The organism is Leucothrix mucor DSM 2157 (assembly GCF_000419525.1).
GTDB classification, from domain to species: domain Bacteria; phylum Pseudomonadota; class Gammaproteobacteria; order Thiotrichales; family Thiotrichaceae; genus Leucothrix; species Leucothrix mucor.
Window position 1 is genome coordinate 2,646,071 of record NZ_ATTE01000001.1, and the last position, 115,343, is coordinate 2,761,413.

Sequence of the window (115,343 nt, forward strand, 5' to 3'; positions counted from 1 at the left end):
TGAGGCAAGTGACAAGGCTTTGTCCATGCCACTTTCCTCATACTCTGCCGTGGATTTTCCATGCGTATTAATAACCACGACCTGCTTTCCCACCAATAAGCCTTGTTGCACACCTTGATCATAGCGGTAGGCAAAACCATAACTAAACACCCTGTCGATATAACCTTTCATAATTGCCGGTAAACCCGTCCACCAGATCGGATAGATAAACGTAATACACTCTGCCCATGTAATAAACTCCTGCTCTCGTTTTACCTTACTTGCCACCTGCCCCGCTCGCTGGCCTTGCATATCCTGTAGCGAAAGCACGGGGTTAAAATTCAGCTGATACAAATCCCTCACTACCACATCATGCTGCTGCGCTTGCAAGTGATCTGCCAGCGTTTGTTTCAGCGTGGCATTTAAGCTATCTGTATTTGGATGGGCAAAAATAATTAGGTGCTTCATGCGTCGGACTCCTATTTCTATTTCAAAGATGAAACCAGAATAAGAGATCGCGGTGCGCGGGGATTGTATGAAAACGAAACTCAGCCAGTCGGCCCGCAGATATCCTGCTGAAATTTGAGATATTGAGAAGGACTCAACTCAAAGTAATACTGAAAATCCCGAATCAAATGGCTTTGATCGTAGTAACCACAGGCCTCAATAACGTCATGCCAATCAATATTGGAGCCAGCAGCGAGCCTACTTTGTACTTGGCTGATCGCCTGAGAAAAACGTTGATAGCGCTTAAACTCCTTTGCTGAATAACCCAAGTATTTTTTGTGATGTGCTTGGATGGTACGAGTCGTTTTTTGCTGTAACTCTGCGAGAGATTGAACTGTATCAGCTTTGGCATTTTTCACGTTTGAGAGCTGTTCAGAGAATGGCGTGCGCTGTCGGATATAGGGTTGGCTAAAATCGAGAATGTAGTTTACTCGACTGTTCGTGTCAGCCTCCTGCTTAAGCGCCTGCCATAGTGTCGTAAAACAACTTTCATCCACTAGGTTATCTGGGTGTATTGCCGTATTTTTCTCTAAAGGTGGAGACTCGAAGAAGCGATAAAATGCATCATCTTTAAAACTGACCACCAATATCTCAGCGCCGGGTGGCAAGGCGTATTCGAAAGCCTGCTTAATTGGCCCAAGCACTAAGCATTTATCCAGAGTGATTTGTGAATTTTGCCTGCTGCGAAGCGTGACAGCTTCACCAAAACTGAAAATCATCATCGACTGAAAAGATGGTAATAGCGTTTTGGTGAGACTGCAGCTTGAGTGATTTTCGGCAACATAAAAATGCGAGAAAAGCGCTTCAAAGGCAGCCGGAACATCAATTCGTTGGCTTACATAATTTAGGTTAATGTCTGCCATCTACGTCACTATTTCTGCTTAAGTAACTTCTTGTAAAGAGGAGACTTAGCATCGGTAATTTTCTGCTTATAAAGCGCAATGTCGCCGTTATAAACCTCCGCAACTATCTCTATCAACTCGGCATTGAACATATCCTTTGGTCGTGGAAGATAACCTGCATTTTTCATCTCAAACAACTTCACCGGACTCAGGCTAAATGGAGAGCCCTCCTTCAGGGGCTTATAACCGCTAGTTTGGTGAGCCGTTAGAGGGCGCGCATCAACAACTTTCAGATCAATTTTTTCCTTAAGGGTTTTGCTCGCGCTACTTAGATTTTCAATCGAGAAATAGTCGTCATAATTCTCAAAAACCAAAAAATCCTGCTGAGGCCTCCAGTGGATATTGCCATCACGGATATCAGTATCTAGCAGGCTTCTTACAAAGAACTCAAAGGTAACCGCCTCGGGCTTGATGCTCCTGTCATGAAGGTCTACGTAGCTCCAAAGGTCTAAATCTCTCCCAACAATTTTATCTAAATAAGCACTAACAAGGCGAGAAAAAGGGTCGCGCAATATTACAAATGCATACTGGCACCGAACAAGGTCCCTTAGCTCTGCACTGAATGTTCCGTTATTTTGATGTATCCAGTTGTAGTCACGTTTGTTCTTAATAAAGCCATTGGCCATGGCAACACTAAGCCGCATGGTCGAACAGGCATTTTTTGGAATAAAGCTATACAAAGCATCTTTTCGATATAAGTTAAGCGCGTGTTGCTGTGCAAAGCGATGCTTTGTATTTGCATGGATTGACTTGAGTGACGCAGTCGCATATTTCATATAATGCATGCTGGATTCCTTTTGGATATAAGTAATCAACTACTTTTCAGAATGAACATAATCCCAGACCTTCGAAATGACCACCGAACCTTCGCCTACCGCCGAAGCAACACGCTTAACTGACCCTGCGCGCACATCACCCACAGCAAAAATCCCATCATGAGATGTCTCATAAGACGAATTGCGTTTTACCGCCTCTCCTGTGAGTACAAACCCTTTGTCATCTAACTCCGCACAGCCGTTGAGCCAGTCAGTATTAGGCGCAGCCCCAACCATAATGAACACTCCCCTCGTCGCCATTCGTTCAACGTCCCCGGTTTTGCGATCTCGAATATCGATGGCCTCAAGATGATCTTCCCCATACAGCGCAGACATTTCAGCCCCATAATGAATCGTAATCGCAGAGTTATTTTGAAGGCGATGCGATAAGTAATCAGACATTGATGCAGCAAGCGAATCGCCTCGAACTAATAAATGAATATGGCTAGACGTGCGCGATAAATACATCGCCGCTTGTCCAGCCGAATTACCTCCACCGATAATGACTGCCGCTGTTTCACGACACCAACGAGACTCCACTTCGGTCGCCGCATAATAAACGCCGACGCCTTCGAAGCGCTCCAGGTCACAGATGGGTAACCGTCGATACTGAACGCCCGTCGCGATGACAACAGCCTTGGTCCGCACTGACTCACAATCTTCGAGCTGGACGGTGAATATGCCATCATCGCCTTGCACCAGTGACCGAGCGCGCTGTGGCACACAAAAACGTGTACCAAACTTCATGGCTTGTACTTCGCCGCGCCACACTAAGTCACCACCTGAAATTCCTGTTGGAAATCCCATATAGTTTTCGATACGGCTGGAGGTTCCGGCCTGTCCACCGATCGCCATATCTTCAACAACCAATGCCGATAAGCCTTCGGCACCCGCATAGACTCCTGCGGCAACACCTGCAGGCCCTCCTCCCACAATCACCACATCCACAACTTCGCAGTCTCCAATGCCTTGATGCATACCAATCAGTCGGGCAATTTTACGCGGGGTTGGGTCAGGCACCAGATGGTTCTTACCAATAATGACTGCTGGTTGGTCCTCCGGAATTCCACAGTCTGCAGCCAGCGCTAATGCTTCACTACTGCCTAGTTTCAGAGAATTAACAGGAATCTTATTCTGGTTAGCGAAACTGGCTATGCGGCGAATTTTACGGTCATCCTCTTCGCCCAGCAGAATCAAACCAATATCATTCGATTCCAATAAACTCCGACGTCGCGCTGCAAATACCGTAACAATTAGATCACTCAACTCTGGTACACGGCTCATCAGCTGGAGCATTTCGGTGCGAGGCACAGCAATCAAGCGACTCGGCGAGACTGCCCGCGCACCCATGATATTTTTGCCGCCATTAAGAAACGAGATCTCACCAATGTATTGGCCGGGCCCCAAGGTGTATTTGCCGTAGCGTTTCTCGGTGATGGGGTCGACTAATTCAATTTCACCTTCCTCGACATACCAGAAGGTATTGATGGGATCACCCAATCGCATTGGACACTCACCCGCTTTAAACTCGACAATCTCGCCGGCCTCTCGCATCGCGGCCAAATGTGCCTCGCTTAACGAGGTACGAGTCATCTGCTCAAGATCTCCGGCAAGTGATTCCATATAGGGCTCCAGTTGGTCCAATAAATAAATTAAACCATACAGGATGAGCCTGCCACTGCACAGTTCACATCTAATTTTGAAGGACTAGTAAAGCGCTCTCCATTGCCCTAAAAGCGAAAGAGACTCACCTTAGTAAACGCTAACTCTCTGCTTAGCTGCTAGTCGCTCACGCCAGGCAATCGTCAGCCCAGCCATGATGATAATCGCAGTACCCACTAAGGCCATTGCATTAGGCACTTCATCAAAAAACAAATAACCGCCAACGATAGCCGCCGGGAGGTATAAATATTCCAATGGCGAAACCAAGCTGGCTGGCGCATTTTGATAAGCAGCAGCCAAAGCAAAGTGCATCGCCACACTAGCAATCGACACAGCGACTAACACCAAAAGTGGCGTCAGTGGCAAGTTAATCAAAGGCCGTGTCAGAAAATCAGGCTCAGGAGATACGGGCAACAAAGCCAAACCGATGATGCCCAAAATGCCGGACACCAAGAATACTGCCGCTAACCAAAATGACATCGCGACAGGGGTTTCTTCTTTGCAATATTTACGCGTAAATACTTGAGTCAGCGCATAGAAAAAAGCACAAATAACGGGCAATGCCAGCATCAGATCAAAGGTCGCAGGATCGGGCTGAACAATCAGTAGCACGCCAATAAACCCGGCCAATACACTGCTCAGTCGCCAAATTCCGATACTCTCCTTCAACATCACAGCTGACAGCAACACCATAAATAATGGTGCACTAAAATAGCCACCGGCGACCACTGCGATCGGCAATACAGCCAGCGCGGTAAAAAAAGCCAGATAGGAAGCGGTCATCAATACGGAGCGGAATATTACGGCTTTGGTATTGATCATCCGAATAGTCGGCAATTTACGCATCAGAATTAGTAGTACTAACAAAAAGATGATGCCAAATGCAGAGCGCATAGACTGTAATTGCCACAGGGATAAATCCGAGGTCAGCCACTTGGTGGTTAGGTCAGTGCTAGCGATGGTGAGGGTTCCGGCAATGGCCATGGTGATGGCAAAACCGATGCGGTCTGGTTGCGGGGCGATGGTGGCGGCAGAATTAGCCATAAAGCGATACTCGATAAGCGACTGTTTCATATCGATAATTCCCACTCATTCCAGCTTTGGAATTATCACGCGTAGCTATCAGTCAATCCCAACAGAAACAGCTGATACTCGCCGAGTATAGTAGCTATACGAGCTTGCGCACCATCTTAAAATTCCGCAGTACCTGTCCGCGGATTTCGACAAACTGCTCCTCATCCACCACAAAGCCCTTGGCTTCAAAAAATGGGCGGGCGGTAATGCTAACATCCGAGCTCATTTCAGTAGCTCCTTTAGCGCGAGCAAGCTGCTCCAAGTGTGCCATTAGAAAACTCCCAACGCCCTGCCGCTGGTAATCTGCATGGCAGAAAAAGTGATCCACATAACCACTCTCCTGCACATCTGAGTACGCCACAATCGTGTCATCAATTAACACGACAACGGGATTAATAGATTCAATTTTCTGCTGCCAAATGGCTTCATCCAACTCGGCATAGCCCCAGGCATCAAGCTGCGCTTGCGAGTAATCTCTGGCATTTACCGTGTGGACCGTATTATAAAAAAGCGACCACAGAATGCGCTCTTCCCCAGCCTGATACTGTCGAATTTTCATAATACGGCTCCCTCAATAACTGATTTTCTACGGTGTATTGCTCTCAGATCGCTTGTCTGGATTTAGGCATATAGCGGGTAATGGCGATACCTGAAATAATCAATCCCAACGCTGCCAGACTCTGCCATTCAATCATCTCATGCAGCATGAGCGCACCAGTGAAATACGCCACCACGGGCACCACATAATTGATATTCGATAAGAATGTGGGGCCTGCATTACCAATCACTGCAAAGTACAATAAGGTAGCAATCCCCGTTGGCCCGATACCTAACCAAATCAACGATAAGATCGCTTGCTGGCTATAAGTCTGCTGCCATGGCATATCGCGAAACAACCAGATCGGCACAATAATCAGGCTGCCAGTAATCAGCATCCCTGCTCCCGCCACCACTGGATTAAAGCGTGGCAAGCGACGCACCAATACGCTATTGAGCGCATAGCTCAGGCTGGCTAACAGGATGAGAATAATGCCAAATAAGGTGTTATGGCCACCCAATAAGCTGGGATACATCACAATTAGAACGCCCAAAATACCGAAGCTAAAGCCGAGTATTTTGTATCGATTTAAAGACTCATCCGGTACCAGATAATGCGCTAATACCATGGTCGCCAGCGGCATACTCGCCATCAGCAAGCCGGCAATACCTGAAGTCACACTTTGCTGGCCAAAGGAGATAAAGGAAAATGGCAGCAAGTTACCTAATAATCCAAACAATAAGAAGATCGACCACGACTTCAGGTCACGCGGAAAGCTTAAGCCTTTAGCCCATAAAAAGCCGGTGAGCACCAAAGCCCCGAGCGATACCCGCATGGCCACCACACCGACCGGCGAGAAACTCTCCAGCGATAGCGAGACAAACATAAACGAGGTGCCCCAGAGCATAATCAAGCCCAGCAGCATTAACCAGTTAAGCATTGGTGACCCATTTGACTGGTTCATATCGCGCCCTCAAACCCCTGCAATACATTGACCATATTCACGCCTAATTCCTCAACGTTATAGCCACCTTCCATCACAAATAAGGTAGGGATGCCCAGCGAGGCAATGTCTGCGCCCATCACTAAATAATCTGGTGTGGTGAGTTTAAAAGCACTAATTGGGTCACCCTCAAAGGTATCCACGCCCAAAGACACAATCAGCACTTCCGCGCCAAAGAAATCAATGGCCGCTAAGCTCTTTTTTAACGCCTCACGCCAAACAGCAAAGCCCGTTCCGGAAGGCAGTAGGATGTTTATATTGAAGCCTTCGCCAAGGCCTGCGCCGCACTCGTCGGCATGTCCCCAGTAGTAAGGAAAGCTATCCATCGGGTCGCCATGAATCGAGGCAAAAAACACATCATCGCGATCATAGAAAATCTCCTGTGTGCCGTTTCCATGATGGAAGTCCACATCCAGAACCGCTACCTTTTCAATACCCTGATCACGGCAATATTGAGCAGCCAGTGCGGCGTTATTTAAGAAGCAATAGCCGCCATATAAGGCTTTCGCCGCGTGATGTCCCGGTGGTCTGCCTAAGGCGAATGCACCCATTTTTTCAGAGGCATGAAAGGCTTCACTGATCATTGCTGCACCGGTTAATGCCGTTTGCGCCGCGCCCAAGGCAGCCGTCCAAGTCCCTGCGGTGATATTGGTATCAGTGCCTAAGGCATAGCGCCCGACTTTACCTTTAATATGGCGCGGTACGATGTCAGAGGCTTGTCCGGCAGGCCAGCAAATCGGGATAATATCCCCCTCATAGCCCGCGGCTTTCCACTCCTGCCAAGCCAGCTGCAAAAAGCTAATATAGTTAGCATCGTGCACCGCTAAAATCGGTCGAATTCCAAACTCTTGAGGGGCAATTATTTCCCCCAAGCCCACCGCTTTCACTCGCGCCAATACATGCTCCGCGCGGGATGGATTTTCAAAAGATGGCACCAGCTCGCCACCGGCCAACTCCAGCTTGGGGCTTTGCTGGAAATGTTGATCTGAATATATGGTCTTCATCGTTACTAACCTGAAAAGTATAAGGCCACTAGGGTTTGCTAGCGGCATCCGAATCTTGGGGAATTGCTGGCTCAGTTCTCTCCAGCATCTGCATAATATTGGCGCGCATGGCTTTACTAAGTAACAGGCGAATGCGCTGATCTGCGCGCTCAAACACTTCACTAAACGCAAGATCTTCCGTGCCATACACTTTCACGTAATCGATGTGAATGAGCGTATCAATAAAGTTGGCAATCAGGTTTTTATCTGAATAATCTGGCGAATTCAACTCATGAATCATCGCCACTCGCTGCGCCATCAACTGACACTTCTTTTCAAGCTCGGCTTTGGGGATGGTTTTAGTGCCACTTTGCGCTAATAACGCGAGAGTCAGGTAGTAGACTTCAAGCGTCGGTGAAATCACCCGCGCCAGTAAATTAAGCTGTGCAAACTCCAGTGTTCCAAAGCTGCGACGCTCATAGCTATCACTGTCAGCATCCTTTTCCAATAAACCCTGCTCACACATAAGCTGCAGCATATTTTTGATCGCAGTGGGCAGCTCATCAACTTCCCACACTAAAAATAGCTCACTCTTTAAGAATGGATAAATCAGCACAATCAGCTTGATAATATCCCGCTCCGGCAGCTTGCGCATATTGATAAAGCAGCAGGCGATCACGGATGGCAGCGCCATTAAATGCAGAATATTATTGCGATAATAAGTGAGCGATACCGAGTGTTTTTCATCCAAATACAGAATATCACCCAGCTCATGCTGGCGACGCTTGAGCATTTTTAAGGCTTCTACTCGTGCCACTTGTGCAGCACCGGTTTCCTGCGTCACGACTACGCGATTGGAATAGCCCTGCTGTGAAATTAAAGCTTGGTAGACCGACAGCATTTTTAATAACTCAGCTTCATCCATGCTTTGCTTGGAGGTGGCAAGCAATACAGTGGAAATCAAGTTCACCGCATTCACCGTCGCCGCCTGATTGATTCGACTGGCAATGGTGTCAGAGACCGTTTCTACCGAATCACGCACCCATTCCGGTCGCTTAGCATCATCATACTCAGCCGTTTTCCAATCGTCCTGCTGCTCATCCAACACCTTATTCAGGAAAATAGGCTCACCAAAGTTAGCCGATACTTTTCCGAAATTCCCCCGAATCTGCAGCATCGAACGCACAGAGTTCATAAAGGTTTCGGACTTTTTATCCTCCCCTGATAGCTCTGCCTGATAGGCTTTGGTTTCCAGCAGCTTTTCATAGCCGATATACACCGGAATAAAGGCAACTGGCTTTTTGCGATATTTCAAAAAGCCACGCACGGTCATTGAAACCATGCCGGGCTTGGGCTTGAGCAAGCGTCCGGTACGGCTGCGGCCACCTTCCACGAAATATTCAATGGCGACACCTTTAGACACCAACTCAGCCACATACTCAAACATCACTGCGGAATACAGCTGATTGCCTTTAAAGCTGCGGCGAATAAAGAACGCGCCACCACCACGCAAAATCGAACCAATCACTGGCATATTCAGATTGCGCCCCGCTGCAATATACGGAATCGCCAACCCTTCGTAATAAATCACATACGACAGCAGTAGATAGTCGATATGGCTACGATGGCACGGCACATAAACCAGTTCATGGGTGCGGGCTAGCTCTTTAAGCTCGGCGTTATTCGTCACCTCAATGCCAGAATAAAACTTATTCCAGAAGTATGACAAACCACGATTCATCAGCTGAATGGTGATCTGCGTGCAGTTAGCCACAATCTCATGCACATAGCGCCGCGCTTGCACGGTAGCTTGATATTCGGTGAGATTATCTTCGGCACTGCGCGCTTTAATGGCTGCCTGCACATCCGACTTTAAAATCAAATCCCGCACCAAGGTCCGGCGGTGGGAAATATCCGGTCCCAAGGTTGCGACACGCTCATCGGTTAAACGCTTGGATAATACACCCTGCAAACGATCAATCATTTGATCGCTGAGTTCGTCATGATCCGGCTCGGCTTTAAAGCGAATCACCTCGGAGTATTTGACAAAGGTATCGCGGCCATGCACCAATATCGTAAAAAATTTGCGCACACGGCTGGCCAGATTCCACGAGTCTGCAAACACCACTGGCAACCAACGCTCTTGCTTGGAAACAGGTCGCCCCCAAAACACCGAGACCGGTACAAACTGAATTTCTTTACCCGGATGATCCCGTAAACACTCCACAATCCCACGCAACATACGCGAGCGCTTCGGTTGTTTTTGTAGCCAAGCTTTAAACGGTTGGCGCGGTGAAATCGAGTACACAGAATACCAGGCTGACAGCTCAGCAATGCCAACGGGATTCAGCGGCGATGGCAATCCTAAGCGTTCACACTCGGTTTCCAGTACTAATAAACTCGACCATGAACGGGTTTCTAATACATAGATAATTGGCTGATCCGGCCTGATATCCAACTCGCTCAATTCAGTGGGCACCACATCGGTTCTCACCCATAAATAGAGGAATTTTCTGGCTAAGTAATTAATGGATTTACGGATAGTCATAGAGCCCTGTTATGCCGCTTTAAAGTTTAGGAAGTATACAACGTTGCTGAGCGCTATGGCCGGCAGATTGCAGATTGTTATTAATTTCATAACCTTACCGATTAGTTAATATCGCAATCAGACAGAAATCATCAAAAGATTATGAAATTATTTTTTTTACCAACGGTAAAGTTTTCGCTTGCATGAACGCTCGTTATTGTTATTATCGGGGCCATGAACACATTAAACACACAACGATTTATTCAGCCAGCCACGCAATCTGCCTCTCACGAGACGGGTTATTCTTGGCTGGGCTATTTTTATGGATTCACTGAATAGGTCGCTGTAGAAACATCTGTAGGCGGTCTAAAAACTGCCTACCTGAGAACCCCAATAGGCAGGCGTCTATCGGGGTTTTTTTTGGCCTAGAGGAAATTATTAAAATGAACAGCAAGACAACTTTGGAAGATTTAAACGTGTTAAGTGCAGAACGATTAATCACACCGGTGCAGCTAAAACAAGAAATTCCTGTTACCGAGCGTGCGATGGAAACCGTCGCCGCAGGCCGCCAAACCATTAAAAACATACTGGACCGGACTGATCCACGCATGTTTCTGGTCGTTGGCCCCTGCTCCATTCACGATACTGAAGCCGCTATGGACTACGCGCAGCGCCTTAAAGCACTGGCAGAAGAAGTCTCCGATACGCTCTACTTAGTGATGCGTGTTTACTTCGAAAAGCCTCGCACCACGGTTGGCTGGAAAGGTCTGATCAACGATCCACACCTCAATAATTCATTCGAAATCGAAGAAGGTCTGAAAATTGGTCGCAAGCTGCTGACGGATCTGGCGGACATGGGTATGCCAACGTCTACAGAAGCGCTTGACCCGATTTCACCACAGTTCCTGCAAGATCTGATTAGCTGGAGCGCCATTGGAGCACGTACCACTGAGTCACAAACTCATCGTGAAATGGCTTCTGGTTTGTCCTCAGCAATTGGCTTCAAAAACGGTACCGATGGCGGCTTAGATGTTGCCATGAATGCACTCAGTTCAGTGGCTGCACCCCACCGCTTCTTAGGTATTAACCACGAAGGCGAAGTGTCGGTCATTCATACTCGCGGCAATCAACATGCACACGTCGTATTACGTGGCGGCAGCAAAGGCGCTAACTACGATGCGGCGAGCGTTGCAGAGTGTGAGCAGTCTTTACTGGCAGGTAACCACAAGCCCAATATTATGATCGACTGCAGCCATGCAAACTCTGAAAAAGACCACAACCGCCAGCGCAATGTACTGGAAAATGTGGGCGAGCAAGTGGTGAATGGCAACCAATCAATCATCGGCCTGATGGTTGAAAGTAATATTGGTGCAGGCAATCAGAAGATTCCGGCGAATTTAGCTGATCTGGAATACGGTGTTTCGGTGACCGATGCCTGTGTTGACTGGGAAACCACTGAAACCATGATTCGTGCATTACGTGATCAATTAAAAGATGTGCTGCCACAACGACAAGCACAGCAGGCTCAGAAAGTTGCCTAATGAAAAGCGATAGCATTGTGTGCCCGCTACACGACTAGCGGGTACGGCTATCAATATCCAATAACGGCGTTTAAAAGTTCTGTTTTTTGTTTTTGCGGCGCAAGTGCTACAATTCGCCCCTCTTTTAAGAAGTGCGGCATTTTGTAGGAGTTTACAATGCGCAAAGTAGGTTTTGTTGGTTGGCGTGGCATGGTTGGTTCAGTGCTGATGGAGCGTATGCGCTCTGAAAATGATTTTGAAGGCTTTGAACCGGTCTTCTTTACCACGTCTCAAGCGGGTCAGGCGGGTCCTGATGTCGGTACTGGTGCGACGATTCTTGAAGATGCGATGAACATCGACAAGCTGGCTGAGATGGATATTATTTTATCTTGCCAAGGTGGCGACTACACGACCGCGGTTTACAACAAACTTCGCGCGCGTTGGGATGGCTACTGGATTGATGCGGCCTCTACCCTGCGCATGGATAACCACAGCATTATCGTGTTAGACCCGGTTAACCGTGATGTAATTGATGCTGGCCTGAAAAGCGGCGTTAAGAACTATATCGGCGGTAACTGTACCGTCTCTTTAATGATGCTGGCATTAGGCGGCCTGTTTGAAAAAGATTTGGTTGAGTGGATTTCATCCATGACCTATCAGGCAGCCAGTGGTGCCGGTGCTAAGAATATGCGCGAACTGCTGACTCAAATGGGTGAGCTGGAAGCCGAAGTTAGCGATTTATTAGCCGACCCACATTCTGCGATTTTAGATATCGACAGCAAAGTGACCGCTAAAATGAATGCGGATGATTTGACTAAGGCTAACTGGGGCGTTCCACTTGCGGGTAGCTTGATTCCTTGGATCGATAAGGCCGTTGAAAAAGGTCAGACTAAAGAAGAGTGGAAAGGTCTGGTTGAAACCAACAAGATTTTAGGCAATACCGAAGCCAATAGCATTCCGGTCGATGGCCAGTGTGTGCGTATCGGTTCTATGCGCTGCCATTCTCAAGCCTTCACGATTAAGCTGAAGAAAGATCTGCCATTGGAAGAGATCGAAGCCATTATCGCTGGTCACAATGAGTGGGTAAAAGTGGTTCCGAATGATAAGGAATCGACTCTGCAAGATCTGACTCCAATGAAGACCTCTGGAACGCTGACTATTCCCGTTGGCCGTATTCGTAAGTTGAATATGGGCCCTGAGTATTTGACGGCATTTACCGTGGGTGATCAGTTATTATGGGGTGCTGCTGAGCCAGTACGTCGTATGCTGAAAATCACTTTGGAGCATATTGCTTAAGTTAATGGCTTAGGTCGATTTAATCCGTTTCTTGAAGCGTGATTAAATAAGATGCTTGAAAATAACCTCCGCTGGTCGGAGGTTATTTTTTACCTGCTTGATATTCTCAACTGCTAAAAAGTGATTAGTATTTGCCACTCCACGGACCACTTTTCAGCGTTGCCGTTTTTTTATCCGCATCCACTTCCGGGCGGTTCAGGCTAAACATATTGTCTTTATTAATTACCGCATAATCCATATAACCCAAGCGCGCTAAGGGCTCCATTGCGGCGGTATCTACGCGACCATCAACAATATAATCGTCATTAATATAAACACCTTCAACGCTTAAAATCACCGTGGTATAACCTGCACTACCATCCGCTCGTGGCGGTAATTCAATCGATTTCCACAGCTTGCATTCCATAGCCGCCGGGCTATCAGCCACTCGCATGGGCTTGATCAACTTCGACTCAGCACCGACAACACCCGCTAATTCAAACTCATTCACTGAGCCATCTACGCCGGCACTACTCATATTCATCTGATCCATCATCGCTTTATTGGCAAATGAGCAGCTCGCTTCGCCGTTAGCTTGAAGATTACGTAGTGTGTCGTTATGACCACCGAACGACAGCATAATCATTGGTGGATTATCTGCAATGGCATTAAAGAAGCTAAAGGGTGCTAGATTTGGCACGTCATCTTCGCTAATCGTAGAAATCCAACCAATCGGGCGTGGTACAACCAAGGCCTTAAATGGATCAAACGCTAAGCCGTGCTGACGGGTATCAGTAGTATAAAACATTGGGCAATCAACCATTCGTGAAAGAGTGCCGCAGTATAATCCTACTGGCTGTCAGATGGAAAATAGATAGCCTTTAATACCCAGCCAAATTCGTGGCTTATAGCCATCTACTATGCTGATAGGATACTCTGTAAAGTAATAATATCCCCTACTACTGCAAAGGATGGTGCCATGTCTCAGAAACATATCCTGCTAACCGGCGGCTCTGGTTTTATTGGCCAGCAACTGGTTCCGACACTGCTCAACGCCGGGCATACCATCACCATATTCACACGAAATCCGAAAAAGACCTCGGCGATCTTCCAGCAGCAAGTAGCGACCATTGACAACCTTGATGATCTAACTGAAGACGATCATTTTGATGCTGTTATTAACCTTGCGGGACAAGGCATCGGCGATCAGCGCTGGACTGATACCGTTAAACAGCAATTACGCGACAGCCGTCTGATCACTACTGCCGACCTTGTCGAGTATCTAAAACGCGCTAAACAAAAACCTGAAGTCTTTATTAGTGGCTCAGCGATTGGCGTGTATGGCCTTCATGGCGATGAGAAACTGGATGAGCAAGCCAGCGGCGATGACAGCTTTTCCAGCAAACTCTGTCGAGATTGGGAAGCGCAAGCTGCTGAGGCAGAAGCCCTAGGCATTCGCTGCTGTTATCTGCGAACCGGCGTGGTGTTGGGTAAAAACGGCGGCGCACTCTCCAAAATGCTTCCGCCGTTTAAGATGGCGTTAGGTGGCCCAATGGGCAGCGGCCAGCAATGGATGTCCTGGGTGCATATGGATGATCTTGTTTGCGCAATACTCTACACACTGGAAACGCCGTCCATCAAAGGCCCAGTTAACGGAACAGCTCCTAACCCTGTCACCAATAAAGAGTTTTCAAAAATACTCGGTGCAGCATTAAACCGTCCCGCTATTATTCCGATGCCAGAGTTTGTGCTGAAATTAATGATGGGTGAAATGGCAGAAGAGTTGCTGCTATCGGGTCAGCGTGTGGTACCAGCCAAACTCACTCAGAGTGGCTTTGAGTTTAAATATCCGCATTTGGATGGCGCTTTACGCGATATTATTCAGCATTGAGTACCACTTTCTGTGAATTAGCGGCTTTGCGGGTGAAAGACAACTCAGGCTATAATCCGCGAACTATCCCATAGCCACAGGAACACGCCCATGCTGGAAAAAATATTTGAGAGTAATAAGCAGTGGGCTAAAGGTATTCTCAAGAAAGACCCGGCATTTTTTGAAAAGCTTCAACAGCAACAGAGCCCGGAGTATTTCTGGATTGGTTGCTCTGATAGCCGTGTACCTGCCAGTGAGATTATGAATCTGTTGCCTGGCGATGTCTTCGTACAACGCAATGTGGCAAATCAGGTGGTGCATTCTGATATGAACTGCCTGTCTTCATTGCAGTTTGCGGTAGACGTGTTGAAGGTCAAACACATCATTGTTTGCGGCCATTACACTTGCGGTGGTATCAAAGCAGCCTTAGGTAAAGAGCGACATGGCTTGGTTGATAACTGGCTGCTGCATGTACGGGATACCATTAAAAAGCACAGCAAACAGCTAGATCAGATTGAAGATCAAACCGAGAAACTCAACCGCTTATGTGAATTGAATGTTATCGAGCAAGTGGTGAATGTGTGTAATACCACAACGCTGGAAGATGCCTGGTCTCGCGGACAAGAAACCACAGTGCATGGTTTGATTTACGGTATTCACGATGGAATGCTGAGAAATTTGGATGCCTCTATCGGCAAACCAGAAGAAATTACAACACAGTACCAATATGCTAAACAGCGCATTTTAGGCTAGTCCAAACGAATAGATACAATTAAAAACGCCCGAATACCGACTGGTATCGGGCGTTTTTAGCTTAACCCATCAGATCTTTTTCTCGCATGGCACTGGCTTCAGATTTATACAAACTGGGGAAGTGCATACGAACGACTTCACCCGATTGAGACCACGAGTGGCAAGTATTCAATGCCAGCGCTGCGCTGTATTGGCGCATACTCTCATCCATCATTGGCCAAATCGCTTGCACCGCAGTGGTTGCAATCGGCTTAAGTAATTCCAGCAGATGCGTACAGCCTTTAACGCCACCCAATAATTCACGGGTTTTGCTGTGCCAGCCAGGGCCAATTCGTGTCCCTTCCAGTGCTTTAAACGCTGAGGTGATTTTTGGGCAGGAGCCAAACGGCGTCGAGTCCATCACCGCAACCACTTCATGAATCAGAAACTGTTGGTCGAGGGTGATCCGTAAATACATATCATGATAAGGCTCGCCCGCTTCCACGGTACGCCCCTCTTCATTAGCCTCGACATAGTATTCCTTGATGTCGGACATATGGCCATCAATGTCCCACAGACCATCTTCACGCCTGAAAGCGTCGCAGCTTACACGGCGACGATGTAGATGTTCCCGCTTAACGGACTGTGGTAAAGGCATTACAGATCACTCCTCTGATTAAGTTATAAACCCAACATTTGGGCACGCAAGTTTGCCTGAACTGGTTTGTTTGATAACCAAATTCCAAACAGGGCTTGCTTGAATGGTAAAGAGCTAATTTTTTCAACGAGCTTACCGTTACGGACAACGTGTACACCACTGCCCGGCATATTGATCAACTCATAGATATCGCCAGGGCCAACGCCCTTGTCGAAAGAATTCATTAATTTGGTAATCTGTGGCTGGATAGGAGCCAGATTTCCTTGCGTCGCGATTTTGAAGCCGTCAAGTGTCGCCGCTTTCATACGCTCAGGAGAAATCATGCTGGAATTAATGACTAAACGAATACTCATTGGCTCATCCGCTGCAATGATGGCAGCAGCATCTTTGTTTTTCTGAGTGAGGTACAAGCCACCAAAGTACAGCTTCATAAACAATTTTGTACGCACGCCGACGCCATTCAGTACTAAAGTTTTTCCGCCGTACTGGATCTGATCAGGCATGGTTGCGCTTGCTGATAATGCTGGGGTACTGGCACACAATGCCAATAGTAGACCTGCCACAAATGTGTAGATATGTTTCATTTCCTCTCCTTGTTTTTGGATAGTAACAGCCACCAGAAAGTACCGGAAGGAGTTTCACCCCGCTTCCGGTACTTTACCGATTTACTAATACTAAGTAGTAGCTTGGTTAAAGCTAGTTCAGACGTTCAAACACCGTGGTCACACCCATTCCCATACCGATACACATAGTCGCCAAGCCCATGGTAGCGTCCTGCTGCTCTAGTACATTCAGCAAGGTTGTGGAAATACGAGTACCGGAACATCCTAGTGGGTGACCCAATGCAATCGCGCCCCCTTTGATGTTCACGTTATCTTCCATGCGGTCTAACAACTTCAGATTTTTCAACACTGCAAGACCCTGAGCCGCGAACGCCTCATTCAGCTCGAAGTAGTCAATATCGTCTGTTGTCATGCCCGCACGCTTCAGTGCTTTTTGGGTCGCTGGGACCGGACCGAAGCCCATGATAGCCGGATCACAACCTGCAACCGCCATGCTCACAATCTTAGCGCGAGGCTTCAGGCCAAGCTCCTGGGCTTTAGCCGCAGACATCACTAACATGCCAGATGCGCCATCAGAGAAGCTAGACGAGGTGCCTGCCGTAACTGTACCGACTTTTGGTACAAATGACGGTGGCAGCATAGATAATGTCTCTATGGTGGTCTCAGGACGAATGACTTCGTCAGCCGTTACCATGACCTTAGAGCCATCAGCGGCATGACCTTCAATTGGAATAATCTCATCATCCCATGTGCCATCAAGTGCTGCTTGAGCCGCACGCTGGTGAGAACGTGCACCGAAAGCATCCTGCTGCTCACGACTAATGCCGTTGATCTTACCCAGCATTTCCGCTGTGACACCCATCATCATACTGGCTTTCGCCGCGTACTTTGACATCTCAGCATTCACATCCACGCCGTGCATAATGGAAATGTGACCCATATGTTCAACACCACCGGCAATAAATACATCGCCTTGGCCAGCCATAATCGCAGTTGCTGCCGAGTGCAGTGCTGACATTGAAGAACCACACAAGCGGTTAATCGATTGGCCAGACACTGAATGCGGCATACCCGCTAACAGCAGTGCATTACGTGCAATATTGAAGCCCTGCTCTTTGGTCTGGTTGACACAGCCCCAAAGCACATCTTCAACTTCTTTACTTTGCAGTGCTTCATTACGTGCCAATAGCGCACGAATGACTTCTGCAGATAATTTTTCAGCGCGCACATTGCGAAACGCACCACCTTTTGATTTACCCATCGGCGTGCGAACAGCATCGACGATGACTACATCATTTGCTTTTAAACTCATCGCTATATCCTCTTAGCCTGCTGCCGGAAAGTAAGTGCTGCCATTGGCTGCCATTTCACGCATTGCATCCGTTGGTGTGTACATAGGACCTAAGTCAGCATACTTATCTGCCATTTCGCAGAATGCTTTCAGACCCATCTGATCCATGTAGTTCATCGCGCCGCCCAAGAATGGAGGGAAACCAATACCGTAGATCAAACCAATATCCGCTTCTGCTGGCGAGGCAACAATGCCCTCTTCCACACAGCGAGCGGTTTCAATGCACAATGGAATCATCATGCGCTCAATGATCTCCTGATCATCAAACTCACGCGCTTCACCTAATACACCGGACAACAACTCAGGAACTGCTTCATCAGCAATTTTCTTAGGTTTGCCGCGACGATCCGTTTCATAACGGTAGAAACCTTTCTGGTTCTTCTGACCAAAACGCTCCAACTTGAACATGCGGTCGATTGCATTTTCATTGCTGTGCGCCATGCGATCAGGGAAGCCTTCAGCCATTACTGCATCTGCATGGAACGCGGTATCAATACCGACCACATCCAACAGATACGCAGGGCCCATTGGCCAGCCGAAGCGCTCCATCACTTTATCCACGCGAGTAAAGTCAGCACCAGACTCTAGCAAGCCAGAGAAGCCACCAAAGTAAGGGAACAATACACGGTTAACCAAGAAGCCCGGGCAGTCATTCACAACAACCGGCGTCTTACCCATGGCTTGTGCATAGGCTACCGTGCGAGCAATGGTTGCCTCAGAGGTCTTCTCACCGCGGATAACTTCAACCAGTGGCATTCTGTGTACTGGGTTAAAGAAGTGCATTCCACAGAATTGCTCAGGACGCTCCAAACCTTTAGCCAACTCAGTAATAGAGATGGTTGATGTGTTAGAAGCTAAAACCGCATCCGCTTTCAGATGCTTTTCAGCTTCTGCCAATACCGCTTTCTTGACGTTTACATTCTCAACAACCGCTTCAACCACTAAGTCCACACGATTAAAATCGCCATAGCTCAGTGTTGGAGTAATCTTGGTGATGACCTGCGCCATCTTAACCGCGTCAATACGACCACGCTTAAGCTGTCCACCAAGCAATTTGGTGGCTTCATCCAGACCCAACTGCAACGCTGGCTCATTGATGTCTTTCATCAGAATCGGAGTGCCACGTGAAGCAGATTGATACGCTACACCGCCACCCATGATTCCAGCACCCAATACCGCCGCCTGCTTAACAGGCTCTGCAGTCGCTGTGTATTGCTTAGCGACTTTCTTAACGCGCTGATCTTTCAGGAACAAGCCCACTAATGAGGCTGTTACGCTGTTCGTTGCCAATTTCGCAAAGCCTTTCGCTTCAACCAAAAGGGCCTTATCGCGTGTCATGGTGCATGACTTTTCAATCGTCTTTAACACCAGCATTGGCGCTGGGTAATGAGGACCTGCTTTAGCACCGATAAAACCGCGTGCACTTTCAAAGGCCATCATTTGTTCCATATTATTCAATAGAACAGGGCTTTGTTTTTCAGTACGACGTGCTTTGTAGTCAAATACGCCTTCAGCGCAATCACTTAATAACTGAAGCGCAGAAGCGCGTAAGTTTGCAGGCTCAACCACGGCATCTACCGCACCAACAGCCAAAGCAGCATCCGCTTTATTCTCGCCACCGCCACAAATCCACTCATTGGCATTATCAATACCAATTAAGCGTGGCAGTCTTACCGTACCACCCCAACCTGGGTAGATACCTAACTTCACTTCTGGCAATGCAACTTTGGCGCCTTGCGCCATGACACGGTAATCCGCTGATAAACACAGCTCAAAACCACCACCAAAAGCAATGCCGTTAATTGCCACAACCGTCGAGCAAGGCAGATCTTCAATGTCGTTGAAGAGTTTATTGATCTCTGCGAGGTAGTCAGTAATCGTTGACTCCTCAGCATTGAACATTTCAGAAAATTCTGTGATGTCCGCACCGACGATAAATGCGTCTTTAGCACTGCTTAGCAGCACACCGCGCATATCATCTTGCTTCATCAGCAGATCAACCGCTTCGCGCAACTCACCCAGTGTTTTGCGGTTTAACGTATTGATCGCGCTATCTTTAAGGTCAAAGTTGACCTCGTAGAAGCCGGATTCCAGGGCTTCTACGCGAATGGAGTTACCTTCCATTAACATGTTTTTTCTCCGTGAACCAATGAGGATTTAAGCAACTGGGAAGATCGTCGCCAGTTGGGTTGCCAACATCATGTTGCCAGTCGCTTTGATACGACCCGCCATGAATGCCTGCATGCCATCAGTCTCGCCATTCATCACTTCAGCCAAGGTCTCAGCATCCATGGTCAGCGTTACACTCGGGTCATCGTGCTCAGCTTCAACGATGACGCAAGTGCCATCATCAATCACTGCATGCCACATCTCATCATCGATATCGAATTGAAAGACCTCTTCAACGCCAGATGCTGCATCCGCATCAAAGCTCTCGCCCATTTTCTTGAAAATTTCGCTTACATTACTCATGATCAATTCCTCGTAAAATTTATTGCTGCATTATTTTGTTAACGATTTACTCAACGCTGAACAGTGCTTCGTCCATTGCCATCAAGTTGTCTGCGCCGGATAACATGGTTTCAACTAAACCACGTGTACGAGGCAGTATGCGCTCAAAGTAGAAACGCGTCGTTATCATTTTAGCTTTGTAGAAGTCAGCGTCATCTGCACCGCTGTCCAGCTTCTCTTGTGCCACTTTCGCCATACGAAGCCACAAATAAGCCATTGTTACATAACCGGAATACATCAGGTAATCAACCGATGCTGCACCGACTTCGTCGCGATTCTTCATCGCTTTCATACCGATTTTCAGCGTCAGGTCGCCCCATTCCTTATTCATCTCAGACAACTGCTTGACGAAAGGCTTGAGTGCTTTATTACCAGACTCTTCTTTACAGAATTTGTGGATAATCTTAGTGAACTTGCGCAGTGACGCGCCTTGAGTCATCAGGACTTTACGACCTAATAAATCCAGTGCCTGAATCTGTGTAGTCCCTTCGTACAACATAGAAATACGGCTATCACGCACGTTTTGCTCCATGCCCCATTCAGCGATATAACCATGACCACCAAAGATCTGCATACCGTGGTTAGCACATTCAAAGCCAAGCTCAGTCAGGAATGCTTTAGCAATCGGCGTCAACAAGGCCAGTAACTGGTCTGCATCTTCACGCTCAGACGCATCCTGAGATTTGCTCGTCGTATCAATCAACATCGCCGTGTAGTAACACATTGCGCGGCCACCTTCAGCAATCGCCTTCTGCGTTAACAACATCTTGCGAACTTCAGGGTGAACGATGATTGGATCAGCTGGGCCGTCCGGATTCTTAGGGCCAGTCAGAGCACGCATCTGCAAACGGTCTTTAGCATAAGCTAATGAACCTTGGAAACCCGCTTCAGCATGGACCAGACCTTGAATCGCCGTACCAATACGCGCCGCATTCATAAAGGTGAACATGCAGTTCAGACCACGGTTTGGTGGGCCAATCAGGAAGCCTTTTGCGCCGTCAAAGTTGATTACGCACGTCGCATTACCGTGAATACCCATCTTGTGCTCAATCGATCCACAACTCACACCATTGCGATCGGCAACATTGCCATCAGCATCGGGTACAAACTTCGGTACGATAAACAGAGAGATACCTTTAGTACCCGCTGGGGCATCTGGCAGACGTGCTAATACGATGTGCACGATGTTCTCAGCCATATCGTGCTCACCCGCCGAGATAAAGATCTTGGTACCGGTCAGGTTGTAGCTACCATCGTCCTGAGGCTCTGCACGAGTCCGCATCATACCCAAGTCAGTACCGCAGTGAGATTCGGTCAGGCACATCGTGCCTGTCCACTCGCCGCTGATCAGCTTGGTCAGGTAAGTACCTTTTTGTTCTTCAGTACCATGCTCTTCAATCGTCGCCATTGCACCATGGCTTAGGCCCGGATACATACTCCAAGACCAGTTGGCAGTACCAATCATTTCATTGATCACAATGCCTAATGACTCTGGCAGACCTTGTCCACCAAACTCAGGCTTATGTGGCAGCGATGGCCAGCCTGCTTCAACAAACTGCTGGTACGCTTCTTTAAATCCATCTGGCGTTGTTACAACACCATCTTCAAACTTACAGCCTTGACTATCACCAATCTGATTCAGTGGCGATAAAACACGCTCTGAAAACTTTGCGCCTTCTTCCAGGATCGCATCAACCACATCTGCAGTTGCCTCTTCACAACCCGGCAGACGCTGATAGTGCTCCTCAATGTTGAGAACTTCATTAAGCACAAACTTCATTTCACGCTGGGGGGCTTTATATTCTGGCATTTTTGTTCACCTGTGTTTTTATCATGTAGTAATAATCAGCTATTTAAGTGCATTGGCCAATAACAAAACCTGTCAATATTAATAACAAAGTCAATCACTCAGATATTATGCGAAAACCGTTAAACTATTAACACTCTGCCGCTAAACGGCAGGCTTGATTGATCGCTCTTTTAGCATCTAGTTCCGATGCGACATCAGCGCCACCAATCACATGAACGGTTAAATCAGGCGCTAAATCAATTAATTCATCCGCCAAACTGCGCTGCGACAATTGACCGGCACAAACAATGACATTATCGACCACCAAGCTGGTTGCCTCACCTGCGATGGTTAATGACAAGCCTTCTTTATTGATCATTTGATAATCACACGCCGAGAACATCTTCACGCCTTTTTTCTGTAAGCCTGCGCGATGAATCCAACCCGTGGTTTTACCCAGATTTTTGCCGACTTTGGATTTCTTACGTTGTAGCAAATACACTTCGCGAGTCGATGGTGCTTCTTTGGCTTGGATATTTTTAACCCCGCCGCGAGCTTCACCACTCATATCCACGCCCCACTTGGCCATGAACTCTGGAATGCTCAAGCTGCTGTGATCACCTTCATGGGTCAGGAATTCCGCCACATCAAAGCCAATTCCACCCGCGCCAATAATGGCAACACGCTTACCGACTGGCGCACCTTTTAGTACATCGATATACGACAACACTTTCGGATCATCAATCCCAGGAATATCTAACTCGCGAGGCGTGATGCCGGTTGCCACAACGACTTGATCATACTCAGCTTCGTGCAGCATTTGAGCCGTCACTCGCTGATTCAGAATGACTTCAATATTATGAAGCTCTAGCTGCTTACCAAAGTAACGCAGGGTTTCATTAAACTCTTCTTTACCCGGAATGCGCTTGGCCAGATTAAACTGCCCACCGATTTCTGAACCGGCATCATACAAAGTTACTTGATGGCCACGCTCGGCTGCCACACTAGCAAAGGCTAAGCCGGCAGGACCTGCACCGATAACCGCAATACGCAGCGGCGCTTCAGTTGGCAAGTAATTAATCTCTGTTTCGTGACAAGCCCGTGGGTTCACCAAGCAGCTAGTGAGTTTTCCCGCGAACACATGATCCAGACAGGCTTGGTTACAGGCGATGCAGGTATTAATTTCATCCGCACGGCCCTGTTCTGCTTTAACCACAAACTCAGCATCGGCCAAAAATGGACGCGCCATGGAAACCATATCGGCATCGCCACGGGCTAATACAGTTTCAGCAACCTCAGGGCTATTAATCCGGTTAGAGGTAATGACAGGAATCGACAAAGCCTGACGGACCCGAGCTGATGCCCAAGTAAAGGCAGCGCGCGGTACTTTGGTTGCAATCGTCGGAATGCGTGCTTCATGCCAGCCAATACCGGTATTAATTAAGGTAGCACCGGCCTTTTCTACGGCTTGGCCTAAGGCGACGATTTCTTCGGTACTACTTCCATCCTCAATCAAATCCAGCATCGACAGGCGGAAAATGATAATGAAGTCAGTGCCGGTTTGTTCACGCACCCTGCGCACAATTTCAATCGGCAAACGAATGCGGTTTTCATACGCACCACCCCACTCATCATCACGGTGATTGGTGTGCTTAACGATAAACTGATTCAGCAAATAACCTTCAGATGCCATGATCTCCACACCGTCGTAACCTGCTTTTTGAGCTAAGACCGCGCAATTCACGAAAGCCTGAATTTGCCCTTCGATTTCATCATCAGTCAGCGCATGCGGTTTGAACATATTAATTGGTGCTTGAATCGCAGAAGGCGCAACCAATTTCACGTTATAAGCATAGCGACCGGTGTGCAGAATCTGCATACAGATTTTTCCGCCGGCTTCATGTACTGCCTCAGTAATGATTTGGTGGCTTGGCACTTTCTCTTCAGAGTCCAAAGTTGCCGCATGCGCATGCACTGCACCTTCAGGGTTTGGGCCGATACCGCCGGTAACAATCAGTGATACGCCACCACGCGCACGCTCTGCATAGAACGCGGCCATGCGCTCAAAACCACTCGGCATTTCTTCTAGCCCTAAGTGCATAGAGCCCATCAGAACGCGGTTTTTAAGGGTCGTAAAGCCTAAATCGAGAGGCTCTAGTAAGTGAGGATAGGAAGTTGACATAAAATTCTCCGGCAATATCGCTGATTGCTTGCAGAAATCGCCACGCCTTAAGCGCTGGCTGATTCCCGTTTATAAAATTAGGGTTGGTCACTGATCGACCGCACTACACAGGCCTCGCAGCCTTATTCAAACGGCTCAGTAATTGGGTGCAGCGGTTCAAATTCGCCCGGCTTTTTCTGCATTTGTGCCGCCATGCTGATCATTAAATCGTTGGGCTGGAACATGCCTGCCTGCCAAGTCGCCATATATTCAAGGCTATCGGCAGTGCTGTGATCGCGGGCATAGTTCATCATGGTTTTGGTGCCTGAAACGGCTAATGGGGAATGTTCGGCGATTTGCTTGGCAACAGCCATCACGCCTTGTTGTAGCGCTTCCGCATCAGAAAAGACTTGATTGACAAAGCCACTGCTTAGCGCTTCTGCAGATGGCATCTTACGAGCGGTAAATGCCAGCTCACGGGCTAAGCCCGGCGCAATGAGTTTTGGAAGGCGCTGCAGAGTCCCTAGATCTGCAGTCATACCGAGTGCCGTTTCTTTAATGGTAAAGAAAGCATCCTCAGTACAATAGCGGCTGTCGCTGGCACACACCAAATCTACCGCGCCACCAATACAACCACCTTGAATTGCGGTCAGCACTGGAATGCGCATCTTTTCCATTTGAGTAAAGCAGTCTTGAAGCTGTTGCACTAAGCGGCGCACATGCTCACCGCGTCTGCCCGGCTCACCGCCAAACATTTTAGGGTCAGGGTTTTGGAAAACCGATAAATCCATGCCAGCACAAAAGTGCTTACCGGTGGAGGAAATAATCAACACTCTCGCCTCAGCCGACTGATCAATCTCCGCAAGTGCCTGCGGGAACTCCCGCCAGAAGTGTTTGTTCATGCTATTGAGCTGTTGCGGGCGGTTAAATGTTAACTGTGCAATGTGATCGTTGATTGCAATATCAAAACATTGATAAGCCATCGTGCTTCCTCCAAGTGCGCCCCGTGACAGAGCTATTTCTCTAGTGGGCATCAAAATATCGCCTTATCTTGACGGTGTCAAGTTAGATTGATACGCTGGCACAATGAGCAAACAAAAATCAAACTATCATCACGGTGACCTTTGCCAGAGCTTAATTGCGACTGCTAGCGAGTTAATTCGGGAGCATGGCGTGGAAGCATTGTCGATGCGCAAGCTGGCCGATCATGTTGGCGTTTCTCGTACCGCGCCCTACCACCACTATAAAGATAAGAATGAATTGCTTTGTGCGATCGCCGAAGAAGGTTTTCGATTGCAGCGTGAACGAGTAGGCCAATTTAATCCCGACAGCTCATCAGACAACGCGGCAGAACAGTTTGAGTTATTGATGCAGCACTATATTGAGTTTGCGATTGAGCACCCTGCGCATTATGAGCTGATGTATGGCGGTAATATCTGGAAGCATAAGCAAGCCACGCCAAGCTTAGAAAAAGCAGCGAAGGAGACGTTTAAACAGTGGCTGATCCGTATTGAAGCTTTGCAAGCCGCAGACTTGTTGACCCGCCAAGAAAGCGCTTTACGTGTTGCGCAAGTCACTTGGGCGACCATGCACGGCTTATGCCGATTGGCGAATGATGGGATCTATATCGATCAACAAGATGTTGTGAAAATGGGCCGCAGCGCTGTGCATATGATGCTGCTTAGTGGCGCTCAAGACTCTTGCGATAGTCATCACCCTGACGGTACTCACCCGGCGTCATCCCCGTCCAACGTTTGAAGGACCGGAAAAAAGCCGATGGCTCATCAAAGCCCATTAAGCCTGCTACATCGTTAATCGAAAGCTGTGGTGAGTTCATATAATCAATGGCTGACTGCTTGCGGCACTCATCTTTGATTTTTTGGTAAGTGGTGTCTTCTTCCAGCAAGCGCCGACGTAAGGTTGAAACTGACATATTCAGTGTTTTAGCCACCGATTCAGCACTTGGCGGTGCTAAGCTAAAGTCACGCCCAATCAATGAAATAACCTGCTCGGTCAATGAGCTATCATCACTACCCACCATAACAATTAACTGATATGGCGCAGTTTGCAAAAAGGCATGCAGCGTTTTCTCATTCTGCACCACTGGATAATCCAGATAGCGAGATGGGAACACAAAGGCGGTGTCATGCTGGTTAAACTTCACATCGGCACGGAATCTGGCTCGACTGTTAGGCAAACCGTCTGACTCCGGAAAGTTAAAATAAGCCGCTTTTAGCTCAATCCGCTGACCAATTAACCAACTGATAAAGTGATGCCACATCGACAGCGAAGTGATGATTTGCGCGGGTGATTGGCTATTCACAAAAGCCGCCGCTTCTTCCGCATCCATATTGGTTAAAGCAGCAAATGAAACTTTGGCATAACGCCCACGACGCACCAGCTTCGGCTTAATGCGCGCACCACGACAAATCTCATGAAAGTCGCTGGCGCGGGAAATCGCCTGCCCCAGCGTTTTACTGTGGATAATCGCCAGACACATCATCCGGAAGGTGCCATTTGGCACCTTGCCCACACTGATCATGCCGAAATATTCATCCTGTGCGATATACATAATCCGCTGATACAGGGCACTGAAAATTTCGGCTGACACTTCCTGATCATCGCTAATATCCAGCGACTTTATTCCAACATAATCCATCACTTCGAGCACGTCGTAGCCTTGCTCGGCAACTTGCAGCATCAAATGACGAACGTAACTGGCAGGAACCGTGTGTTGTTTCATAAGCTTAGCGACTAGGACGTATGGGTTTGGCGTCAACCACCATGATTAACATATTATTATCATCACAGGCGCCTCTAGACTCTAAACAGGCTGCACTGGAGAGTGACCCCAGACGATAAGTTAAGCTGACTTTTTTGTCCAGTAACTCGCTTTCACGTTGGCAAAATGCGGTGTCAGCCACTTCAGTAAAGGGTTTGCGGTCTTCATCAAAGAGGTCTAAAAAGCACGCGCCATCACCAAGCGAGAAACCGCGGAAGGTGGCAATTTTCAGGTCATTCCCACCACTATCAGGATCGGTGTTACGACTGCGAGCCGGCTTGGCAACACCTTGAATCGGTAAGGTATTTAGATAGGTGTATAGCTGAATCACTCGCGCATTGAGCATGAGGTTACGCAGTTGCAGGATGCTGAGGTGCTCAATGCTATTGGGTTCTACCGGACTATGCGCCAGATCCATCCATTTAAATTCTGCATCGCGATGGCTATCCCACAGGTGTTGGGACTCGGTCATATTGGCACGCTGCGAGGGCTTCATTTGCGTCATTACCCGATCAAAGGCACGATCGAGCTCACGCTTTAAAGCAGCTTCCAAGGTATTATAGGCCGCGATTTGTCCGGGGATATTGCCTGCGCGCTCGGAGATTGCTGCCTCCATCACTCGCATACGGCCATTAAAGCCATCCAGCTCGGTTTCATCAGCAAACGCCGGGACTGTCAAAAACATAGCGGCAAGCAGACTGAACAAATTCAGGACTAAAAATCGTTTCATAGTGAACACTCGTGTTGGCTTCGGGAGAAGTAGGTTCAGTATAGACGATTTATACCGTCAAAAATTCCATAAAAAAAGCACCATGATTATAAATCAATGGTGCTCTTGGTCTGCCTGTGGCTGACTAATTTGCTAGCGTGTTACTTGGCTAGCGCCTTAGATTAACCTGGCTGCTTCACATAACGCAGGTAAGGCTTAAGCGTTCTGAAGCCTTCAGGGTACAAAGCGGCTGCTTGTTCGTTAGACACTGTTGGTGGAATGATTACATCATCACCATTTTTCCAGTTAACCGGCGTCGCTACACCGTACTTCTCACCAACTTGAATCGCTTCTAATACACGTAGGATTTCATTGAAATCACGACCCGCGCTCATTGGGTAAGTCATGGTCAGTTTGATTTTCTTATCAGGGCCAACGATGAAGACAGTACGAACAGTCGCGTTGTTCGCTGGAGTACGCTCTTCTGTTGAGCCAGACTCGTCTGCTGGCAGCATGTTGTACAGCTTAGCCACGTTCAGATCAGTGTCTGCGATCATTGGGAACTTAACGGCAGAACCTTGAGTTTCTTCAATGTCTGCTGCCCAAGACGCGTGGTTATCAACTGCATCAACACTCAAGCCGATTAGCTTCGTGTTACGTGCCGCGAACTCAGGCTCAAGCTTTGCTGCGTAGCCAAGCTCTGTGGTGCAAACTGGTGTGAAATCTTTTGGGTGAGAAAATAAAATCGCATAACCGTCGCCGATCCACTCGTGAAAGTTGATTGGGCCTTGTGTAGTTACCGCTGTAAAATCTGGTGCAATATCGTTAATACGCAATGACATAATATTTCCTGTTAATCATTCAATTGATGACGGCATTCTACCGACAATCACTGAAGATTGAAGGCTTTCAGCTATGACCAATAATCAATTCATTATCTTAAAAAGCGATACATCGATAAGTTAAAATCTTTTAATTAGTTTTAACATATACACCCTCAGCGCCACTCATGCTGCTTAACCAGCTTGGGGTAAGCCATGCCCAGAGTGATTCCCCTGAGTGCCATAAAGGTCATCAAGCTAAACCATAAGCCTTGATTACCCCATTGTGGAATTAAGACCAAAGCCAACACGACATAAATCAGTAATGACAATGCTACGGTATTGCGCATGGCCTTGGTTTTAGTCGCGCCGATGAAAATCCCATCGAATTGATAGCTCCAGACTGAGATAATTGGTGCGGCAATCATCCATGGTAAATACTGGTTAGCGATAGCGATCACCTCAGTATTTACCGTCATCAGGTTGATAATGGAGGGCCCTGCGACCGCATAAATCAGGCAGATTAATAATGCCATAACGGCAGCCCATAAGGTGCTACTGATAACAGCCTGCTGGAATGCCGTACGGCGTTTCGCACCATAAGCGCCACCGGCTAGGGCTTCTGCCGCATGCGCAAAACCATCCAAGCCATAAGCCAGCATTTGTAATAGATTAATCAGCAGGGCATTCGCCGCCAGCACCACCACACCAAATTGGGCACTTTGCGCGGTGAAAAAGAAGAAAGCACTGGTTAATAACAGAGTCCGCAAGAACAGATTGCCATTCACTTCAAATAAGGCGCGTAATCGTTCTTGGTTAAGCAACACACCCCAGCTCACACTTTGACGCAGCCATTTCGGAAACAGTAGCTCCCGTAACCACCAAAGCCCGACCAATGCAGCGAGGTATTCGCTAATCACCGAGGCTAGTGCGACGCCATCGGAATCCCAACCCAGATACAGCACAAACAAGATATCCAGAAACAGGTTTGCGCCATTGAGAATAAGCTGCAGCACTAGTGCCAAGCGCATTCGCTGCATGCCGATCAGGCAGCCCAAAATACAGTAATTCACCAAGGTTGCCGGTGCGCTGAAAATCCGGATGGCATAGTAACTTTCAACCACCGCAGTCACGCTATCGCCAGCGCTCATTAGGCGCATCGCCAACCAACCAATGGGTTGTTGCAATAGGATTAGCAGCAAGCCCAGCACCACCGCAATCAACATCGGACGCAGCACGCTGTAGCTAACTTCCTGCTGATCCCCTGCTCCGGCAGCCTGAGACACAAAGCCAGTTGTCCCCATTCGCAGAAAGCCAAACACCCAAAACACGCTACTAAAAATGGTCGCACCGATAGCGACCGCGCCCATGTATTTAGGGTCGGGTAATTGGCCAACGACGGCGGTATCGACCAGTCCCACCAACGGCACCGAAAGATTCGACACAATGATAGGCCAAGCCAACATTAGGACTCGCCAATGCCACTCGCGCTGAGTTGCTGGAAACTGCTCAACGGACATAATTATCCAACGACCTGAAAGTTTATAGACAACAGATTAGACTCACTTCTTGATCACGCCCTCTGGGCAATCGAAATCATTATCATAAATATTTTGCTGCATGGAGCGCGATGGGGAGTCACAATCCGGACGACCAACAATCGCCGCTGGCACACCCACTACTGTCGTGTGTGGTGGTACCGAGCTTAGCACTACACTACCTGCACCAATTTTAGCGCCACGACCGACTTCAATATTTCCCAGTACTGTAGCACCCGTTCCAATCAATACGCCGGAGCGAATTTTTGGATGACGATCTCCGGTCTCATTACCAGTTCCACCTAGGGTGACTTGCTGCATGATAGAAACATCATCTTCAATCACGGCCGTTTCACCCACCACAATGCCGGTAGCGTGATCAAACATGACACCCTTACCAATGCGGCTGGCGGGGTGAATATCCACGCCAAACACTTCCGAGTTACGGCTTTGGATAAACATGGCCAAGTCTTTGCGGTTATCATTCCACAGGCAATGCGCGAGGCGGTGCGACTGAATAGCCTGATAACCTTTAAGGTTTAATAAGACGGTTAGCATCGAATAAATCGCAGGATCGCGATCGAATACGGCCCTTAGATCATGCTTTCCATAATTAATCACATCCGGGCAGTTGCTGTAGGCTCCCACAAATAAGTCACGGATTGCCATCGATGGCATGACATTATCCGCAATCTTATTCGACAAAATAAAGCTCAAACTCGCCTCAAAACTACTGTGATTGAGCACACAGGAGTAGATATAACTGGCCAGTAAAGGCTCTGCTTTAATGGCATCATCAGCTTCTTGTTTGAGGGTTTCCCACACGCTACGTGAACTCATCGTTATCTCTCTTTTGATCGCTACCGGATTAGGGCGCTAAGTATAACCGACTCCGCACAGACTATGCGGTATGACCTTTCATCACCCCGATGAAAAATAGTTTTTTTTCGTGAGCTTCCTTTCTGAGACTTTGCGCTATATGTTGGTAAGGATGCAATGAAATGATCTGAGAGTCATTACAACGCTCTTGAAGCAATACCAACGAGTTAATCATTCACACAAAGTTTTTGGGAGTTCTACATGTTAAAGCAAAGCAAAACGATTTTAGTGACATCATTATTAGTTATGGCTGCAGCACAATCTGCGCATGCTAATCCAGATCTGAGTAATGTAACTCTGCAAGATGTCGGCTACGGCGGAAATGGTTGTCCTGCAGGCTCTGCCTCAGTCACGATTTCACCAGACAAGCAAAGTGTTTCGGTATTGTTTGATGAGTACATCGCAGAAGCCGGCGGCCAGGGCCAACGCACGTTTTCACGGATGAAATGTGATATCGCATTTAGCTTAAAAGTCCCGAATGGTATTAGCGTATCGCTGATTGATGCAGACTACCGTGGCTTTATGGATCTGCCTCGTGGTGCTCGTGCAGACTTCTCTCGCGACTACTTTTTCGCTGGCGCTCGTGGCCCAAGCTTAAAGTCTAACTGGAATGGTCAGAAGAGTGATGACTACCTGATCAAGGACCGCTTGGGTGTGATGGCTAACGTATGGTCTCCTTGTGGCGCTTCGGTAATCCTGCGCTCCAAGACAGCCGCTTCAGTACGAACCAATCGCGGCAACGAAGCGATGCTAACGGTCGACTCAGTTGACTTAACCACCAAGACAACCTTCAAGTACAATTTCCAATACAGAACTTGCAGCTAAGCCGTAACGTTTTGAGATAACTCAGGCACCTTATTTCGATAAGGTGCCTTTTTTATGCTCCAAATATCAGGTCTTATCAAAATTCGCTTTTAAAATGAACAAATTAACGACACTTGCTACTTAATACCAAACAGCCAATGACTCGACTCCAACCCACATTCAGCATATTATAATTAATGCGATATATTTTGGTGCGCATAGCCACGCCCTCTTATTAATTAAAAAACTAAAATTTAAACTATATGAATATTCTTGTTGTAGATGACGCCAAAGACATACGCCTGATTATCAAGTCCGTACTTGAAAAACTTGGCCATACTGTCACTACAGCAGGTGATGGTGAAGAGGCATGGACATTACTACAGGATGGTCAGGATTTTCAGATAGTAATCAGTGATTGGATGATGCCAAGACTGGATGGATTGGGCCTGTGTGAACGCATTCGTAATGAAGCGTTTCCCAACTACATCTATATTATTTTATTGACGGGCATGTCCGGAAGAACTAATTTAATCAGTGGGATTGCAGCCGGTGCTGATGACTTTGCCAATAAACCAATCAACAGCGAAGAGCTAGAAGTACGCTTGCGCTCTGCTAAACGCATTATGGATCTTGAGCAATCATTAGCTCAGCAAAATATCGAACTGGAACGTGCAAACCGTAAGCTGCAAGGCATCGCAACCACGGACAGTCTCACGGGGCTATTTAACCGCAGAGCTTTTCAAGCCCGCTTAGAAGATAATATATTATTTTCTCTTCGTACCAGACAGCCACTCTCACTCCTGCTGATTGATGTGGATTTTTTCAAATCCTATAACGACACCTTCGGCCATATAGAAGGTGATACTGCGCTGCAACGCGTCTCGAAACTGCTTAAAAGCAGCAGCCGTGGTAGTGATTATGTTGCCCGCTTTGGTGGTGAGGAATTTGCAATTATCCTACCCAATACCGATGCTCAGGGAGCGAATATCTGTGCTGAGGAAGTTCGCAGTGCAATCGAGTCTTATCAATGGCCCAAACGACCGCTGACGATCAGCATTGGCGTCGCCACAATGACCTACGATGTAGAAGAAGACTTGGAAGTCTCGCTAGTCTATACCGAGTTATTAAGTGAAGCGGACCAGGCCTTGTATATCTCCAAGGACACTGGCCGCAATAAAGCCTCTCACTTCAGTGCTGTATTATCACCGGCTAAAGCCAGTAATTAATGATGCTTTTTGCTAGCAACCTCACCCCATAGCTGCTCAATACGGTTATCGCGACCACAGCTACTTCTGTAATAACTGTAGCGGATCGGATTCTTTTTGTAATAATCCTGATGATAGCCTTCCGCAAGGTAGAACGTTTTAGCCGGTAACAACTCCGTCACAATCGGTGCTGTAAATGGCTTATTGGCTTTCACTGCCGCCAAAGAGGCTTCTGCTACTTGCTTTTGAGCTTCGTTTTGGTAGAACACGCCTGTTTTGTACGGGCTACCTTTATCGCAGAATTGTCCGCTTGCATCCGTTGGATCAATCGTCTTCCAAAAATAATCAAGCAAGGTGCGTAGCTGCACTTTTTGATCATCAAACGTGATTTTTACTGCTTCGTAATGACCTGTTTTTTTACCTGAAACTTGCTTATACGTTGGGTTTTCTACGGTTCCGCCAATGTAACCGGACACCACATCCGAGACTCCATCGACCTTTTCATAGTCTGACTCAACGCACCAGAAGCAACCACCTGCAACGATTAAAGTCTGAGTTGCCGCGTGGCTAGGGATAGAAAGTGCTCCAAGGCTCAATGCTGCCGTAAAGGTTGTGGTCAAAATCGCTCTTAAGGTCATAACAACTCCAGTTGATATTCTTTAATATTAATAGTTATACGTATAGAATCAGGACTTGGATTTTTGACTAGGCAAAGATTGTTTTGGTTCAGTGTCATTTGAAGGTTAGCCCTTCCCCAATTTGATCTTTAACCATCAATTTTTAGCCATAAAAAAGCCGCTCCCAAAAGAGCGGCTCTTATTTAGCCTGTGCTTATCATTCAGATAGAATGATTATTTGCCACAAACCTTACCATGGTTATGACCAGGACCACCCAGCTCAGGACCATGAGAATGAGTTACTGCATAGAAACATGCATTTTCAGGATGAGTATGCTCAACCATGATTGGCTTAGGCGGAACTTTTGCTGTGTTCTGTGAATCCATTGCTGCGTAGGCAGTCAGTGACACACTTGCTAATGCGATTGCTACAAGACCTTTAATTTTCATATTCTCCACCTGCTATTGAAATAATTTAACACTTCGATCACTTAAAAATGATCATTAGGGAATTTGTCTTAATCCCCTAATCAGTTTAACAGCACCATCCATCAAAGAAAAGCGACCACTTATTACTGCTTTAAAAATCCACGATCCTGCAGAAAACTCAGCATGTGTATACGCTTCTTTTGCTGTACTGCTGCGGCTGTTTGTGCTGACCAATTTGTAAGCTTTTGATTAGACCCGCGCGCTTGGTAATAGGCTTGCATTTGCGCATCATACGCTTGCACATCCTGCTCGCAGCGACTGGCATCATATTTTTCACGATGCAAGATCACATCCACCGGAAGACGTGGCTTCAAATCCGGCTCAGCGTCTGGCCAACCTAAGCATAGACCAAAGACTGGGTAGACCTGATCTGGCAACTCTAGCAGCTCAGATACCTGACTTGGGTCATTACGAATACCACCAATAAACACCGCACCTAAACCTTCAGACTCTGCCGCCAGCATCAAATTCTGCGCCATCAGCGATGCATCAACCGTTGCAGTTAAGAAGTGCTCTGCATAGCCTTCTAAACGTCCCATGCCCTGCTGCTCACAGCAATACTCGACGCGACTTAAATCCGCACAAATCACCAAAAACTCAGCGGCAGATTCAATCCACTTTTGCCCACCAGCCAGCGCTGCAATTTTAGCCCGGGTTTCGGACGAGCTTACCTGAACCAAAGAGTAAGCCTGCACGAAACTGGATGATGCTGCACCCTGAGCGCTTTGAATTAAGCTAACTAACAGGCTTTCCTCAATCGGCTTGCCAGAGTACTGGCGAATTGAACGGTGGCGTAATTGGGCTTCAGTAACAGGATTCATAATCATCTATCTACATAACATACATTAATAAAAACGCCCTCTTGTTCTGGATTAAAGAGCAAGAAGGCGTAACCAACACTTAGCGGTTCACACAAGCGATTAGAAGCTTAGTGAAACATCCTTGTGCGAAGACTGACACATAGCAATTTGCTTAGCCTGATCGTCCGTTAAGCGCGCTTGAGATCTCACACCAATCGTCTTAGAGATCGCCGCATCATACGTTGCTAATGCAGGTGCTAGCTCTTTTTCAGCCCTTAAGCGCCAGACCATTTCAGACTCATAGATCTCAATCGCCTTTTTCTGGAACTTGATCGCTGCAGTACGCCCTTCTTCAGAGTCATCCTTTTTCAGAGCACGACGCGCTCTGGAGAGGTTCGACTTGATGGCGCTAGCACCGGCAATATCACCTAAACGATCTTCAACCGTTTTGATGGTATCCATTGCAGGCTCTTGTGGCGCATGCGTAATGGTCTCAGCCAACATATCCAGCTCAGGTCGGAACACCTTAAGCGCTGGTGTTGAGGCTATTACATCACGAATGTTTCGAGTCTGCTCATATGCCGTATCAGTCGTGCTGTAATACTTACGTTGCGCCTTGGAGAGATTATCCTGAAGCTCAATATAACGTGCACGAGCCGCTTCCCAAGTATCAGGAATCGTCGCCAACAGCTTTTCACGATCTTCTTTTAGCGAAGCCACCTGAGCTTCCATAACTGCCGTTGCAGTGCTCTGGTCGCCAGCAGTATAAGTAAGTGACTTGATCTCAGTTTCCAGATCCTTAATGCCTGCTTCGATTCGCTTAGCATCTCGCTCAATGGTGCGCACGTTTCTATGAATCGGTGCGTATTCAGGCGCATAGTCATCCAGCTCCTGACGAACCCGAGCCGTCTCAGCCATCAGATCAAAGCTGCGTGCGGCATCATTAGTGCTCTCTTTAAAGCTCTGCTGCAAATCAGCTGGCAAATAAGAGATATCCAACTTCTGAGCAGTTTGAATCGCTGCCCGGATTGTCTCCTCGTTATTCGCATACTCCTCGATTACATAGTCTTCTAGACAACCTTGGATCTTAGGATTCATTGGTGGCGGTGCTGTATCTGATAACAGATGCGTACGATTTGGCAGGTAGTTCACCAGTGTTGGGTAGTAACCCGCAATCGCCAAACCTAAAATCTGCAAACCAATAAACACACTGGCCCCTTTGTAAATATCCATGGTGCGAATGGTTTTATCTGCCACCCCCCTGAGATAAAACAAGGCGAAGCCAAATGGTGGCGTTAAGAACGAGGTCTGAATATTCAAACCAATCATCACACCTAACCATACCGCAGTAATATTCGCTTCTGGGTTAGCCAGCAGAATTGGCGCAACAATTGGCACTACAACGACAGCAATCTCAATAAAGTCGAGGAAGAATCCCAGCAGGAAGATAACCAGCATGACCACCAGGAACTGAGTCCAGAAACCACCCGGTAAGCCCGTCAGATAATGCTTAACCAGCTCTTCACCACCGAACGCACGAAATGCAGAGGTCAACATTGCCGCACCAATCAGGATGATGAATACCATGGAAGTGGTTTTAGCGGTTTCGATCATGACTTCTGACAAGGTGTTGTCAATGCGGTAAATACGCCATGCGCTCCAGCCAATGGCAAATAGCAAACCACCGACTGCAATACCCGCATAGATAATCGCCTGACGCTCTTCTTCACTTTGCACATTACGAATATTCAGATCGTGCTTGCTGCGTAAATATGCAATCGCCAGTACCGATACCAAGGCGATAAGCCCCGGTAAAAACGTTGTCCAGCGCCCACCATACAAGCGGTAGCCGGCCATAATCATGGCACCAACCGCACCAATCGCACCGGCTTGGTTAACGGTTGCAACACCTAGAAGAATTGAGCCCAATACCACAAAGATCAAAGTCAGTGGTGGAACTAACGCCAACAGGATATTACGTAAGAAACGCGCATCGTACTCACCTTCATAAGGCACAGGAGGCGCCATACTCGGCTTAATCCAGGCAATGACCAGAATGTACAACATGTACAAACCAACCAAAATTGCACCCGGAATTAAAGCTCCCATGAACATGTCACCGGCACTCGCCGATACCACATCAAAATGCGATGGCATGGAGAATTCGCCGGTATTTTCACGGTACAACACTTTACGTGCAGTATTCGCTTGATCGGCTGCGCTCGACAACTGATCTGCCAAAATGATTAATACAATCGATGGCGGGATAATTTGCCCCAGCGTTCCGGAAGCACAGATGGTTCCGGTCGCCAGCGATTTGGAATAGTTGTTGCGCATCATTGCCGGGAGCGAAATCAGCCCCATGGCAATTACGGTTGCACCCACGATACCGGTAGTCGCAGCCAGCAAGGCTCCTACAAATACTACTGAGATACCTAGTCCGCCCGGAATTGGGCCGAACAGCTGCGCCATTGCGACCAATAAATCTTCAGCAATTTTTGAACGCTGCAGCATGATTCCCATAAAGATAAACAAAGGAATAGCAATCAAGGTATCGCGTTCAACAATCCAGTAGAGACTTCGGAAGTTGGTGACCCCGGCACTTAGCCACTGGGTTGGCCCATCCTGCGCAAAATAGGCGCTTACATCCCCTTCAAATAAATAACCGGCACCGGCTGCCAGCAAAACCGCTCCGATGGCGGAGCCGGGTAAGGCAAAGGCGACCGGAAAGCCGGACACCAACGCCGTGATCATCAGTAGGAAAAGTATTCCTAAAAAGACTAATTCCATTATTCTTCCTCAACCCCGATTACATCCGCGCCCTGTTCGTTCACCAAGATGGCGACGTTGCTGAGCAAGTAACTAACAAACTGAAATGCCATCGACACGGCAAACACGACCAAGAAAGCCGCCATCAGATACTTCACAAATAAGCCGTAGCCGCTCTGTGACATTTCAAAATTAATAATCGGGCTGATCAGGCTACTTTGTTTAGTATCCATGCCCAGTGTCAGAATGGTCCAACACAACGGTAAGCCCAGTAAAATACAACCAACTGTATTCACCCATGCTTTGGCGCGTCGACTCAGACCCGCATAAACAACATCCACCCGAACATGACCGCCCTCAACCAAGGTATAGGCGCTGGCAAACAGGAACAGACCCGCATACCAAAAACGCACCAAGTCACCCATGAAGGCTTGTTCGTAGGAGAAGATAAAACGAGAGAGTACGATGCCGAACTCAGCCATTACCACTAAAAAGGCTAACCAGATAAAACCTAGTGACCGACTAAACCAAGCAATAACCATTGAAACGAGAATGAGCGGGTAATGAACCCATATTCCACGCCAACGGGCTTGGTCCAGATTTTGTGCCAACTCTTCACCAGCTACACCGACCAGTAAATTTTCGACCCGTAAAAATGAGATAACAGTGTCTGCCAAACCAATCAAAAAGATTGACCAGAAAGCCGCTCTAACCAAATAAGCAGCCCAACGGGAGTAACGCTCAGAGTCATCCAACAAGGTAACCTCGGGAGACTTAGCGATTTTTCTCAGTAAGTAGACAAAGACCAGCACACTAAATACGAGGAAACCAACGGTTTCCATGAGTTCTGTGACTGTCAGAGTTTCATTGGCTTGACCAAAATGCCCGATGAGCTTATCCACACCGGGAACGTCTAACCAAAACATCAGGTAGCGGCTAAACAGAAACAGCAAGATCGCTGATACCATTAGCGCAGAAGCAGATCGCCAGAACCGGCGGGATCTGGGTACGGAATTTATCATCATCGAGTATATGCCCCTAAGACAAACAGTGGCTTAGCAGTAAATGAACGCCAGAAAAACTAAACGGAGCAACAAGGCCCCGTTTAGTTTCAATCAATCCTGAAGCTTACAGCCCCAGTACACGGTTACGCTGTGATACGTAAGCCTGATCAGAGATCTTAGCCCAAGCACCAATATCTGCTCTCGCCGCTACAAAGCTTTCGTGGATTTCTTTTGCCAATGGGCTGTGCTTCTTAACATCTTCAAACACTTCATCAGCCGCTTCACCGAAGCTATCGTAAACGTCATCACTAAATGCGCGCAGCTTAACGCCTTGCTCATTAACCAATGCTTTCAGTGCCGCACCGTTTTTCGCATTGTACTCAGACAACATCACGTCATTTTCCATGGATGCTGCTGCTTCGATTAACAGTTGATCTGCCTTAGACAAACCATCCCACCACTTCTTGTTCATGCCGATCGACAGCATTGCGCCAGGCTCGTGCATTCCAGGGTAGTAGTAGAACTTAGCCGCTTCATACAGTTTCATGATTTGGTCATTCCAAGGACCAACCCACTCGGTCGCGTCAATCGCGCCAGACACCAAGTTTTCATAAATCTGTCCACCAGGCAGAGAAACCGGTGATGCGCCCAACTTAGACATAACATCGCCGCCCAGACCAGGCATACGAATTTTCAGACCTTTCAGGTCGTCTGCAGATTTAATTTCTTTACGGAACCAACCGCCCATCTGGACGCCGGTGTTACCGCACATCAGGCCTTTAACGCCAAAATCACCGGCCAATTTGTCCCACAACTCTTGTCCGCCACCAAAGCGAATCCAAGCGTTCATTTCTGTTGCGGTCAGACCAAATGGTACCGCTGTGAAATATGCAAAACCAGGATGCTTACCTTTCCAGTAGTATTCAGCACCGTGGTACATTTGTGCGTTACCAGATGCCACTTCATCGAAGGAGTCGAATGGCTTAACACGCTCGCCCGCTGCATAGTAAGTGATCTGAATACGGCCATCACTCATCGCAGTTACGCGCTCTGCAAAACGCTGTGCGCCTGTTCCCAAACCTGGAAAATCACGAGGCCAGGTGGAGACCATATTCACTTCAATACGCTCTTTAGCGATCGCCGGTGCAGCAACTGTGCCAGCAGCGGCAACAGCCCCAAATGCAGCACCTTTCAATACGTCACGTCTATTCATGTGGATCCTCTTCCTATTTTAATCTTATATGAAACATCAGCGGCCTGGACAAACCTGAGCCGGACTGAACCACTTAATCTCTTCTAACGAATCTATTATTGCCTATCAGTGGAGGAAAGTAAAACGGGCAACTGGCGAAAGACTAGCGTTCCTCAAAACAAGCTCAAGAAAACTAAAATCAGCCTCTGAAAAGACGTTTTGCAGTAATTATTCAACATTCTTTCGGGTCCAAAAGCGCGCTTGTCGCTGTCGGTAAGTTATTGGTCTGACCAGTTTTTTTGAATTTTCAACTCTAAATTGCAGCGCACCGTGCAAGGCAGTACTTAAAACTGACACTCCAGTATCATTATAACGCGCTAACACTTTAGGATGAGGGTGTCGGTAACGACTACGATAGCCTGCTGAAGCCAGTGCCCACTCCGGATTAACCGCTTTGATAAATGCCTTGGTTGACGAGCTATTACTGCCATGATGTGGCATTAATACAATCGAGGATTGCAACTGGTCGGATGACAGCTTAAGTAGACTCTTTTCCGCTTTTTTATGGATATCGCCGGTGAGTAAGACAGATTGCTCATTATTACTGATTTTTAGCACGCAGGAGAGGTCATTATCACTCCCTTCGGCATCTTCCAACGGGTGCAAAAACTCAAACTGCACACCATCCCATTGCCATGACTGGCCTTGCTGGCACAGTAAATTATTGCGCTCTGGGGTTAAGCCATCACGACTACTGTAAAAGTGCTCAACTGGCATCATTTTCAACACCGATTGCAGGCCGCCCGAGTGGTCACGATCATCATGTGACACAATCAACGTATCAATTGACTCAATCGCTCGATGCTGCAAATAAGGTACCAACACCATTCGCCCAAGGTCAAAACTATCACTGGTTTTATCACCCGTATCGTACACCAGCGTATGTCCGGAGGTTTCCACAACAATCGATAAGCCCTGCCCCACATCCAGCACCGTTAGCCAAAAATCACCCGATTGCGATGGGCGAACGACCTGAAACAGTAGCAGTGGTAACAACAATAACCCTGATGCATAACGCCAAGTTAAACCACGCGGTAGCAGCCATAAAATACCCGCCAACAAAATACCTAGTGATAACCACAAAGGCAGATGCGAGAAATGCACGGTGGCATGCGGTAAAGCAGCCAGTGCATCCAGCACAACAAATAAACCATCCAAGTGAAGTGCGACAAACTGAAAGACGAATACCGCCAGCGGTTCATTAATAGTCGCCAGTACCACAGCCAACAAGCTAAACGGCACCACAATTAAAGACACCCAAGGGATGGCAATTAAATTAGCAATCGGCGACACCAAGGAGCCTTCACCAAAAAACAACAACCCTAATGGCAGCATCAACAAGGATAGCGCGGCCTGTAAGCGCAGCATCTGAAATTTCGGAGCCTGAGCACTGCGAGATAAAGTCCAAAGGATAAAGCCTACCGCAGCAAAAGAGAGGTAAAAGCCAACACTCATGACAGCCAATGGGTCCCAAAGAATCACGGCGATCATGGCCAGCGCTAAGACGCGTGATGGAGAATAATGATAGCGGTATGCCATCAGCACTAAGGCCACAATAACCATCACCAATGCCCGCTGAGTGGGAATCGTAAATCCTGCCAGCAAGGCATAAACGGTCGCTAGCACTACGCCAAGCACACTGCCAGCAATGCGTTGAGGAATCCATAAACTCAGCTGTGGAAAACACCACCAGACTGCCCAGACTAATAACACACCAAAGCCTGCCACTAAGCCGATATGCAGGCCGGAAATGGCCATTAGGTGATTGGTACCGGTTGCCCGTAAGGTATCCCACTGCTCAGTACTTAATAAATTCTTATCCGCAATCGTTAAAGCCAACATAATGGCTTGAGACTCTTCCCGAGTTACTAGCCGAGTTATTTGATCATATATTTGTGCACGCCAAGCGTGAATGGAATACCAAGGCGCTGTCTCTATTCGCTTATTTACTGAAGAACTGCGAACATAGCCTGTCGCCATAATGCCTTGCGAGAATAGCCATTTTTCATAATCGAAACCGCTAGGATTGGCAAAGCCGTTAGGACGCTTTAGCCGCACTTCAAGTCGCCAACGTTCACCGGCTTTAATTGGTGGAGGGTTTTGATAAACGCCTAATCTGACCAAGCCGGACCACTGCTGAGCCAATACCGAATCAGCATTTACTGCTGAGGATTTTGTATCTAGCAACTCTGAGTCATCAACTTTAAACAAAAAGCGGATACCCTGCTCGCTTTTATCCACTAAGCTAACAACCGTGCCGTCCAGCTGTAGGCTCTGACCTTCCAGCTCTGCGGGAAAAGCGTGATCAAGTTGCCAAGAAGCAACTAAGGAAGTAATACAAAAACCAACGATCAACATTGGCAAACCGATAAGCCATGACGATACCCGCCGATACAGTAGGTACATTGAGGTAAATAGCGTCACTAGCAATATAATCGTGATCAGACTAGAATTCAGCAGCGCGGCTTCCGACAGGACCAGCAGACTACCCAACAATAATCCGCAAGCCGTCATGCGCATTATTAGACTTTAACCTTTTAGAGATGTAACACTACAGACAATCGCAGCAAAGTGTCACTGTAACGTAGGCTAGTTGCACTATAGCTTAACCAATACTGTGCAATGGCGTATCACTCTATAAACACATAAACCTGGTGCACTAAGCATGCCAAGGAAGTTTTTCAAACGTTACTCCCCGGACCCTAAACGGATCCGTGATACCCCTGGACTGGGGTTCTTAGGAGAGCGGTTACACCAACCGAATTTATGGCACTTCAATCGCCATTCAATTTCCAAAGCATTTGCCATTGGTTTGTTTTGTATGTGGCTTCCGTTCCCATTCCAAACCTTGGTTGCGGCAGCTTGTGCATTGCTGCTTCGCGCGAACCTACCGCTTTCAGTCGCCTTGGTATTTATTACCAACCCGATCACTATTCCACCGATGTTTTATTTTGCGTATAAGCTAGGGAATTTGGTGCTATCACTGCCGGCTGGCGAGTTCTCAATGGAATTGAGCATGCATTGGCTGACGCAACGCATGGGTGAAATCTGGCAACCCTTATTTATGGGATGCTTCTTGCTAGCACTGTTTAGCTCAATGCTGGGCTTTTTTACGATTCAGGCACTGTGGCGTTACAACATTCACACCAAGCTCAAGCACCGCGCCAATCGCCCTTGTAATGATTTAAACAAGAGCGATACCGAGTAAGACTTAAGACTCGAAGGTGGTCAAATGGCCATCTGTCAGTTTGAACTGACGATCCATTTTTTCAGCCAAACCCAGATCATGAGTAACAATGATGAAGGCTGTTTTCAAGGAGTCATTCAACTCTTGCATCAGATCAAAAATCTGCAAGGCCGTTTTCTCATCCAAGTTACCCGTTGGCTCATCGGCAAGAATCGCCGCAGGTTTAGTGACCATCGCCCGCGCAATCGCCGCACGCTGACGTTCACCACCGGATAGCTGTCCTGGTTTATGTTGAATGCGTGAACCCAATCCAACTTTCACCAGCAAATCAGTCGCTTGCTTAGTTGCCTCTGCCACCTCCAAACCACGGATTAGTAATGGCATCGCCACATTTTCCAGCGCGGTAAACTCAGCCAGCAAATGATGGAATTGGTAAATAAATCCCAGCGACTCATTACGCAAAATACCACGATCAGCATCCGATAGGCTCGCCATATCTTTGCCCATGACCGTGACAGAGCCCTGACTTGGCAAATCCAAACCACCTAACAGGTGCAGCAAGGTACTTTTACCACTACCGGAACTACCGACAATCGCGATTTTCTCGCCTGCTTTAATATCCAGATCCACCCCTTTCAGGACTTCAACATCCAGCTTGCCTTCCACAAAACGCTTACGCAGGCCTTCGCAGGCAATTATTGTTTCAACTTCACTCATTTTATTCGTACCTTAATGCTTCTGCAGGTTGTACTCTGGAGGCTTTCCAGGAGGGATAAAGGGTTGCTAGCATGGATAAAACCAACGCGCTGATGGCAATCATCGTGACATCGGACCACTCTACTTTAGACTCCAACTCGCTAATACCGTAGACATCGGCGGAGATAAAGTTAACGTCAAATAAGCGCTCCAACCATGGCACGATCACATCGACATTGGTGGCGAGTAACACGCCGAATATGACGCCTAGAATTGTACCAACCACCCCAATCAACGTGCCTTGCACCATAAACACTTTCATAATGCTACCGGGAGTCATACCCAGTGTACGCAGTATGGCGATATCGCTGTCTTTATCAGTAACGACCATCACCAATGTAGAAACCAGATTAAATGCCGCTACCGCAATAATCAGGCCCAATAGGAAGAACATGATTTTCTTCTGCAGCTGAATAGCTTTGTAGAAATTCTCATTCTGACGTGTCCAATCACTGACCCAGTAATCAGGGCCGGAGGTTTCTTCAAGTTTCTGAGACACCTCTCGTGACAGATAAAGGTCATCCAGCGTTAAGCGCAAACCCGTTACCTGATCACCCATTTCAAATAAGCGCATGGCATCAGCCATATGCACATAAGCGGTTCCGCGGTCGTATTGCTGCAAGTCAACGCGGAATATACCGACCACATTAAATTGCTTCAAAATCGGCAACTCACCCGTGGTCTCGCTTAATGCGCTGGGCGTTAGCAAAGTCACACTATCACCGACGGCAACACTCAGCGTCTCAGCCAGCTTGACGCCCAGAATAATATTATCTTCGCCATCGACTAAATCCTGAAAGCTACCTTCCAGCATATGCTCGCTCACATTACCGATGTCTTTATCATATTCGGGCAAGACACCTTCAAGTAAAGCACCTTGAACACTACTGCCCTCATTTAACATAATTTGCTTTTCGACGAAGGGCGCAGCAGCAATAACATGCTCCATTTTAAGCACACCGTCACGTCTATCTGACCAATTCTCAATCATGGCATCGGTTTCAGATAAGGTGATATGTGAAACCACCCCTAAAATTCGATCACGCATGGCTTGCTCAAATCCATTCATCACGGACAGCACGGTGATTAACACCAAGACTCCCAGTGCGATCCCAATCATCGAGGCAAATGAAATGAAGGATACAAAGCTCTGCTGACGGCGCGCACGGGTATAGCGTAGGCCAATACTGACCTCAATCGGTTGAAACATTATTCGTACCTCAGGGATTCAGCAGGCTGCACGGCAGCGGCCTTATTCGCAGGGTAAATAGTGGCAACTACAGCCATCACTAAGGCGGCAACCGTGATTATCCAAACATCTTGCGACTGCAGATCGGACGGCACAGTGGAGATATAAAACACATCTTCCGCAAATAACTTGGCCCCGAAGAAGCTCTCAATCGCTGGAATAATGACATCCAGATTGCTGGCTAATAACACACCAAAGATTGCGCCCAGAATTGCCCCAGACACTCCAATCAGGCTACCCTGAATCATGAAGATCTTTTTCACAGAATTTGGTGACATACCCAGCGTTCGCAAGATGGCGATATCCGCTTGTTTGTCATTAACGACCATGACCAACGATGACACCAAGTTAAAGGCGGCAACGACTACAATTAGCAATAGAATAAAGAACATCATGGTCTTTTCCATGCGAATGGCACTGAAGAAGGTTTTGTTATCCCTACCCCAATCGCTCACCTCAACGGCATCACCCAATTGCTTCTGGAGCTTCATAGCAATGGGTTGTGCAGCGAACAAATCATCCAGCTTTAAACGCAAGCCGCTAATCTCATCGCCCATTTTGAATAGTCGTGCAGCATCGCTCATCTGGATAAATGCCGTGCTGCTGTCGTATTCGCGCATATTCATCTTATAGATGGCGCTGACAGTGAAGCGCTTCATACGCGGCAATACACCGGCTGGCGTAATCGTTGCGGAAGGCGTGATAATTGTGACCTTGTCGCCAATATACGCACCAATGGCAGACGCTAATTCGGAGCCGATGGCAATGTTGTAGTCGCGGTCGACCAGAGTATCGAGACTGCCATCTAATAAGTGATCAGATAGCTCACTCACCGCAGGCTGGCGCTCAGGTTGAATACCTTGGATTACGATGCCACGCACCTCGCCATTGGCGCTGATCATAACCTGCTGTTCGATATAGGGGGCAATGCCTTGGATTTCTTTATCAGCCGCTAATCGCTGGTCAATATCCTCCCAACCGGAGAGCTTGCCGCCCGTCCCTGAAACCGTGACATGGGCCACCATGCCCAGTATTCTTTCACGCAGTTCCTTCTCAAAACCGTTCATAACGGATAAGACGGTTATCAATGCTAATACCCCAATCATAATCCCCAGCATTGATGCCAAAGAGATGAATGAAATATAGTGATTCTTGTGCTTGGAGCGCGTATAGCGCAGACCAATAAATAACTCTAATGGTTTAAACATAATTTAGTTTTATTGAATAACACAGGGACGCTGACCAATTAAAATAATGAGTAACACTGGTGAATACCATGAAACTTAACCCTTTATTACTGACTGCATCATTAACCGTGCTGTCAATTTTCTTTACACCGAGTATCGCGACGGCGGAAATTATTAAGAAAGGCGGGCAAATGACAATTGCCACCAAAGCCGAAACGCCAACTCGTGGTACTAGTATGAGTGCCGTACAGAAACGTTTTGGCAAGGCGTCAAAGATATCGACATCTAAAGGCAAAACATCTCGTAAGAACCCGCGCATAACACGCTGGAACTATGGCAGCTTCTCAGTTTATTTTGAGAATAAGCACGTGGTACATACGGTATTGCATCGCCAATAGATGCTAAATAACGCGCCAGTGACTGTTTACGCGGCAGTTTACTGGCAGCGTCATCGTAAGTCAGCCATTATTTTAGTTAATGATTGGTTAGCCGCAGCTAACTCATAGGTAGCTTATTTGGGCTTCATCGCTTACTCCAGCGCAACTAAACTCATGAATTAAGCGACCTCCAAACGTGTTTCTCAACGCACTGGAGACACTCTTCTGCGCGCTGGAAACAATAGGGACTTCAGCCATCGGCCAATCCCAGTAGCTGTTAGTACACTTACTGCTTTCCATGCTCGCATAACAATCCAGCCTTTAGCCCCATGCCTTTCATGATACTTTTTGGAAGGCTGGCGTAGACTTATTATCAATGTATTTACAAGCCCTTGGGATTCCCTAAACAGCGGTTTAAGGATACACTTCAGCGCATCCTATCAAGCAAGCCACCTCATGATTCTGACACCGACTGAAGACCTGATCAAACATAGCCAAAACTGGCTAAAAAGCGTGGTTATCGCGCATAATTTTTGCCCTTTTGCTAAGCAAGAATGGCTTCAGGAGCGGATTCATTTTGACGTTATCCCCCATACCGATATAGAGGTTTGCCTTGAAGAGCTGATTTTGGCCTGTGAAAGGCTAGATGAAAACCCAAACATTGAAACCAGCCTACTGATACTACCTAATGGCTTTACTGACTTTGAGGATTACCTCGATTTACTGGATTATGCCGAGCGCTTATTAGAAGACCAGCAATACGAAGGCACTTATCAATTAGCCAGCTTTCACCCTGACTATTGTTTTGATGAAGCCACACCAGATGATCCGGCAAACTATACCAACCGCTCACCCTACCCTATGCTTCACCTGCTGCGTGAGAGTAGTGTTGAGCGTGCACTGGAATCCATTAGTGATCCGGAGGAAATTCCTCAAAACAATATCAATAGAGCAAGATCTCTAGGCATTGAAGCGCTGAAAAAACAATTGGAAGCATGCTATACGGCCGACTAAGTCACTGAATAGCTTAAAATAGCAACACTTTATCTGCTGAGTTAGAATGCACCTCAGATTGAAGGTATGCTATGGCAATCGAAATGAAGGCGTTGCACCGGGGCCGGTAAATTGGCAATGCCAAAATAACTCAGGTTTAAAATGAACCAGAGCACAACCATTTAACGACTAGCTTCGCACGCCGACAGTTAACAGATAATTTAGGAAAGAAAATCCATGCAGTGTCGCATCTGTTCAAATAAAGAAAATAATACCCCTTATCAAGCCCGCGAGATGATGCTCGGACTCCGAGACCTGCATGACTACTTTGAATGTGGTCAATGTGGCTGTCTGCAAATTGCCAATGTGCCGGACAATATTCAGTCTTACTACCCTGGCGATGATTACTACTCCTACGATCAGATCAAACCAGCGACGGGCATTAAGAAAATCCTGATTAATCTTCGTGATAGCTATGCGGCTACCGGCAAAGGTTTTCTAGGTAAGATCCTGCAAGATCGCATGCCACATGACAAGCTCCCGACGCTACAAGTTGCTGGCGTTACCAAGCAGTCAAAAATTTTGGATGTGGGCTGTGGTGCGGGTCACCTATTGCACTCATTACGTGAGTGTGGATTTAACAATACGCACGGTATTGACCCTTTTAATGCCAAGAAGATTGATTACAGTAATGGCTTAACCATTGAGCAGAAATCAATTCATGACGTCACCGAGTCAGGCTGGGATCTGATTATGATGAACCACTCGTTTGAACACGTGATGGATCAACATGAAACATTAGAGCAAATCAAAAAACTGCTGAAACCGGGCGGCGTTTGCATGATCCGCATTCCAACGGTCAGCAGCTGGGCGTGGGAGCATTATGGCGTTAATTGGGTGCAATTGGATGCACCACGTCACTTATTCCTTCATTCAACTAATAGTGTGAAGTTTCTGGCGGACACTGCAGGCTTAGAGCTTCGCAAAACAGTTTATGATTCCTTTGCTTTTCAATTCTGGGGTAGCGAGCAATATCTGAAAGATATTACGCTGCAGGCTGATAATTCATACGCAGTTAACCCTGAAAAGTCTATTTTTAGTGCTGAGCAAATTGAAGAATTCAAACAACGCAGCATTGCTCTAAATAAAGAAAATAAAGGCGATCAAGCCGCGTTCTATCTTTATAAACCTGAAAGCGCCTAATTAGCTATGTCAAAAAAACAAAAAATACTGGCTATTGCCTCTCCGGGAGGCCATTGGATTCAACTCAATAAGATTTGCAATGCAATGGAGTCTCGCTTTGACGTGGTTTATGCCACGCCAACGGCTCAATACGGCTCAACTAACAGCCTGCGTAAAATCCATAACATTACGGATGCCAGTGCAGACAGCAAACTAAAGCTGATCCCATTGGCCTTTCAGCTGTTGTTGATTATGATCAAAGAGCGCCCGACTGCCATTATTTCAACGGGTGCAGCCCCTGGTGCGATTGCCGTATTAATTGCGAAATTTTTACCTATTAAAACCATCTGGGTTGACAGCATTGCCAATGTCGCAAAGCTCTCGCGCTCAGGTGAAATGGTAAAAAATCACGCCAACTTAGTGATCACACAGTGGGAGCCTCTCAGTGATGATAAAACGATTCATTACAAGGGGTCTGTTTTATGATTTTTGTCGCCGTAGGGACTCAGTTTTCGTTTGATCGTTTGATTCAATATATGGATGAATGGGCTAGCCAAAATGATGAGGCTGTTTTTGCTCAAATTGGTGATGGCGAGTACATTCCTCAAAATATGAAATGGGAGCGTTTTTTAAACGGCGACCAATACAACCAAAACATTAATGAGTCGACTGCCTTTGTTTCTCATGCAGGCATGGGCAACATCATTAGTGCCCGTGAACATCAAACACCTGTGATTGTAATTAATCGCCAGTTTGAACTGGGCGAGCATCGGAATAACCATCAGGCTGATGGCTTGGTTTGGATGTCTCAGTTGCCGGGTGTGTACACAGCGGATACTAAAGAGACTTTATTCGCTCAGCTGGCTAAGCGCACAGAGCTAACTAGCCCTGCCGAGTCGGACAACCAGAAGCGTGAGCAGCTCACCCAGTTTTTAGGTGACTATATTGAAGGCATTACCGGCTAAGCCATGACAATCCTTCATAAGCTCCGTCACAACCCACTCATTATTCAAAGCCTGCTCTCCATCATTGCACGCTTTACGGGTGTTGCGCTGAATTTTGCGGTAGCGATTATTATTACCCGACAATTAAGCTTGGGAAATGCCGGTGTCATTTTCTTATTAATGACCTTTGTTGCTGGTATTGCACTGATTAGTCGAGTTGGTTTGGACCAGCTCATTGTAAAAGAAGTCGCCAGCGCACAAGTCGAACACATTGCCTTTAAAACGGGTTACTTAAAGAATACTCACTTTTTAGTCTTACTAATTTCATTATTATTCGTTGGCCTCTGGCTGGCACTAAGTCCATACGTACAGAACGCATTTTTTAACAACGGCATTAAATTGAGTGAACTAATGTGGGCGTCGGTCTGCGTTATATTTTTCAATTTCATGATTGTGAATAGCTTTTACTTGAAAGCCATTCGTCACACGTCTTTATCCGTATTAACACAGAACGCCCTGCCTGCGGTTTGCTTTTTAATCGTTATCGGCTTTGGTTGGCAATATTTCACCAATGGCACTGGCCATATTGTGATCTATATTCTGTCGCTGGTATTTGCTGGCATCCTGTCTTTTCAGTTAATCCGTCCTTATGTTAACCGTAATGCTGAAGCCGATCGCGAAGTCCCCGGACTGAAGCAGCTGTTCATCAAGTCGCTTCCGCTCGCCCCCATTTCATTATTCTCTTTTATGATGCTGTGGTCCGATACGGTAATGGTTGGCTACTTTCTGGATAATGAAAAAGTGGCGCTGTACAACGTGGCTGCTAAGATTTCCTACATCAGCCTGTTTTTCCTAGGCGCGTTAGATGCCACGATTTATCCGCGCCTGCTGGCGATATACAACCACCAACCTGAAAGGCTTTGGAGCTTTTTCTGGCAGGCAACCGCTTTAGTGCTGGTAGTAATCTCAGTGGTTACCGGCATCATGTATGGTTTATCAGACTATCTACTACTGGTATTTAAGCCAGAATATCTGGCCGCCTCACAAGTCTTGGCGTTATTATTACTGGCGCAACTATTGCGTGCGGCTAGCCTGACCTTCTCATTCTTATTCATTGCTCGTGAGAAAGTCCGCTTTTTAAATATCGCGTTAACCATTGCAATGGTCGTCAACCTGATTGCAAATGTTGTACTGATTCGCAGCCACGGTATTGAAGGTGCAGCGATGGCAACGTTGTTGGCTAATGGCGTACTGGTCGCCTTAGTGATCATCTTATTTTACCAGCAGAAATTACTATCCCGCACCAAGGTGAGTGAAGCCAACGCTTATGATTCTTAGAATTCTGGCCATCCTGTTTGTTATCTCCATTTTTATTCCGGTGGAGTTCCACTACCTGTTAGGCAGCTTGCGGATAGAGGCTTACCGGCTAGTGCTTGGTGCTGCCCTGCTGGTTAGCATTATCAATATTAAGACGGTTTTGGAACGCGCTGATCTAGTCGATATTTTGCTGGGTGCATTTATGCTACTGGCAACAGCAAGTTTGATCTACAATCACGGCCCACAAAAAGGCTTGGAATCCTCAGGTATTCTTGCCATTGAGGTACTGGGTTCGTTTTATTTAGCGCGGCTATTTATTACAACGCCGAAACGCTATTACTATATCAACTTGGCCTTTGTTAGCATTCTGGCTGGCCTCTTAGTTTTCTCTTTGTATGAAGCCTTTGCTCAGCATCGTATTTTGCACGAGTGGGCAACTCGCATAACGGGTAATGACTCCCTGGATTATCGCCTGTACACGCACTACTACATTCGTGCGGGCATCATGCGGACAACCAACCTATTCGCACACCCTATTTTATACGGCACAATCGGCGCGATATTCTTCCCATTTGCTGTTTTGCTCATGATTTACCGCTTTAACTTCTTAAATGCAGTGCGTGCATTCGCGTTGTTGATCGGAATGATCACTACCCTATCCTCTGCACCACTGTTATCCGTGGTATTTCAAGGTGCAACGGCAGTATTAGCACACAACTGGCAAGGGGCTAAGCGATTGTGGTCGTCGTTAATCTTCTTTGCGTTTGCAATATTCCTACTAATTAATGCGCTATCGAATCGTGGCTTCTTCGCCATTCTGATTTCCTATCTGACATTCAACCCAGTTACTGGTTACTACCGAATGTTGCAGTGGGAGTACGCGATGGATGATATTGCCGACAACCCGGTAATGGGAATCGGCTTGCATGACTGGTCCCGCCCGGAGTGGATGAACTCCAGTATCGATAGCTTCTGGCTGCTCGTCACCATGCAGCACGGCGTATTCGCGAGCTTTATTCTGTTGTTCTGCTGCTTCTATGCCGTATTTAAAGCGCTAGGCACTTTACACAAGCACCATCCCGCAGTGAAATGGATGGTGAGCTCATGGATCATGGCATCCATGGCACTTATTCTGATCGGTTTTACCGTTGACTACTTCGGTAAAATACAACCGATGTTCTTTTTTGTATTGGGCTCCATTAGCTGGGCGCAATATCATGAGCAGCTATCCAGTTCGGTCACCCGCTTAAGTCGGATTGCCCAAATCAAAGCCGCTTATAAACGTAAAATGAAATAAAGGCACCTGTCTCATGAGAGCACGCTTCGTTAATCAACGCATGTTTATGGTTCTGGTTAATCTACGTAACCGTTTGTTATTTGCCCGTACCTGGTACTTCCGAACGGTTTACGGCATGGACATCGCTAAAGATGTACGCCTGTCATTCAAGGCTCGCATTGACAAAACCAATCCTAAAGGCCTGTCGATTGGTGAAAAAACCATGGTGACATTTGATGCCATTGTTCTATCACATGACTACTCTACTCGACGTCACGATGCCAAAACACGCATAGGTACTCACTGTTTTATTGGCTGCGGCTCTATTGTGTTACCCAATGTCACGATCGGCGATCATGTGATTGTTGCTGCCGGCAGCGTAGTAACCAAAGACGTGCCATCTAACAGCATCGTCGCAGGAAATCCTGCCAAGGTTATTGCCAGTGATATCAAAACAATTGAATACGGAATGTTGGCAGAATGAGTCGCGTAGATATAATTTTAGTTTCTTATAATACCGCTGAGTACACGATTCGGGCCATTCAGTCAGTATTCGAGCAAACCAAGCAAACAAATGTAAACCTTATTGTTGTTGATAACGACTCAACGGATAACTCAGTCGAAAGAATCCGGAACGAGTTTCCAGAGGTCACTTTGATCGAGTCAGGAGCCAACTTAGGCTTCGCTGGCGGCGTGAATTTAGGCGCTAAAGACGGCGATGCAGAGTATGTGCTTTTGCTAAATCCGGATACTGTTATCTTGGATGGCGCAATTGATAAGCTGGTAAGCTTTGCGGAAACACATCCACAGTCTGGGGTTTGGGGTGGTGTCACACTCAATAACGACCTCAGTCTGAACCCAAATAACGCCCGCGCCAGAATTAGCTTTAGCACGCTACTATTTAGTGCGACCGGATTAAGCAAAGTATTCCGCAAGAGTTGTTTTTTCAATCATGACAACTATGGCTGCTGGGATCGAAAATCTGAGCGTGATGTTGATGTAATTACCGGCTGCTTCTTCTTAACACCGAGAAGCTTATGGGAAAAACTAGGCGGTTTGGACGACAGTTTTTTTATGTACGCAGAAGAAGCAGACTATTGCATTCGTGCTATTGAGCTTGGTCATCAGCCTCGCGTTACTCCAGAGGCTAAAATTATTCATCATGGCGGCGTTAGTGAAGTCAATCTGTCCGGCAAGATGATTAAGCTGCTCAAAGGAAAAGCACACTTTATCGCAAAACATGAGTCTCCCTGGAAACAGGTCATCTATAAAGGATTGTTATTAGCTCATGTCTTCAATAAGTATGTGTCGAGCAGCCTGCTGGCATTGATCAGCAAAGATAAACAAGCGGTACGTAATGAGTGGCGTACCATATTCCAACAACGCCGCAGCTGGCTGGAAGGATATCGTTAATGGCAACCGTAATTGTTCCCGCGCACAATGAAGCCGGCGTTATTGAAGCGTGCTTAGATAGCATCATTGGACAAGACAATGTTGATAACATTATTGTCGCTTGCAACGGTTGCACGGATGAAACTGCTCAGATTGTTCGCGAGAAATATCCAGATATTCACTGCTTGGATATCGAAACACCATCCAAGGTTAATGCGCTTAATGAAGCAGAAACCTATGCACGTGAACTTGGCCTGACATTCCCTGTCTACTACATTGATGCAGACACACGGCTCAGCGAAAACTGCCTGACCAAGATTAATGCATACCTAGAGACGCACCAAGATATTTTACTGGCGGCCCCCACGCCAATTATCGATACCTCAGCGTCTTCATGGCTAGTAAAGACTTACTACAAAGTATGGGTCAACCTCCCCTATATCAAAGAGGGAGTGATCGCGACCTGCAGTTACATTATTACGGAGACCGGTAGACAGCGCTTTGAAAGCTTTCCGGAAGTCATCAATGATGATGGTTTTGTTCGCTGCAACTTCTGGAACCGTGAAATTAGCAATGTTCCGGATACCGAAATATATATTAATGCACCAAGGGATATTTATTCCCTAATTAAGATCAAAACACGCGCCCGACTGGGCAATATGCAGCTGGCAGCAACGGGCCAATGCAAGGTAAAAGAGGATAAGCAGTACGGCAGCGTTATGCGCTCCAGACTGTTAAGTCGTGACTGGTTTTCGACGCTAATCTATATTGGTATCGCCGGAATCATTAGGATTCGGTCAAAAAACCAATTTAAACGACTAAAGGACTACCGTTGGGAGAAAGACCTATCCTCTCGCAATGCATGATTAGTGTACAATAAAGATATTAAATAACGTGAATAACACGAAAATAGTAATTAAAAATAGTGAACCAAAACTGGTGCCAGATACCCCCACTAGCTACCAGCTGAACCCCAGAGAGGACTACCGTGGACGATAGAAGAATAAGTTCCGAGTTAATATATCGACTAGTTGACATCATGGTTATCCTGATGCCACTCATTCTGGGCGCCCTTTATACTCACTTCTACAATGTGCAGGGGTATTTAGTCGCAGGTTTATCAGCTGTTGTACTGTTTGGTTTGTATGGCCGCTTTACCGAGATTTACACCTCTTGGGGCGGGCGACCGGTACGTGACGAGGCGGCTAGAATCGTGGTTGCTTGGTTACTGACGTTCCTATCAATGGTATTCATTGCCTTCATTTCAAAGACCAGTGAGCAGTTCTCTCGTGTCGTGTTATTAGCATGGTTATTGACCACACCGGTCATCTTGATTATCGCTCGTGTTATTTTACGTCAGGTTTTCTCTCACTTGAAACGTCTGGGTATGAACAACCGTACCGTTGCTATTGTCGGCATGACTGAAAATGGTTTACGTTTTGCTCGTGAGCTGGAAAACAATCCCGACTTCGGTTACCGCATTGCTGGTTTCTATGATGAGCGCCAAAGTGAGAACCCAGCGGATTTCGGCGGCTATGCTAATCTTGGAAATTATCAGGACATGATCAGCTCTGCCCGTAAAGGCGAGTGGGATCAAATTTACTTTGCTCTACCGGTTGAAGCCAAGCAGCGTATGCATGCCCTATTGGATGATCTTTCCGACAGCGCAACCCCTATTCGTTTACTGCCTGACTATTTCACTACTAACCTGCTGCATAGTAAATTTATCGAAATTGCTGACACACCAGTTTTATGTATCTATGACTCACCATTTTCATCTGATCACGCTTTAGTAAAGCGCGTTGAAGATATTATTGTGGGTAGCATTATTCTGACACTGATCTCACCTGTGTTACTGGGAATTGGAATGGCGGTTAAATTCACTTCCAGAGGTCCTGTGTTATTCAAGCAAACACGTTATGGCTTGCGTGGTGAAAAGATCCTTGTTTGGAAGTTCCGTACAATGAATGTATGTGAAGATGGTGACAACGTTCGACAAGCACAACGCGATGATGACCGCTTTACACCAATTGGTCGCTTCCTACGTCGCACATCATTAGATGAGTTGCCACAATTCATCAACGTACTGCAGGGAAGAATGTCGATTGTAGGCCCTCGTCCTCATGCCGTTGCGCACAACGAACAGTACCGTTCACTTATTCCAGGCTACATGTTACGCCATATGATTAAGCCAGGCATTACAGGCTGGGCACAGATCAACGGATGGCGCGGCGAAACCAATACCGTTTACAAAATGAAAAAGCGCGTTGAGTTCGACTTGGAATACATGCGTGAATGGAGCTTGTCGCTGGATATTAAGATTATATTCCTGACAATCACTCGCTCATTTATTGACAAAAACGCTTACTAAAATATAAACAATATTTGAGCTTATAACGTGCAAATTAATCAAATTACGTTTACGCGCTTTATTGCTGCGCTGACTGTCGTTTACTTCCATTATGGAATGCAGGCCTTCCCAGCTAACATTCCATGGATTAATGAAAGTGTTACCGCCGGGCCAATTGCCGTTAACTACTTTTATGTATTGTCTGGTTTTATTATGGCAATTGCATATTTTAGGTTAAACCCAGACCGCCCTTTAAATAAGCGTAGTTATTGGATTGCCCGATTTGCACGTATATACCCAGTCTACTTAGTTGGCTTACTGCTAATGGTCGTTGCCAGCTCACATGAGCTCAGTGAAAAGCCACTAGCCCTGCCATTGCACATGAGTATGCTGCAAGCCTGGATTCCAGGCTACCCGATGACACTCAATAACCCGGGTTGGTCTCTATCGGTTGAAGCCTTTTTCTACCTTTGCTTCCCGTTTTTATTAGTACTCATTTATAAAAACGGGCTGAAATACGTCGCTTTAATTGGTTTAGTCACTTGGGTCGTAACCCAGTATGTTTTAACTGACGCCATAAATAGCTCGCAATACACTGGAAAAAGCCTGCTGCACGACTTCATTTACTACCACCCTTTGATGCATATTAATGCATTCATTGCGGGCTTAGTTTGTGGTGTACTTTTTAAGCGAAATTCACATAAGTTGAAGTCGCCTCACCCAATATGGCTACTGGCTTCGCTTGGACTAATTGTACTGCTACTTGAAACACGCCCCCAACTGGAAGCATTACTAGGACTGAAACTAGCTTACACAAACGGATTAATTGCACCCGCTTTTTTACTCTTTATCTGGCTACTGGCAGCAAGCAAGAACAAAGTAACAGACTGGCTGAGCCACCCATTTTTAATCCTGCTTGGTGAAGCTAGCTTTTCGCTCTACATCCTACAGAAGCCCGTGTTTGGACTTTACAACCGGCTGATTGAGACACGAATCAACTTAGGTGAGATTGCTGACTTTTATGCCGCCTTGGCGTTACTGATTATTATCTCGATAGCCTCATACAAGCTGTTTGAGACACCCGCTAGAGAGTGGATCAAAAAAAGGCTCTCCGGAAATAAGGTTACCGTATAAATTATCTCAGTAATATCAACAATATAGTTAACAACTACATTATTGTACTGCAGCAGCCGAATTGCTATTATAAGCGACTGTGTTTTGCCATTTGTAGCCGGTTGCTTCAGCTCGTCGCTAAAGCCTGAATGGGGGCTGAAATACCACTGGTTTATCTCCAATAAAGGCTAGCTTATCTCAGATTCTTTGTATTCATAAATTAAACAACCAACAATCAAGCATCACAAAAAATAGTCAATTGCTAAGCTTCAATATGACTATGTATATACAACCCGACTATCAAACTAGATGACAGAAAACTTATGAGTGTTGACAACAACCAAAGACTCCCCTCCCGAGTCGCGAACAATCAGGCAAGCGCTACTCAAGCCGTTCCTCACCCTGGTGCAATCTATCCGGAAGAGTTGTTAACGCCGCCGAGTGGCCTGGACCTGAAAGAATTCATTGGAATTATTGCCCGCCGTAAGTGGTTAGTTATTGCAACAACACTACTGACATTGTTAGCAGTCCTGCTTGTTACGCTGATGATCAAGCCAGTGTACCGTGCTAGCTCTACGATTCAGATTGAGCGTAATGCTAAACAGATCGTCAACGGTGCGATGTTCGAAAGCATTGAATCACGCAGTGATAAAGACTTTCATGAAACGCAACGTCAGCTGATTCAAAGTAAAGCACTGGCTCGTCGTGTCATCAACCAGCTTGGCCTTGACACCAAAGACACATCATTTGGTGTGATCAGCTCGATTAAACAAGCACTAGGAATGTCTACTGTAGATTTGAGCAGTTCAGATCGTACAGAGGCCCTGTTTCTTGAGAACCTGACGGTACAGCCGATTAGCAACTCTCAGCTGGTCATGATCAACTACGACTCAACAGATCCAAAACTGGCTGCTGATATCTCTAATGCTATCTCAAGAACATTTGTAAGAATGAATCTTGAAAAGCGTTTTGATACAGCGTCCTACTCTAAAGAATTCCTGACGGAAAACATTCAACAAGTTCGCCAGTCGCTAGAGAAATCAGAGCGTGCGTTAAACGAGTACGCCCGCCAATTTGGCATTATTCAGGATGTAGATGGTGAGAGCACTAACACCTACTCCTTGAAAAAGTTAAGCGAAGAGTTAGTCGGCTCAGAGCGTGATCGTATTGAAGCAGAAGCACTGTATGCTCAGGCCAAAAGCGCTGGTATTGATGATCCTTCAGTGATCGCAGCTCTATCTAATGATCCAGCCCTACAAAGAAAAGGTAGCGAGCTTAACGAGCTAATCGCTGAGCGAAATACCGCAATTCAACGCTCTGCTAGCGGCAACAATCGCACTATCCGTAACTTAAACGCCAAAATCAATGCTATCAGAAATGAACTGAGCAGCCAGGCAGCTTCTACGCTTAAAGGCCTTGAGTCAGCAGCTACTGCAGCAGCCCGCAGACAAGAAATGCTGAACGCACAACTTGATCGCCTGAAAAGTGCGACTCTGGAAACTCAGGGCGACAGCATTAAGTACAATACATTAAAACGTGAGGTTGAATCTAACCAAGTGCTTTACACCGAACTGCTGCAACAACTGAAGCAGGTTAACGTCGCTGGCGGTGTTGGTACCAACAACATCAGCATCATTGATAAGGCAGGCGTCCCTTACGAGAAGCACAAACCAAGACTACGTAACAATCTGGCCTTCGGCATGCTATTAGGCTTAATGCTTGGTATGGGTGCGGCTTTCTTGCGTGAATTTATGGATGACAGCCTTAAGAACTCTGATGAAGTTGAGCGCGTCACAGGCCTTCCAGTACTTGGATTGCTGCCTAATATTAAGAACCAGTCTAGCGACCAGCTGGCATTATTAGCGCACTTAGAGCCTCGTTCACCACTTGCTGAAGCGATTCGCTCATTGCGTACCAGCCTCAAATTCTCGACTCGCTATGGTGCTCCACGAGTTACATTTATCACTAGCTCCAGCCCTGCAGAAGGTAAAAGTACAATCGCCCTGAACTTGGCAACGGCTTATGCTCAGGTTGGCAGTAAAGTATTGCTGATCGATGCAGACTTAAGAAATCCAAGCCTGCACCAACGACTAAAGCTGGATAACCTGGAAGGTTTAACGAACTATTTGGCAGGTGCTGGCAATGCTGCACAGATCAGCCGTCCATGCCTGATTAAGCAACTGCGTGTTATTACTTCAGGTCCAATTCCGCCAGATCCGGTTGAACTGCTCTCTGGAAAGCGTATGCAGGATCTATTGGAAATCTCGATGGACGAGTTTGATTACATCATTATTGATGGTCCACCAGTCATTGGTTTAGCGGATGCTCTGGTATTGTCTAATCTTGCAGATGCTACGATTTTAACCATACAGGCAGGCAAGACTCGCAAGGCTTCATTGCTTGCAGCGCTGAAACGTATGGAGCGTACTAGCGGCAATATTATTGGTACTTTACTATCAAGAATAGATCGTTCCAGCAATCCGGAATATAGTGATGATAGTTACTATACTTACACCAAGCCGGAACAAGCTCAGTAGTAATACTTATTTATCTGTTGTGATGTTTAAACTATGAAAAAATCAGCAATCCAGTTTGCGCTTTATCTGCACAAGCATCCAACACACGGAATGGAGCAATGGCGCCTAATACGCGCCTTGCCTCATGGTATGTCGGAGCTACTGCAAACGACTGCCTCGGCCCGCAAACGTGCCGAACTAGCCGAGAGCATGGGGATTGATGAACAGATTATTCAAGATGCTTTCCTAGGTTTCTTGAAGCTGGTAATGGCGGATCACGAAAAAAGCCCATACAGAGGTCTCGCAACTCGTGAACAAGCCAGTCTGGACACATGCAAGCGCCATAAACGCCTGCTACAAAACATTTTTCATCCAGATAAGTTTACGAGCAAGCAAGATCATCCGCATTTACAACAAATACAACAGTCATTTGATAAGATTCTAGCAATGCAAACATCACCTACAGACCAACCTAAGCCTGCCCAAAGCGCTCATGAAGAGCAAGACTACGCTATGAATTCTGACTTTAGAGTCCATCATGGCCCTAGACCAAATAGCAATTACCGCAGATCTCAGCAGAAGAAGCAGATCAACTATGTTTTATTTGCTGGAGTGATGGGCTTAGTACTCGTCGGGTTTATGATTGTGTTGCTGGTACCTTCGACTCCACAAGCAATTGTGCGTCAGGACATTGTCTCACTGCCGCTTGATGAAACAACTAACCAACAAATGACTGAGAGCGCTACGACGATTCGTACCGTGTCATCTCAATCAAAAGTGACTATTGACAACACTAGTAATGCAAAAGGTGTAAACCGCATTCAGTTGTTACTTAATGACTTTGAAAAGGCGTTAGAGGGTAACTTAATTCAAGAGCTGCAGGCCAACAATAGCCTACCTCAATCCTCTAAACAAATATTGGATCTATTTGCTTCGGCCACACAGAAAAAAGTTTTCCTGCATAACTTTACCTGGAAAGTAACACCTGATGGTTTCTATGGTGACGGTGAGTTTCTGACTCGATTTGAGTTCAGCGATGAGCAACAATGGCTGACTCGCACCGGAAAATGCAATATCACTTTAGCCGACAATGGTGAAAAACTAATTATTCGTCAGTTCCACTTCGAAGATAACCTTCACTAAGCAAGCATCGTGAATCCAACTGAAGAGTTAACTACACCCAGCACTCCTCCTGTAACACGCATTGCTGAAGTTGATCTTACTGAGGCACAGACACTATTAAATCGATATCAGTTGCACTTAAATGTCGTTGATATCAATCAGGCCATCCCTGGTAGCTTCTGGGGCGATGAAGAAGCTGGCCTTATCGCTGACCAACTCTATATAAGACCTGACACCCCTCTCCACTCTCTATTACATGAAGCCTGTCACTACATCTGCATGGACAACAAACGTCGCTCACAGCTCCATACAAATGCTGGTGGCACATCTGATGAAGAAAATGCCGTGTGCTATTTACAAATCTTACTATCTGATCATTTCACTCAATTTAGTAAAGCTAAAATGATGCAGGATATGAATAGCTGGGGTTATAACTTTATGCTTGGTTCTAGCGAGGCTTGGTTTAAGGAAGATGCAGAAGATGCCAGACAGTGGCTTATCAAACACAAACTAATTAACGCAGCTAACCAACCCAGCTACCAGCTACGCGATTAAGCAAAACCTAAGAAATTTCCACAAAAAAAAGCCCGATCTGCATATTGCCGATCGGGCTTTTTTATTAAGCGATGCTTTAAAAATCTACACTCTCAAAGCGATATTTCCACGAGCAATACCAATACATCCAGATCGAACCACCTCGATGATAATCTGATCTCGCATCGCAACGATAAAGGCATCAAGCTTATCGCCTTCACCAGACACTTCAATAGTGAACGTGCGATTACTCAGGTCAATAATCTTGCCTCTGAAGATATCTGCGATCTGCTTGATTGAAGTGATTGCATCAGCATGCTTTGCTTCCACTTTAATCAACATCATTTCACGCTCAATATACTTGTGCTCAGACAAGTCAGAAACCTTCACAACCTCAATCAACTTGTTCAGCTGCTTCAGAATCTGCTCAATGATTTGCTCACTGCCACGAGTGACCAGTGTCAAGCGCGACAGGCTGTCATCATCTGTCGGAGCAACAGAGAGAGACTCAATATTATAGCCACGAGCTGAAAACAGACCGACAACTCTAGATAAAGCACCCGACTCATTTTCCATTAAAACTGAAATTACATGTCGCATATTTATACCAAAATCATTTCATTTTGACCTGCACCGGCAGGAATCATCGGATAAACATTTTCTTCAGGATTAGTTAGGAAATCCAGGAAGTATAAACGCTGCTTATTTTCAATGGCTTCTTTCAGAGCACCTTCAACATCAGCCGGATCTTTGATCTGCAAGCCAACATGACCATAAGCCTCTGCCAACTTAACAAAGTCAGGTAATGACTCCATGTAAGACATTGAATAACGCTTCTGGTAGAAGAATTCCTGCCACTGACGAACCATTCCCAGATAACCATTATTCAAAGAAATAATGTTCAGTGGTAACTGATACTGCAGGCAAGCTGCCAACTCTTGAATACACATCTGGATACTGCCGTCCCCGGTAATACAAGCAACTGTCGCATCCGGATGAGCCAATTGCACACCCATCGCCGATGGCAAACCGAAGCCCATCGTTCCAAGACCACCAGAGTTTATCCAACGGTTAGGCTTATCAAAGCGGTAGTATTGTGCAGCCCACATTTGATGCTGACCAACATCCGAGCAAACATAAGCATCGCCGTGCGTCAGCTTCCAGAGCGTATCAATAACATACTGAGGCGTGATGAGCTCTTTACCTTGATCGTAGTGCAGACAGTCTGTCTTACGCCACTCATTGATCTGATCCCACCACAGTGCATTTGCTTCCTGATCAGGTTTCTCGTCGCGCTTTTTAAGCTCAACCAACAGATCAGTCAACACGCTTTTCACATCACCAACGATTGGGACATCAACTTTCACATTTTTAGAGATTGATGCCGGATCAATATCAACATGAATGATTTTTGCATTCGGGCAGAACTTCTCGATATTACCAGTTACCCGGTCATCGAAGCGTGAACCAATGGCAATAACCAAGTCGGTCTTATGCATCGCCATATTGGCTTCGTAAGTACCGTGCATACCCAACATGCCAACAAACAGCGGATCGGACGCTGGGAACGCACCCAAGCCCATCAGTGTGTTGGTTACAGGGTAATTAAGCATGCGAGCCAGCTCTGTCAGCTCCTCAGAGCCGCCAGAAAGGATTACACCACCACCAGTATAGAAAATCGGTGATTTAGCCTCTAGCAGTGCATCTACCGCGTGACGGATCTGTCGAGGGTTACCCTTAACGTTTGGATTGTATGAACGAATGCTAACCGTCTCAGGGTACTCAAATGCACATTTCTCAACACCGTCAGTGATGTCTTTTGGAATATCGATGAGTACAGGACCAGGACGGCCAGAGTTAGCAATGTAGAATGCTTTCTTGATCGTTGGCGCCAGATCTTCAATCGACTTAACCAAGAAGTTGTGCTTCACGCAAGGACGTGTGATACCGATGATATCCACTTCCTGAAATGCATCATTACCAATCAGTGCACGAGGTACTTGACCCGTGAATACCACCAATGGAACGGAATCCATATAAGCGTCAGCAATACCGGTGACAGCGTTAGTTGCACCCGGACCAGACGTTACAATCGCCACCCCAACTTTGTTAGTTGATTTGGCATAGCCTTCTGCAGCATGGATCGCTGCCTGCTCATGACGTACGAGGATATGATTAATGTCACCAGCGGCTTTATCCAGTTCATCATACAAAAACAGAACTGCTCCACCTGGATAGCCAAAAATGGTATCTACGCCCTCTGCCTTGAGACTCTCAACGAAAATCTTGGCTCCGGATAATTCCACTTGCTCTCTCCCGATATAAATGCAAAGGATTGCGGCTAGGGTAGGATTAAAAATCTTGGATCTATGCCTGCAAAGGTCAAGCATAATAATATGAATTTACTTTTAAATCATCCCCGCAATATGGATAGTTTAAAAGTTCATACTCAGAATACAAAAAAGGCCCGCATTAAATAAATAATGCGAGCCTTAGAATGTGGTGGCTACACCGGGATTCGAACCTGGGACCCCATCATTATGAGTGATGTGCTCTAACCAACTGAGCTATGTAGCCGTTCAAATAATCGAGGATGCGAAATATATAGATATCTCAAATCACTGTCAACTACATTTATACATTAAATCTAAAATGAACCACATCACCTTCTTTCATGATGTATTCTTTGCCTTCAAGACGCCATTTTCCAGCATCTTTCGCACCAGCTTCACCCTTACAAGCGATGAAGTCATCATAGCCAACCACCTCTGCGCGAATGAAGCCACGCTCGAAGTCTGTATGGATACGTCCGGCACCCTGTGGCGCTGTAGCACCCACAGCAACCGTCCAGGCACGAACTTCTTTAACACCAGCAGTAAAGAACGTCTGAAGGTTAAGCATGCTGTATCCAGCACGAATAACACGATTCAAACCAGGCTCTTCCAAGCCCAGATCAGCTAAGAACTCTTTCTGATCTTCTTCTTCCAACTGTGACAACTCTTCCTCAATCGCCGCACAGACGACGACCAATTCAGCCCCCTCTTTATCCGCAAGCTCACGCAACGCATCAAGGTATGGGTTATTTTCAAAGCCATCATCATCCACGTTAGCGATAAACAACAAAGGCTTAATCGTGATCAGGTGAATTTCTCTAAGTAGCTTGGATTCGTCATCGCTCAGCTCGAAACTTCTTGCTGGCAAACCTTCACCCAAATGCTCATATAGACGATCTAACAATTCTTTTTGAGCAACCGCATCCTTATTACCAGAACGGGTGTTCTTAGCCACACGAATCAACGCACGCTCAACAGAATCCATATCTGCCAGCGCAAGCTCGGTATTGATTGTCTCAACATCTGATAACGGGTCAACTTTTCCACTTACATGGATAATGTCATCGTTATCAAAACAACGCACAACATGCGCAATAGCATCGGTTTCACGGATATGCGACAGGAATTTATTTCCTAAACCTTCACCTTGAGAGGCGCCGGCAACCAGGCCTGCAATATCTACAAACTCCATGGTCGTTGGAATGACGCGCTCTTTCGGCTTAACAATATCAGCTAACGCCTGCAGCCGTAAGTCCGGCACCGGCACGATGCCGACGTTTGGCTCGATCGTACAAAACGGATAATTTTCTGCCTGAATGCCTGCTTTTGTCAGCGCATTAAACAGAGTCGATTTACCGACGTTTGGCAAACCTACAATTCCACACTTAAAACCCATGATAGTTACCTTAACTATTTACTGTGCAGCGTATTCATGACGATTTGCATGTCGCCCTGAACAATCCGCTCTATTTCATCGCAAGCCAAATCAATGCTGCGCATAATCTCAATTTCTTCATTCTGAGTCGGACGTGACAACACATAGTCGACCACTTTATTCCGATCCCCGGGATGACCTATGCCAATTCTTAGCCGCCAATAGTCCGCCCCAAGCTGCGCATGCAAATCACGCAAACCATTATGCCCACCATGGCCGCCGCCAAACTTCAGGCGCAATGCACCTGGCGCGATATCCAACTCATCGTGTGCAATTAAAACATCAGTAGGGGAAAACTTGAAGAAAGACATTAATTGCTTCGCAGACAAACCACTGCGATTCATAAATGTCGTCGGCTTGAGCAGCCAAACCGGCATACCGGCAATATCGACTTTGCAGCATTCTCCCGAAAAGCGACTTTCTGTTTTGAAAGTCCCACCATAACGTCGGGCTAATTCGTCGACAAACCAAAACCCGGCATTGTGCCGGGTTTTGTCATACTTCATACCGGGGTTACCCAGACCAGTGATCAGTTTAATGCCTGAACTAGTCATCAATAAGCACCCTGTAATTTTTTAGTGAATTGTAGCAATGGCCAAATCGTGATCTTCGCCGTGTGCCAACTGAACAGACTCAACGCCTTCTGGCAGCTTCAGATCAGAAATATGCAGAGACTCACCTTTCTTCAGATCAACCAAGTCAGCTTCAACGAATTCAGGGATGTCTTTTGGCAAGCAGATTACTTCCAAGTCCATCATTGCACGGAATACAGTACCACCTTCCGTCTTAACACCGTATGCATTCTCTTCATTAGAGAAGTGCAACTGAACAACAACTTTGATCTTCTCATCAGCGTTAACGCGCTGTAAGTCAGCATGCAGAATAACCGGGCGTGCTGGGTGACGTTGCAGGTCACGCAGAACAACTGTCTCTGGCTTGCCATCAACATTCAAAGTGATCAGTGAAGAATAGAACAGCTCTTCCTGAAGGTGACGAACCAACTGGTTCTCTTTCAGGTTTAGGGATACTGGCTCACCAGATCCACCGTACAAAATCGCAGGGATTTTGCCAGTGCGACGTAGGCGGCGGCTCGCACCTTTGCCTTCATCCGTACGCACTTCTGCTTCCAAAGTATATGTATTAGCCATGAGTTACTCCAAGTAACAAAATCGACCCTTAATTGGGTCTAGATAGTAAAAGCGGCTGGATTCGCGACCAAATTCCAACCGCCCGATAAAATTATTCTTGCTCGCCGAACAAATCACTGACCGACTGGTCAAGATTGATATGCTGCATGGTATCAGCCAGTACTTTCGCAACTGAAAGCTGTCTGATTTTGCTGCATTGCTGAGCTTCTGCTGACAAAGGAATTGAGTTAGTTACAACCACCTCATCCAGCATAGAACCATTGATGTTTTTCACCGCAGGACCAGAGAACACAGCGTGTGTTGCATAAGCAACCACTTTAGCAGCGCCCTTCTCTTTCAGAGCAGCAGCTGCGTGACACAATGTGCCTGCAGTATCTGCAAGATCATCAATCAGTACGCAAGTCTTACCCTTTACGTCACCAATGATATTCATCACGGCAGAAACGTTAGGCTCAGGACGACGCTTATCAATGATTGCCAGATCCACATCCCCCACAGACTTTGACAAAGCACGAGCACGAACTACACCACCAACATCCGGTGAAACCACCATCAGGTTGTCGTAGTTCTTGCTCAGGATATCTTCGCGCAGCACACCAGAAGCATAGATATTATCTACTGGTAGGTCGAAGAAGCCTTGAATCTGATCAGAGTGAAGATCAATGGTTAGTACGCGATCGACATGGCTGGTAGCCAGCATGTCTGCCACTAACTTAGCGGAGATCGGTACGCGACGTGAACGCACTCGGCGATCTTGTCTGGCGTAACCGTAGTATGGGATTACTGCTGTGATACGACCTGCTGATGCACGATATAAAGCGTCAACAATAATTAACAGCTCCATTAGGTGATCGTTGGTAGGTGCGCATGTAGGCTGGATCACGAATACATCTTGACCGCGGACATTCTCGAGGATTTCGGCATGAACTTCGCCGTCGCTGAATTGGCCTAATAACATTCGGCCTAGAGGTACGCCAACACAATCTGAAACTTCTTGTGCCAACTGGGGATTCGCGTTACCTGCGAAAATCATCATCCTGTTAATCTCGGACATGATTAGTCTCTTCCTAAATGACAAAAAGTCTGCATATAGCAGACTTTTAATCGGAATTAATGGCTGGGTCGGTAGGGTTCGAACCTACGAATGCCGAGATCAAAACCCGGTGCCTTACCACTTGGCGACGACCCATCAGATAAAACTATTTAACTTTTACTGTACTGATTAATTGCCTCAAACACTGGAGAAGTATTTACTGCTTTAGCAACAAAACCTTTCCATTTACTTGGCATATCTTTCAATACTTTTTCAGCTTCCTCAAAAGAATCAAAACCTGCAAAAATACAACTACCGGTTCCAGTCATTCTAGCTGTCGAAAATTGGTTTAACCAACTTAACGACAAATCCACTTCAGGATGCTGTTCTCTGACGATAACTTCGAAGATGTTTTCGATGTCTGTGTCAGTGAAGTCGCGCATTTTAAGGATGCTCTTGTTTCTTGTCAACACTTCTGATGAAAAAAGTTTTGCTGTTGATACAAAAACTCCGGGATGCAACACCAAAAACCAAATTTCGGGTAAGTCCATTGGCGTTAACTGCTCACCAATACCCTCTGCCCATGCGCTATGACCTGCTACGAACACCGGAACATCAGCGCCTAATGTAACGGCTATACCTAAAAGCTCGTCTGTAGAGAGATGACATTCCCACAAGGCATTTAATCCAAGTAAGGTTGTCGCCGCATCGGAACTACCTCCCCCAATCCCGCCACCAACTGGCAACCGCTTAACAACACCGACATCTGCACCATAGGTGGTGCCAGTATAATTTTTAAGGGCCTGAGCAGCCTTCACAATCAAATCATCGGAGGGCTCAACCTCTGCCAAGCCCTCCGTACGCCGAATTACACCATCATCACGACGTAATAACGTCACCTCATCCGAATAATCCAGCAATTGAAAAATCGTTTGCAGATTATGATAACCATCATCACGCACACCTGTAATGTGCAGAAACAAGTTTAACTTAGCGGGTGCCGGTAACGTCCAAATCATACTTAACGAATTTTCCAGTTTCTGGGTAATACCCTTACGTTCACCTGATCTTGGGTTCGCGCAATATTGACCTTACCTGGTAGTGCCGCAAAGTCATTGCCGTCATAGTTATCATAATCAATAACCCAGCCGGCTTGTGTAATCTGTGTTGGGCGACCTTGCGCATCCAACTTCACTTGGCCTACAGGGTACTGCGGAGCCATCACACCACGAATCCAGTAAGGCATACCATTCACTGGCATCTTCACTCGCAACTGCTGCTCAAGGAGGCGCTCAGCGTCGGTGCCGTCATGTACTTTGCCTTGAGACTTCAATACCGCTTTGCCCGGGCTTTGCTCAAGCACTGCGACTAACGTTCCGGTAATTGGGTTTTGAATCTGTAGTACATACTGCTGCTTATTCTTCTGCTGCCAATTCAGGCCGAACGTCCAGCCGTCACCTTTAAAGCGTAGCGCTGCACGACCACTCATATCCCAAGACTGCATGGCATTCATGGTCTGCTGACGTCGCTCCCAAGGGTTCGCAACGGGCTTGGTCGGAGTTGGTTTGCTGATAACTGAGGACGGTGCCTGATTGGCGCGCTGGGTCGAACAGCCAGCCAGTACAGTACCTACTAGTACTGCTAACACTAGTTTATTGAATTGATTCATAGCGTATTGCCTTCCGTGGTTATTTTAATAATGTTGGTGACGAGGTCACTGCCCGCATTATATATCGATTATTTTTTTCTGCACCGACTTAAGCGAAGGATCTTCCGGATATTGCTGGATCATCCTTGCCAGCAATTCACGAGCCTCCTGCTGTTGCCCCTGAGTCAGTAATACTTCAATCAGGTGACTCGCTATCTCAGGGTCTTCAGTTTCAGAATACGCGTTAAGTAGCAGCGCAGCAGCATCGGCCACTTTGCCTTGCCGGAAATACAACCAGCCTAAACTGTCTTTAATTGAGGGATCATTCGGACGAAGGTCATGTGCTTTTTGAATATAGCCGGCTGCCTCGGCCAGGCGATCTGTTTTTTCAAGCAACATAAAGCCCAGCGCATTCAAAGCATCCGCATGCTTTAAATCGACCTGAATAATGGCAGTGAGTAATTGCTCTGCTCTATCGACATTGCCCAAGTGCTGAGTCACTACGGCATATTCATAATTCAGCTGAATATTGCCGGGGATAATGCGATAAGCCTTCTCATAAGCCACTACCGATGATGCATAATCTTTGTATTTAGCTAATAGCTCAGCCTCCAAACGCCAGAATAAGAATGCCTGATCAGCTGTTTCAACGACATTCCTTTGCGAAGCCAACCAATCTTTAGCAACATCCAAACTATACTGCTCAACTAATAGCTCTGAAATACGGCGCTGCGCACTGCTATAAAACTCACCCTGTTCTACTGCGCCATATTCACGTAATGCCGCATCCATATCATGGCGACTTTCATAGATCTCTGCCAAAAAATGATGCGCCAAACTTTGATAATCAGGATCTTCCATCAAACGCTGAGCATGCTTTTCCGCTTGGACAAATTGGTCATTAGCAATATGCATCGCCACCAATGATTTCAGCACTTCAAAGTTTTCTGGCGAATTCTGATGAATTGCTTCTAACTGATTAATCGCACCGGCTTCATCGTCATTCATCATTAACAAGCGCGCAAACTCTAAGCGCACCACATCAGAAACACCTGACTGCTCGGTCAACTGCTGCATCGCTGCGACAGCTTGCTTGTAATTACCCAGTTTATAGAGTGTTTTACTTTCCAGAACTTCAGCGTGGCTCTGCTCTTCGGCGCTCAATTCGCCGCCACCTAAAGCTTTAAGGCGTTGTAAAGTACTTTGATAATCTTGGTTTTCGAAGGATAAATCCGCGAGCTTCAGGTGTGCAGATGGGGTGTCATTGTAAAGCTTCACGTAAGTTTCAAACGCTTGGAATGCCTTACCCTTATGAGACTCAAGCGAAATCAGTGATGTTAGAAAGCTTAAGCCATCGTGCTCGCCTGCAGTGATCAACTCATGAATGTTGTTCAGCTGCTCTGCTGCTTCTGTGTATTGCTCATCTCTTAACAGGAGTAATGCCAAGTATTGACGCGCTTCAACTTCTGCGCCGCCTAAGCTAACCCATTGCTTAGCACTAAAGATCGCCTGTTTGGTATATTCTGTTTGCGCGGCGGTTTCAGTGGCAACTCGGGCTAGAGCTTCATCTGTATTACCGATCAGCACTTCAGCAAAGTGCATGGTTGCACTGACATCATCGCCCTGCAGCCGATACATTTCTGCCACCATCGTGTGATACATTTTTTCACTGGGAGACGCTGATTCGCCGACCCGCACAGCCGCAACGACCTCTTCGGCCTGCGTATTTGCAATCAGCGGGTGCTCTGAATCTTTGCACGCTACTAATGAAGACAGGATGCCAAGCACTATCGACAGGGACAGATTGCGGACGAGAAATTTTTTCTTCATTACCATCACTCTAACATCCGGGGGTTCGATTTGTAATTCTCATGTTTCTACCTTAAAGCCTATTATAAAACCAGCCGCATTGCATGAAGTGGTGAAAAAATCTGCTAACCGGAACGGAATAAACAGCCTTATAACAAAGTCTTCTTGTATTCCGTTAACGCCTGACAGAGAATCTACCTCCTGAAAATTTGCAATAAATACTACTAGTATGTCGATTGTTGTTATTGGAATAAACCATAAAACTGCTCCTATCTCAATTCGCGAGAAAGTTGCGTTTTCCGATCAACAATTAAACGACACGCTTAGTGCGGATTTGGCTATCTTTGATGAAAAGCTAATCCTCTCCACCTGCAACCGCACTGAAGTCTATGCTAGTGTTCAGGATGATACCTCAGCTGAGTCACTCACCGATTGGTATGCGGAACAGCACAACATCGATAAGAAACAACTGCGCCCTTACGTGTATCAACTCTCAGATTCCGATGCTATCCGTCATACCTTTCGGGTTGCCAGTGGCCTCGACTCCATGGTACTCGGTGAACCACAAATTCTGGGCCAATTAAAAGATGCACTCAAAGCTGCCAGCGACCATAAAGCAACCGGCAGTAAACTAACACGCTTGATGCAACATGCATTTCTCGCAGCAAAGCGAGTGCGTACAGAAACTGATATCGGTTCAAACCCTGTCTCAGTCGCGTATGCGGCAGTTAGTTTAGCACGCCAAATTTTCGGTGACCTGAACAAACAAACCGCTTTACTGATTGGTGCCGGTGAAACGATCGAATTAGTAGGTAGGCATTTACGAGGCGCAGGCATTAAACGCGTTATTATTGCCAACCGCAGCTTAGAGAATGCAAAGACACTCGCAATGACGCTTGATGCGGAGTGTATCGGGCTTTCTGATATCGGTAACTATCTGCAATTTGCGGATATTGTCATTTCATCAACCGCCTCCCCTATCCCCGTGATTGGTAAAGGTAGCGTTGAAAAAGCACTCAAGCAGCGTAAGCACAACCCTATTTTCATGGTCGATATTGCTGTTCCTCGCGATATCGAAGCGGAAGTGGGTGATCTTAATGATGTGTACTTGTATACCGTCGATGATCTGAAGTCAGTGGTTGATCAAAACATTGATGCCAGACGACGTGCCGCTGATAAAGCGGAAATAATGATCAGCGAAGAAACCAATAACTTTAATCGCTGGCTTAACGCTCAACAGCAGATCAAGCTGATCAAACAATACCGACAACAGCTCGAAGAAACTAAGCAAGATACCTTAAAAAAAGCACTGCAGCGATTGAAAAATGGCAAATCGCCGGAGGAAGCGCTACAATTTCTGGCGCATAGACTCACTAATAAGCTGGGTCACCTACCGACACAAGCGATGAATCACGCGGCACACGCCGGTGATATCGAGCTACTAAGTGCTGCAAGCAATTTACTGGGCTTAGATGACCCAGCCTCTGAATTCAAAGAAGACTAACTGTGAAACCATCAATTCTGAATAAACTTGAAAACCTCAGCGAACGTTATGCTGAGATTGCAATTTTGCTCTCTGAAAACGAGATTATTTCTGATCAGGATAGGTTCCGTAAGTTATCCATGGAATACAGCCAGCTTGAGCCGGTTGTCGCTGAATATGAGCGCTATCTAAGAACAATCGATGATCAAAAAACAGCGAAAGAAATGCTGGATGATCCCGAAATGCGCGAAATGGCACAAGAAGAACTGCAAATTGCTAATGATGCGCTAGAAGAAATTGAAACCTCTTTGCAATTACTCCTGCTGCCTAAAGACCCGAACGATGACAGCAATATCTTCCTGGAAGTCCGTGCAGGTACCGGTGGAGATGAGGCTGCAATTTTTGCTGGCGACCTTTTCCGCATGTATACACGTTATGCTGAAATCCGAGGCTGGCAAACTGAAATCATCAGCCAAAACCAAGGCGAGCACGGCGGTTATAAAGAAGCAGTCATCCGCATTATTGGCAATGGCGCTTACTCCCGACTGAAATTTGAATCAGGCGCTCATCGAGTGCAACGAGTACCAGAGACCGAATCTCAAGGCCGTGTACATACCTCTGCGGCTACCGTAGCAGTATTACCAGAAGTCGATGCAGTGAGCGCACGTGAAATTAAAAGTGGCGATATTCGGGTTGATACATTCCGGGCCTCCGGCGCGGGTGGCCAGCACGTTAACAAAACGGATTCTGCCATTCGAATTACTCACCTACCGACTGGCATCGTAGTTGAGTGTCAGGATGAGCGTTCACAACATAAAAACCGTGCTCGTGCTATGTCCTTATTACAATCTCGTATATTAGAAGGCGAACGCAAAGTTCAGGATGCTGAACAGGCTGAGGCTCGCCGTAGCTTAGTGGGTAGCGGTGATCGCTCAGAGCGTATCCGTACCTACAACTACCCTCAAAGCCGGGTGACTGACCACCGAATCAACTTAACATTGTATAAGTTGGATGAGGTTATTGCTGGCGCATTGGACTCGGTCATCGATCCCCTAATCAGCGAATATCAGGCTGATCAATTGGCGGCAATGGCAGCGCAGGGTTAATCTGAGTGCGCATCGATGTTCTGCTGCAATCAGCAACTGAAACACTCAAAGACAGCAGCTCATCCGCTCGCTTAGATGCAGAGATATTACTCGCGCACGCTCTTCAGAAAGATCGCAGCTATTTATATGCCTGGCCAGAAGTCGAACCTTTAGCCATTCAGGTAATGCACTTTGAGGAGATGCTAGCGCAACGTTTAGAGCATTACCCCGTTGCTTACAGCGTTGGCTATCAGGAGTTTTGGTCGTTAAAACTGAAAGTGTCGCCGGATGTATTAATTCCGCGAGGCGATACTGAGCTACTAGTAGAGACGACATTAGAGAAACTTCAAGGTATTGAAGCACCGAAAATATTGGAGCTGGGAACTGGTTCTGGGGCCATTTCGCTTGCTTTGGCAACCGAAAGACCTGATGCGATTATTGTTGCTACTGACCTCTCAGCAGCAGCTCTGGAGATTGCGACAGAAAACCAGCAGTCACTGGGTATTAACAACATCAGCTTTTTACGCTCAGATTGGTTTAATGCTGTAGAGTCAATGCAGTACGACTTAATCATATCCAACCCGCCGTACATTGATCCGGAAGACGCACACTTAAGTACTGGCATTCGCCATGAGCCGCTGACTGCGCTAACAGCTCCTGATAAAGGTTTAGCTGACCTAAAAGCAATTATCCAAGCGGCTATTCCTTACCTTAGCCCAAATGGTTGGCTAATGCTGGAGCATGGTTATGATCAGGGTATGGCTGTTTCATCACTACTTCAACACCACAATTACCGGAATATCTCCTGCCTAAGCGATCTTGCGGGAAATGACCGAATCAATATCGGCCAATCCCCGTCAAACTAAACACTCAACACAGACTTATTTCCAGCAGGTATCTCTGGAATCATTGGTATATTCGGTGTCAGTACTGCTTTTTGCAAATCGGGCTCCGGTATTCGTAATCAGAAACTCCTGACAAGATGAGTCACTAGCCTGTCCGCCCGTTGATTTCGGCACCGCCTTGATCGCATAGCTAACACAAGGGTCAGTATTGTTACCCGCACAGGTCCCGCCGCCACTATCAGTCGCTGACATGGTAACGCTGTAATAGCCATTCTCGGTCGTTAGTGTTGCAGCACTCATACTTAAACCGCCGCTGGCAGAGGTACCATTCAACTGCTTTGCATAGCTCAGATTTTGAACGTAATAACTCTCCTGAAGCTGAGCAACTTTTAGTAGCTCCACCTTCGCATCTGTTCGTTTACTCTTCTGAACATAAGCCATATAGGACGGCACGGTTATGGCACTGAGAATTCCCAGTATCGCCACCGTGATCATCAATTCTATCAGTGTAAAACCCTGGTCTTTTTGTCGACTAAACACGCTATCACCTTTTTATTATTATTCATTTACCCAGTAGACCTTAGGCAAGAAATCACCTAGGTCAACATTGCCATCGACGGTATTTTCATCCACTAATGGCAGCAGGCTTTTTCCGACACGGATATCAACATATTGATTACAGCCTTCTGTTGTACAGTTACTTGGCTCATTAAAGACCAACTGTGGCGAATCTAAAATATCACCATGTGAAATTACTGCATATTCATCAGCAGCAGTCACAACGCCATCATCATCCAGATCTACCGTTGGCGACGCTGTCATCAGATCTAATACGTAGGCCTGTGTTTGTGTTGATGTCAGGCTGGTACAACTATCTCCGACACCTGTTGATGTCACAGTATCGGTTTTAGTAAATGTCGTGAAAATGATCTTATTCAGGAATGTTACTGCCGAAGCTAAAACCTTTTCACCATGCCCTACGGTTAAGTCTTTATACCAACCTTTATGCGTTGTGGTGAGGAAGTCGTTACCTGCCAATGTAACCGAAGAGATCAGATCGGAATCTGTCAGTGCTGCAGGCGCAGTTTCCGGAATATTCAGAACATTTTCATCATACAAAACATAGAAGCGATCACTGATACTGGTATTCATTGGATGAGAGCGATAGCCACTACCTATCGACAACACCAATACATAGCGACCGTTATGCTTGAAGAAGGCTACATCAGGCTCATAGAAAAACTTTCTATAATCCGACCCTGTACCACCAAGACTAGCAAGTTTACTAACCCGTGCATCATTGGTTACATCATACAAGCTGGCATCACTATCAACATCATCAGCGTTTAGATCTGCACGCCAGATATTACCGCCGGTATCACCGAAGTAAAGGCGATCAATTGAGCCATTATTATCCATGTCCAATACACGGATATTACCCGGCACACTATGCTGTAAATTACCACCGGTGTAGGACCAAATCAGAGCACCAGTAGTAGCATTTACAATATAAACACCATTTCCTTTGGTAGTAGACAGTGCCGTACGAGCCGATAAAGTCTCTTCATCTACACGGCTGTCATATCCACCACCGAACACTAGGACATCATCCAGCACAACGCTTCCCGATTTCTTGTAACGTAGCTTACCCAGCACTGGCTTTGACCAACTCTCACCTAACTGGCTAAAATCACCCGTATTCTCAATTTTCCACAGCAGGCTAGGATTATCAGGATTAGAGATATTGAGCGCGTAATAAGCATTTCCACCCCGGCGCAGACCAAAGTATAAGTAGGCCGTATCACCGTCGGCAGTATCTACCTTGCCGTTTTTGTTTTTGTCATTCACCCAAACAGTTATTGTTCCATCGACACCATAAATGCGCTTCAGAGGACCGGTTAGCTCAGTATTCTTCAATAAACCATCAATATTTTTTAATAGCGAACTTGGCATATAGGCAAACTTTTCGGTGCCACCTGCGCCAGCAACACTGCTGTCACTAGCATCAATTGCATGCAAATAACCTTCGTTAGTACCAAAGAACAACACCTGCTGATTGGTGTATGACACAACCGTTGGCTTACTGTGGAGAATATCCCCCATCTCGCCACGTGCGGTCACACCATCCGCTTCATAACCCTGAATATACGAGATTAGTTGATTCTGGTAAGCATCTGCCATGCTCGAATCGCCCAGCTGAGCCTTGCTCACATTGGAAGCATTTAAGGCAACCAAACCAGTGGTATTTTCCGTCAGCAGATTTCGAGAAGCAGGATCAATACGATTCGCAAAGCCACCCGAGGTAACGGGATTGGAATCAACATCTACTGAAGTTGTCTCAGTCCAGAAATCAACTGCGGCGGCTTTCAGAACACCTTGACCATCAATCGCTAAAGCGCCCGTTCTATCAATAATTTCACCGGATGCATTTAACTTAAACTTTTTAATATTACCTTTCCAACCTGGAAGGCTACTGTTTTCAAACAATGGCAAGTAGATGTCATTGCTATGTGCCAGCAAGGAATCAGTATCAACAGTATAAACCGGCGCAGCAAAGCTTCTTGCTGTAGCGGTGACACTTTCAATAATTGATTTAAAGGCTGTAATCAAACTGTCTGTACCAGACGCTGGGAAGTAACTTCCGCCACCACTGCTAGCCAGACTTTTCAAGTAGTTCTCAGCTTCAGGATTACTTTCAACACCAAAACCAACCGTGTAAGTATTGATGACATTATCACCATCAACAGAATCACTTTGATCCATGGTTGCCAAGAACTCAGCTAGCTCAGGGCCGCAGCGTCCATCGGCCAATGAATTGTCGGCTGTTTCTGGCAATGCCTGACCGGCAATCGGCGCACAATCAGCGATTCGGCTAATTAACGTTTTAACGCTGGCTCTAGTCGCATCCGTATCAGAATCATTATTAACAAATGGCTGACCGTCACTGAGCAACACAATCGCGTTACTCTGACATTGGTTTGTCATGGGTGAAACATAGGTGGCATTAGCTACAATAGTCGCGTCATTAGCCACTTCATCACATTGAAACCGCTCACGATCACAACTAGTAACGTCAGTTGGTATAATGCAATTGAAATAGCTATTGGTGTTACAGCTGCTGGTCGTCGTACCTAAGCAAGCACCACTTTCAGGGTGACGGCCTCCATTACAAGTATTCGTGCAGTTCTCATAGCTTACTGCTGAACAACTGGTATAAGCAGGGTTAGACGCCAAGCAATCAGCCTCTGTTGCTTCATTACAGCTATAAGACCAGTCTTGAGTGGTTGTCGTACAGTTAGTACCGAGATAACAGCTCGTATCGCCTGTTGGACAAGTTCCGGTACCCGTAATCGACAGACAGTTAGCACCACAATCAGGCGTGTTACAGGTACGCGTATTCCCCGTGAGTCTTTCACTGAGATCAGAAATAATAGTACCTGAATAAGATGACGGGTGAGCTGCCTGTATTTTCTCAGGGCTGGCACTCCCCCAAACCGGAGCTTCGCCCCTGAAATACAAGGCTGCCTCATAATAGGCATCAACGATTGGTGTTGAACCATTAGCCGTCCAACTTGCTAAAATCTGTGGTAAGAAAGTACGAACAGTGTCCCCTGCCGCAGGATTAGGCAAGCGATCCTGGTCCAGATCGAAATATCCAGCCGTTGCACCATCATTCATGGAAGCTGGAAGTAAATTAGACAACATAATAGGCGTTGCTTCGTCATCAATCGGTGAGACTGGAAACGAGATACCGTGAGGATAGGGATTAGAACCAGTGCTATTCGGGTTATAACCGCTTGAATGACTGTAAGAAGTCATCGTCTGATTACTAAAGCCCATCAGACCAATACTTAAATTCTTGATATCAGGATCAGACACCACGGCATTAAAAGCCGCACTCAATGATGAGATTCGTGTATCAGGGCCCGAGCCAATCTGAGTATTCATACTGCCGGACTGGTCGAGCAAAAACAGGATATTTGGCTTACTGGGAGGTATTTCATCAGAAAATATTTCAATATCTTCCGCAAACGCTCCTCCCATGAGCAATACACCAGTCATCGCAAGCAACATTGAACTTACATATTTCAAGGCTCTTTGATAATACATTACTGTCTTCCTGTTTGTTTTTATTATGCAGCCCGCAAACCGGACTTAATTTCTATCTGTTTTAATTACTAACCGTAGCATTTAATGGCGGCACATAAACGGCCACACCCATAACATGCTTGGCTTTAGCACCGGTTCCCTTTAAACGAGACTCAGCATCAATCTGATATAGCTGGCAAGTTACACCACCTGCTGAGGCAGACGCGCTGGTTGACATAGCAACACCAGTAACTGCAGGGCAAGCACTATAACCAACATAGCCAACACTCGCACTAGAGCTCAAACTACCACCGGTTACAGCCTCATTAGGCAGATCAGCCGCAGGTACCGCTTTATTTCTACCTGGCGTGTTGATCGCCGCCTGATTGATATAATTCATATTAGCCGTACGGCTCAGAGTCGATTCCACACCCTGAAATACCATCATTGAAGCAATACTATTGCCGGCAATTTGCGTGTTGATATTAGCAAGTTTTACCGAACCGACACTTAACACTGTCAAGATCAACAAAATCGCTAAGGCCCACAGCAGGACCACACCGCGCTGTTGCTTGTAACCCGGCCCCCTGCCTTGATAACTTAACTGACTCATCCATAACTCCTATAAGGTGACATTGCGCAAGCGAATGGTAGTAGTGAAAACTGCGCGTAGATAGCGATCATTCGTATTGATAATCGCATCCTCAGATAAACGATAACTACGTGCTTCATTCGCCACAGCAATAGGACGTAGAGAACGGACGAGTACTGCAATATTAACGCTCACCACACTACCCCAGCTGGTCACATTGGCGGAGCTTACATAACGATCCGGCGTACCATCGGCATTGTTATCCTCGCCATAAGTGAGCTGAAGGTTTTCAACACCTTGAGCAATTGTCTGAGCCGCAGTATTTCGTGAACCGCTACACCGTAGTTCAGGAACACCCGCAGCGTCTGGAGCAACATAAAAATAGTTATAAATTCTTGCCGCTGCACTGGTTGCACCGCTACCCATACGACAGCTAGCAGGTAACTGAACTGCACCACAGTCAGTATTAAGCAGATCATCACCCAAATAGATCACACCAACCGTGTCGCCATAAGCCGTATTATTGGCCATCGGCGAGAACATACTGGTATCCAGCACATTATCACTACCGTCACTGCATGATGAATTAGCCACCGCTGACGTAATAAATACTTCACTAGTCGGCGCTGCTGATGTTGAGGAGTAGCCAGTATGCTGAATAACTTCCGTCAGCTGCTCCAATATGGCTCGTCCATTATCCTGCAAGAGGGATAACTCATTGGTAGTAATATTGGAACGCTTGTTGCCTAGATAAACAGATGAAATACCGACAATAATAAACAGACCGATAATCATTGCGACCATCAGCTCAAGTAAAGATAGGCCCGCTTGGCGTTTAGGAGATCGCATCATGTCATTCTCCAATGAGCGTATTAATGGTCATCGTACGGTCGGAAACACTTGCTCCGCCTTCCTCATCGCCTAGCGTCTGTTCTTGCCAGTCAAGCTGCAGCGTGACGCCTTCACGACAGGTCGTCGCGCAACTCACTCGCAAACGACTATTACTCAAGTCAGCATTCATGCCACCTGGCGACGTACCAACACTGCCACAATAAGCACTGAATAAATCATAATTTGCCAACTGTTCAGAGCTGCAATTAGCTGTCGTCGCACTGCAGTCAGCCGCAGGTGCCGCATTACAGTTAAGCAGATTACTATCAAAAACGTAATTGGTTGCAATCACACCTTGCGGATTGGCGCGCAAACGCTCTAGCAAAGATTGGATATGGTGAGCGGCTTTATTTTTAGAATAGGATTGCTGATTACCTTTAAGGCCAACCAGCTGCATTCCTGCAACGCCTAGTAAACCGATACTGACAATCAGTACGGCAACTAACATTTCTATAAGACTGAAGCCTTTTTCTGTCCGTGACACATGCATTAGATACGGCAGCCTCTATTGTTTTTATATACGGCAAAGTATTAAGCATCGGTGGTATTTCAGTGAGAAACAGCCCGAAAACTTCTATTAATTTCGGACAATTGTAACGACTCAGGCACCTTTAGGGAAAGTACCTCCTATCAGGCCATTAATTAAGCACTGAAAAAAGTGAAGTGCTAACTATTTGAAAAACTAAGTTAAATGAAGGTTTTTTTGGTAAAACTCGATGAGTTTTCCGGTAGCGGGAACGTCGATAGGCTGCCCTTTTTTCCAGACCACTTGTCCGTTAACAATGCTACACACAACCGACGAGCGAAACTCATTCCCATTGAAAATGGTCCAGCCGGCTTCAGAGATCACATCTTCGTTGCGAGCGATAAAAGAATCCTGCAAGTCTACCAGCACCAAATCAGCCCAATAGCCTTCACGGATATAGCCACGATCAATCAATCCATAATTTTCCGCAACGGAGTGACTGGTTTTCTCAACAATCAACTCTAGGCTAAAAATCTGATCTTGGTAATGCTCAAGAATTGATGGCAATACAAACTGCGCCTGAGGTAAGCCAGATGGCACATCAAAGTACATGCCCTGCTTTTCATCCCACGGCCAAGGCGTATGACCACTACTAATATGATCAATATTGCCATCCAGCAGCCCCTGCATCAGCGCCGCACGATCAACATCCGTCTTAATGGCAGGCTCATACTTGAGCAAAGAGCCCTTTGCCGCATAATCAGTTTCCGAAAAACTTAGAAAGTGGCTGCATACATCAGAGGAAATAAGCTTCTGATCGCTCTTTTCGCGCTCCAACAAATCTACTTCAGCAGCAGAAGATAAGTTGAGTAAATGCACTCGACAATGATTTTTACTCGCTAACTCCAGCACATGACCGGCCGCCAGCAAGCAAGCATCCTCACTATGAATTTTGTGATGTAAATTAAAGGGAATATCATCCCCATAGATTTGACGATAACTTTCTTCATTGGCCAATACCGTCGGCGCATCTTCAGCATGCACATTGACTAGCACTGGAGATGCCAGCAACACTTCCTCAAGGTACTCAAGGTTATCGATACGATAAGCATCGTCTGGCGTCGACATATTCACCAAAGCACCACAACAGGCCGGCAACTCTAGCTGCGATAGCTCTTTTAAATTGGAGTTACTAACCGGCAGGTAGAAAGAAGTATTTACCACCAATTGACCCGCTGCCTGGTCCTGAAAGCGTTGAATCTGCGCGGCCTCGGTAAATGGCTCAGATAACGCCGGCATCAGCATGACAGAAGTAATACCACCTGCTAGCGCAGCACGGCTTTCTTGTTGCAGGTGTTCGAGTGAGGTATTGGCGGTTACAAAATGATTGTCGATCATTCCCGGCATCAGGTGTTTGCCGGCAGCGTCAATAAATTCGTCAGAAGAAAGGTGACTCAGGTCAGGCGCGATTCGTTGAATACGGCCATCTTGGATAAATACATCCACCTCGCGAATCACGCCTTCATTCACTATCTGTGCATTGCAGATCAGTAATGTCGTCATAGGCTCAGAGGATTTAATGATTAATGATTGCCGGCTCTCTCAAGCTGCTCGAATCGGTAAGGCCATGGATTTTTCTCATCGGCCGAATGCTTCTCAACACTCACTTGCTGCCATTTCAATTCAGTATAGTCGGGAAAAAAGGTATCTCCCTCGAATTTGGCATCAATGTGGGTGAGGTATAACTTATCCGCCATTGGCAATGCTTGCTCATAAAGCTGCTGCCCACCAATAATGAATACTTCAGCTGCGTTTTCATTATCAACATCATCTAAAGCAGCATGAATATTGGCAAACACATCACAGCCAGGCAGTACTAATTCACGATTACGACTCAACACAATATTGCGACGACCGGGTAATGGCTTACCGATAGACTCAAAAGTCTTACGACCCATAATCACCGGACATCCCATTGTACTGCGCTTGAAGTAGGCCAGATCAGCCGGCAAGTGCCAAGGCATCTTACCATCTAATCCAATCACTCTTTTTTCCGCTAAAGCGGCAATCAGTGAAACAATCATTTTACAACGCGTAATGAAGGACGAGAGCTGGGCTTTGGTGGCTCAGGATCTGGGTCCGGCTCGGTCGGTGGCTCAACCTCAGACTCAGGCATCGGCTCAAACATCATGCCTTCACTATTCTCTGCAGCATAGACCGCACGAATGGCATGAATCGGCGCGAAAATCTCAAAAGGCTTTCCACCAAAGCGCGCATTAAAGCTAAGCCACTGATTATCAATCGAGAAATTCTGAACAGCGCTCGGTGAGATATTCAGGATTATACGGCCCTCATCCACATACTGGCGTGGCACCTGAACTTCAGGCACTTCCGCATCAATCAATACGTGAGGAGTGAGGCCATTATCGATAATCCACTCGAAAATAGCTCGCATCAGATAAGGACGGTTCGAAGTCATCATGGGCGTATCGATTTTTCCGCTTCAGTTAATGAGAACTGGAACATTTCACGTGAGAACACGCGATCCATATAACGCATCAACGGTTTTACATCGTTGGCTGGCAAATCAATTCCATACTTAGGCAAGCGCCACAGTACCGGAGCGATAGTGCAATCGACCAATGAAAATTCAGTGCTTAAGAAGTATGGCTTGATGGCAAATACATCAACAGCAGACAATACGCCTTCACGCAAAATACGGCGAGCTTCATCAGCTTTCACTGAATCATCACCATCCATATCACGCAGCAAGCTGTACCAATCTTTTTCAATACGGTACAAGGCTAAACGAGAGTGGGCACGAGTAACCGGATCAACTGGCATCAATGGCGGGTGCGGGAAGCGCTCGTCCAAATATTCCATGATCACACGGGCATCGTACAGCACTAAATCACGATCAATTAAGGTCGGAGCCGTGTTGTAAGGATTCAATTCCGCAAGATCTTCTGGCTTATTATTCGGATCGATCTCTATGATATCTACGGTGATATCTTTTTCGGCCAAAACGATCCTGACTCTATGACTATCCGGACAATCCGGTAGTGTAAATAACGTCATTACAGACCGACGATTGGAAACTGAACTCATTCAAATTCTCCCAAAACCACAAGCAAAAAAAGGCCACCCCGCTCATTTGCGGGGCAGCCTCGGGATATTACAGTAAAACTGGTTTAATGAATATCCTTCCAGAACTCTTTCTTAAGGAAATACGCAATAACAAAGAACACCGAAAGGAATAACAACGTCAGTATACCATAGAAAGTACGGTGTAACTGTGCAGGCTCTGCAACATAAACCAAGAAGCCAGTCAGATCACGTGCCAACTGATCATACTCACCCGGAGACATCTTGCCTGGCTCAACCAGTTTCAATGTTTTGGTGATATGGCCATGGCCGTCATCGTGCTCTTCCAGCTCCTGCATACCTTGCAGCTCAGCCAAGACATGAGGCATACCTACGTTAGCAAATACCATGTTGTTAACGCCCAAAGGACGTGAGTCATCGCGGTAAAAGCCTTTCAGGTAGCTGTAGATCCAGTCTCCGCCGCCACGAGAGCGAGCAATCAATGTCAAATCCGGAGGCGACGTACCAAACCAACGCGCAGAATCCTTTACAGGAATCGCGTTAGTCATCAAAGCACCCGGCTTATCAATCTCGTTATCTTCATCACGAGTGAAAATCAGAGACTTAATCGTCTCTTCATCCAAACCTAAATCCTGAGCAACACGATTGTAACGGCTGAACTTCAAAGAGTGACAACCCATGCAGTAGTTCGTGTAGAACTTAGCACCACGCGCCAGACTTAGCTTGTTATCAAGGTTAACGTTAGCATCTTGCAGCTCAACTTCACCACCTGCCGCATGAACTGCCGGTGATGCAGCAAAGCTCAATACCGCTGCAGCTAATAGTAATTTCAATGATTTCAAATTCATCCTGTTACCCTCGTTGGAACGTCCTTCTCTGCATTTGCTTTAGCTACAAACTTTGGCAACAACAGGGTTGTCGCAAGGTAAATAACCGGAATCAACATCATTTCCCAGAACAAGCCACGCTGATTTTCAGTGAAGCTTGGGTCCAATCGCAGGTAATCCCACAACAGCACTGGCACCAACAGAATCACAAACCACATTACATAGTTAGCTTGATGTGGGCGGCTGTGTACATAAGTCACCGCAAAGAATAGGAAGTAAATCTGCGTAGCACGCGTTCCTAACTCACGGAACTCATCGGTTACTGCCAATACACCCAAGAAGCCTAATACGATGAACGTAACAGCGAACCAAGTGATATTGATCAGGTGAGCCATGTTGCGGTAGCGGATTGATTTAATCGGGTTCTTATCCAACCAAGGCAGAACAAACAGCACTGCGATCGCGGCGAACATCGCCAGAGTACCATACCAAGGATCAGGTACTGCACGTAACACGGTGTAGAATGGTGTGAAGTACCAAACCGGTGCAATGTGCTCAGGCGTCTTCAGCGGATTAGCAGGCTCAAAGTTTGCATGCTCAAGGAAGTATCCACCACCTTCAGGCATAAAGAAGATAATCGCGAAGAATACAATCAGGAAGCCAACCACACCCACAATATCTTTCACTGTGTAGTAAGGATGGAAACGAATGCCGTCTAACGGAATGCCATTCTCATCTTTATATTTCTTGATCTCAACGCCATCTGGGTTGTTAGAGCCTACCGCATGCAGTGCAACGATATGAACAAATACCAGACCGACCAGAATCAATGGCACTGCCACAACGTGGAATGCGAAGAAACGGTTTAGAGTTGGATCAGAGATTACGAAGTCACCACGAATCGTCGTAGAAACCACATCACCAATAAATGGAATCGTGTTAAACAGGTTAATGATTACCTGCGCACCCCAGAAAGACATTTGGCCCCAAGGCAGCAAATATCCCATGAATGCTTCAGCCATCAGCGCCAAATAAATCAGCATACCGATCAGCCATACCAACTCACGAGGTCCTTTAAAGGAGCCGTAAATCAGGCCGCGGAACATGTGCAGATAAATAACGACGAAGAACATCGAAGCACCCGTAGAGTGCATATATCGAATAAACCAGCCACCTGGCACATCACGCATGATGTACTCAACGGAAGTAAACGCCATTGCGGCGTCTGGTTTGTAGTGCATAGTCAAAAATACACCAGTAACAATCTGCAATACCAAAATCAGCATTGCCAGCGAACCAAAGAAATAAAAGAAGTTAAAGTTCTTTGGTGCGTAATATTCAGCGATGTGCTTGTTCCACGTATCTGTCAGTGGAAATCGCGCATCAATCCAGTTTAATAATCCATTCATTAAGCCACTCCCCCATCTTCACCAATACGAACCAGAGTATCTGTCTTGTAATAGTAAGGTGGTACCACCAAATTGGTTCCGGCCGGCGATCCTTTCATGACGCGGCCTGCAAGGTCAAAGCGTGAACCGTGGCATGGGCAATAGAAGCCACCTACCCAGTCACTACCTAAATCTGCGGGTGCCACTTCAGGGCGGTACGTCGGGGAACATCCTAAATGCGTACAAATTCCAACCATTACAGCATATTTCTCGTTACGCGCACGGGTCGGGTTCTTTGCATACTCTGGCTGTTGAGAAACAACATCAGAATTCGGATCCTTCAGCTTAGGATCAACCGTCGGTAGAGATGCCAGCATCTCATCGGTACGATTAACAACCCAAACCGGCTTACCACGCCAGATAGTACGTACTAACTGACCCGGTTCAACTTTTGAAATATCCACTTCAACGGGAGCACCTGCGGCCAGTGCGCGTGCACTAGGAGTCAGGGAACCAATGAAAGGGATTGCTATCGCGCCAACACCTACTGCGCCAACAGCTGAGGTAGCACCGATAAGAAAACGTCTGCGTTTCTTATCCACTCCGGTATCTGCCATTATAAATTACTCCCAGATCTTAGAAACTTTGCCATTACTGTCGAAAACGGCTTAGGCATCGAAGACACGACGCCATTCAGAAACAGGCTCAGCAGCTGAATGTGGAGCCTGACAGCAAATCGAAGTATAGTCGCGTATGTTGACAGTAAGGTCAAGTCATAATGCCTGTTTCAACGTCTCCCGACTCTATTCCAATACAAGTTATATGGAACTTATTATAGACAATATTGCCCCCTGTGCTCGGCTCGCCGCTATTCAATAATTTTTACACAATAAATTACGCTTTTTTAGCGCGAAGTTACTCCGCTACTCTATAAGTTTCTGATATGCTCTGAGTAGATATAGGTTCTATATACACATTGGAGGAACAATATGACCACAGTAGAAAATGCGGACTTCACGCCCCTGTCAGACATAAAAATTAATCATGCTGACAATGAGGCCCCTATGCGTTGGCTGGAAAAAGGTTTCGAAGACTTTAAGAACAACTTGGGCCTTAGCTTACTGTACGGCGGTGTGATTGCTGCGATTGGTGCCATCCTGGCATTTTTCACCTCATCATCACCTAGCTTTATCCTCGGAGCCATCACCGGTTTCGTAATTGTTGGTCCTTTCGCCGCGATCGGCTTATACGATATGGCGCGTGAAATGGAGTTTGGCCGAAAGCCACAACTTCACCATGCTATCTCAGCACTTAGAAAGAATACTGGCACCCTGCTAGCGTTTGCCTTCGCGCTCGGCTTCCTGCATACCGTCTGGACTCGTTTAACTGGTCTACTGCTCGGCTTATTCTTTCAAGACCTGAACATCTCCCGTGGTAACTTATTTGAAGTGCTCAGCGAACCATCAAGCATTGTATTTTTAGCTCTCTTCTTATTGGTTGGCGCAGTAGTCGTAAGCTTTGCATTCGCGATTAGTGTTATCTCTATCCCTATGATCATGCACCGGGATGTTGACTTGGTAACCGCCGCTGCAACAAGCTTGCGCGTTGTGAAGACTAACCCACGTAAGATGTTCACTTGGGCCGCCATGATCGGCACCATTATGATGCTTGGAATGGCAACTGCTTTCCTTGGCCTTATCGTTGCCTTCCCTATCGTTGGTTATGCCAGCTGGCATGCTTACCGCGAGATGGTTGTTCGCCCTGATGAGTTAATTGCTAAGAACGGCCCTATTACTCACTAATAGCTAAGTTCAGCCCCATTAAAAAGGCCTCCGCATTGGGAGGCCTTTTTAATGCTTGGAGTAAATGGCTTACCTGCTTTTAACAACCATGTAATTGATCGCTTCAATCACCGCTTGATCACTCAAGGAAGGATTTCCGCCTTTAACCGGCATAGTTGCCTTACTGCTATCGCCGATCAATGCAGTGGTATACAGAACGCTCATACCCTGCTCAATGCGAGGCTCCCATGCCAGCTTATCACCAAGGATAGGTGCATTCGCTACACCATTTGCATGACACGCCATGCAAGAGGCCTGATACACCTTCTCACCTTCAGCCGTCGCGACCACAGACTCTACACTCACATCAGGAATCGTAGGCTTAGCAACCGCAGGAGCTGCTGCCACAGGCTCTGGTGCTGCAACGATAGCTACAGCCGGTGCTTCGGCTGGCGCAGCGCCGGCTTCTGCCACTTCAACATCCGCTAATGACAACATATGCATGATGGATGCGGTGATTTCTTCATCAGTAATGCTTGGATCACCACCACGAGGAGGCATGCCGCCTTTACCATTAATTGCACTGGTCACTAACGCCTTCATATCACTATTCAATCGAGCGACCCAATCTGCTTTAGCCGTGCTATCCAGCTTTGGTGCATTAGCCAAACCAATGGAGTGGCACACTGCACACACACCTTTTACGATCTCTTCACCAGAGCGCGCAGGAACATCAGCAACATCGACTTTAATAGCGACCGAGCCGATTGGCTTTAATGCAGCCACCATTTGTGGATCAACCACTTTCGCCTCAGGGGTTCCTTTAGGCGCCGGAGCAAACAAATAAAGCACACCGATAACCAGCACTGCTACAATCTGCACCCAAAAAAGCCGAGGTAATTTTTCATGAGAACCAGACATGGTTTCCTCCAGTTGTTTAATTAACAATTATAATATTGAACGACTAACAACCTGAATGCTAAGTGTTGTGACCATCAGGCAATCGTTTCAGATTTAACTTTATATACAAAAACATGACAATGAGCGCCATTAAAAACCATTGAATGGCATAACCGATATGCTTACCGATTTTGCCGTAATACGGCTGCCAGTCTCTTACAAACCCATGCTTATCTGCCGCATCCAGCTCAATTAATATTGGCGCCACCGGCTGCTTTAACTCACTGGCGATCACCGATGGCTCGAAAGCCTGCACCAGATGAGGATAGACATGAGCTTGTGTACTTTCACTAACAGCCAGCTGTATTGCATTGGATGGCTGCTTGATAACACCAAGGATTTCTATAGGGCTAGTATCAACCGCAATATCCGGAAACTGATCTCGTCGGCCCAAAATTGGAATCCAACCGCGATTAACCATCACAACCTGATTACTACCATCCAGCAAAAAAGGCGTTAGCACTTGATAACCCGGCTTACCATTACTGGTTTTATTATCCCAGAGGTATTGCCGTTCGTTATCGAACCGCCCCTGCAATGCCGCAGGCCGATAGACATCAGCAGGCAATTTATTAAAGTCGGCCTGGTTAATATTCAAGGGCGCACGACTCATTGCCACACTGACTTGCCGCTCTATTTCCCGCTTCTCTTCTGCCCGATCTAATTGCCATAACCCAAGCGAAATTAACACCGGAAATACCACTAGAAAAGTCAGCGAAGGAACCAGAGCAGGAGAAAAAACAAAAGACCCGATACGTAGTTTAGTCATATCACAATGAATTAAAACGAACCATCAGGTCGAATCCATCCCATCCAGAAACAAAATAGCAGGAATATAAACAAGGCGATTGAGGCACCGATACGCATGGTTAGTGCTTTCAACATGCGGCGTGAGCTTGTGCCATCTTTCATCATGTAATACAGCGCAGAACCTAAGCTATACAAAATGAACAAAAAGAAGCCCAACACTATAAGTTTAATCAAATGCCATCCTCACCGCTTAAAACAATTACCGGCAGTCACTTGTGACAGTGCCGCCGGCAATCCTGTATTGCTGTTAAATCGATTGATCAAACAAACCAGTAAACATAGATGAACAGTCCAAGCCAGACCACATCCACAAAGTGCCAGTACCAAGCAACCGCTTCAAAACCAAAATGATTTTCTGAGTTGAAATGGCCACGAATAACACGCATCAAAATGGTCACCAACATAATGGTTCCCAAAGTTACGTGCAAACCGTGGAAACCAGTCAGCATAAAGAAGGTACTACCGTAGACACCGGAAGTCATTTTCAGATTTAAGTGACCGTACGCCTCGCCATACTCCATGACCTGAAAACCAAGGAAGACAATACCGAGTAAAATCGTTGCAATCAGTCCGTAAATAATCTGCTTACGATTATTGTTGAGCAATGCCCAGTGTGCCCAAGTTAAGGTAGCACCACTAGCCAGCAGTAACATCGTGTTAAAGGCTGGGATTTGCCAAGCATGAATCAGACCACTTGGTACTGAGAATGCTTCAGGGTTTGGCATTTGGATCAGAGGCCAGACCGCTTTAAACTCAGGCCATAGCAACTTACCGGTCCAGAAGTTATTTCCCTCACCTGCAAGCCATGGCACGGAAAACTCACGCGCATAAAACAAGGCACCAAAGAATGCTGCAAAGAACATAACTTCGGAAAAGATAAACCAAGCCATACCGATCCGGAATGATTTATCTACCTGGGTATTATAAAAGCCAGACTCACTCTCATGAACAACCTGCCCCATCCAACCAAACACCATAAACAGGATAGTGGCCAAACCCAATACCATCAGTCCGGTAGCTAAGGCACTGCCATGCAGGGAACCTGCAAAACCACCCAGCAGTAACGCCATGCCAACAGAACCCACGATGGGCCAATAACTACCTTCCGGAACGTAATACTGTTCTTTAGACTGCATTGATTTCTCCTACACTCATCGACATCCGCAAATCAGACATCAGGTTGTATTCTAAAAAAGTTATACGACAGTGTGATGTTTTGAACATTTCCATCAAGAGACGGCTCAACCACAAACCGCACCGGCATTTCAACCGGTTGATAGGCTTTGAACTCCTGACGCGTAAAGCAAAAGCATTCCAACTTTTTAAAGTGGGTCGCAGCCTGACTGGGCGCCACACTGGGCACTGCCTGACCAACAATCATATCTTTGGAACGATTCTCAGCTAAAAAATACGCGGTATACACTTTGCCCGGCACCACTTCCATTTGAGGGGTTTTCGGGCGAAAGCTAATCGGAAAACCAGGGGCGACTGCTGCTGCAAAATCCACAAATACCGTGCGCGCTTCATCCACCTCATAACTTTCTGCAGTATCTTGATAGCTGCTGGTAGTGGTTCGCCCGTTAAAGCCGGTGACATCACACAGAATGTCATACAACGGCACTAAGGCGAAGGCGAAGCCAAACATGGCAATTGGGATAAAAATCAGCTTTAGCCAAAATCCCTTGGTAACCGGTTCGCGCATTTATTTACCTGACAAAATAAGTGTCAAAGAGAAGATCGCAATAGCGACTGCTGCGATTACCGCCGCTGTCACCATTGCTCCACGTTGCTTTCGTTGAATTTCTGACATCACTTATATTCTCAATGACCTGTGTGGCTAGATTCTTTAAGAATCAACTCACGTGGTGGCTCTTCGTTAAAGGTGTGGTAAGGCGCAGGTGTAGGCAATGTCCACTCCAGACCTTTAGCACTTTCCCAAACGCGTGCTTCTTTGACGACACGACCATTACGGATGCAATCCACAATGATGTAAGCCAGCAATAAGAAGGACAAACCAAACACGAAGCCACCGACACTAGCAATCAGATTGAAGTCAGCAAACTGTAGTGAGTAGTCAGGAATACGGCGTGGCATACCCGCTAACCCTAGGAAGTGCATTGGGAAGAACAACACATTCACTGACAGTACCGCCCACCAGAAGTGGATCGTTGCCAGCTTCTCGTTGTACATACGACCACACCATTTTGGCAACCAGTAGTAAACGCCAGCAATGATAGAGAACAGCGCACCCGTTACCAGTACATAATGGAAATGCGCCACCACGAAGTAGGTATCATGGTATTGAATATCCGCCGGTACGATACCCAGCATCAAGCCGGACAAACCACCGATAGTAAACAGGATTACAAAGGCCACCGCCCACATCATGGGGATTTCAAAGCTCAACGAGCCTCTCCACATGGTAGACACCCAGTTGAACACTTTCACACCAGTCGGAACGGAGATCAGGATCGTCGCATACATAAAGTACATCTGACCCGCAACCGGCATACCGGTTAGGAACATGTGATGTGCCCAAACTACGAATGATAGCACCGCAATTGAAGCCGTTGCATACACCATTGAGCTGTAACCAAACAATGGTTTACGCGAAAACGTCGGGATGATTTGCGAGATAATACCGAAGGCCGGCAAAATCATAATGTAAACTTCAGGGTGACCGAAGAACCAGAAAATATGCTGGAACATAACCGGGTCACCACCACCTGCTGCATCAAAGAAGCTAGTACCGAAGTTACGGTCAGTCAGCATCATTGTTACCGCACCGGCCAATACTGGCATCGCTGCAATCAGCAGGAAGGCTGTGATAAACCAAGTCCAAACGAACAATGGCATATCCATTAGCTTCATGCCGCTAGCACGCATATTCATTACAGTCGCAATGATATTGATCGCACCCATGATGGATGAGAAACCCAACATGTGAATAGCAAAGATGAAGTAGTCAGTACTTTGTGGCGCAAACGTTGTAGACAACGGTGCGTAGAACGTCCAACCAAAGGCCGGTCCGCCACCTTCCATAAACATAGTGCTCATTAACATGGCACCTGCAAATGGCAGAATCCAGAAGCTCCAGTTATTCATGCGGGGTAACGCCATATCCGGTGCACCAATCATGGTAGGAATCTGAATATTCGCCAAGCCCACAAAGGCCGGCATGATCGCACCAAATACCATAATCAAACCATGCATGGTCGTCATCTGGTTAAAAAACTGTGGCTCTACAAACTGCAATCCCGGCATAAATAATTCAGCACGGATAACCATCGCCATCGCACCACCAATCAGCAGCATAATGAATGCAAACCAAAGATAGAGGTAACCGATGTCTTTGTGGTTGGTTGTTTTTACCCACCGCATTAAGCCTGGCTCAGGTCCATGATGATGATCGTCATGTGCATGATTCTGGATGTCGGCTTCAATATCAGTTGTCGTTGTTGCCATGTTACTGCCTCCTTATCGTGCAGACTTAATTGTTGCAGGTTGAACAATTTCGTTGGTGTTATTGCCGAACGCGTTACGCTCGTAAGTCACCACCGCCGCAATGTCACTATCGCTCAGCTGCTTGCCAAACGCTTGCATCGCAGTCCCACTTTTACCGTTGAGAATGATATCGATATGAGCAGCCATGTTTTCCGTTTTAGTCGTAATTGGACTGCCTGCCATCGCAGGGAACGCACCAGGTACACCAGCACCTGTCACACCGTGACAAGCGGCACAGTTAGTACTGTAAACCTTTTGACCCTGAACCATCAGCTCTTCCTTAGACCACTCACGATCACCGGAGGCAGCTGCAGCAGCGGCAATAGCCTTCTGCTCATCGACCCAAGCGGCATAATCTTCCTGAGACTTCACTTCAACCACAATTGGCATAAAGCCGTGGTCTTTTCCGCAAAGCTCAGTACATTTACCACGATACACACCAGGCTCTTCGATATAAGCCCAAGAGTCATTGATAAAGCCCGGATTCGCATCCTGCTTTACACCCAGTTCACGCACCCACCAAGAGTGGATTACATCGTTAGAGGTCATTAAGAAACGAATTCGCTGATTGACTGGCAGCACCAGTCGGTTATCAACGTCTTGTAAGTAGTGTTCATCTGTTGCACGCACAGCCGCATTGTTGATTCCGTCGCGGCTTTTCTGTGTCAGATTACTGAAGAAGCTAATATCATGATCTAAGTATTCATACTGCCACTTCCACTGATAGCCAGTGATCTTCACTGTCATGTCCGCTTTTTCAGTATTCTCAAGGTCGATCAATACTTTAGTGGCAGGCACGGCAATAGCGATCAGGATAGCCAGTGGAACCAGCGTCCAAATCAACTCAATGGTCGTGCTTTCATGAAAGTTGGAGGCGACTGCGCCTTTAGATTTGCGGTGATAGATCATCGAATAGATCATGACACCAAATACAATAACCGCGATTCCCACACACACCCAGAAGATGGTCATGTGTAAGCCGTAGATATCTCGGCTAATGGGGGTTACCCCTTCCGGGAGATTCAAACCGTATTCAGCAAACACTGTGCTTGGCAACATAAGCAGCGGCAAGATCAGTGTTTTGAATAAGGTCGCGATGAATCGGTTATTCAACATATAGCCTCCTCCAATGTCGATAGTTCCCCAGTCCGCAAGCGAACCGCGGAGAATCGAAAAGTTTAAAATTTAGTTTTAAACAGGTGTTTGAGAGCGCTTCAGCTGCCGATAAACCAATTAAATTTATGTGTGTATTGACCTTTTTATAGTGCTATCAGGCTACTCACACAACGCCACAATCTAATCAAATCGGCATTAAAGCCATTCAGTAATTGAAGAACAGTCTACAGTCAAGTTCGAAAATATACTAGTATGAATAAGAAAATCTAAACCCAAATAATTGGTCAGTAAAAATGCTAAGCACCGTCATCTCAAGTAGTTATTGCCAATCGTCATAATGTTTATGATATAAATCGCCCTCACGCGATAAAAAACGACGAATATTCCAAGGCAATTCTATGAGCAACCCACGTCAAAGTTTCCGACGCCTACTGCAATTTACAGTGGTATTAGCCCTCTGCGTCATTATTCTTGGCGCTTATACCCGACTCTCCGATGCTGGCTTGGGCTGTCCGGACTGGCCGGGTTGTTATGGTCATTTGGTCGGTGTGCCGGATGAACTGCCCCATGATGAGTTTGATCGCCCGCTGGAAACCGACAAAGCTTGGAAGGAAATGATCCATCGCTACCTTGCGGGCATATTGGGACTGGCTGTACTCGCCATTTTTATCTTTGCCGTTGCCAAGCGTAAACAACTCCAGCAAAGCGTACTGCTCCCAACCTTATTACTGTGTACCGTTATTTTTCAGGCCTTGCTTGGCATGTGGACGGTGACTCTATTACTGAGCCCCGTGATCGTTACTGCGCACTTGATTGGTGGTTTTACCACGCTATCGCTGACTTGGTTATTGCTGCTCAACCAATCTCGCGACACCAATGCTCCCGGTCCGGATACCAGCATGGGCTTACGCTTTTGGGCAGCCATTGGCTTTCTCTTATTAGTTGGGCAAATATTCCTCGGCGGCTGGACCAGCACTCACTACGCAGCGCTGGCGTGTGGAACGGACTTCCCAACCTGCATGAGCCAGTGGTGGCCAACCATGGACTTTGATAGCGCCTTCCAATTCGTTCATCACACTGGTGTTGATTATGAATTTGGAACACTGGAAAGCCCTGCTCGCACAGCCGTTCAGGTCACCCACCGAATAGGCGCACTAATCGTCGGCACCTACTTAATCGGCTTATTCCTATTATTGCTAGTTCAACCCCAGCGCAAATTCGCCGGCTTGGCAGGAATTCTGCTACTGGTGCTGGCCACACAGATCACACTAGGTATTCTGAATGTGGTGATGGCGCTGCCATTAAGTATTGCAGTCGCACATAATTTGGTTGCTGCCTTGTTACTACTAACCGTCATCACGATTAACCACCGCAGCTGGTTTCGTGTCGCAGCACCCGATAAAAGATAGGAACTAAAAAGCAGATACGCTAGTATCTAGTCGCTAACAATGGAGAGGAAACAATAACAATGGCACCTGCCAAGAAAACATTACTGACAATGATTTTTGTATTTGTCGCACCGATCGTCATCGGTAGCGTCATGTTTATGAACGCAGAACGCCTTGGTATGGATACCTCGACTGTTAACTATGGTCAATTAGTACAGCCTCCCGTCAATATCAGCACTGATGGCGTCACCCTTGATGGCCAGCCGGCTGATCCGGAGAATTTAGCGCGTAATCAATGGACGTTGCTGTATCTTAATCAAGCAGAATGTGGGGACGCTTGCCGCGCCCGTTTGGATTTACTCAAGCGTATTCGCCTGTTAACCAATGAAGATATGCGCCGGATTCGGACCGTTTCAGTCGGTGATACGCCCTGGACGGATACCGACGCGCTGAAGAACGCCTACCCTGATTTGATGCTCGCTGAACTAAGCGATGCACCCGATAATTTCCTGAAGCAATTCCCTAAACAGGATGAGCACCCCATTTATCTGATTGACCCACTTGGAAATTTAATGATGTATTATGTTGGTGAAGTGCCAGACATCAAAGGCATCATGAAAGATTTCAAACGTATTCTTAAGTACTCTCAAATTGGTTAATCGATGAATCCTGCTCGCCCTACCCTGAAAGACTTCCTGAAGCTTTGTAAACTCAAAGTCGTCGCACTCATTATGCTGACGGCAGTGGTTGGCATGTTTATGTCCACTACAGGCCTGCCGCCAATGCATTTAGTGATACTGGCTTCCATCGGAATCGCGCTTGCGTCATGCTCAGCTGCGGTGTTTAACCATGTCATCGATCAACGCATCGATACCATTATGCATCGCACCAAAAAGCGCCCATTGCCTGAAGGCAAGGTCAATACCAAGCAAGCGATTGCGTTTGGCGTATTGATTGGGGTTATTGGTATCGGCATTTTAGCCATTGGCGTGAATCTGTTGACTGCGGTACTTACCTTTTTCGCACTGATCGGCTATGCGGTGATTTACACCATGTACCTGAAACGTGCGACGCCACAGAATATCGTGATTGGTGGCGCAGCGGGTGCCGCTCCACCAATTTTAGGCTGGACTGCAATCACCAACTCGGTGGATTTAGGCGCATTGCTACTGTTTTTGATTGTGTTTATTTGGACGCCGCCACACTTTTGGGCGCTCGCTATTCACCGCCATGAAGAATATGCCAAGGTCGATGTACCAATGCTGCCAGTGACACACGGCCTGCCATTCACCCGCCTGCAGATTCTGCTGTACACCATTATTCTGTTTATCGTGACACTGATGCCTTATCTGGTCGGCATGAGCAGCCTGATTTACTTGGTTGGCGCAGTCGTGCTAGGCGGTGGCTTTCTTTACTACGCAGTTGAAATGCTAAGAACACCGGGTAACGACAAGCTACCCATGAAAACCTTTGGCTACTCGATAAACTACTTAATGGCCTTATTTGTGATTTTGCTGGTCGACCATTATTTCCCGCTACATCTTAATCAACTGGTTTGAGACAAGGAGACATGCACCATGGAATTTCTTAATGCAATCAAGAGCGTAATGGCGGCCTTTATCGGGGTGCAGAAAAAGAAAAACCTGGAGGATGACTTTGCTAAATCCAGTGCAACGCCGTTTATTGTGGCAGGGCTAATCATGGTGGTGGTGTTTGTTTTGGTCGTTTATACCGTCGTGCAGGTGGTGCTGAGCTAAGCATTATGGCTTAGCGCTCACCAAGTCATAACCATCACGTGACGCTAACTCAGTAGCAAGTTTCGATCGCCGACCCGTGCCACATCTTCATCCTGATGCGTGATCAACAAGACGGTTTTGTTGGTTGCTTTTGCAGTCTCTCGCACCCAGTCATTAGCAATTAAGCGCGTCGTGGCATCCAGCTCGGCAAAGGGCTCATCCAGCAACACAATCGGCTCAGGCCTTAATAGCGTGCGCAAAATAGCAATGCGCTGACGCTGGCCGCCGGATAATTTAAGCGGCGACTTATCCAACTGATCGCTGACTTCTAATACCTCGGCTGCTACTCTAATCCGCTGCTCAATATCATCACTCACTAATCCAAACTGCAAATTCTGCCAAACACTTAAATGCTCAAACAGATTATGCTCCTGAAACAGCATACTGACAGGACGCTGAGTTACTTTAAGTGGCGCAATGGACCGGCCATCCCAGCGGATATCACCTTGATCGACCGCTTCAAAACCGGCAATGGCATTCAGTAAAGTCGTTTTACCAACCCCGCTGCGCCCTTGAATCGTGAGGATTTCGCCAACGTCTACCGTGAAGTTATATTTCAGCGCCACTTCTTTCCAGCGCACCTCTAAATGATCAATTTCCAGCATGCTGACGACTCCGTTCAAAATACAGTACGATCATGGCGCACATAATGAGTAACACTGCTGACGCCAGCGAAGCATCTGCCATGCGATAGGTGCCGGCTAAGCGGTAAATTAACCAAGGCAGTGTCATCCAATCATCATTACCAAAGATAGCGAAGACGGCCACATCACCCATGGCAAACAGCAATACCAGTGAAAAGCTAAACCACAGCGTGCTTTTGATCCATGGATACTCAACTTTTAGTCGCGCCCAACCAGTAAGCTTCAGGGAATCTGCCAAGCGATAATACTGCTGATCAAACTGTAATAAACGCGGCCGTAAATGCTGGGTCGCAAACGGCGTAATGACAACGGCATTAAGCAGCACCACGAACAACATACCCCAATGATCCAGATCAATTCGCCTTAATAGAAACACATATAAGCCCACTGATAGCACCATCGCAGGCGCTAACAAGGTGTGCATGCCTAGCCATTCGTAGGTTAGCTGTCGCTTTACCTTTCCGGCCATGGCTGCTTGACGCAAAGGAATTAAGCTACCATAGGACAGCGCCAAAGCCAGCAGCGCGCTAATTAACGCCGCCAGCAAAGTCACCAATGCAGGCTGCGCAATCGACCATGCATTGAACGTTTTCCAGTTCATCTCGCTAATACCCGGAATAAGCGCCAGCATGGGCAGCAGCAAAATACACCACATCGTGCCATATAACAGCGCATTCCAAAGCTTCATGAGCGGCGAGGCTTCCGGTACCCAGCGACGGGAAACGGTTTCTACCGATAACCAGTTAGCTGAACCCCAGCGTGAAACTATCACATACAGCAGGCTTGTAATGGCAAATTGTACCCAAGCCAAGGCCAGCACCTCAGGAATATTAAAATCGTACTTCAACGCCTGATACATAGCGACTTCCAACGTTGTCGCCTGCGGCCCACCACCTAAAGCCAGCACCACACCAAAACTGTTAAAACACAGCACCGCAATAAACCCAAACATCCGCAGAAACGTCGCGCGCAAGCTGGCCACCTCCACAAAGCGCAACCGCTGCCAGCGGTTTAACTTAAGTTGTGCAGCCAGCTTCCAACTGGTATCGGGAATATTGTTCATTTGCTGATACAGCGCGCGCACGGCAAAAGGTAGATTTAGATAGACGTGAGCAATTAAGATGCCGTGCAAACCATACAGACTCCAACTTTCCGGCAAACCATCGATTAGCAAGCCAGAGCGCCCCAATAGCACGACTAAACCGGTAATTAGTACCAGCGTCGGTATGATGAAACACAATAGGCACAGGCTTAAAAAGCCCGCTTTAAAGGGAAGTTTTGGGGAGTAATAAAGCGCGCGCGCCACCGGCCAAGCCAGTAACACCGAGAGCAAGGCACTGAGCACCGCCTGCTTTAAAGAGAAGCCCAGAATTGACCAAAAGTAAGAATCGTGTAATAAGGCCCAATCAGCGCTATTTCCACCATCAAAACCGATCAGGCCATAGAATGATAGCGTAGTCACTGACACTAAAAACAACACACTGAGTTTGCCGAAAAACTCCGTCATAACACTACTGGCTCGGGCGTAAAGCGGCGATTATAGAACATGCCAAAGGAACATACTATGCAGCAACACTGGCAGGCCCGAATCAATAACGCGCTACAGCAAAATTACCAGTGGACGGCTTTTGCAAAAGGTAGCAGTAATCAGTTGTTTAAGGGCATTAATCAAGACTCTGCAAACGCTCCTGTGCTAATTGCCAGAATTAATGGAGCGAATGCGATTACGCCTGGGGTTAATCGGCGTCGTGAATCGGTATTGCTGGATGAGTTAAAGCACTTTAAATGGGCACCGCAGATCATTCGCAATGCGCCTGAGGAAGGCTGGTGTGTGATGCGTTGTTATGAGCCGCTTATTGCGAAGTCATTAACGGCACCTCAGCAACAACAGTTATTAGCAGCGATTGCAGAGCTGCAAAGCATTCAACCGTATAATCCAGATGGCTTACTTACTATTGATTACCATCAGTTGATGCTGGAAAACTACCAATCGCTGGCGGTACAACTTAATGATCGTGAGGCGTTAGAACAGATTGCAGTATTTGAACGGGGTTTATTTGGATTACCTAAGCTACCACTCTGCTTAGTGCATCATGACTTACATATGGGAAATCTGGCGCTCAATACCAACACCAAAAGCACCTTCTCTGAAAGCGCCACGCACGAACAAATCCCTGAGATCAGCTCTCTAAAGTCAGATGAGCAAGTGATTATTTTAGATTGGGAATATGGCGGACTAGGAAATGCATGGTTTGATGCTGCCGCCATGCATCGCTTTCTTAAGGTCTCACCGGAGGATTTAATAAAACTTCCGGCCTTCAGCACATTTAATACCGAAGCCTTTAATCATGGACTCAATGCGGCCATCAAACTCAGTGAAACGATTGATGCACTTTGGTATTGGGCCAGAGAAATAAACCAACAGTGTGAATAAGACCCAACCACCGTGGAGCTGAAACCATGACAGATAGCATATAAACAACACTCACTAAATGATTAGACTCTCTAGCAATCCAAAAAATACAAACCTAACAACTAACAACTAACAACTAACAACTAACAACTAACAACTAACAACTAACAACTAACAATTATTCAACCAGCGATCGTTCACCAATGCGCTGCAAATTTTCATCGCGCATTTCAACCAGTACCGAGTCGCCACCCTTATTCACCCGAAACTCGCCAAAGCGTGCAGCTTCAAACAGCTTCGCCTGCCCTTCCTGAAAAAAGAATGCATTGGTGGCAAACTTCACCTGCCCTTTACGCAAGCGATAACGCATCCGCACTTCGCCATTATTCAACGCAGAAAGGTCATCCAACCGCACAAAGCGCCCCACCCCTTTTTCATCCGGCTTAAGAATCACAAAGCCATTGATCTGCTTGCTGCTAAGAATTTGATCTTGCGCTTCTGAGGCGACCGCAAAGCGCAGTGCCATATAATCACCCTGCATTAGCGAGCGCGGATCAACCGGCGCTAACTGCAAAATGACACTATCACCTTTGGTAACCAGCATCTCACGTGAATAAATCGAATAATTCACCACTGCCAGAACGACAAGACCAATTAAAATCACCCATAATTTACGCATCAGTCTGCTCCACTCGTGGCCATAAACGATGCAGAACCTGACGCACCAGCAACAAACCTAATCCACTAAAAAACAGCAAAATCGACTTATATAACAAGGTCAAATGAAGCAGGTAATAAAACTGTGAAACGAATGCGACGACGGTCACCAAGCCAATTCCGGTAATAATATTATTACCATGCGCAAAGCCCAGTAGCACCAACGTTACACCAATGGTAATTCCCGGAGCTTGTGCGCCAATCAAACCAAACACTATTGCCAAACCAATCGCGGCAATACCCACCCGCCCCGATAGAGATAAGCGCTCACGCTGTAACAACACGACAACTACCGCGACTAAAACAACGCCAAGCAATAAGCCCGACAACCATTCGCCCCACTCACCGCCGAGTGCTCGAATGCCAAACACCTCTTGCCAGAAATGTCCTTCATTCCAAAAATAATTCTGTGTGAGCAAGTGTGCGACACTCACCAATACCAACGCATAGCCCAGCGCCCGCGACTGCTCACCAAAGCGCGCCCAGTGAAATTCTTTTAGCCAGACCACCGATGCGCCAGCCATTAACAGCACTAATGTAAACGGAAACAATCCATATTGATTGCTTAAGAATGCCAGCGAACCCACACCAATCACCGCCGACCACACTCGGTGCAAATAATTTGGTACCAGCAAAAACAATACCGTATGCAAAGCAACTAATATGAGTGCCACCCAACGCACTTGATAGACAAAGTCTTTCACGCTATCGAACAGGTTAAGCCCTCTCATGGCGCTGTAAATTAGCAACGATTGCCCAGCTAAACTCACGGCGAAGGCAAATTGCTCAGTGAAATCATTGTGCTTAACGGCGCGATACATGACGACCGCCAGCGAACAGGCCGCAATGCCCATTACCGTAGCGGCAACAACCGAGTCCATAACCAGTGCAAAGCCACTAAACAAAGCACTCAGCAGAAAAATCGCCCCAACCCAGCCAGCAATACCCAACATAGTGCGTACATACCACGGGGCATTATCTTCAGTTTCAGGCGGCTCTGCGCCCTGCACTAATTGATGGCTTAATAAGGTGTTCCAGAGTTTCATGGTTGATGACTGCTTCATGTCTGTGCCTCATTCACAATGCGCTTTAACCACACCGCCCCCATTGCCGAAAAGCCAATCACCGTTAAACTAATAATTAACAAGCCGGCTACGTTATCCAGCACGCCATGGAACAGCATGCGGCCAATCGCCACATTCAATACGGCTACAACGGATAACACACCAATCGCTAACACATATACATCCAGCACTTTACGGCGATACCAGAAATAAGCGGCGGCCATCCAAGCCAGCCAAGCAATGATACCGACCATAAATCGCGTCCAGCCATCATCAACCAGCACTAAGATGGCGATTGATGTGATGAGACCACAGCTAACAGTTGCCAATAAACGCGTCATCCAGCGCAGACTGCGGCGGCTTTGCCCTTGAGCAATCACCCATTCCCAGACGATCAAGGCACAGGTATTAATCACAAACAAGATCCACAACAGCTGCTCAACGCCCGACCACCAATTAAACCAGCGTCCGAAGGTATCGAAATACAGCACGAGGGAGAGATTCACCAGTAGCAGCCACAATACCCACAAGCCATCGAAGCGCCCAAGCAAAGTCCATGGCAGAATCAATAAGGCCCAAATAGTGAATAATTCATAGGTATCAGCCCCGGTTTGATAGGTTTGACCGATTAAAGCCAGCAATACCCCTACAAACACCGAGGCCATCATTAGCGCCACTCGTCCGGATATTTTCTCCAAACCCAGCCACCAAACAGCCCCCATCGAAATCACAATTAGCGCTTCAACCAACAAAAAGCGGGTGAAGCGCCCGAGGTTTTCCCAGTTATAAGCAAAGAAGAATATGACACCGCAGACCGTGAGCAACCCACCCAAGCCCAGTAGCAACATATCCAGAAAACGTCGCCAGTCCGTCTGGCTGGGCACCGCATCGCCAAGCCGCATTGCGCGAGGCAAGTCGGCTGCCGATATTTGTGCTTGTTCAGCCCATTCCAGCAGAAGCTGGCGATTGCTTTTTCTCATAACTGGCGATCCCCCATGATCGCAGTCTTACTCGTAACTGTGCTCTGGCCCCGGGAAGCTACCATCTCTCACTTGCTCAACATATAACTTGAGCGCCGCTTGAATATCGCCATCGGTATCTCTCAGGAAGTTTTTAACGAACTTCGCAGGACGTCCAGGCCATAAGCCCATCATGTCGTGCCAGACCATAATCTGGCCATCGGTCTTCGCGCCTGCACCGATTCCAATCACCGGAATGCGTAGCGCTTTAGTAATACGTTGACCAAGGTCTTCCGGGACGCATTCCAGCAATAAAACACTGGCACCCGCCTCTTGCAGCGTCAGCGCTTCAGTCACCATGGTTTGCGCCGCATCCGGGTCACGCCCCTGCACCGAGTAACCACCTAAATGATTCACCGACTGTGGCGTTAAGCCCATGTGTGCACAGACCGGAATACCACGCTCAGACAGTAAATGCGTGGACTCAGCCAGCCAAGCGCCGCCTTCCAGCTTCACGATATGCGCGCCTTCACTCATCAATACCGCTGCATTTTTCAGGCTGACGTCTTCTGAGTAGTAACTCATAAAGGGCATATCCGCCATAATCATACTGCCCACATTGCCACGTCGTACGCAGCGAATGTGGTAAGCAATATCTTGTATGGTGACTGGCAGGCTGCTGTCATGACCCTGAATAACCATTCCCAGTGAATCCCCAACCAGAATGACTTCAACGCCGGCCTTGCTGGTCGCATAAGCCGAGCAATAGTCATAAGCCGTGAGACAACTAAACTTCTCACCGGCAGCTTTCAACTTGGCTAGCGTCTTGATTGTGACCGCTTGTGGTGAATTGTGAACTGACATAGCGCGCTCTCCGCGAAATTACCAAAGGGTCATCATAACAAATCTGTAGTTCAACCATAGAACAGTTTGCCCAAATGCCCCCACTGAATCAGACTATTTACGGCGCAAGCCTAAAACCAGTCCCAGACCAGCCATTGCAGCAGAAGATAAGTTAGCCGTGATAAAGTTTTTCAAGCCGCCAAGGTGTGGCGAAACCCAGGCAATCATGTTGTTGTAGACGCCTTCAAAGCTATCCCAATTCACATTGATAATGCCATTGTATTGCAGCAGGAAAAGCGCGATAAACAGCGTGCCTGCGGCGAAAAATAAGACTTTAAGAAAGGTACGAGCTGCAAATCCAATTGCAAAGCCGACGAAGAAACTAAACCCCATATAGGCCGCTAAGGCGACCCAATTACCCGCTTCGATGGTTTGTTGTGGTTCCATTATTATTATCCAAACGAAAATATTCATCCGAATACTAGCGCGTTCAGATATAATTTTCCCCTTTTTCAGACAGGCATGATGCTTTGACAGATTCACCAAGACGCTACTGCGTGGCCCCAATGCTCGACTGGACCGACCGCCATGAGCGTTATTTTCTCCGATTAATCAGCAAACATGCCTGGTTATATACCGAAATGGTCACCACGGGTGCGCTCATTCATGGAGATAATGAGCGTTACTTAAAATTTGATCACCAAGAGCAACCAGTTGCATTACAATTAGGCGGCAGCGATGTTCAAAACATGGTCACTTGCGCGAAAATGGCGGAAGATTTTGGCTATGATGAAGTGAATATCAATGTCGGTTGCCCGAGCGACCGGGTCCAAAAAGGCGCATTTGGTGCGTGTTTGATGGCCGAACCACAGCTGATTGCTGACTGTGTTAGTGCGATGCAAAACGCTGTATCGATTCCGGTAACGGTTAAAAACCGGATTGGAATTGATGATCAAGATGAGGAAACCAGCTTACGACACTTTATCGACGTTGTATCTGAAGCCGGCTGCAAGACCTTTATCGTACACGCTCGCAAAGCGTGGTTAAAGGGGCTCAGTCCGAAGCAAAATCGCGACGTACCGCCCCTGAACTACCCGCTGGTGTACCAGATCAAGCAAGAAAACCCCGATCTGGAAATTATCATCAATGGTGGTATTACTACGTTGGACGAATGTAAAAACCATCTACAATTTGTCGATGGGGTTATGGTTGGCAGGGAAGCCTATCACAACCCATTTCACTTGATCGACGTAGATGCAATGGTATATAACGACCGCCGCCCTACAAAAACCCGACTGGAGATTTTGGATCAATATATCGAATATGTGGAAGCACAAATTGCTGACGGTGTCTTTTTAAAGCACATGACGCGCCATATATTAGGTTTATTCCAAGGCCAAACGGGTGCTAAAGCTTGGCGCCGCCACATTAGCGAACAAGCGCATAAACCAGGGGCCGGTATTGAAGTGCTGCGTGAAGCAGCCAGCTATATCAATGAATCGGAGTAATTCATGATTTTATTTGCGAAACGGGACAGCCACGATACGGAGGCGCTAAGTTTGACCAAGCGCTTCTCCGATAAACTTAGTCATTACCTCAGCACCAACCCTTATCCAAACAATGAACTGCCTAATGAAGCCATCGATATTCAGGCTTGTTATGCACTGTGTGGAGATACTGATCATCAGGCTAGCCCTGACGATATCGACGCACTTCGTCAGACTATTTCAGCCTTGATGATTGCTTATGAGTCGCGCACTAGCCATTGGCTGGAGCCAGAGCAAGTGGCATTGGCGCTACTGAGATTTCACGCAGAACACCAGGCAAAGACGTTGCGCAAACAAGAGTCTTTCGGCTTTGCGGATGAAAACGCCCTACTCACTGCTAATAAACATGACTCCATACTGCACTTGGCGTTACTGGCTGATGCACTAGGGCTTAAACAATTCCAAGTCGGCCATAGCCAAGCTGATGATGCTTCAGACTCTGCCGCCTGCAAACGTACGCTCAATGTATTGCTGGATGATACCTGCATGCAAGAGATCGAAGCATTTGGCCGTGAGCTACGCGATGACTGCAAGCAAGCGATGCTGGAACAAGGCGCGGATGCTGAGCATTTAAAAGCCTCTTGGCAATTGCGCTTGCGCTATACCGACGCAGATACCAGCTTGCTATTAAAATGCATGCCGATCGAAATGTTACGCGACGTGTTTGAAAAGCAGCACGCACAACGTTTTGGACCAATTGATGGCAACCAGGCCATTCTGATCGAAGCGCTGGAAGTTGAAGTTAGAAAAGAGCCGGCGGACGCATTAGATCTGCCCACGAACAACCCTTATCCCAACCAGTATTTATCAGCTTGGACTGCAACAGAGACCGAACAAGGTACACTCTGGCAACGCAATGAAACTAAAATAGCCAAAACGCCTTGGCTGGATTGCAAAATACTGCAGGAAATTTTATCGCCCTGCGTCGCAAACTCAACGGATGCCACGGTGCATGGATATTTGATAAAAAACTTTGAAAAAGAAGTTGACGCAAATCCAAAGCATCCTTAGAATACGCCGCTCAACTATTCCTCAGTAGCTCAGTTGGTAGAGCAGTTGACTGTTAATCAATTGGTCGCAAGTTCGAGTCTTGCCTGAGGAGCCATATTTTAAAAGCCTGTCAAAGCAATTTGATGGGCTTTTTTTATGGCCGCTATTTCCAGATCAATAAGCCCCAGTTTAAAAAATTCAAAAATTACACTAAGTAGTAGTTGACGATAAACCAAAGCATCCTTAGAATACGCGGCTTCACTATTCCTCAGTAGCTCAGTTGGTAGAGCAGTTGACTGTTAATCAATTGGTCGCAAGTTCGAGTCTTGCCTGAGGAGCCATATTTAGAAAAAGCCCGCTAGAGCAATCCAGCGGGCTTTTTTGTGCCTGCAATAAATTACCGTGCCGCTTGCGACTTCATGTAATCATCATTAATCTTTTCCGCACGCTGATAAGCCGGACGCGCATGCAAGCTGCCAAGATACTCTTCATAGATTGGCTGCATTTCAATCGTGCCAAATAAAATACCCCAGCCGATATTCGCGCCAATATACACATCCGCCGCAGTAAACTGCTCACCACAGATATAGGGTCCGGGCTCTAATGCCAGCGGCAATACATCACGAGTTTGTGCAAAAGTGCCAAAGCCGACACTCATTTCCTTGCCCGTTGGCACTTCCCAGCCCATCGACTGTGCAGTCACTGCCTGCTCAACAGGCCCTGCTGCGAAAAACAGCCAACGATAATAATTCGCGCGGGCCAAGTCATTATCTGGCGGCGCTAAGCCCTGCTCCGGAAAGCGATCAGCCAGATACGCACAGATAGCAGAGGTTTCAGTCACCACCACATCGCCGTGTTTTAGTGCGGGCACTTTGCCCATCGGGTTAATCGCATGAAATTCGGGTGCTTTCATGGTCGTGGCGTAATCGAGCCAAACGGTCTCATACGGCAAGCCAAGCTCCTCCATCATCCAGTGGACGATGCGACCGCGTGATTGCGGATTTGTGTAGAGAATCAGGTCACTCATAGGTGAATCCTCCTTGGTGGTGTAAAAAATTACAACAGAGTCATTCTAACCATTACCAAACTGACACACAATGAGGTACGTAACAGGGTTATGTAGACCATTCGTTTCTGAAATAATCCGCTGTTGGCATAAACCCACCCAAACAACGAGTAAACCCCATGTCTGTATCCACACGCTATCTCGCCTTAGTGCTTGGTCTGCTGTCTTGTATCGGCCCATTGTCGATTGATATGTACCTACCTGCACTACCCGCTATCGAAACCGACCTCAACGCCGACACCAGCGCGGTACAAATGACGCTAACCGCGTACTTTATGGGTTTTGGTATCTCACAACTGTTCTACGGGCCGTTATCGGATCAGATTGGCCGCAAAAAGCCGCTCTACATTGGCTTGACCATTTTCATTATCAGTAGCATCGGTTGCTTTCTGGCACCAACGATTGAATGGCTAACTATCATGCGCTTCGCACAGGGCCTTGGCGGTGCAGTAGTGATGGTGATTCCTCGCGCAATTATTCGTGATACACAAACCGGCGTCGCAGCCACTCGCATGATGGGTATGGTCATGATGGTGATCAGCATCTCCCCAATGCTGGCACCATTAGCTGGAAGTGCAGTACTCGCATTTGGTGGATGGCATTATATCTTCGCGCTACTGGCCGTTTTAGCGGTATTCAGCGTACTACTCACCAGCTTTGGACTTCCTGAAACCCTGCATGAAACCGACAAAGTAAAATTCAACATCGGAAACTTCGTAAAGGGGTCGCGTATCCTGCTAACCGACGGCTACTTTATGGGATTAACGCTGATTGGCGGATTCGCCTTAGCGAGTTTCTTCGTGTTTATTGCCAGCGCATCCTTCGTGTACACCGGTCAATTCGGGCTATCACCTGCTGGATTCGGCTTAGCGTTTGCATTGAATGGCTTTGGGTTTTTCCTAGCGACTCGCTTAGCCGCTCCAATCAGCGAACGAATCGGCACAGAGCGCATGATTAGATTAGCCGTTTCAGGCTCCGCCGCTGTTACATTGGCACTGCTCGCATTATGTTTCGCAGGCCTTGGAATGCTCACCGTTATCGTAAGCTTCCTATTCGTATCAACCGCCTGCCTAGGCTTAGTCATCCCAAGCACCATGGTACTAGCACTCGACAAACACGGACACATCGCCGGACTCGCCTCATCACTCGGCGGCACCATCCAAATGTTCGTTGGCGGCGCAATGATCGCTGTCGCAAGCCCCTTCTTCAACGGCACCGCCACACCAATGATCGGTGCAATTGCTCTATGTAGCGTATTCACCCTACTACTAGCCCTGCGCACATTGCCCGGCAGCAGCGCACCAGTGTTAGCAACTGAAGAATAAGTCCCAGTAAAAACCAAGCTCAAAAACCAATCCAAAATCTAAATCGGCGAGGGATTCACTCCTCGCCGACCTTGCTTACAAAATACTCGCGCATCAAACCTCAAACAAATCTACAAATCTACAAATCTACAAATCTACAAATCTACAAATCTACAAATCAGTTAAACACACTGTCTCCCAGTCTTAGCGTTATCAACAAATCCCTCAGAGAACTCAGGCTCTAACAAAGCACCACCACCCAACTCCCCAGCATCAAGCGCCATTAATTATTTGCGCAGTCCTTACGAGCAAAGCGAGTCGGCGAAGCAAATAATTAATGGCGCTTGATGCAAACACTCATCTTTGACAAGTTTTGCAGTAGAACGTCGACCGCTGCCCTTGCTTGATCTGTGAAATCACCGCCCCACACTTGCGACAAGGCTCCCCCGCCCGACCATACACATTCAGCTCTTGCTTAAAATACCCAGGCTTGCCCTCTGCCTGCACAAAATCCCTTAACGTCGTGCCACCCTGCTCAATCGATCGCGCCAGTACCTGCTTAATGCAATCAACCAAAACCCCATAGCGCTGCTTAGAAATCTTATTGGCGGCACGCGCAGGCGAAATCCCTGCCATAAACAAAGACTCGCTGGCATAGATATTCCCAACACCAACCACCACTTCAGCATCCATAATAAACGGCTTCACGCTGCCCGTTTTTTTACGCGACAGGGTGTATAAACGCTCTGCATCAAAATCGTCAGTCAGTGGCTCTGGCCCCAAGTGATTAATCAGCTTATGCTGCGCAGGATCTTCTTCGGTCCACAACACTGCACCAAAACGTCTGGGATCATGTAAGCGCACTGCTTTGCCACTATCCAATACCAGATCAACATGATCATGCTTACCCGGTTCCAGTTCTGCATCAACCACTCGCAGGCTACCTGACATGCCAAGGTGAAGCAAAACCGTCCCTAAATCCGTATTCACCATCACATATTTAGCGCGGCGCGTGACGCTATTAACCGTCTGGCCGATCAAGCGCTGAATTTCATCCGGCACTGGCCAGCGCAGTTTAGGCTGACGTACTAACACGGCAGTAATTGTGCGCCCCTGCATATGCGGCTCAATGCCACGGCAGGTCGTTTCCACTTCGGGTAATTCTGGCACTTACGGCGTCTCCCTAAATCCGTCCACACCACGACTCAGCAGCTCATAGACGGCTTCATTCACTAATAAAATTCGCTGATTTAACAGCACATACCGGCGATGATTCACCGGATTTAAACTGCCTAAGGCATATTCAACCTGATTAAAGCGCACGCGAATGGCTTTATCGGTTAAATCAAATGCTGCCAAATCCTGATCGGCAGCGACATATTCTGCAAGTACCGACTCGGATAATAAGGTAAATAGTTGCTGTAAATAGCGACTATCGGCTTTGGCTTCAATCGGGGATACGATTTGCCAATCCGGCTGGCCGGACTCAAAGCGTATTGCCGGCTGGCCCGGTAGCAAAATAGTGACTTCATCCACCGACTCACCAATTGCCGGGTCATAAAGCGTCTCAGCCCCTTTGTTCTCAATTTGGACCTGCTGATAGGCCAAATAACCTAATCCAGCCAATAAGATCAGCAAAAAAAGATTAATCATCCGCCGCTTAGAGCTCGATGAACGCTGCATTTCCCCACCTTTTAATGGTAACAATTAATGTCCACTATCATGCAGAATTCATAAAAGAATGGCACTCTTTAAATATCTCTATAAATTACAAGGTATTAGGACAAAGCGTTAAATTATGGTGCAGTGCAGCATCCAAGTTATTGATTTTAGACAAAGTTTTCATTTCGTCATATACTCAATACGCTATTTCATGAAACAGAGTTTTTAACAAGAGGAGAGTTGTTATGGGTCGAGTCGCAGTTGTAACAGGTGGCACACGCGGGATCGGAGAAGCTATTTGTTTGAGATTGAAAAAGTCAGGATATGATGTAGTCGCCACCTATGCCGGAAATGATGAGGCAGCGAATGCATTTTCAGAAGCGAATGGTATTCCGGTTTATAAGTTTGACGTTGCTGATTTTGAAGCCTGTAAAGCAGGCATCGAGAAGATCGAAGCCGAATGTGGCGCTGTTGACGTACTAGTAAACAATGCTGGTATTACACGCGATGGCACCATGCACAAAATGACATTTGATCGCTGGAATGAAGTTATCCAGACAAACCTGTCATCTTGCTTCAACATGTGTCGTTCAGTAATCGACGGCATGCGTGATCGCGGTTTCGGCCGTATCGTTAACGTTGGATCGGTTAATGGCCGTGCTGGTCAATATGGTCAGGTTAACTATGCCGCTGCAAAATCCGGTATCCACGGATTTACTAAAGCCTTGGCACTGGAAGGTGCTGGTAAGAACATTACTGTTAATGCGATTGCCCCAGGTTACGTACTGACTGACATGGTGCGTAAAGTACCTCAGGAAGTATTAGATAAGATCGTTCGCACGATTCCAGTTGGTCGTTTAGGTGATCCGGATGATATTGCACGTGGTGTAATGTTCCTGATCGAAGACGAAGCCGGCTTTATCACTGGCGCGACGTTGGATATCAACGGTGGTCAGCAAATGTACTAAGGTTTAGCCTTTGTACAACACGTAAGATCTGTGCCAATGATTGTTCTGATCATTGGCATTTTTGTTTCTCCCCTGTGCTTAGCCGCCTGTAAAGATTCGTAAAAACTCCCCATCACGACTTCACTCTGCGCTACTATTTTATCAAACGCGCATCGCTTTGAATTGCGCCACAATGACGGAATATGACCCCATGACACAAGCTCATATCTTACTGGCCGATGACGATACGGTGCTGGCAGAACTGCTCACCGAGTATCTTCAAGGCGAAGGCTTTAAAATTACCTTGGTACACAACGGAGCAGACGCTCTGGAAGCAACCAAAACCCCTAAAGACATGATCATCCTAGACATCATGATGCCACGCATGGATGGGCTGGAAGTCCTGAAAGCGGTTCGCCAAAATGGCATCGAGACGCCGGTGATTATGCTCACTGCCCGTGGCGATGATATTGACCGGATTTTGGGTCTGGAGTTGGGTGCGGATGACTATATGCCAAAGCCTTGCAATCCACGTGAGTTGCTTGCTCGCATTAAAGCTATTCTGCGTCGCGCCGCCGGTACAGAAAAGAAAAGCAGCGCCCAAAGCGATCAAATGGAAATCGGTGATTTGAATCTTAATCAGCACAACCGCCAAGCGACGCTGCTAGGTGAAGTGCTGGTACTGACTCAAACCGAGTTCGACATTCTGCAATTGCTGATGCAAGCACCGGATGAATTGATCACTAAACAGACTATTTCTGAAACTGTGCTGGGCCGTAAGCTGGGTGCTTACGATCGCAGCATTGATGTGCATATCAGTAATTTGCGTCGCAAGCTTAGCCCATCAGAGAAGCTGAGCATTCAAACCATTCGTGGCTCCGGCTACCTCCTTAACGTGAAGCGCGACGCCACATGACCCGTTTATTTTTAAAAATTGCCGGACTGCTGATAATCACCAATCTGCTCATCATGCTGAGCGCTTACTTTCTGGTGCAATGGCTGGAAAAAGAAGAGCTGATTATTTCACCACGCCAAGCGCCGCAGATTCTCGCCGACCGCGTGATGAAGGAGTATCAGCAGGGTACAATCGCCGACTATGCTAAAAAGCTGGGCGACCATGGTACGTCTGTCGCACTGATTGATGAAAACCGCACCGTGCTATTTACGATGCCAAACTTGCGCCGTTATTTAAACAGCCAACCCCGTCCGCTAGTATTGGGTGACGAGCGCTGGAGTCGTGGCGAAAGAAAAGAAAAAACCGGCGAAGAACGAAAACGCCCCAGGCGCATTGGTTCGCAATTCACCCGTGAAGTCGTCACTGACGATAGTAAAATTTATTACGTACTGATTCGCAGCGTCCATAAAGATCACAGCCTGATGCCACAAGCGCCTTGGAAGCGCTTATATGCGCCGATTGCCGCGTTTGTCTTGGCCATGCTGATTGGTAGCTCCTTGATTAGTTTGTTTATTACCTCACCCATTCGCAGTTTACGCCGCACCACGCAGTCCTTTGGCCTGAAAGATTTATCAGCCCGAGTAGACCCATCAGTAGCTGAGAGAAAAGATGCGATCGGTGAACTCGGTCGTGACTTTAACCGCATGGCTTCCCGTTTGGATGACACCCTGAAAAGCCAGCACCAGTTATTGCGCGATGTGTCACATGAATTACGCTCTCCACTGGCGCGTATTCAGGTCGCCAGCACCTTGGCCGAGCAGAAAACCGGCAGCAGTACTGAGCTGCAACGGATTGATCAGGAAACTCAACGACTCGATGGCCTCATTGAAATCATTCTGCGCCTGACACGTTTGAACAATACACCGGAATTAAACTTTGAGCCGCTAGAGTTGGATGAGCTGATTGATGACGTGGCACAAGATGCACGTTATGAGTATCAAAATACCGACAAGCAAGTAGTTGTAAACCTTGGCGCGTTGCCAACCATTCAGGCGGACTATGAGAACTTACGCAGTGCACTGGATAACATTGTGCGCAATGCCATGTACTACACGGAAGATGGTAGTGCAGTCACCATTTCGGCAAATGCCAATGCTTCTGGCCTTGAGATTATTGTGCGTGACCATGGCCCCGGCGTTCCTGAAGAGCACTTGAAACGTTTGTTTGAACCGTTTTTCCGCAGCGATAGTTCGCGTAATGAAAAGACTGGCAGTAACGGGGTTGGTCTGGCCATTACCCATCGGATTATCGAGCTGCATGGCGGTAAAGTCTGGGCGAAGAATGCGGAAAATGGCGGCTTGGTTGTGACGGTGCAATTGCCACCATCGGTTACTCGCTAAGCTTCTTCTGATGGCTTTCCTCAAGCAATGTAATTGTAATGCCTGACTATCACTCACTGTGATAGTCTGCAAAGCTAATAATCATTCAGGAAAACCGCATGAAACAGACCATTTTCTTTCTGTCATTGATTGCCTTTATTGGTGGATTGGTTGCTGCCCAGCAATACCTTAGCAAGGAGCACACTCCTGCTGCGAGTAAACCGGTTCCCATTGCGGGCAAGCAGTTTGGTGGTGAGTTCTCACTGACTCAGGATGGCAAAACGGTTTCACTGAGTGATTTTAAAGGCAAAGTGGTCGTAATGTACTTTGGCTATGCCTCTTGCCCGGACGTTTGCCCGACGAGCTTGGCAATGATTGGCGGTGCAATGAAGTCATTAACACCGGAAGAGCTGGAATCAGTTCAAGGTGTGTTTGTGAGCGTTGACCCAGAGCGCGACAAAGGCGACCCGCTGATGCAGTATGCGCAATACTTTCACAAAAACTTTGTCGGTATTACTGGCACGATTGATGAAATTAAAACGGTCACTAAGCAATACGGTACTTATTACGCCAAGGTCGAAAGCGACTCAGCGCTTAGCTACCTAGTTGATCATACATCAACCACTTTTATCATCGACCGTAATGGAAAATTCTTTGAATCTCAGCCGCATGGCGCCAAGCCTGATGCCATTGCTGAAAGCATTCGCAAAGCCCTGGCATCCTGATTCTACTTAGCCATTCGGGGAGTGACATTCACTAACAGTACAGATAAATTCTGTTAGTATAATAAGCATCAAAAATAATCTGATGCAGGTTAGTCCCCGAATGCCTAAGAATACGCCTTCCTCGCACGATTTAGCCGATGATATCTTTTCCCGCTATATCGCCATTATTCTCGCTTTATTCTTAACTGCAGGCTCGGGTTTTGTGCTCTGGAATAGCTTTCAGAATGCTAAAGAAATCAATGAAGCCAGTGCTGTCGAAGAAGCACAACGACTAGCCTCCTCTATCGCCGAATTCCGCAATTTTTATTCCACGGAAATTGTGCCGAAAGCCAGAGATGCAGGCGTCACCATTACCCACAACTACACCAAGCAGCCTAATGCTTTGCCGTTACCCGCGACCTTTGCTAAGGATTTCGGGGACTTTATCAATAGTGGCAATACCGATTTTAACGTTCGACTTTACAGCGATAAGCCCTTCCCTTGGCGCACCAATACCAACCTGGATGACTTTGAAGTGTGGGCACTTAAGCAGCTAACGGAAACCAAAAAAGACGCCGTGTGGCGCTTTGAGAAGAAAAATGGCCAATCTGTGATTCGCTTTGCCCGGGCGGATACTCTAGGTGAAAGCTGTGTAGGCTGTCATAACAACTACCCCGGCACCCCAAAAACGGATTGGAAAGTCGGCGACCTACGTGGGATTTTGGAAATCACCAGCCCTATTCAATCGCTGGAGTCCGCAGCCATTGGCTCATTTAAACAATCATTGTTCATTATGCTGGGCGTGATTGTTGGCATGATTTCACTGTTGATACTGGTCTTAAGACGCATGCGTAAAGCGTTAAGGCTTGCGCATCAGGCACTTACAGAAACCAGCCGTAGCGATCAGTTAAAAGCCGAAGAAATTGAACGCCGCAAAGCCGTCGCGCAAACACTAAAAGTCACTGATGCGAAAATGCGTGCCATTGTGAACTCCGTGCAGGATGTGATTATAGCCATCGACCAGCATGGCGTGATCACCGATATCAACGACTCCATTCTCGCCGTATTTGGCTATGAGCCAAGCGAACTA

111 protein-coding genes and 4 tRNA genes (2 of these 115 running past the window's edge) are annotated in these 115,343 nt (G+C 46.9%); 42 read left to right on the forward strand and 73 right to left on the reverse strand.

Annotation, left to right across the window (positions count from 1 at the left end):
* The 9 genes from LEUMU_RS0111895 to plsB form a co-directional block, all read right to left on the reverse strand.
* Positions 1–447 carry the 5' portion of an NAD(P)H-dependent oxidoreductase gene (locus LEUMU_RS0111895; protein ID WP_022952510.1) on the reverse strand. The gene continues 129 nt to the left of window position 1, outside the view, so 447 of the gene's 576 nt are visible here — the first part of the coding sequence; it begins with the start codon at positions 445–447; its stop codon lies beyond the left edge, outside the window.
* Between the two features lie 80 nt (positions 448–527).
* Positions 528–1,349 (reverse strand): helix-turn-helix domain-containing protein, encoded by an 822-nt coding sequence (locus LEUMU_RS0111900; RefSeq protein WP_022952511.1) that lies wholly within the window; start codon positions 1,347–1,349, stop codon positions 528–530.
* An 8-nt stretch (positions 1,350–1,357) separates the two neighbouring features.
* Positions 1,358–2,173, reverse strand: a complete 816-nt coding sequence (locus tag LEUMU_RS25815; RefSeq protein WP_022952512.1) for a sulfotransferase family 2 domain-containing protein — start codon at positions 2,171–2,173, stop codon at positions 1,358–1,360.
* A 30-nt stretch (positions 2,174–2,203) separates the two neighbouring features.
* Complete coding sequence (locus tag LEUMU_RS0111910; protein WP_022952513.1) at positions 2,204–3,826, reverse strand: FAD-dependent oxidoreductase; 1,623 nt, start codon at positions 3,824–3,826, stop codon at positions 2,204–2,206.
* A 129-nt stretch (positions 3,827–3,955) separates the two neighbouring features.
* Positions 3,956–4,939 carry a DMT family transporter gene (locus tag LEUMU_RS0111915; RefSeq protein ID WP_022952514.1) on the reverse strand — a complete coding sequence of 328 codons (984 nt, stop codon included), beginning with the start codon at positions 4,937–4,939 and terminating at the stop codon, positions 3,956–3,958.
* Between the two features lie 94 nt (positions 4,940–5,033).
* Positions 5,034–5,498, reverse strand: a complete 465-nt coding sequence (locus tag LEUMU_RS0111920; RefSeq protein ID WP_022952515.1) for a GNAT family N-acetyltransferase — start codon at positions 5,496–5,498, stop codon at positions 5,034–5,036.
* 43 nt (positions 5,499–5,541) lie between these two features.
* On the reverse strand, positions 5,542–6,441 hold the full coding sequence (locus LEUMU_RS0111925) for a DMT family transporter (protein ID WP_022952516.1): 900 nt from the start codon (positions 6,439–6,441) through the stop codon (positions 5,542–5,544).
* Positions 6,438–7,484, reverse strand: a complete 1,047-nt coding sequence (locus LEUMU_RS0111930) for a histone deacetylase family protein (RefSeq protein WP_022952517.1) — start codon at positions 7,482–7,484, stop codon at positions 6,438–6,440. Before LEUMU_RS0111930 ends, LEUMU_RS0111925 begins: the two co-directional genes overlap by 4 nt.
* A 28-nt stretch (positions 7,485–7,512) precedes the next feature.
* Positions 7,513–10,011 carry a glycerol-3-phosphate 1-O-acyltransferase PlsB gene (plsB, locus tag LEUMU_RS25820; protein ID WP_022952518.1) on the reverse strand — a complete coding sequence of 833 codons (2,499 nt, stop codon included), beginning with the start codon at positions 10,009–10,011 and terminating at the stop codon, positions 7,513–7,515.
* Between the two features lie 422 nt (positions 10,012–10,433).
* Here plsB and LEUMU_RS0111940 point away from each other — a divergent pair, with 422 nt between their 5' ends.
* Positions 10,434–11,531 (forward strand): 3-deoxy-7-phosphoheptulonate synthase, encoded by a 1,098-nt coding sequence (locus LEUMU_RS0111940; RefSeq protein ID WP_022952519.1) that lies wholly within the window; start codon positions 10,434–10,436, stop codon positions 11,529–11,531.
* A gap of 156 nt (positions 11,532–11,687) precedes the next feature.
* Positions 11,688–12,806 carry an aspartate-semialdehyde dehydrogenase gene (gene asd, locus LEUMU_RS0111945; protein ID WP_022952520.1) on the forward strand — a complete coding sequence of 373 codons (1,119 nt, stop codon included), beginning with the start codon at positions 11,688–11,690 and terminating at the stop codon, positions 12,804–12,806.
* Between the two features lie 124 nt (positions 12,807–12,930).
* Here the strand turns inward: asd and LEUMU_RS0111950 are convergent, their stop codons facing one another.
* Entirely contained in the window at positions 12,931–13,593 is a 663-nt protein-coding gene (locus LEUMU_RS0111950) for a flavin reductase family protein (protein ID WP_026744709.1), read from the reverse strand.
* 171 nt (positions 13,594–13,764) lie between these two features.
* Here LEUMU_RS0111950 and LEUMU_RS0111955 point away from each other — a divergent pair, with 171 nt between their 5' ends.
* Both LEUMU_RS0111955 and can read left to right on the forward strand, forming a co-directional pair.
* Complete coding sequence (locus tag LEUMU_RS0111955; protein WP_022952522.1) at positions 13,765–14,676, forward strand: TIGR01777 family oxidoreductase; 912 nt, start codon at positions 13,765–13,767, stop codon at positions 14,674–14,676.
* Between the two features lie 90 nt (positions 14,677–14,766).
* On the forward strand, positions 14,767–15,408 hold the full coding sequence (gene can, locus LEUMU_RS0111960) for a carbonate dehydratase (RefSeq protein ID WP_022952523.1): 642 nt from the start codon (positions 14,767–14,769) through the stop codon (positions 15,406–15,408).
* 61 nt (positions 15,409–15,469) lie between these two features.
* Here can and LEUMU_RS0111965 read toward each other — a convergent pair whose 3' ends face one another.
* The 8 genes from LEUMU_RS0111965 to LEUMU_RS0112000 form a co-directional block, all read right to left on the reverse strand.
* Positions 15,470–16,045, reverse strand: coding sequence for a DUF2889 domain-containing protein (locus LEUMU_RS0111965; protein ID WP_022952524.1), 576 nt, complete (start codon positions 16,043–16,045; stop codon positions 15,470–15,472).
* A 23-nt stretch (positions 16,046–16,068) separates the two neighbouring features.
* Complete coding sequence (locus tag LEUMU_RS0111970; RefSeq protein ID WP_022952525.1) at positions 16,069–16,629, reverse strand: chalcone isomerase family protein; 561 nt, start codon at positions 16,627–16,629, stop codon at positions 16,069–16,071.
* 112 nt (positions 16,630–16,741) lie between these two features.
* Complete coding sequence (gene fadA, locus LEUMU_RS0111975; RefSeq protein ID WP_022952526.1) at positions 16,742–17,920, reverse strand: acetyl-CoA C-acyltransferase FadA; 1,179 nt, start codon at positions 17,918–17,920, stop codon at positions 16,742–16,744.
* A 12-nt stretch (positions 17,921–17,932) separates the two neighbouring features.
* A complete protein-coding gene (gene fadB, locus LEUMU_RS0111980; protein ID WP_022952527.1) occupies positions 17,933–20,089 on the reverse strand; it encodes a fatty acid oxidation complex subunit alpha FadB in 2,157 nt (718 codons plus the stop codon).
* 27 nt (positions 20,090–20,116) lie between these two features.
* The gene (locus LEUMU_RS0111985; RefSeq protein WP_022952528.1) at positions 20,117–20,431 is read right to left on the reverse strand and encodes an SCP2 sterol-binding domain-containing protein; all 315 of its coding nucleotides are present in this window, start codon (positions 20,429–20,431) and stop codon (positions 20,117–20,119) included.
* A gap of 46 nt (positions 20,432–20,477) precedes the next feature.
* Positions 20,478–22,280, reverse strand: coding sequence for an acyl-CoA dehydrogenase C-terminal domain-containing protein (locus LEUMU_RS0111990; RefSeq protein ID WP_022952529.1), 1,803 nt, complete (start codon positions 22,278–22,280; stop codon positions 20,478–20,480).
* A gap of 127 nt (positions 22,281–22,407) precedes the next feature.
* Positions 22,408–24,441, reverse strand: coding sequence for an NADPH-dependent 2,4-dienoyl-CoA reductase (locus tag LEUMU_RS0111995; protein ID WP_022952530.1), 2,034 nt, complete (start codon positions 24,439–24,441; stop codon positions 22,408–22,410).
* A 122-nt stretch (positions 24,442–24,563) separates the two neighbouring features.
* Positions 24,564–25,403, reverse strand: coding sequence for a crotonase/enoyl-CoA hydratase family protein (locus LEUMU_RS0112000; RefSeq protein ID WP_022952531.1), 840 nt, complete (start codon positions 25,401–25,403; stop codon positions 24,564–24,566).
* A 103-nt stretch (positions 25,404–25,506) separates the two neighbouring features.
* On the opposite strand from LEUMU_RS0112000, the gene LEUMU_RS25825 reads away from it, so the two are divergent.
* A complete protein-coding gene (locus LEUMU_RS25825) occupies positions 25,507–26,178 on the forward strand; it encodes a TetR/AcrR family transcriptional regulator (RefSeq protein WP_022952532.1) in 672 nt (223 codons plus the stop codon).
* Here LEUMU_RS25825 and LEUMU_RS0112010 read toward each other — a convergent pair.
* The 5 genes from LEUMU_RS0112010 to cysE all read right to left on the reverse strand — a co-directional run bounded on the left by LEUMU_RS0112010 (position 26,102) and on the right by cysE (position 31,110).
* A complete protein-coding gene (locus LEUMU_RS0112010) occupies positions 26,102–27,163 on the reverse strand; it encodes an AraC family transcriptional regulator (RefSeq protein WP_022952533.1) in 1,062 nt (353 codons plus the stop codon). The two genes, LEUMU_RS25825 and LEUMU_RS0112010, sit on opposite strands and share 77 nt — an antisense overlap.
* A gap of 4 nt (positions 27,164–27,167) precedes the next feature.
* Positions 27,168–27,932: a DUF1311 domain-containing protein gene (locus tag LEUMU_RS0112015; RefSeq protein WP_022952534.1), complete on the reverse strand. Its 765-nt coding sequence runs from the start codon at positions 27,930–27,932 to the stop codon at positions 27,168–27,170.
* 161 nt (positions 27,933–28,093) lie between these two features.
* The gene (locus LEUMU_RS0112020) at positions 28,094–28,753 is read right to left on the reverse strand and encodes a peroxiredoxin (RefSeq protein WP_022952535.1); all 660 of its coding nucleotides are present in this window, start codon (positions 28,751–28,753) and stop codon (positions 28,094–28,096) included.
* Positions 28,754–28,908: 155 nt separating this feature from the next.
* Positions 28,909–30,252: an MATE family efflux transporter gene (locus tag LEUMU_RS0112025; protein WP_022952536.1), complete on the reverse strand. Its 1,344-nt coding sequence runs from the start codon at positions 30,250–30,252 to the stop codon at positions 28,909–28,911.
* Between the two features lie 42 nt (positions 30,253–30,294).
* Entirely contained in the window at positions 30,295–31,110 is an 816-nt protein-coding gene (cysE, locus tag LEUMU_RS0112030) for a serine O-acetyltransferase (RefSeq protein ID WP_022952537.1), read from the reverse strand.
* A gap of 240 nt (positions 31,111–31,350) precedes the next feature.
* Here cysE and LEUMU_RS0112035 point away from each other — a divergent pair, with 240 nt between their 5' ends.
* Positions 31,351–31,974, forward strand: a complete 624-nt coding sequence (locus LEUMU_RS0112035) for a DUF4360 domain-containing protein (protein ID WP_022952538.1) — start codon at positions 31,351–31,353, stop codon at positions 31,972–31,974.
* A gap of 242 nt (positions 31,975–32,216) precedes the next feature.
* Positions 32,217–33,182: a GGDEF domain-containing response regulator gene (locus LEUMU_RS25830; RefSeq protein WP_022952539.1), complete on the forward strand. Its 966-nt coding sequence runs from the start codon at positions 32,217–32,219 to the stop codon at positions 33,180–33,182.
* Here the strand turns inward: LEUMU_RS25830 and msrA are convergent.
* From msrA to LEUMU_RS25840, 7 genes are all read right to left on the reverse strand, one after another.
* The gene (gene msrA, locus LEUMU_RS0112045) at positions 33,179–33,799 is read right to left on the reverse strand and encodes a peptide-methionine (S)-S-oxide reductase MsrA (protein WP_022952540.1); all 621 of its coding nucleotides are present in this window, start codon (positions 33,797–33,799) and stop codon (positions 33,179–33,181) included. The two genes, LEUMU_RS25830 and msrA, sit on opposite strands and share 4 nt — an antisense overlap.
* Positions 33,800–34,012: 213 nt before the next feature.
* A complete protein-coding gene (locus LEUMU_RS0112050) occupies positions 34,013–34,228 on the reverse strand; it encodes a hypothetical protein (protein WP_022952541.1) in 216 nt (71 codons plus the stop codon).
* Positions 34,229–34,350: 122 nt separating this feature from the next.
* Positions 34,351–35,088 carry an oxygen-insensitive NADPH nitroreductase gene (gene nfsA / locus LEUMU_RS0112055; protein ID WP_026744711.1) on the reverse strand — a complete coding sequence of 246 codons (738 nt, stop codon included), beginning with the start codon at positions 35,086–35,088 and terminating at the stop codon, positions 34,351–34,353.
* Positions 35,089–35,187: 99 nt separating this feature from the next.
* Positions 35,188–37,857 (reverse strand): SLC13 family permease, encoded by a 2,670-nt coding sequence (locus LEUMU_RS0112060; RefSeq protein ID WP_022952543.1) that lies wholly within the window; start codon positions 37,855–37,857, stop codon positions 35,188–35,190.
* The gene (locus LEUMU_RS25835; RefSeq protein WP_040503973.1) at positions 37,857–38,861 is read right to left on the reverse strand and encodes a TRAP transporter small permease subunit; all 1,005 of its coding nucleotides are present in this window, start codon (positions 38,859–38,861) and stop codon (positions 37,857–37,859) included. Before LEUMU_RS25835 ends, LEUMU_RS0112060 begins: the two co-directional genes overlap by 1 nt.
* Positions 38,862–38,964: 103 nt before the next feature.
* Positions 38,965–40,053 carry a TRAP transporter substrate-binding protein gene (locus LEUMU_RS0112070; RefSeq protein WP_022952545.1) on the reverse strand — a complete coding sequence of 363 codons (1,089 nt, stop codon included), beginning with the start codon at positions 40,051–40,053 and terminating at the stop codon, positions 38,965–38,967.
* Between the two features lie 207 nt (positions 40,054–40,260).
* Positions 40,261–42,612 carry a DNA internalization-related competence protein ComEC/Rec2 gene (locus LEUMU_RS25840; protein ID WP_022952546.1) on the reverse strand — a complete coding sequence of 784 codons (2,352 nt, stop codon included), beginning with the start codon at positions 42,610–42,612 and terminating at the stop codon, positions 40,261–40,263.
* Between the two features lie 145 nt (positions 42,613–42,757).
* Here LEUMU_RS25840 and LEUMU_RS25845 point away from each other — a divergent pair, with 145 nt between their 5' ends.
* Positions 42,758–43,300, forward strand: a complete 543-nt coding sequence (locus LEUMU_RS25845; RefSeq protein WP_022952547.1) for a DUF2062 domain-containing protein — start codon at positions 42,758–42,760, stop codon at positions 43,298–43,300.
* 3 nt (positions 43,301–43,303) lie between these two features.
* Here LEUMU_RS25845 and lolD read toward each other — a convergent pair whose 3' ends face one another.
* From lolD to LEUMU_RS0112095, 3 genes are read right to left on the reverse strand one after another with little or no spacing between them, the layout of a single operon-like run.
* Positions 43,304–43,996, reverse strand: a complete 693-nt coding sequence (gene lolD, locus LEUMU_RS0112085; RefSeq protein WP_022952548.1) for a lipoprotein-releasing ABC transporter ATP-binding protein LolD — start codon at positions 43,994–43,996, stop codon at positions 43,304–43,306.
* A 1-nt stretch (position 43,997) separates the two neighbouring features.
* The gene (locus LEUMU_RS0112090; protein WP_022952549.1) at positions 43,998–45,245 is read right to left on the reverse strand and encodes a lipoprotein-releasing ABC transporter permease subunit; all 1,248 of its coding nucleotides are present in this window, start codon (positions 45,243–45,245) and stop codon (positions 43,998–44,000) included.
* Positions 45,245–46,492, reverse strand: a complete 1,248-nt coding sequence (locus LEUMU_RS0112095) for a lipoprotein-releasing ABC transporter permease subunit (RefSeq protein ID WP_022952550.1) — start codon at positions 46,490–46,492, stop codon at positions 45,245–45,247. The genes LEUMU_RS0112090 and LEUMU_RS0112095 overlap by 1 nt, the downstream gene beginning before the upstream one ends.
* Positions 46,493–46,560: 68 nt before the next feature.
* Between LEUMU_RS0112095 and LEUMU_RS25850 the strand changes: the two genes are divergently transcribed.
* The 15 genes from LEUMU_RS25850 to LEUMU_RS0112175 all read left to right on the forward strand — a co-directional run bounded on the left by LEUMU_RS25850 (position 46,561) and on the right by LEUMU_RS0112175 (position 61,608).
* The gene (locus LEUMU_RS25850; RefSeq protein ID WP_022952551.1) at positions 46,561–46,869 is read left to right on the forward strand and encodes a hypothetical protein; all 309 of its coding nucleotides are present in this window, start codon (positions 46,561–46,563) and stop codon (positions 46,867–46,869) included.
* Positions 46,870–47,304: 435 nt separating this feature from the next.
* Entirely contained in the window at positions 47,305–47,862 is a 558-nt protein-coding gene (locus LEUMU_RS0112110; RefSeq protein ID WP_022952553.1) for a DUF1415 domain-containing protein, read from the forward strand.
* Between the two features lie 216 nt (positions 47,863–48,078).
* Complete coding sequence (locus tag LEUMU_RS0112115; RefSeq protein WP_022952554.1) at positions 48,079–49,044, forward strand: class I SAM-dependent methyltransferase; 966 nt, start codon at positions 48,079–48,081, stop codon at positions 49,042–49,044.
* A 6-nt stretch (positions 49,045–49,050) separates the two neighbouring features.
* Positions 49,051–49,509, forward strand: a complete 459-nt coding sequence (locus LEUMU_RS0112120) for a glycosyltransferase family 28 protein (protein WP_022952555.1) — start codon at positions 49,051–49,053, stop codon at positions 49,507–49,509.
* A complete protein-coding gene (locus LEUMU_RS0112125; RefSeq protein ID WP_022952556.1) occupies positions 49,506–49,988 on the forward strand; it encodes a glycosyltransferase in 483 nt (160 codons plus the stop codon). Before LEUMU_RS0112120 ends, LEUMU_RS0112125 begins: the two co-directional genes overlap by 4 nt.
* Before the next feature lie 3 nt (positions 49,989–49,991).
* Entirely contained in the window at positions 49,992–51,305 is a 1,314-nt protein-coding gene (locus LEUMU_RS25855) for an oligosaccharide flippase family protein (protein WP_022952557.1), read from the forward strand.
* Positions 51,295–52,581 (forward strand): hypothetical protein, encoded by a 1,287-nt coding sequence (locus tag LEUMU_RS25860; RefSeq protein WP_022952558.1) that lies wholly within the window; start codon positions 51,295–51,297, stop codon positions 52,579–52,581. The genes LEUMU_RS25855 and LEUMU_RS25860 overlap by 11 nt, the downstream gene beginning before the upstream one ends.
* 13 nt (positions 52,582–52,594) lie before the next feature.
* A complete protein-coding gene (locus LEUMU_RS29310) occupies positions 52,595–53,044 on the forward strand; it encodes an acyltransferase (RefSeq protein ID WP_022952559.1) in 450 nt (149 codons plus the stop codon).
* Positions 53,041–53,973, forward strand: a complete 933-nt coding sequence (locus tag LEUMU_RS0112145; protein WP_022952560.1) for a glycosyltransferase family 2 protein — start codon at positions 53,041–53,043, stop codon at positions 53,971–53,973. The genes LEUMU_RS29310 and LEUMU_RS0112145 overlap by 4 nt, the downstream gene beginning before the upstream one ends.
* Positions 53,973–54,818 (forward strand): glycosyltransferase family 2 protein, encoded by an 846-nt coding sequence (locus LEUMU_RS0112150; protein ID WP_022952561.1) that lies wholly within the window; start codon positions 53,973–53,975, stop codon positions 54,816–54,818. Before LEUMU_RS0112145 ends, LEUMU_RS0112150 begins: the two co-directional genes overlap by 1 nt.
* A gap of 173 nt (positions 54,819–54,991) precedes the next feature.
* Complete coding sequence (locus LEUMU_RS0112155) at positions 54,992–56,323, forward strand: undecaprenyl-phosphate glucose phosphotransferase (RefSeq protein ID WP_157474329.1); 1,332 nt, start codon at positions 54,992–54,994, stop codon at positions 56,321–56,323.
* 27 nt (positions 56,324–56,350) lie between these two features.
* Positions 56,351–57,436 carry an acyltransferase family protein gene (locus LEUMU_RS0112160; RefSeq protein WP_022952563.1) on the forward strand — a complete coding sequence of 362 codons (1,086 nt, stop codon included), beginning with the start codon at positions 56,351–56,353 and terminating at the stop codon, positions 57,434–57,436.
* Between the two features lie 302 nt (positions 57,437–57,738).
* A complete protein-coding gene (locus LEUMU_RS25865; RefSeq protein WP_022952564.1) occupies positions 57,739–59,952 on the forward strand; it encodes a GumC family protein in 2,214 nt (737 codons plus the stop codon).
* 33 nt (positions 59,953–59,985) lie between these two features.
* Positions 59,986–61,074 (forward strand): hypothetical protein, encoded by a 1,089-nt coding sequence (locus LEUMU_RS0112170; protein WP_040503974.1) that lies wholly within the window; start codon positions 59,986–59,988, stop codon positions 61,072–61,074.
* Between the two features lie 9 nt (positions 61,075–61,083).
* Positions 61,084–61,608 (forward strand): hypothetical protein, encoded by a 525-nt coding sequence (locus LEUMU_RS0112175; protein WP_022952566.1) that lies wholly within the window; start codon positions 61,084–61,086, stop codon positions 61,606–61,608.
* A gap of 84 nt (positions 61,609–61,692) precedes the next feature.
* Here the strand turns inward: LEUMU_RS0112175 and ilvN are convergent, their stop codons facing one another.
* The 11 genes from ilvN to LEUMU_RS0112230 all read right to left on the reverse strand — a co-directional run bounded on the left by ilvN (position 61,693) and on the right by LEUMU_RS0112230 (position 71,014).
* Positions 61,693–62,187 (reverse strand): acetolactate synthase small subunit, encoded by a 495-nt coding sequence (gene ilvN, locus LEUMU_RS0112180; RefSeq protein ID WP_022952567.1) that lies wholly within the window; start codon positions 62,185–62,187, stop codon positions 61,693–61,695.
* Positions 62,188–62,189: 2 nt separating this feature from the next.
* Positions 62,190–63,893: a biosynthetic-type acetolactate synthase large subunit gene (gene ilvB / locus LEUMU_RS0112185; RefSeq protein ID WP_022952568.1), complete on the reverse strand. Its 1,704-nt coding sequence runs from the start codon at positions 63,891–63,893 to the stop codon at positions 62,190–62,192.
* A gap of 194 nt (positions 63,894–64,087) precedes the next feature.
* A tRNA-Met gene (locus LEUMU_RS0112190) sits at positions 64,088–64,164 on the reverse strand.
* A 57-nt stretch (positions 64,165–64,221) separates the two neighbouring features.
* Entirely contained in the window at positions 64,222–65,316 is a 1,095-nt protein-coding gene (ychF, locus tag LEUMU_RS0112195) for a redox-regulated ATPase YchF (protein ID WP_022952569.1), read from the reverse strand.
* 14 nt (positions 65,317–65,330) lie between these two features.
* Complete coding sequence (pth, locus tag LEUMU_RS0112200; RefSeq protein WP_022952570.1) at positions 65,331–65,909, reverse strand: aminoacyl-tRNA hydrolase; 579 nt, start codon at positions 65,907–65,909, stop codon at positions 65,331–65,333.
* Between the two features lie 21 nt (positions 65,910–65,930).
* Positions 65,931–66,503, reverse strand: coding sequence for a 50S ribosomal protein L25/general stress protein Ctc (locus LEUMU_RS0112205; RefSeq protein ID WP_022952571.1), 573 nt, complete (start codon positions 66,501–66,503; stop codon positions 65,931–65,933).
* A 91-nt stretch (positions 66,504–66,594) separates the two neighbouring features.
* Complete coding sequence (locus LEUMU_RS0112210; protein WP_022952572.1) at positions 66,595–67,557, reverse strand: ribose-phosphate pyrophosphokinase; 963 nt, start codon at positions 67,555–67,557, stop codon at positions 66,595–66,597.
* Positions 67,558–67,617: 60 nt separating this feature from the next.
* Positions 67,618–67,692, reverse strand: a tRNA-Gln gene (locus tag LEUMU_RS0112215).
* 14 nt (positions 67,693–67,706) lie between these two features.
* A complete protein-coding gene (ispE, locus tag LEUMU_RS0112220) occupies positions 67,707–68,555 on the reverse strand; it encodes a 4-(cytidine 5'-diphospho)-2-C-methyl-D-erythritol kinase (RefSeq protein WP_022952573.1) in 849 nt (282 codons plus the stop codon).
* A gap of 2 nt (positions 68,556–68,557) precedes the next feature.
* Entirely contained in the window at positions 68,558–69,205 is a 648-nt protein-coding gene (gene lolB, locus LEUMU_RS0112225) for a lipoprotein insertase outer membrane protein LolB (RefSeq protein WP_022952574.1), read from the reverse strand.
* Positions 69,206–69,262: 57 nt separating this feature from the next.
* Positions 69,263–71,014 (reverse strand): tetratricopeptide repeat protein, encoded by a 1,752-nt coding sequence (locus LEUMU_RS0112230; RefSeq protein ID WP_169446419.1) that lies wholly within the window; start codon positions 71,012–71,014, stop codon positions 69,263–69,265.
* Positions 71,015–71,222: 208 nt separating this feature from the next.
* Here LEUMU_RS0112230 and hemA point away from each other — a divergent pair, with 208 nt between their 5' ends.
* The 3 genes from hemA to prmC are packed head-to-tail and all read left to right on the forward strand — an operon-like array spanning position 71,223 to position 74,427.
* Positions 71,223–72,497, forward strand: a complete 1,275-nt coding sequence (gene hemA, locus LEUMU_RS0112235) for a glutamyl-tRNA reductase (RefSeq protein WP_022952576.1) — start codon at positions 71,223–71,225, stop codon at positions 72,495–72,497.
* A 2-nt stretch (positions 72,498–72,499) separates the two neighbouring features.
* On the forward strand, positions 72,500–73,582 hold the full coding sequence (gene prfA, locus LEUMU_RS0112240; protein ID WP_022952577.1) for a peptide chain release factor 1: 1,083 nt from the start codon (positions 72,500–72,502) through the stop codon (positions 73,580–73,582).
* 5 nt (positions 73,583–73,587) lie between these two features.
* Positions 73,588–74,427: a peptide chain release factor N(5)-glutamine methyltransferase gene (gene prmC, locus LEUMU_RS0112245; RefSeq protein WP_022952578.1), complete on the forward strand. Its 840-nt coding sequence runs from the start codon at positions 73,588–73,590 to the stop codon at positions 74,425–74,427.
* 15 nt (positions 74,428–74,442) lie between these two features.
* Here the strand turns inward: prmC and LEUMU_RS28045 are convergent, their stop codons facing one another.
* From LEUMU_RS28045 to petA, 12 genes are all read right to left on the reverse strand, one after another.
* Entirely contained in the window at positions 74,443–74,946 is a 504-nt protein-coding gene (locus LEUMU_RS28045) for a type IV pilin protein (protein WP_022952579.1), read from the reverse strand.
* An 18-nt stretch (positions 74,947–74,964) separates the two neighbouring features.
* Positions 74,965–78,516 carry a pilus assembly protein gene (locus tag LEUMU_RS0112255; RefSeq protein WP_022952580.1) on the reverse strand — a complete coding sequence of 1,184 codons (3,552 nt, stop codon included), beginning with the start codon at positions 78,514–78,516 and terminating at the stop codon, positions 74,965–74,967.
* Positions 78,517–78,577: 61 nt separating this feature from the next.
* Complete coding sequence (locus tag LEUMU_RS0112260; RefSeq protein WP_026744714.1) at positions 78,578–79,108, reverse strand: hypothetical protein; 531 nt, start codon at positions 79,106–79,108, stop codon at positions 78,578–78,580.
* A 9-nt stretch (positions 79,109–79,117) separates the two neighbouring features.
* Positions 79,118–79,939: a PilW family protein gene (locus tag LEUMU_RS28050; RefSeq protein ID WP_026744715.1), complete on the reverse strand. Its 822-nt coding sequence runs from the start codon at positions 79,937–79,939 to the stop codon at positions 79,118–79,120.
* A 1-nt stretch (position 79,940) separates the two neighbouring features.
* Positions 79,941–80,468: a type IV pilus modification protein PilV gene (gene pilV, locus LEUMU_RS28055; RefSeq protein ID WP_022952581.1), complete on the reverse strand. Its 528-nt coding sequence runs from the start codon at positions 80,466–80,468 to the stop codon at positions 79,941–79,943.
* A gap of 192 nt (positions 80,469–80,660) precedes the next feature.
* Entirely contained in the window at positions 80,661–82,007 is a 1,347-nt protein-coding gene (locus tag LEUMU_RS0112275) for an amidohydrolase family protein (protein WP_022952582.1), read from the reverse strand.
* Positions 82,008–82,027: 20 nt separating this feature from the next.
* Complete coding sequence (gene folA / locus LEUMU_RS0112280; RefSeq protein WP_022952583.1) at positions 82,028–82,528, reverse strand: type 3 dihydrofolate reductase; 501 nt, start codon at positions 82,526–82,528, stop codon at positions 82,028–82,030.
* The gene (locus LEUMU_RS0112285) at positions 82,525–82,926 is read right to left on the reverse strand and encodes a ClpXP protease specificity-enhancing factor (RefSeq protein WP_022952584.1); all 402 of its coding nucleotides are present in this window, start codon (positions 82,924–82,926) and stop codon (positions 82,525–82,527) included. The genes folA and LEUMU_RS0112285 overlap by 4 nt, the downstream gene beginning before the upstream one ends.
* Complete coding sequence (locus LEUMU_RS0112290) at positions 82,923–83,552, reverse strand: glutathione S-transferase N-terminal domain-containing protein (protein ID WP_022952585.1); 630 nt, start codon at positions 83,550–83,552, stop codon at positions 82,923–82,925. The genes LEUMU_RS0112285 and LEUMU_RS0112290 overlap by 4 nt, the downstream gene beginning before the upstream one ends.
* Before the next feature lie 83 nt (positions 83,553–83,635).
* Positions 83,636–84,397: a cytochrome c1 gene (locus LEUMU_RS0112295; protein WP_022952586.1), complete on the reverse strand. Its 762-nt coding sequence runs from the start codon at positions 84,395–84,397 to the stop codon at positions 83,636–83,638.
* Positions 84,394–85,785, reverse strand: coding sequence for a cytochrome b (locus LEUMU_RS0112300; RefSeq protein ID WP_022952587.1), 1,392 nt, complete (start codon positions 85,783–85,785; stop codon positions 84,394–84,396). Before LEUMU_RS0112300 ends, LEUMU_RS0112295 begins: the two co-directional genes overlap by 4 nt.
* On the reverse strand, positions 85,785–86,381 hold the full coding sequence (petA, locus tag LEUMU_RS0112305) for a ubiquinol-cytochrome c reductase iron-sulfur subunit (protein WP_022952588.1): 597 nt from the start codon (positions 86,379–86,381) through the stop codon (positions 85,785–85,787). The genes LEUMU_RS0112300 and petA overlap by 1 nt, the downstream gene beginning before the upstream one ends.
* Before the next feature lie 372 nt (positions 86,382–86,753).
* Here petA and LEUMU_RS0112310 point away from each other — a divergent pair, with 372 nt between their 5' ends.
* Positions 86,754–87,566 carry a DUF2189 domain-containing protein gene (locus LEUMU_RS0112310; RefSeq protein ID WP_022952589.1) on the forward strand — a complete coding sequence of 271 codons (813 nt, stop codon included), beginning with the start codon at positions 86,754–86,756 and terminating at the stop codon, positions 87,564–87,566.
* 69 nt (positions 87,567–87,635) lie between these two features.
* Here the strand turns inward: LEUMU_RS0112310 and LEUMU_RS25885 are convergent, their stop codons facing one another.
* From LEUMU_RS25885 to coxB, 7 genes are all read right to left on the reverse strand, one after another.
* The gene (locus LEUMU_RS25885) at positions 87,636–88,466 is read right to left on the reverse strand and encodes a c-type cytochrome (RefSeq protein ID WP_022952590.1); all 831 of its coding nucleotides are present in this window, start codon (positions 88,464–88,466) and stop codon (positions 87,636–87,638) included.
* A gap of 58 nt (positions 88,467–88,524) precedes the next feature.
* On the reverse strand, positions 88,525–89,274 hold the full coding sequence (locus LEUMU_RS0112320) for an SURF1 family protein (RefSeq protein WP_022952591.1): 750 nt from the start codon (positions 89,272–89,274) through the stop codon (positions 88,525–88,527).
* 11 nt (positions 89,275–89,285) lie between these two features.
* On the reverse strand, positions 89,286–89,489 hold the full coding sequence (locus LEUMU_RS0112325; protein ID WP_022952592.1) for a twin transmembrane helix small protein: 204 nt from the start codon (positions 89,487–89,489) through the stop codon (positions 89,286–89,288).
* A gap of 86 nt (positions 89,490–89,575) precedes the next feature.
* Complete coding sequence (locus LEUMU_RS0112330) at positions 89,576–90,451, reverse strand: cytochrome c oxidase subunit 3 (RefSeq protein WP_022952593.1); 876 nt, start codon at positions 90,449–90,451, stop codon at positions 89,576–89,578.
* A 32-nt stretch (positions 90,452–90,483) separates the two neighbouring features.
* Positions 90,484–91,017 carry a cytochrome c oxidase assembly protein gene (locus LEUMU_RS0112335; RefSeq protein WP_022952594.1) on the reverse strand — a complete coding sequence of 178 codons (534 nt, stop codon included), beginning with the start codon at positions 91,015–91,017 and terminating at the stop codon, positions 90,484–90,486.
* A 119-nt stretch (positions 91,018–91,136) separates the two neighbouring features.
* Positions 91,137–92,780 (reverse strand): cytochrome c oxidase subunit I, encoded by a 1,644-nt coding sequence (gene ctaD / locus LEUMU_RS0112345; protein WP_022952596.1) that lies wholly within the window; start codon positions 92,778–92,780, stop codon positions 91,137–91,139.
* A 12-nt stretch (positions 92,781–92,792) separates the two neighbouring features.
* Positions 92,793–93,935 (reverse strand): cytochrome c oxidase subunit II, encoded by a 1,143-nt coding sequence (coxB, locus tag LEUMU_RS0112350; RefSeq protein ID WP_022952597.1) that lies wholly within the window; start codon positions 93,933–93,935, stop codon positions 92,793–92,795.
* A 398-nt stretch (positions 93,936–94,333) separates the two neighbouring features.
* Here coxB and LEUMU_RS0112355 point away from each other — a divergent pair, with 398 nt between their 5' ends.
* Genes LEUMU_RS0112355 through LEUMU_RS0112370 form a run of 4 tightly spaced genes read left to right on the forward strand, consistent with a single transcriptional unit; the run spans position 94,334 to position 97,080 of the window.
* Positions 94,334–95,344: a COX15/CtaA family protein gene (locus LEUMU_RS0112355; protein ID WP_022952598.1), complete on the forward strand. Its 1,011-nt coding sequence runs from the start codon at positions 94,334–94,336 to the stop codon at positions 95,342–95,344.
* 59 nt (positions 95,345–95,403) lie between these two features.
* Complete coding sequence (locus LEUMU_RS0112360) at positions 95,404–95,982, forward strand: SCO family protein (protein ID WP_022952599.1); 579 nt, start codon at positions 95,404–95,406, stop codon at positions 95,980–95,982.
* 3 nt (positions 95,983–95,985) lie between these two features.
* On the forward strand, positions 95,986–96,882 hold the full coding sequence (gene cyoE, locus LEUMU_RS0112365; RefSeq protein WP_022952600.1) for a heme o synthase: 897 nt from the start codon (positions 95,986–95,988) through the stop codon (positions 96,880–96,882).
* An 18-nt stretch (positions 96,883–96,900) separates the two neighbouring features.
* Complete coding sequence (locus LEUMU_RS0112370; RefSeq protein WP_022952601.1) at positions 96,901–97,080, forward strand: DUF2970 domain-containing protein; 180 nt, start codon at positions 96,901–96,903, stop codon at positions 97,078–97,080.
* A 44-nt stretch (positions 97,081–97,124) separates the two neighbouring features.
* Here LEUMU_RS0112370 and LEUMU_RS0112375 read toward each other — a convergent pair whose 3' ends face one another.
* Together LEUMU_RS0112375 and LEUMU_RS0112380 are read right to left on the reverse strand one after the other, a co-directional pair.
* Positions 97,125–97,724 carry an ATP-binding cassette domain-containing protein gene (locus LEUMU_RS0112375; protein WP_022952602.1) on the reverse strand — a complete coding sequence of 200 codons (600 nt, stop codon included), beginning with the start codon at positions 97,722–97,724 and terminating at the stop codon, positions 97,125–97,127.
* Positions 97,711–99,270 (reverse strand): ABC transporter permease family protein, encoded by a 1,560-nt coding sequence (locus tag LEUMU_RS0112380; protein ID WP_022952603.1) that lies wholly within the window; start codon positions 99,268–99,270, stop codon positions 97,711–97,713. The genes LEUMU_RS0112375 and LEUMU_RS0112380 overlap by 14 nt, the downstream gene beginning before the upstream one ends.
* A 57-nt stretch (positions 99,271–99,327) precedes the next feature.
* On the opposite strand from LEUMU_RS0112380, the gene LEUMU_RS0112385 reads away from it, so the two are divergent.
* Entirely contained in the window at positions 99,328–100,197 is an 870-nt protein-coding gene (locus LEUMU_RS0112385; protein ID WP_022952604.1) for a phosphotransferase family protein, read from the forward strand.
* Positions 100,198–100,354: 157 nt separating this feature from the next.
* On the opposite strand, the gene LEUMU_RS0112390 is transcribed toward LEUMU_RS0112385, so the two are convergent.
* The 5 genes from LEUMU_RS0112390 to LEUMU_RS25895 all read right to left on the reverse strand — a co-directional run bounded on the left by LEUMU_RS0112390 (position 100,355) and on the right by LEUMU_RS25895 (position 104,206).
* A complete protein-coding gene (locus LEUMU_RS0112390) occupies positions 100,355–100,855 on the reverse strand; it encodes a GDYXXLXY domain-containing protein (protein WP_022952605.1) in 501 nt (166 codons plus the stop codon).
* Complete coding sequence (locus tag LEUMU_RS0112395; RefSeq protein WP_022952606.1) at positions 100,848–101,957, reverse strand: DUF4401 domain-containing protein; 1,110 nt, start codon at positions 101,955–101,957, stop codon at positions 100,848–100,850. Before LEUMU_RS0112395 ends, LEUMU_RS0112390 begins: the two co-directional genes overlap by 8 nt.
* The gene (locus tag LEUMU_RS25890; protein WP_022952607.1) at positions 101,954–102,937 is read right to left on the reverse strand and encodes a DUF2157 domain-containing protein; all 984 of its coding nucleotides are present in this window, start codon (positions 102,935–102,937) and stop codon (positions 101,954–101,956) included. The genes LEUMU_RS0112395 and LEUMU_RS25890 overlap by 4 nt, the downstream gene beginning before the upstream one ends.
* Before the next feature lie 27 nt (positions 102,938–102,964).
* Positions 102,965–103,780, reverse strand: a complete 816-nt coding sequence (gene panB / locus LEUMU_RS0112405; protein WP_022952608.1) for a 3-methyl-2-oxobutanoate hydroxymethyltransferase — start codon at positions 103,778–103,780, stop codon at positions 102,965–102,967.
* 93 nt (positions 103,781–103,873) lie between these two features.
* Positions 103,874–104,206, reverse strand: a complete 333-nt coding sequence (locus tag LEUMU_RS25895) for an FUN14 domain-containing protein (protein ID WP_022952609.1) — start codon at positions 104,204–104,206, stop codon at positions 103,874–103,876.
* Between the two features lie 119 nt (positions 104,207–104,325).
* Here LEUMU_RS25895 and dusA point away from each other — a divergent pair, with 119 nt between their 5' ends.
* The 4 genes from dusA to LEUMU_RS0112430 all read left to right on the forward strand — a co-directional run bounded on the left by dusA (position 104,326) and on the right by LEUMU_RS0112430 (position 106,637).
* Complete coding sequence (gene dusA / locus LEUMU_RS0112415) at positions 104,326–105,267, forward strand: tRNA dihydrouridine(20/20a) synthase DusA (RefSeq protein ID WP_022952610.1); 942 nt, start codon at positions 104,326–104,328, stop codon at positions 105,265–105,267.
* Between the two features lie 3 nt (positions 105,268–105,270).
* Complete coding sequence (locus LEUMU_RS0112420; RefSeq protein ID WP_022952611.1) at positions 105,271–106,317, forward strand: hypothetical protein; 1,047 nt, start codon at positions 105,271–105,273, stop codon at positions 106,315–106,317.
* Between the two features lie 18 nt (positions 106,318–106,335).
* Positions 106,336–106,411 (forward strand) — tRNA-Asn (locus LEUMU_RS0112425).
* 150 nt (positions 106,412–106,561) lie between these two features.
* Positions 106,562–106,637, forward strand: a tRNA-Asn gene (locus tag LEUMU_RS0112430).
* A gap of 56 nt (positions 106,638–106,693) precedes the next feature.
* Here LEUMU_RS0112430 and LEUMU_RS0112435 read toward each other — a convergent pair.
* Positions 106,694–107,323, reverse strand: a complete 630-nt coding sequence (locus LEUMU_RS0112435) for a glutathione S-transferase family protein (protein ID WP_022952612.1) — start codon at positions 107,321–107,323, stop codon at positions 106,694–106,696.
* Between the two features lie 158 nt (positions 107,324–107,481).
* Between LEUMU_RS0112435 and LEUMU_RS0112440 the strand changes: the two genes are divergently transcribed.
* Positions 107,482–108,687: a multidrug effflux MFS transporter gene (locus LEUMU_RS0112440; protein ID WP_022952613.1), complete on the forward strand. Its 1,206-nt coding sequence runs from the start codon at positions 107,482–107,484 to the stop codon at positions 108,685–108,687.
* Between the two features lie 336 nt (positions 108,688–109,023).
* On the opposite strand, the gene mutM is transcribed toward LEUMU_RS0112440, so the two are convergent.
* Complete coding sequence (gene mutM, locus LEUMU_RS0112445; protein WP_022952614.1) at positions 109,024–109,836, reverse strand: bifunctional DNA-formamidopyrimidine glycosylase/DNA-(apurinic or apyrimidinic site) lyase; 813 nt, start codon at positions 109,834–109,836, stop codon at positions 109,024–109,026.
* Positions 109,837–110,349, reverse strand: coding sequence for a DUF4340 domain-containing protein (locus tag LEUMU_RS0112450; protein ID WP_022952615.1), 513 nt, complete (start codon positions 110,347–110,349; stop codon positions 109,837–109,839). It lies immediately after the preceding gene.
* Between the two features lie 224 nt (positions 110,350–110,573).
* On the opposite strand from LEUMU_RS0112450, the gene phbB reads away from it, so the two are divergent.
* The 5 genes from phbB to LEUMU_RS0112475 form a co-directional block, all read left to right on the forward strand.
* Positions 110,574–111,296: an acetoacetyl-CoA reductase gene (gene phbB / locus LEUMU_RS0112455; protein ID WP_022952616.1), complete on the forward strand. Its 723-nt coding sequence runs from the start codon at positions 110,574–110,576 to the stop codon at positions 111,294–111,296.
* Positions 111,297–111,486: 190 nt separating this feature from the next.
* Entirely contained in the window at positions 111,487–112,191 is a 705-nt protein-coding gene (locus tag LEUMU_RS0112460) for a response regulator transcription factor (RefSeq protein WP_022952617.1), read from the forward strand.
* Positions 112,188–113,570 carry a HAMP domain-containing sensor histidine kinase gene (locus tag LEUMU_RS28060; protein ID WP_022952618.1) on the forward strand — a complete coding sequence of 461 codons (1,383 nt, stop codon included), beginning with the start codon at positions 112,188–112,190 and terminating at the stop codon, positions 113,568–113,570. The genes LEUMU_RS0112460 and LEUMU_RS28060 overlap by 4 nt, the downstream gene beginning before the upstream one ends.
* A gap of 98 nt (positions 113,571–113,668) precedes the next feature.
* Positions 113,669–114,274: an SCO family protein gene (locus tag LEUMU_RS0112470; protein ID WP_022952619.1), complete on the forward strand. Its 606-nt coding sequence runs from the start codon at positions 113,669–113,671 to the stop codon at positions 114,272–114,274.
* Between the two features lie 100 nt (positions 114,275–114,374).
* Positions 114,375–115,343, forward strand: the 5' end (the start) of a protein-coding gene (locus tag LEUMU_RS0112475; RefSeq protein WP_022952620.1) for an ATP-binding protein. 1,881 nt of this gene lie beyond the right edge of the window; only the first 969 of its 2,850 coding nucleotides appear in the window; it begins with the start codon at positions 114,375–114,377; the stop codon falls past the right edge of the window.

Bases quoted from the DNA above. Each gene is read 5' to 3' on its own strand.
- LEUMU_RS0112150 (WP_022952561.1), top strand. From the start codon at position 53,973: ATGGCAACCGTAATTGTTCCCGCGCACAATGAAGCCGGCGTTATTGAA.
- LEUMU_RS25845 (WP_022952547.1), top strand. From the start codon at position 42,758: ATGCCAAGGAAGTTTTTCAAACGTTACTCCCCGGACCCTAAACGGATC.
- LEUMU_RS0112170 (WP_040503974.1), top strand. From the start codon at position 59,986: ATGAAAAAATCAGCAATCCAGTTTGCGCTTTATCTGCACAAGCATCCA.
- LEUMU_RS25855 (WP_022952557.1), top strand. From the start codon at position 49,992: ATGACAATCCTTCATAAGCTCCGTCACAACCCACTCATTATTCAAAGC.
- LEUMU_RS0112155 (WP_157474329.1), top strand. From the start codon at position 54,992: ATGGTTATCCTGATGCCACTCATTCTGGGCGCCCTTTATACTCACTTC.
- LEUMU_RS0112380 (WP_022952603.1), bottom strand. From the start codon at position 99,270: ATGACGGAGTTTTTCGGCAAACTCAGTGTGTTGTTTTTAGTGTCAGTG.
- hemA (WP_022952576.1), top strand. From the start codon at position 71,223: ATGTCGATTGTTGTTATTGGAATAAACCATAAAACTGCTCCTATCTCA.
- lolD (WP_022952548.1), bottom strand. From the start codon at position 43,996: ATGAGTGAAGTTGAAACAATAATTGCCTGCGAAGGCCTGCGTAAGCGT.
- LEUMU_RS0112395 (WP_022952606.1), bottom strand. From the start codon at position 101,957: ATGAAGCAGTCATCAACCATGAAACTCTGGAACACCTTATTAAGCCAT.
- LEUMU_RS0112035 (WP_022952538.1), top strand. From the start codon at position 31,351: ATGTTAAAGCAAAGCAAAACGATTTTAGTGACATCATTATTAGTTATG.
- LEUMU_RS0111910 (WP_022952513.1), bottom strand. From the start codon at position 3,826: ATGGAATCACTTGCCGGAGATCTTGAGCAGATGACTCGTACCTCGTTA.
- LEUMU_RS25835 (WP_040503973.1), bottom strand. From the start codon at position 38,861: ATGATGATAAATTCCGTACCCAGATCCCGCCGGTTCTGGCGATCTGCT.
- can (WP_022952523.1), top strand. From the start codon at position 14,767: ATGCTGGAAAAAATATTTGAGAGTAATAAGCAGTGGGCTAAAGGTATT.
- ychF (WP_022952569.1), bottom strand. From the start codon at position 65,316: ATGGGTTTTAAGTGTGGAATTGTAGGTTTGCCAAACGTCGGTAAATCG.
- nfsA (WP_026744711.1), bottom strand. From the start codon at position 35,088: ATGAATCCTGTTACTGAAGCCCAATTACGCCACCGTTCAATTCGCCAG.
- LEUMU_RS0112255 (WP_022952580.1), bottom strand. From the start codon at position 78,516: ATGTATTATCAAAGAGCCTTGAAATATGTAAGTTCAATGTTGCTTGCG.
- LEUMU_RS0111965 (WP_022952524.1), bottom strand. From the start codon at position 16,045: ATGCCTTTACCACAGTCCGTTAAGCGGGAACATCTACATCGTCGCCGT.
- LEUMU_RS0112095 (WP_022952550.1), bottom strand. From the start codon at position 46,492: ATGTTTAAACCATTAGAGTTATTTATTGGTCTGCGCTATACGCGCTCC.
- LEUMU_RS0111970 (WP_022952525.1), bottom strand. From the start codon at position 16,629: ATGAAACATATCTACACATTTGTGGCAGGTCTACTATTGGCATTGTGT.
- LEUMU_RS25895 (WP_022952609.1), bottom strand. From the start codon at position 104,206: ATGGAACCACAACAAACCATCGAAGCGGGTAATTGGGTCGCCTTAGCG.
- petA (WP_022952588.1), bottom strand. From the start codon at position 86,381: ATGGCAGATACCGGAGTGGATAAGAAACGCAGACGTTTTCTTATCGGT.
- LEUMU_RS25885 (WP_022952590.1), bottom strand. From the start codon at position 88,466: ATGTCTGGTTCTCATGAAAAATTACCTCGGCTTTTTTGGGTGCAGATT.
- asd (WP_022952520.1), top strand. From the start codon at position 11,688: ATGCGCAAAGTAGGTTTTGTTGGTTGGCGTGGCATGGTTGGTTCAGTG.
- LEUMU_RS0112145 (WP_022952560.1), top strand. From the start codon at position 53,041: ATGAGTCGCGTAGATATAATTTTAGTTTCTTATAATACCGCTGAGTAC.
- LEUMU_RS0112440 (WP_022952613.1), top strand. From the start codon at position 107,482: ATGTCTGTATCCACACGCTATCTCGCCTTAGTGCTTGGTCTGCTGTCT.
- LEUMU_RS0112330 (WP_022952593.1), bottom strand. From the start codon at position 90,451: ATGCAGTCTAAAGAACAGTATTACGTTCCGGAAGGTAGTTATTGGCCC.
- LEUMU_RS0112060 (WP_022952543.1), bottom strand. From the start codon at position 37,857: ATGGAATTAGTCTTTTTAGGAATACTTTTCCTACTGATGATCACGGCG.
- LEUMU_RS0112230 (WP_169446419.1), bottom strand. From the start codon at position 71,014: ATGAAGAAAAAATTTCTCGTCCGCAATCTGTCCCTGTCGATAGTGCTT.
- LEUMU_RS0112285 (WP_022952584.1), bottom strand. From the start codon at position 82,926: ATGATGACTTCGAACCGTCCTTATCTGATGCGAGCTATTTTCGAGTGG.
- LEUMU_RS0112275 (WP_022952582.1), bottom strand. From the start codon at position 82,007: ATGACGACATTACTGATCTGCAATGCACAGATAGTGAATGAAGGCGTG.
- LEUMU_RS0111925 (WP_022952516.1), bottom strand. From the start codon at position 6,441: ATGAACCAGTCAAATGGGTCACCAATGCTTAACTGGTTAATGCTGCTG.
- LEUMU_RS0112070 (WP_022952545.1), bottom strand. From the start codon at position 40,053: ATGAATAGACGTGACGTATTGAAAGGTGCTGCATTTGGGGCTGTTGCC.
- cysE (WP_022952537.1), bottom strand. From the start codon at position 31,110: ATGAGTTCACGTAGCGTGTGGGAAACCCTCAAACAAGAAGCTGATGAT.
- LEUMU_RS0112000 (WP_022952531.1), bottom strand. From the start codon at position 25,403: ATGGCTTATCAATGTTTTGATATTGCAATCAACGATCACATTGCACAG.
- phbB (WP_022952616.1), top strand. From the start codon at position 110,574: ATGGGTCGAGTCGCAGTTGTAACAGGTGGCACACGCGGGATCGGAGAA.
- ilvN (WP_022952567.1), bottom strand. From the start codon at position 62,187: ATGCGACATGTAATTTCAGTTTTAATGGAAAATGAGTCGGGTGCTTTA.
- LEUMU_RS25890 (WP_022952607.1), bottom strand. From the start codon at position 102,937: ATGAGAAAAAGCAATCGCCAGCTTCTGCTGGAATGGGCTGAACAAGCA.
- LEUMU_RS25860 (WP_022952558.1), top strand. From the start codon at position 51,295: ATGATTCTTAGAATTCTGGCCATCCTGTTTGTTATCTCCATTTTTATT.
- LEUMU_RS29310 (WP_022952559.1), top strand. From the start codon at position 52,595: ATGAGAGCACGCTTCGTTAATCAACGCATGTTTATGGTTCTGGTTAAT.
- pth (WP_022952570.1), bottom strand. From the start codon at position 65,909: ATGACTAGTTCAGGCATTAAACTGATCACTGGTCTGGGTAACCCCGGT.
- LEUMU_RS0111995 (WP_022952530.1), bottom strand. From the start codon at position 24,441: ATGTCAACTTCCTATCCTCACTTACTAGAGCCTCTCGATTTAGGCTTT.
- LEUMU_RS0112370 (WP_022952601.1), top strand. From the start codon at position 96,901: ATGGAATTTCTTAATGCAATCAAGAGCGTAATGGCGGCCTTTATCGGG.
- LEUMU_RS0112205 (WP_022952571.1), bottom strand. From the start codon at position 66,503: ATGGCTAATACATATACTTTGGAAGCAGAAGTGCGTACGGATGAAGGC.
- LEUMU_RS0111950 (WP_026744709.1), bottom strand. From the start codon at position 13,593: ATGTTTTATACTACTGATACCCGTCAGCACGGCTTAGCGTTTGATCCA.
- LEUMU_RS0112420 (WP_022952611.1), top strand. From the start codon at position 105,271: ATGATTTTATTTGCGAAACGGGACAGCCACGATACGGAGGCGCTAAGT.
- LEUMU_RS0112460 (WP_022952617.1), top strand. From the start codon at position 111,487: ATGACACAAGCTCATATCTTACTGGCCGATGACGATACGGTGCTGGCA.
- LEUMU_RS0112020 (WP_022952535.1), bottom strand. From the start codon at position 28,753: ATGTCATTGCGTATTAACGATATTGCACCAGATTTTACAGCGGTAACT.
- LEUMU_RS25815 (WP_022952512.1), bottom strand. From the start codon at position 2,173: ATGCATTATATGAAATATGCGACTGCGTCACTCAAGTCAATCCATGCA.
- LEUMU_RS0112290 (WP_022952585.1), bottom strand. From the start codon at position 83,552: ATGAGTTCAGTTTCCAATCGTCGGTCTGTAATGACGTTATTTACACTA.
- LEUMU_RS0112090 (WP_022952549.1), bottom strand. From the start codon at position 45,245: ATGTTTCAACCGATTGAGGTCAGTATTGGCCTACGCTATACCCGTGCG.
- LEUMU_RS0112310 (WP_022952589.1), top strand. From the start codon at position 86,754: ATGACCACAGTAGAAAATGCGGACTTCACGCCCCTGTCAGACATAAAA.
- LEUMU_RS0111990 (WP_022952529.1), bottom strand. From the start codon at position 22,280: ATGCCAGAATATAAAGCCCCCCAGCGTGAAATGAAGTTTGTGCTTAAT.
- LEUMU_RS0112335 (WP_022952594.1), bottom strand. From the start codon at position 91,017: ATGCGCGAACCGGTTACCAAGGGATTTTGGCTAAAGCTGATTTTTATC.
- ctaD (WP_022952596.1), bottom strand. From the start codon at position 92,780: ATGGCAACAACGACAACTGATATTGAAGCCGACATCCAGAATCATGCA.
- folA (WP_022952583.1), bottom strand. From the start codon at position 82,528: ATGATTGTTTCACTGATTGCCGCTTTAGCGGAAAAAAGAGTGATTGGA.
- LEUMU_RS0112295 (WP_022952586.1), bottom strand. From the start codon at position 84,397: ATGAATTTGAAATCATTGAAATTACTATTAGCTGCAGCGGTATTGAGC.
- cyoE (WP_022952600.1), top strand. From the start codon at position 95,986: ATGAATCCTGCTCGCCCTACCCTGAAAGACTTCCTGAAGCTTTGTAAA.
- LEUMU_RS25865 (WP_022952564.1), top strand. From the start codon at position 57,739: ATGAGTGTTGACAACAACCAAAGACTCCCCTCCCGAGTCGCGAACAAT.
- ispE (WP_022952573.1), bottom strand. From the start codon at position 68,555: ATGATTTGGACGTTACCGGCACCCGCTAAGTTAAACTTGTTTCTGCAC.
- coxB (WP_022952597.1), bottom strand. From the start codon at position 93,935: ATGTTGAATAACCGATTCATCGCGACCTTATTCAAAACACTGATCTTG.
- LEUMU_RS28060 (WP_022952618.1), top strand. From the start codon at position 112,188: ATGACCCGTTTATTTTTAAAAATTGCCGGACTGCTGATAATCACCAAT.
- LEUMU_RS0112435 (WP_022952612.1), bottom strand. From the start codon at position 107,323: ATGAGTGACCTGATTCTCTACACAAATCCGCAATCACGCGGTCGCATC.
- LEUMU_RS0112120 (WP_022952555.1), top strand. From the start codon at position 49,051: ATGTCAAAAAAACAAAAAATACTGGCTATTGCCTCTCCGGGAGGCCAT.
- LEUMU_RS0112015 (WP_022952534.1), bottom strand. From the start codon at position 27,932: ATGAAACGATTTTTAGTCCTGAATTTGTTCAGTCTGCTTGCCGCTATG.
- dusA (WP_022952610.1), top strand. From the start codon at position 104,326: ATGCTCGACTGGACCGACCGCCATGAGCGTTATTTTCTCCGATTAATC.
- LEUMU_RS0111920 (WP_022952515.1), bottom strand. From the start codon at position 5,498: ATGAAAATTCGACAGTATCAGGCTGGGGAAGAGCGCATTCTGTGGTCG.
- LEUMU_RS25825 (WP_022952532.1), top strand. From the start codon at position 25,507: ATGAGCAAACAAAAATCAAACTATCATCACGGTGACCTTTGCCAGAGC.
- LEUMU_RS0112360 (WP_022952599.1), top strand. From the start codon at position 95,404: ATGGCACCTGCCAAGAAAACATTACTGACAATGATTTTTGTATTTGTC.
- LEUMU_RS0111900 (WP_022952511.1), bottom strand. From the start codon at position 1,349: ATGGCAGACATTAACCTAAATTATGTAAGCCAACGAATTGATGTTCCG.
- LEUMU_RS0112390 (WP_022952605.1), bottom strand. From the start codon at position 100,855: ATGCGTAAATTATGGGTGATTTTAATTGGTCTTGTCGTTCTGGCAGTG.
- LEUMU_RS0111985 (WP_022952528.1), bottom strand. From the start codon at position 20,431: ATGAGTAATGTAAGCGAAATTTTCAAGAAAATGGGCGAGAGCTTTGAT.
- LEUMU_RS0112300 (WP_022952587.1), bottom strand. From the start codon at position 85,785: ATGAATGGATTATTAAACTGGATTGATGCGCGATTTCCACTGACAGAT.
- plsB (WP_022952518.1), bottom strand. From the start codon at position 10,011: ATGACTATCCGTAAATCCATTAATTACTTAGCCAGAAAATTCCTCTAT.
- LEUMU_RS0111940 (WP_022952519.1), top strand. From the start codon at position 10,434: ATGAACAGCAAGACAACTTTGGAAGATTTAAACGTGTTAAGTGCAGAA.
- LEUMU_RS0112260 (WP_026744714.1), bottom strand. From the start codon at position 79,108: ATGAGTCAGTTAAGTTATCAAGGCAGGGGGCCGGGTTACAAGCAACAG.
- LEUMU_RS25840 (WP_022952546.1), bottom strand. From the start codon at position 42,612: ATGCGCATGACGGCTTGCGGATTATTGTTGGGTAGTCTGCTGGTCCTG.
- fadA (WP_022952526.1), bottom strand. From the start codon at position 17,920: ATGAGTTTAAAAGCAAATGATGTAGTCATCGTCGATGCTGTTCGCACG.
- LEUMU_RS28050 (WP_026744715.1), bottom strand. From the start codon at position 79,939: ATGATGCGATCTCCTAAACGCCAAGCGGGCCTATCTTTACTTGAGCTG.
- LEUMU_RS0112320 (WP_022952591.1), bottom strand. From the start codon at position 89,274: ATGACTAAACTACGTATCGGGTCTTTTGTTTTTTCTCCTGCTCTGGTT.
- LEUMU_RS0111955 (WP_022952522.1), top strand. From the start codon at position 13,765: ATGTCTCAGAAACATATCCTGCTAACCGGCGGCTCTGGTTTTATTGGC.
- LEUMU_RS0112375 (WP_022952602.1), bottom strand. From the start codon at position 97,724: ATGCTGGAAATTGATCATTTAGAGGTGCGCTGGAAAGAAGTGGCGCTG.
- LEUMU_RS0112115 (WP_022952554.1), top strand. From the start codon at position 48,079: ATGCAGTGTCGCATCTGTTCAAATAAAGAAAATAATACCCCTTATCAA.
- LEUMU_RS0111930 (WP_022952517.1), bottom strand. From the start codon at position 7,484: ATGAAGACCATATATTCAGATCAACATTTCCAGCAAAGCCCCAAGCTG.
- panB (WP_022952608.1), bottom strand. From the start codon at position 103,780: ATGTCAGTTCACAATTCACCACAAGCGGTCACAATCAAGACGCTAGCC.
- pilV (WP_022952581.1), bottom strand. From the start codon at position 80,468: ATGCATGTGTCACGGACAGAAAAAGGCTTCAGTCTTATAGAAATGTTA.
- lolB (WP_022952574.1), bottom strand. From the start codon at position 69,205: ATGAATCAATTCAATAAACTAGTGTTAGCAGTACTAGTAGGTACTGTA.
- LEUMU_RS0112385 (WP_022952604.1), top strand. From the start codon at position 99,328: ATGCAGCAACACTGGCAGGCCCGAATCAATAACGCGCTACAGCAAAAT.
- LEUMU_RS25850 (WP_022952551.1), top strand. From the start codon at position 46,561: ATGAAACTTAACCCTTTATTACTGACTGCATCATTAACCGTGCTGTCA.
- LEUMU_RS0112110 (WP_022952553.1), top strand. From the start codon at position 47,305: ATGATTCTGACACCGACTGAAGACCTGATCAAACATAGCCAAAACTGG.
- LEUMU_RS0112025 (WP_022952536.1), bottom strand. From the start codon at position 30,252: ATGTCCGTTGAGCAGTTTCCAGCAACTCAGCGCGAGTGGCATTGGCGA.
- LEUMU_RS0112450 (WP_022952615.1), bottom strand. From the start codon at position 110,349: ATGCAGCGTTCATCGAGCTCTAAGCGGCGGATGATTAATCTTTTTTTG.
- LEUMU_RS0112010 (WP_022952533.1), bottom strand. From the start codon at position 27,163: ATGAAACAACACACGGTTCCTGCCAGTTACGTTCGTCATTTGATGCTG.
- LEUMU_RS0112050 (WP_022952541.1), bottom strand. From the start codon at position 34,228: ATGAAAATTAAAGGTCTTGTAGCAATCGCATTAGCAAGTGTGTCACTG.
- LEUMU_RS0112355 (WP_022952598.1), top strand. From the start codon at position 94,334: ATGAGCAACCCACGTCAAAGTTTCCGACGCCTACTGCAATTTACAGTG.
- LEUMU_RS0112210 (WP_022952572.1), bottom strand. From the start codon at position 67,557: ATGTCCGAGATTAACAGGATGATGATTTTCGCAGGTAACGCGAATCCC.
- LEUMU_RS0111915 (WP_022952514.1), bottom strand. From the start codon at position 4,939: ATGAAACAGTCGCTTATCGAGTATCGCTTTATGGCTAATTCTGCCGCC.
- LEUMU_RS0112125 (WP_022952556.1), top strand. From the start codon at position 49,506: ATGATTTTTGTCGCCGTAGGGACTCAGTTTTCGTTTGATCGTTTGATT.
- LEUMU_RS25830 (WP_022952539.1), top strand. From the start codon at position 32,217: ATGAATATTCTTGTTGTAGATGACGCCAAAGACATACGCCTGATTATC.
- LEUMU_RS0112470 (WP_022952619.1), top strand. From the start codon at position 113,669: ATGAAACAGACCATTTTCTTTCTGTCATTGATTGCCTTTATTGGTGGA.
- fadB (WP_022952527.1), bottom strand. From the start codon at position 20,089: ATGTTAATGGAAGGTAACTCCATTCGCGTAGAAGCCCTGGAATCCGGC.
- msrA (WP_022952540.1), bottom strand. From the start codon at position 33,799: ATGACCTTAAGAGCGATTTTGACCACAACCTTTACGGCAGCATTGAGC.